Raw genomic sequence first — 109,815 nt, forward strand, 5'->3', positions numbered from 1 at the left:
CCGCGTGGACCAGTGGATGACGCTCAACGAGCCCTGGTGCAGCGCCTTCCTCGGCTACGCCTCCGGGGTGCACGCGCCGGGCCGCACCGACCACGCGGCCGCCCTGCGCGCGGCCCACCACCTCAATCTGGCGCACGGTCTGGCCACCAGCGCCCTGCGGTCGGTGATGCCGGCCCGCAACTCGGTCGCGCTGAGCCTGAACACCTCCGTCGTCCGGCCGCTCTCCCGGCGCCCGGAGGACCTGCTGGCGGCCCGCAGGATCGACGACCTGTCCGGCGGGATCTTCCACGGCCCGGTGCTGCACGGCGCCTACCCCGAGCACCTCTTCGAAGCGACGGCCCCGGTCACCGACTGGTCCTTCGTGCAGGACGGCGACCTCGCCGCGATCCACCAGCCGCTGGACGCGCTGGGCCTGAACTACTACACGCCGACCCTGGTGTCGGCCGCCGACGCGGACGCCCGCGGCCCGCGCTCCGACGGGCACGGGGAGAGCGACTTCTCGCCCTGGCCGGCCGCCGACGACGTGGCCTTCCACCAGTCGCCGGGCGAGCGCACCGAGATGGGCTGGACCGTCGACCCGACCGGCCTGTACGACCTGATCATGCGCTACTCCCGGGAGGCGCCCGGCCTCCAGCTGTTCATCACCGAGAACGGCGCCGCCTACGACGACAAGCCCGGCTCCGACGGCCAGGTGCACGACCCCGAGCGCGTCGCCTACCTGAACGGGCACCTGTCGGCGGTCCACCGGGCCATCGCCGACGGCGCGGACGTCCGCGGCTACTACCTGTGGTCCCTGCTGGACAACTTCGAGTGGGCGTACGGCTACGAGAAGCGGTTCGGCTCGGTCTACGTCGACTACGTGACCCTGGAGCGCACCCCGAAGTCCAGCGCCCGCTGGTACGGCCGGGCGGCCCGGACGGGCACGCTCCCGCCGGTCGAGACGGCCGAGTAGACCACCTGTCCGGGGAAGCGGGGAAGCGGGGCGCGGCATCCGACGGGGATGCCGCGCCCCACCCCTGCTACTGGTACCGCTGCTACTGGTACTGGGCGAACGCCTTGGCGAAGGCGCCGTCCGTCTGGTCGATGGAGCTGCACGTGGCGTCGGCCTGCTGCTTCGGGCCGCCGGGGCACGCCTTGTCCCGGGTGGCGGACCACATGGACAGGCCGCCGAGCCCCTTGCTCTCGGCGAACTCCACCAGCTGGCCGGCGTCGGCCACCGTGAACACCTCGGTGGTCACGTCGTTGACCCCGATCATCGGGGTGACCCCGACCGCCTTCCAGGCCGCGCTGTCGTCGAGCCCGAGAACGCCCTTGACCTGGGCCTGGGTGGCGGTGGCGGCCTGTTCGGCGTAGCCGCCCATGTCACCGCTGTAGGAGGCGCCGTAGTCCATCGCCATGATGTTGACGGTGTCCACGGAGACGCCGTTCTCCTTGGCGTTGGCCAGCAGGTCGACACCGGGCTGGGTCAGGCCCTCGGGCATCACCGGGAGGGTGAAGGAGACGTCCAGGTCGGGGTGGTCGGCCTGGAGCCGTGCGATCGCCTGCGCCCGGCGGGTGTTGGCGGCCGTGTCGGGCAGCGCGCCGCCCTCGACGTCGAAGTCCACCTTGGTCAGGTCGTAGGCGGCCACGACCTTCTCGTACGCCGCCGCCAGCGCGTCGGCCGAGCCGCAGGTGGTGGCCAGTTCGGCGCCGGACGCGCCGCCGAAGGAGACCCGGACGTCGCCGCCCGCCGCGCGCAGGTCGCCGATCTGCGCGGCCACGGCGTCGCTCGCCAGGTCGGTGACGCCGCCCCACTTGGGGGTGCAGCTCCCGCCGTCGGTGACGAACGCGAGGTTGTACTCCTTGACGCCGGTCGCCTCGGCGTTCGCCAGCAGGTCGTAGGCCGGGTAGAGCGAGGTGTCGACGTACGGCGCGAAGCCGGCGCCGGTGGTGGTGCCGCTGCCGGTGTCCTCGGTCGCGGTGGGGGCGGGGGTGGAAGTGGGGGACTGCGTGGGCGTCTGGGTGGGCGTCGGGGTGTCGGTGGGCCGGCCGCTGGGCTCGGGGGTGGCGCCCGCGTCCGTGGCGCAGGAGGCGCCGTCGACCAGACAGCCGTCCGGGTCGCCGGTGCCCTGGGCGACGAAGCCGATGGTGACCGACTCGCCGGCCGCGAGCCCGTCGGTGTCCCACTTCGGCGCGGTCACGGTGACGTGCTGCCCGCTGACGCTCGACTCGCCGTTCCACAGGGAACCGAGCTTCGTCCCCGCGGGCAGGTCGAACTCCAGCGTCCAGTCCGCCTTCCGCTCCGTACTGTCGTTGGTGACGACGTACTGGGCGGTGTACCCCGTCTCCCAGGTGCTGGTCTTCGTGTAGGCGGCGCCGACCGCCGCCGCCTGCGCCGAGCTGGTGAACAGCAGCGCGCCGCCGCCCGCGACGGCCGCTGCCACGACCGCGCCGATCGCCTTGTTCCTGCCGCTGATCCTGCGCCGGTGGGTACTCATCGCGTGCCTGCCTTCGGTTCTTGCCGGTTCTTGCCGGGGGTGGGGTGCGGCAGCACGCTAGCGATGCCGAAACGGGCAAAGAGCCTGATCCGGACGGTGGTTGGCGATCTTAGGGTGCGCTTAAGGAAGGGATCGGGAGCGATTAAAGGTACGGCCCGCGGCGCGCGGCCGGCGCCGCCGCACGGTCCCCCGGTGGCCGCGCCGCTCGGGTGCCGCCCGGCCGTCGAGCTGGAGCCAGATCCGCACCTCGGTCCCGCCGAGCACGGAGGCCCCGATCCGTACGTCGCCGCCGGTGGACTCGGCGAGCCGGCGCACGATGTCCAGCCCGAGCCCGGTCGACCCGTCGCTGCCCGATCCCCGGCCGCGCGCCATCGCCGCGTCCGGGTCGGGTATGCCGGGGCCCGCGTCGGAGACCAGCACGATCACCGCGTCCTCGGCGTTGTGCACGTCGACCGCGAACGGGGTGCCCTCCGGGGTGTGCCGGAAGACGTTGCCGAGCAGCGCGTCGAGGGCGGCGGCCAGGTCGGCGCGGGCCACGGGTATCCGCACCGGCCGGTCGGCGCCGGCCACCCGCCACTTGCGGCCCTCGTCCTCGGCCAGCGCCGACCAGAACCCCATCCGCTCGCGCACCACCTCGGCGGCGTCGCACCCGGCGCCGGGTCCGGCCGCCGCCGTCTGCGGCCGGGCGTCCCGGGCGGTCCGGATGATGGTGTCGACCTCGCGCTCCAACTGCTCGACGGCGGCCCGGGTCTGCTCGGCGGCCGGGCCCTCGCCCAGCGAGGCCGCGTTCAGCCGGAGCACGGTCAGCGGGGTGCGCAACCGGTGCGAGAGGTCGGCGGCCAGCTCCCGTTCGTTGGCGAGGAGCTGGACGACCTGGTCGGCCATGGAGTTGAACGCGACGGCGGCGGAGCGCAGTTCGGGCGGGCCCTCCTCCGGCACCCGGGCGCCGAGCCGGCCCTCCCCCAGCTCGTGCGCCCCCGCGGCCAGCCGCTCGGCGGGCTGCACCATGCGCACGCCGAGCCGGTCGGCGACCGCGACCGAGCCGACGATCAGCGCGGCGCCGACGGCGGCCAGCACCGCCCAGGCCGTGCCCACCCCGTTGCTGACCTCGGACTCGGGGACGTACACCTCGACGACGGCGATCGCGCCGGAGCCGATCGCGACCGGCTGGAGCAGCACGGAGCCGCCGGACACCTGGGTGGTGGAGGCGCGCCCCAGCCGGCGTACCGCCTCGATGTCCGCGGCGGCGGCCCGCTCCTGGCCGATGTCGACGCCCTGCCCGTCCTTGGCGTCGGCGGCCGGGGGGATGTGCACGGCCATCGCCGCGTCGTCGGAGCCGGCGGCGGCGACGACACGTTCCAGTTGCTCGCGGTCGGTGGTGATGGACAGCGCGGGGGCGACCGCCGCCGCCTCCCGTTCGGCGCCCGCGAACGCGCGGTCGCGGGCCATCTCCCGGATGACCAGGCCGAGCGGCACGGCGAAGGCGACCACGACCATCGCGGTCACCGCCAGCGACACCTTGACCAGCGCCCACCTCATCGCGCGGGCTCCGCTCCGGGCGGCTCCAGCTTCACGCCGACCCCGCGCAGGGTGTGCAGGTAGCGCGGCCGGGCGGCGGTCTCCCCCAGTTTCCGGCGCAGCCAGGACAGATGGACGTCGATGGTCTGGTCGTCGCCGTAGGACTGCTGCCAGACCTCGGCGAGGAGTTCCTTGCGGGGGACGACCACGCCGGGGCGGGCGGCGAGGAAGGCGAGCAGGTCGAACTCGCGCCGGGTCAGGTCGAGCCGGACGCCGTCCAGTTCGGCCTGGCGGCGCAGCGGGTCGACGGTGAGGCCGCCGACGCCGAGCACGGTGGACGGCGGGGCCTCGCCCGCGCCGGTGCGGGCCCGGCGCAGTACGGCGGCCATCCGGGCCGACAGGTGCTGCACGGAGAACGGCTTGGTGAGGTAGTCGTCCGCGCCGGCGTTGAGCAGCCGGACGATCTCCGTCTCGTCGTCCCGGGCGGTGGCGACGATCACCGGCACGTCGGTGATGCCGCGCAGCATCTTCAGGGCCTCGGACCCGTCGAGATCGGGCAGTCCGAGGTCCAGTATCACCACATCGAAACGGAGCTGGGCGACCTCGCGCAGCGCCTCCAGCGCGGTGCCGACGCTGCGCACCGTGTGGGCGGCGTCGGTGAGATGCCGGATCAGCGCCGAGCGGACGAACTGGTCGTCCTCGACCACGAGCACACTTGCCATGGGCGGCACCGTACGCCATCCGGGCGAGGCGGGTTCGGGCCTGTGGACAACTCCCCGTGCGCGACACCCGTGGTGCGGGTGGGGCAGTATGGCGGCGATGCGCAGAGGACTCGTACACGTACTGGCCTGGCTGCTCGCCACGGGCGCGGCGGTCACCCTGTCGTGGTGGGGCGTGCACACGGTCATGGCGGGCACGGCGTACGACCCGCCCCGGGCGCTGCCGATCACGGCGGTCGAGGAGTCGGCTCGGGCGTCGCCGGCGCTGGCGTCCTCCACCAGCCGGCCGCCCCCGTCGGACAGTGCGGCGCCGACGCCGTCGCCGACGCCCACCGCGACGACGCACGAGCCGAGCGCGACCCCGTCGTCCCCGAAGCCGTCGTCCTCCGCCACCGCCCCGTCCCCGTCGTCCACTTCGGCCGGGCAGGTCAAGGGGTACGACACCAAGGGCGGCCGGGCGGTGTTCGCCCTCGGGACGGACTCGGCGTCGCTGGTGTCGGCGACGCCGGGCGCGGGCTGGTCGATGCAGGTGTGGAAGACGGAGACGTGGATCCGGGTGGAGTTCACCTCGGGCGCGGACCGGGTGTCGGTGTTCTGCACCTGGCACGACGGGCCGCCGCGGGTGGAGGTCGGGACCTACTGAACCGTCATGGCCCGCACGGCCGTTACTGGAAGACCGCGGGCGGCGGGGCCGGCGAGGCCACCGCGGTGGCGTCCGTGACGGGGGTGGCGCCGCCGGTGAAGTCGGTGAGCGCCCTGCCGTGTTCGACCCGGGCGGGCTGCGGGTCGGACGCGGCGCGGCGGGTCAGCTCGGCGAGCGGCAGCGGCCGGTCGGAAGCGACGAGTACGGCGTTGCCGAAGCGTTTGCCGCGCAGTACCGCCGGGTCGGCGACCAGGGCGAGTTCGGCGAAGCGGGCGGCGGCGGTGGCGATCTGGCCGCGCAGATGGGCCAGCGGCGGGCCGTCGGCGAGGTTGGCGGTGTAGACGCCGCCGGGCGCGAGGGCGAGCCGGACCTCGTCGAGGAACTCGGCCGAGGTCAGGTGGGCGGGGGTGCGGGCGCCGCTGAAGACGTCGGCGACGATCAGGTCGGCCCGGCCGTGCGGCAGCTTGGCCAGCGCGGCGCGGGCGTCGGCGGACCGGACCCGGATGCGGGCGCCGGGGTCCAGCGGCAGTTCCCGGCGGACCAGCTGGACCAGGGCCGCGTCCCGCTCGACGACCTGCTGGGTGGAGCGGGGCCGGGTGGCGGCGACGTAACGGGCCAGGGTGAGCGCGCCGCCGCCGAGGTGCACGGCGTGCACGGGCCGGCCCGGCGGTGCGACGAGGTCGACGACGTGCCCGAAGCGGCGCTGGTACTCGAAGGAGAGGTGGGACGGGTCGTCCAGGTCGACGTGCGACTGCGGGGCGCCGTCGATCAGCAGCGTCCAGCCGCGCGGCCGGTCACGGTCGGGCAGCAGCTCGGCACGGCCGCCGTCGACGTCCGCCAGCACGGCTTCCGCGCCGGCCCGCCCGCGCCGGGGGCTTCTGGACTTTCCCATCGGGCCATTATCGCCGGGTGCGGGTGCGGTCGGTGCCGTACGGGTCCGGCGTCGCCGTCGGACAGCGGTGGACCGGCGTCCGCGCGCCGCGGCTCAGCGGCAGTTGTCGGCCGCCGCGATCAGCCGGGCCGCCTCGCCGAGCGCGGCGCGCAGGTCGGCCGGGTCGGTCGCGGGGTCCGTCTCCTCGGGCGGCAGCAGCCAGCCGGGGCCCGGCACCGGGAGCCGCGGGGCCGGCGCCGGGTCGCGCCGGTCCGTCTCCGTACAGGTGCTCCCGGGTACGTCCCAGGCCGCGGCGGTGCCCGGCGGCACCAGGAAGCCGAGGGTGCCGCGGCCGTCGTCGTGCAGGACCGGGCCCACCGCTTCGCCCGCTCCCCGTCTGAGGATGTCGACGGCCTCCAGTCCTTGCCGGGTCGGCACGATGACGACGTCGCAGGCGTCGCACGTGCCCCGGGCGTCGCTGATCCGGCTGGTCTCCATCCCCGCCTCCACCACCACGGAAACACTCCTTGGACGAACGGACCGGGAGTCGGTCTCCGGGCCCACAGGGTTCAACGCGCCAGGCCGTCAACGGCTACGGCGTGATTCCGCCGCAAAGAATGGCAGTTCATGGCGGATCGCGTAGGAGTTATCCGCTTTTGTGCTCAAACTCCGCGTGGCGGACCCGTCACAGGCGGTACGTTCGTGCTCGCCGGATTCGGTGCGACAAAGGGAATACTCCCCAATACTCCCGACAAGTCGCCCCGGGTGCGGCACGGTTCGACGGTTCGCACGAGAGGACCGGCCATGGCGTCGTCGACGGGGACCTCACCTCAGCCAGCACCCGAGCCCGACCGGCCCACGCGGCCGAACCTGGTCTTCCGCCAGTTGCGCGGCCGGCGCTCGCCGGCCGAGTTCGCGGCGGCGGTCCGGCGGGCCGCGCGGGAGATCGGCGAGCGGGTCAGCTGTGACGCGCGGTACGTCGGGCGGGTGGAGACGGGCGAGATCCGCTGCCCCAACTACGCCTACGAGCGGGTGTTCCTGCACATGTTTCCCGGCCGCAGCCTCACCGACCTGGGGTTCGCGCCGCGTTCGGCCGTCCGCGGCCGGCGGGCGCGCACCGAGCGGGCGGCGGGGACGGCGCGGGCGGCGGGGGCGGCCGGTGAGTCGCCGGCCCGTCCCGGACCGTACGACCGGGGGGACCCGTACACGCACGACGACCACGAGGAGAGCGACGTGCTGCGTCGCGCATTCATGAGGGGCGGCACCGCCACGGTGGCCACCGCCTCACTGGGCCCGCTGGGGCTCGCCCCGGCCGCCGCGGCGGCCGACCGCCCGGTGCGCCGCTGCGGGGCGAGCGACGCCGGCGCCCTGGAGGACGCCGTCCGCCGGATCCGGCTGCTCGACGACCGGCACGGCGCCGACGGACTCTACCGGCGCGCGGCGGCCCCGCTGCGCGCCGCGTACGCGCTGCTGGACGCCGGGGCGATGCGGCAGGCGACGGCGGACCGGCTCTTCGCGGGCGCCGGCGAACTGGCGCTCTCCGTGGGCTGGCTGGCCCATGACTCCGGGCGCTTCGACGACGCGCGCTCGCACTACGCGGAGGCGCTGGCGACCGCGCGGATGACCGGGGACGCCGCGCTGGAGGCGCACGCCTTCTGCAACACGGCGTTCCTCGCCCGGGACACCGGCCGGCCCCGGGAGGCGGTCCGGGCCGCGCAGGCCGCGCAGCGTGCCGCCCGGCCGCTGGGCTCCGCGCGGTTGCTGTCCCTGCTGGCGCTGCGGGAGGCGGGCGGCTGGGCGGGGCTGGCCGACCGGGTCGGCTGCGAACAGGCCCTGGCCCGGGCGCAGGCGTTCTTCGACCGGGGGCCGGGCGACGCCGACCCCGACTGGATGAGCTTCTACGGCGAGGCCGAGCTGGAAGGGCTGGAGGCGCAGTGCTGGTCCACGCTGGGCGACTGGCCGCGAGCCGCCCGGCACGCGCGCCGGGCGGTGCGGCTCCAGGACCCGCACTTCACCCGCAACACCGCCCTGTACGCGGCGGAACTCGCCGACGACCTGGCGCGCGGCGGCCGGCCCGACGCGGCGGCCGCGGCCGGGCTGCGGGTGCTGGACCTGCTCGGGGAGGTCCAGTCCACCCGGGTGCAGACGATGCTGGCGAGCACCGCGCGGGTGCTGCTGCCGCATCGCGGGGCGCGGGGGGTGTCGGCGTTCCTGGAGCGCCACCGGGCGCTGCCGCGCACCGCGTGAACAGACCCGGGCGGTGCGCCGCCCGCCCGCGGGACGGCCGGCCGCTCCGGGGCAGGACGCCTCCCCGTCCCCCGGGGCGGACGGTCCTGTCCGCCGGCAGCTGCCGCTGCCACCGTCGCTGCTGCTGCTCCGCTGCCCCGGCTGCTGATGCTGCTGCTGTCAGGTGACCGTCAAGCCGCTGCCAGGTGGCCGATGTCGTTCCAGTTCTCGATGGCGGGTTCGCCGTAGGCCCAGCCGAGGACCGACAGGGACGTCGGGTTGAGGCGTATGCGGGCCGCGAAGTCCAGGGGCAGGCCGAGCCAGCGGGCACCGATCGAGCGCAGGATGTGGCCGTGGGCGAAGACCAGGACGTCGCGGTCGGCCTGGCGGGCCCAGGCGACCACCTCGTCCGCCCGCGCGGTGAGCTCCGCCGTGCCCTCGCCCTCGGGGACGCCGTCCCGCCAGATCAGCCAGCCCGGCCGGACGGCCTGGATCTCGGCCGGCGTCATGCCCTCGTAGGCCCCGTAGTCCCACTCCAGGAGCGCGTCCCAGGGCTGGGCCCGGTCGCCGAACCCGGCCAGTTCGCACGTCTCCCGCGCGCGTACCAGCGGGCTGGTGCGCACCTCGGCGCCGGGCAGGCCGTCCAGCGGTGCCCGGTGCAGCCGCTCGCCGAGCAGCTTGGCGCCGCGCCGGCCCTCCTCCAGGAGCGGCACGTCGGTCCTGCCCGTGTGTCTGCCGGACAGCGACCACTGGGTCTGTCCGTGCCGGGCGAGCAGGATGCGCGGTGCCATGGGAAGAGGACCTTTCCGGGTGCGTGACGGGGAATGTGAGGTGCGGCTCTTCCATCATCGCGTACGCCCGGTACGGGCAACCCGCAGGGCGCCGACGGCGTCTGTCAGGGCCGGGGGCGCTCCACTGCGCGCAGTAGCCCACGCCGTAGAGTGACTCGCTCGGAACCGGCGGGTACCCGGGTCCGTACGCGAAGAAGAAGGGGAGGTCGATCGGATGCCGCGCGCCGACACACCAGGCACCGAGGCGGCCCCTGGGGGCCGTCTGCGCTGGTGGACGGAGCTGCCGCTGATCCTCCTCGTCTACGCCTGCTACTCGGCCGGCCGGCTGCTGGTGCGCGGCGACGTCGCCGACGCCGTCGACCACGGCCTGGCCATCCTGCGCGTCGAGAAGGCGCTGCACCTCAACGCCGAGCACCCGCTCAACCGGCTCTTCACCCACGAGCCGTGGCTCGGGGTGCCCGCCGACTTCTGGTACGCGTCCCTGCACTACCTGGTGACTCCGCTGGTGCTGGTGTGGCTGTTCCGCTCCCGCGCGGTGCGCTACCGGGCCGCCCGGACCTGGCTGATGACGTCCACGTTCATCGGCCTGATCGGCTTCACCCTGCTGCCGACCTGTCCGCCCCGGCTGCTCGACGCGGGCCACGGCTTCGTCGACACCATGGCCCACTACAGCTCGTGGGGCTGGTGGGGCGGTGAGGCCAGTGCGCCGCGCGGCCTCGGCGGGATGACCAACCAGTACGCCGCGATGCCGAGTCTGCACGTCGGCTGGGCGCTGTGGTGCGGGGTGATGCTGTGGCGGTTCGGCGGTACGCGCGCGACGCGGGTGGCCGGCGTGCTCTACCCGCTGGTGACCACGATCGTCGTGATGGGCACCGCCAACCACTACTTCCTCGACGCGGTCGCGGGCGCCGCCGCGATGGGCGCGGGGCTGCTGCTGACGCCGTACGTGCTGCGCTGCGCGCGGTGGGGGCGTACCCGGGCCGTGGCACGGTTCGGCCCGGCGGCCGGCGCGTTCACCCGGCGCTTGACCGGGCCGGGCTCCCCCGTCGCCGGTCCGGTCACCGGTCCCGTCGCGGGTCCGGTTGCCGGTCCGGTTGTCGGTCCTGTTGTCAGTGGGGGATGCGAGACTTCGGCGGGTGAGCGATTTCCACGCCAGCGCGACGAGCGGCCCCGGTCCGGAGCCGAGCCGGACGCCTCCCCCGCGGACACGGGAGACGGCGCTCCGGCACCGGCTCGCTGAGCTGCGCGGCCCCGACGTACCGCCCAAGACCCTGGACGCCCGCGCCCTGGCCGCCCTCGCGGCCAACCCGGGGTGCAGACGGCGCGCGATCCTGGACGGCGCCGGGGTGGACAAGACCGGCCTGGCGAGCGCGCTGGGCGCGCCGTCGGTCTTCGGCCAGTCCCAGTTCGCCTTCGTGCGGGGCAACGCGTTCGAGGCCCGGGTGAAGGCGGACGGCGGCGCGGAGCTGCTGCGGCTGGTGCGCGAGACGCTGGACCGGGGCGCCGAGCCGCCGGGCGAGGCCCGGGTGCCCGACCTGACCGCGCCCGGCCCGCAGGGGCGCGCGGCGCGCACCGAGCTGGCGCTGCGGGAGGCGACCGGGGCCGCCGGGTGGACCCTCCTCGACCATCCGATGCTCGCCCTGGACGTGGCCGGCTCCGCCGCCCATCTGGAGCCGGACGCGGTGGTGGTGCACCCGGACGGCAGCTGGACGGTGGTGGAGATCAAGTCGTTCCCGATGCTGGACGGCTCGGCCGACCCGGCGAAGGTCGGCGCCGCCGCCCGGCAGGCCGCGGTGTACGTGCTGGCCCTGGAGGAGGTCGCCGCCCGGCTGCGCCCCGCCCCGCGGGTGCGGCACCGGGTGCTGCTCGTCTGCCCCAAGGACTTCTCCAACCTGCCCACCGCCGCCGCGGTCGACGTCCGCAAGCAGCGCGCGGTGACCGCCCGCCAGCTGGCCCGGCTCACCCGGATCGAGGAGATCGCCGACGCGCTCCCCGCGGGCACCTGTTTCGCCCCCGGCCGGCCGGCCGAGGAGCTGACCGCGGCGGTGGAGTCGGTCCCGGCGGCGTACGCGCCCGAGTGCCTGTCCGCCTGCGAGCTGGCCTTCCACTGCCGGGCCCGGTCCCGGGCGGCCGGCGCGGTCAGCACGCTGGGCCGGCCGGCCCGCGCCGAGCTGGGCGGCCTCGCGACGGTCGACGAGGTACTGGCGGCGGCCGACGGCGCGGCCGGCGACCCGGCCGACCCGGCGGTGGCGGCGCTGCGCCGGGCGGCGGAGCTGCGGGCCGAGGCGCTGGCGGCGGCGGACCGGGCGCGGGCGCTGGAGGCGGCATGTCCCTGATCGGCACGCTGGCCCGCCTGGAGGCGGTGCGCACCGGCCGCGCGCAGCCCGCCGCGACGGTCCGGCACCGGCACCTGTCGGACTCGCCGCTGGTGCTGGTCCCGCTGGTCACGGCCGGTGAGGTGGGCGCCCCGCTCGGCGCCCTGGTCGGCACCGACCGGGACGCGCCGCGGCTGCTGGTCGTCCCGCAGCCGCGCGACCGCGACCTGCGGTTCGCGTTCCTGGCCGAGCTGGCCGACGCGGTGCTGCCGCACCTCGAGGCGCACGCCGCCGCGGTGGAGCCCGCCGAGCGCACCGAGACCGACCCGGAGACCGGCAAGCGGGTCAAGGTGGCGGCCGAGCTGTGCGCGGACGCCGCGCAGCTGATCGTGCCGAGCCGCGCGGGCGTCGACCTGGTCCGGCTGCTGGGCCGCTCGACGCGGTTCCGGCGGACGGCGGACCAGGACCCGCAGACGCCGCACCCGGCGCCGCCGCGGGTGCCGCTGCTCGGCCGCTGGCTCACCCACTACGGGGAGCGCGCCCGGGTGCCGGGTTCGTCCCTGCTGCTGGCCATGACCGAGCTGCTGGGCCGGCACTGGGCGACCGGGCAGTCCGCTCTGGAGGACCAGCACCTGGGCGCGCTGCTGGCCTGGATCGACCCGCCGGACGGCACCTCGGGCGCCGCGGCGGCGCTGCGGGCGGAGCTGGCCCGGGACCCGGACGGCCAGTTGCTGTGCCCGCCGGCCGGACCGGCCACCGACCCGGCGTTCGACAACCGGCTGCTGGCGCCCGCCATCGAGCGCTACGACCGGGCCCGCACCGCGCTCGCCGCCGCCGAGGACGGCCTGGCGGCCGACGAGCGGTACGGCGCGGTGCGCGCCGCCGAGCGGGACGTCCGCGACCTGGTGCTCAGCCGTACCCGGCCCGCCTGGGACGCGGTGTGGCACGGCCTGGACCTGCTGCGGCGGCTGCCCGCCGGGGCGCACGTCGCCGACCGGTGGACCCGGGACCGCTGGTCGTTCACCGGGCACCGCGACCGGGTCGTCGCCGGCGAGCCCCCGCAGCCGCGCCGCGACGACGCGGTGACGGCGGCCGGCAAGCTGGCCACCCGGGAGCGCGAGCAGGCCCGGCTGGACGCCCAGGAGGCGCTGGACGATCCGCTGGTGATGGCGGGGCGGCGGCTGGCCGGGGAGGCGTTCGCCGGGGAGGTCACGGACGTGGTGATGGCGTACAGCGAGGGCAAGCGGCCGAGCCCGCGCCCGCTGGTCACCGTGCGCACGGCGGACCGGCCGCAGCTCGCCGAGCGGATGAAGGTGTACCGGTCGCTGGCCGGCCGGCCGCAGGCGGCCGAGTTCGCCGAGCGGCCGGCGGAGGGCGTCCTGGTGCTGCGGATTCTCGACAAGATGGGCCGCGGCCGGGAGCCGGCGGCCGGGTCGGTGCCGGAGAAGGGCGATCTGGTCTGCTTCACCCTCTTCGAGCACGAGCAGCGCGGCGGGGCGAAGCTGCCCGACCCGGAACAGACCCCGTGGACGCACGGCGGGCCGCCCGGCGAGCGGTCCGCCCTGCCCGAGGCCGCCGATCCGCCGACCGAGGAGGACGTCCTGTGACCACCGAGACCCTGGTGGACGACGCGCCGGGCGCGGCGGCTGCCCGGGCCACCGCCGCGATCCTCGACGACACGCTGCACGGCACCGAGCGCGGGGTGGTCGTCGACTCCCCGCCGGGCGCCGGCAAGTCCACGCTGGTGGTGCGCGCGGCGCTGGAACTGGCGGCGGCGGGCCGCCCGCTGATGGTGGTGGCGCAGACCAACGCGCAGGTCGACGACCTGGTGCTGCGGCTGGCCGAGGAGAACCCCGAGCTGCCGGTGGGCCGGCTGCACAGCAGCGACGCCGACCCGTACGACAAGGCGCTGGACGCGCTGGACAGCGTACGGAAGTCGGCGAAGGCGGCGGATCTGGCCGGGCAGGCGGTCGTGGTGTCCACCGCCGCCAAGTGGGCGCACGTGACGGTGGACGAGCCGTGGCGGCACGCGATCGTCGACGAGGCGTACCAGATGCGGTCGGACGCGCTGCTGGCGGTGGCCGGGCTGTTCGAGCGGGCGCTGTTCGTGGGCGACCCGGGACAGCTCGACCCGTTCTCGATCGTGGGCGGCGAGCAGTGGGCGGGCCTGTCCTACGACCCGTCCGCCTCGGCCGTCGCCACGCTGCTCGCGCACAACCCCGGGCTGCCGCAGCACCGCCTGCCGGTCTCCTGGCGCCTGCCGGCCTCGGCGGCCCCCCTGGTCTCCGACGCGTTCTACCCTTTTACGCCGTTCCGCAGCGGCACCGGCCCCGGCGACCGCAGGCTCTCCTTCGCCGTCCCCTCCGACGGCTCGGGCCCGGACCGGGTGATCGACGAGGCCGCCGCCGCGGGCTGGGGCCTGCTGGAGCTGCCGCCGCGGCACACCCCGCGCACCGATCCGGAGGCGGTACGGGCGGTGGCGGCGGTGGTCCGCCGGTTCCTGGACCGGCGGGGCGCGGCGCTCTCCGAGCGCTCCTCCGCCGCCGTTCCGCTCACCGCCGGCCGGATCGCCGTCGGCACCGCGCACCGCGACCAGGCGGCGGCGGTGCGTGCCGCGCTGGCCGACCTCGGCGTCACCGGCGTCACGGTCGACACGGCCAACCGGCTCCAGGGCCGGGAGTACGACGTGACGGTCGTCCTGCATCCGCTGTCCGGCCGCCCCGACGCCACGGCGTTCCACCTGGAGACCGGCCGCCTGTGCGTGCTGGCCTCCCGGCACCGGCACGCCTGCGTGGTCGTCTGCCGCGCGGGCGTCGACGAACTCCTGGACGCGTATCCGTCCACGGAACCGGTCCAGCTGGGCACGGACGTGAAGTTCCCGGACGGCTGGGAGGCGATGATGTCCACATGGGATCACTGGTCCAAGCACCGGGTGGTCTGGCGCCCCTGATCACCCCCCTCGCCCCGCGGCCGAGGACCAGCCCAGTGCCGCCCGATCGCCGGACAGAGTCCGGCACGCCGCCGGAGGCGGCCAACGACTACAGCCCCGGACGGCTGGGAGGCGAACCACGCGGTACTCGCCCGCCTGGCCCGGCACCGGGTGGTCCGGCGGCCCTGAGACGGGCGAAACGGGTGTTTCGGCAAGCGCCGCCCGACCGGATGCGGAACGTGACTTACATCACACTATCGCGCTACTTCCCGCATGGTCATGCAATTTCACGTTCGCGCAAATTGTGGCGCTTATCTTCCCCTTTCGACAGAAGGGCAGTTGAGCCGGGGTGGCGGCCCCACTCTCGGGGGTGGCGCGGGGTGGTACTTACGGCTCGCAAAGAGGGCGCAATCACTAGGTAAGCGGAAGGTGACTTTCCGTCAGGAAGCAATGTTCGAAGGGTCGCACACTGCGGGGCGCGCGTCCGGTAATTGTTTCCCAGAGCAATCACGCTCAGCTGTGAGCCCGCGCCGAACGGGGACGGACGCGGCCCTGGCGCCAGGAAACACGAAGGAAAAACGGCCGCAGTGAACCTCGAACCAGTCAGCCCCGCACCTCCCCCGGCCCGCACGGAACAGGAACCGGCGGCCGAGCCGCCCGCGAAATCCGACCGCCACGTACGTCACGGCGTCCGGCGGCCGGCCGCGTGGTCCTGCAACGCGGTGGCCACCTGGGCCTGGGCCTGGGCGATGTACGCCTCGCTCGCCGCCCGGAAGTCGGCACTGGCGACCCGCTCCCGCACCCAGGCGTCCATCCCCTCCCTGATCACCGCGTTGGCCGTGGTGGACTGCACCGCCGCGATGGCCTGGATGCGGTCGAGCAACTGGCTGGGGAAGCGGACGGACACTACGACCTGCCGCTCTTTGTCCTCAGCGGCCCTGCGTTCACTCGGCACGTAAATTCCCTTCGTCGGGGCCCGGGTGGCGCCCCGTTCACGTCAGGGATCGGGGCACCGCTTGCCCGGTTCATCGGGGCGTGGGACAGCGGAGCGCCAGCGTCCTTGCTGGCTGAACTTCCCCAGCGTAGGGCACTACAGCACTACAGTGCGGGTCCGCATCCACAATCTTTGGCTTCTGCCCGCTTCTGACGCCCCGTGAGAGCCGTCGGCGCTGTGACTCACGCAACTATCACGCTTCGCGCATGTCGACTCGTAGACGTAGCCACTCATGCCAAGCTCCACGCACTACAACTCCTCAAGCACTACCGTGAACTACAGCACGACACGAACTCGTGCGCCCCGCGTACGCCAGGGCGTACGCACTTCATCCACCCGGAGGCGAACGTGAACCTTCCTTTTGACGGCGACGGACGCAAGGGCCCCCTCGGCGCGGACTACATAACGGGCCGCACCGCCGAAACCGCCCTGCGCCTGCTCGACACCCTCGGCCGCGAAGCCGGCCACGGCCTCGACATGACCGAACGGCTGCCGGCCGTCGTGGAACTCGACAAGGTCATCGCGCTGCGTCAGGAGTGGTCCGGGTCGCCGCGCCACCGGCCGCCCGCAGACGTGCCGCGCCCGGAACAGCACTGGCAGGCGTGGGCCGAGCAGGCCATGCGGCGCATCGTGCGGGCGGTCGAGGACGCCCTGCGGGAGGCCGGCGAGGCCGGTGGGCAGCCCATCGCCGTCCTGGGAGCCGACGGCGGCCTCGACGAACGCACCACCGCCTTCCGGGACCACGTCCACGCCCGCCGCCCGGTGGTGTCCGTCTCGGCCAGCGGTTCGATACGCCGCTGGCTGACCACCCGGGACCCCACCTCGGTCTCCCTGTCCGTGCTCACGTACATACCGGGCCGCCCCCTGTACGCCGCCGTCGTCACCCCCACGGCCGCGCTGCTGTCGGACTGCTCCGGCTCCTGGCACCTGACCCTCGGCACCGGCTGGCAGGCCATGACCGGCGAGCCGTCGTACCCCGACCCGGACCCGCAGTACATCGTCCTCCCGCGCACCCTGGAACACCTCTCCGCCCGGCTGCGCCGGTTCTACCGGGAACCCCTCTTCCCCTACGACACCAGTTCCGCCATCGCCCAGGCCGTGCTCAGCGGCGCCGTCCCCGTCGCCGTCCACTTCACCGGCCCGGTGCTGGACGCCGCCATCCTCCCCGTAGCCATCGGCTACGGCCTGATCGTCAGCCTGCCGGACAGCGGTGAACTGCTGGAGAAGCCGTGGGAGGCCAGCAAGCACCTGTACAAGGCGGTCACCGGGGAGATCTCCTTCGGCGCCGATCTCGTGATCGCCCGCGACCTCTGGGCCGCCCGCCGCATCAGCAGCGTCCTGCGCCGGGAGACCGCCCGGCTGGCGCAGGCCGACCCCATCGACCTCATCGCCACCGCCGAAACGGATCTCGACGCCACCCTCTTCGGCTTCTCGCCGGACCGGGACGACGAGGTCTGACCCCCGCGCCACCACATCCCCTTCGACCACCACCCGCCTAAGGACAGCGCAGTGAGCCAGAACGTCAGCCTTCTCCCGGAGACACAAGGCGGCGCGCCCCAGCCCGGCACCGCCGGATGGCGCTTCAGCGTGATCCCGCCCAAGGCGGTGCGGGCCCGCTGGTACCGCAGGGCCACCGGCCTCCGCCGCCCCGCGGGCACCCTCGCCCTCCCCGCGATCGCCACCACCGCCGCCCTGTACTTCACCCGTACCCTGCACGACAGCGACACCGCCATGGCTTTCGGCCTCACCACGCTCACCGTCGCCTACGACGCGGTGATCGCCCTGTGCCGCACCTGGCGGGAGACCGCACAGCACCGGCACCACCACACCGGTCCGAAACGGCGCGCCGCCTGACCCCGGCACCCGCGCAGCCGGGCCACCGCCCGGGCCCGAGGCCCCCTTGCGGCGGCGCGGGACAATGGACGGTGGCCCGGTGCACGAACGTGGACGGCCGGGTCATCGTGACGTACCAGGAGGAGAGACATGGCGGAGCCCACGCCGCGTCATCACGAACCGCGGCTACGCCCCGCGCCCCTGCTCTTCGAGCCCGCGGCGGCGGCCGCCGACCCGGAGCACTTCTTCGATCTGGAGTCGATCGACGATCCGCGGGCCCTGCTGGAGCGGGCCACGGAGCTGACGCACGCGTTCCGCGCGGCGGCGGACCGCGCGGTGGAGTTCCAGGCGATGGCGGCGGCGCAGCTCGCCGACCCGCGGCGGTTCGACCGGCTGACCACCGCGGACATCGCGGACCGGGCCGAGTGGACCGAGGACTATGCCAAGAAGATGGTGGAGTTCGGCCGGGAGCTGATGCGCCGGGAGGAGCCCGCCTGAGCGCGGCACCCGAGCGGACCGGCATATGCCACGGGGGTGGGCAAGATACCTTCCCGGCCCGGCGTCTGTCCCGGATTCCGGCAACTCAGCGAGACGGCCCGCTCACCGCCGGTAGACATGAATCCCATGAGCAGCACTCCGCACGCTTCCCGCGTCACCTCGGCCGGCGCCGCCTGGCTGGCCTCCGCCGGAACGTATCCGCGCAGCACGCTCGCCCTCTGGGAGCAGCGGCCCGACGCCCCGGTGGTCCTGCCGTGCGGCTCGGTGTTCGACGTCGTGAGCGCCCCGGCGATGTTCGGACGCCGGATGCTGGACCGGATGTGGGCCGAGGGCCCCGGCTCCGGACCGGTGGCGGAGTACCGCGGCCGGATACTGCTGTTCGCCGCGCCCGGCACGGCCCAGCGGCTGCCCTCACTGCTGGAGTGGGAGGAGTGGGGAACCCGCGGCCGGTCCGAGGGGGACGGCCGCACCGGCGCCGTGCCGCCGCTGCTCTGCCACGGCACCGGGGACGCGGTGACCGTGCCGGCCCCGGCCGGGCCCGACCGGGCGGCGGCCCGCTGGCTGGTCGCCCCGGACACCCGCCGGCCCTGGCTGCCCGGCCCGGAGATCCTGCTGTGGGCGGCGGTGCGGGCGGCCCGCGCGGCCGTGCGGATATCGATTTTTCCTCCCGCCGACCTGGATGCTAATGTCTACGACGTCAGCAGGCGCCGCTAGCTCAGTTGGTTAGAGCAGCTGACTCTTAATCAGCGGGTCCGGGGTTCGAGTCCCTGGCGGCGCACCGACAGTGAAGGCCCCTCGCGCGAGCGGGGGGCCTTTCGCGTGGCGCCGTCCGGCTCAGCCGGGCGTGATCTTCACCGTCCAGGCCCCCGACACCGTGCGCCCCTCCACCTCCACCCGGACGCCCTCCCCCGGCACCGTGAAGCTCTCGCCGAGCGCGACCGGCGCGTCCGCCAGCGGCGGGTAGACCGAATCCTCCCAGCACGCCTCGGTGCGCGGGTGCGCGTCGATCACCTCGACCGGCCCGCCGCCGGACTCCGTCCCGCCGCGCACCCGGTACACCAGCACCCCCGCCCGGCAGGCGGCGACGTCGTTGCCGACCGGTCCGCGCGCCTCGAAGGCGAGCACCTCGTCGGCGCCGGTGCGGACCACCGCCAGCTTGGTGCCCCGGCCCAGCCCGAAGGCCGGCGCCCCCGCCGCGCCGGTCACCGGCACCCCCGGCCCGGCGCCGAGCGGCTCCAGGGTCAGCCGGACCGGACCGACCCCCTGCACACAGGCCACCTGCCGGGGCTCCAGCCAGCCCAGCTTCCACTTGTGCCAGCCGAACAGGTCCGGTGCCAACGCGAACTGACTGCCCATCAGGTCCCAGTCGCCGACATGGGTGTCCCAGTCGCCCCGGCCGTCGACGGGCCGGTGATAGAGGTCGGGCAGGTCGAAGACATGACCGGTCTCGTGGGCCAGGACCAGACGGTCGGGCGGATGGTTCTCGAACACCGTGACGACCCGGTGGATGTCGGTGCCGTCGGCCCGCAGCGGGGTGTTCAGGTTGACGACCTTGGTGGCGTCGGAGTCCACGCCGGGCGCGTGCGGGTCGGCGACGAAGTAGACGACGTCGTAGCGGGAGAAGTCGACCTCGGTGTCGGCGGCGGCCAGCGCGTCGCGCAGATAGGCGGCGCGGTGCTCGGCGCTCCAGTCGCGCTGTATGGCGTACGCGGTCGACGGGCGCGGCATCCGGACCCAGTGCCGCAGCGGGTGCGGGCGCAGCGTGAACTTGCCGTAGGAGGCGCGCCGGAAGAAGCGGGTGGTGGCCGGGAAGTGGTCGGCGGCCAGTTCCCGGGGCGCGGCCAGGGGGCGGGAGTCGGGGAAGGACAGGAACACCATCACCGCGTCCAGCGCGCGCGCCGGGCGGGGGTAGGCGGCGTTCCAGGTATGCACGCCCTCGGAGTGGTGCGCCGCGGTGCGCCGCAGGGCGCACGGCTGGGGCGAGAAGGGTTCGGCGACCGAGGGAGCGCTGATCAGGGAGGTCGCGGCCAGTGCCGTCATGGTGGTGGCGACCGCCGCGGACTTGCGCAGTCCCGGCCGGGCTCCGCCGCCCGGCCGGCCGCCCGCGCCGAGGCCCTTGAGGGCCTCACGGGGAAGTCGCCTCAGGGGGAGCTGGCGCGGCACATGGACCTCCGGGTGCGGTTCGCGGAACACCGCACCCAGCTTGTGCATATTTGTCGTACTGCGCCCTGTTCGCCTGAGCCGGACGGGTGAGCCGGCCGCGGATTGCCGAAAGTGCCCCCTTCACCCCACTCACGCAACGTCACAACTGGTCGGGGGTGTTTAGAACCCGGCCAGGTACGAGCAGAAACGATCTGTCAGCAGGATCCACGGGAGCTGGTGACCGCTGTGCGGCTGGAAGGGCCGGGAGCCACCCTCTATGATCGGCACACTTTCCTGCGCGGACAGAGACACGGACAGAGATCGAGGCACTGCGGGAGCTAGCGGTGAGCGGAACGTCCGAAGGGCCGGCGCCCGCGGCAGACCTCGACAGGTCGGCCGTCACAGAGAGTGACACTGACATGGCGCCCAGTGCTGTACGTCCATGCCGTACGGAACCCCCGGCCTACCGCTCGGCGTTCACGGCGGCGCCGCTGGCGATGGCCGTCGTCGACGCCGAGGGGACGGTGGTCAGCGCCAACGACACCCTGGGCGCGCTGTTCGGCACCCCGCCCCAGGCGCTGACCGGGCGCGCGGCGGCGGAGCTGGTGGATCTGGCCGCCGACACCCGGGCCTGGCGGGCCTACCGCGAGGTGCTGTGCGGCAGCCGGGCCCGGCTGCGCTGCACCCGGCGGCTGAAGCGGCCGGACGGCGAGTTCCTGTGGGCGCAGGTCACGGTGGAGCCGCTGGCCGGGGCGGCGTCCGGGCTGCTGCTGTCGGTCGCCGACATCAGTGCCCGGCACGAACTCCAGGCCCGGCTGCGGCACTTGCAGATGCACGACCCGGTGACCCGGCTGCCCAACCGGGCGCTGTTCTTCGAGCGGCTGACCGCCGCCCTGGAGCCGGAGTCCTACGCGGGCGGCACCGGGCGGATCGGGCTGTGCTACCTCGACCTGGACGGTTTCAAGGCGGTCAACGACACCCTCGGCCACCGCGCCGGGGACCGGCTGCTGGCGGCCGTCGGCGAGCGGCTGACGCGCTGCGCCGAGGAGGTCGCGCCGCCGCGCGCCGGGGCGGGTACGCCGCTGGTGGCCCGGCTCGGCGGGGACGAGTTCGCGCTGCTGGTGGAGGGGTCGACCGGCACCGACCAGCTCGCCGACCTGGCCGAGTCGGCGCTGGCCGCGCTGCGCGAACCGGTCGATCTGGCCGGCCGTCATCTGTCGGTCACCGCGTCGGTCGGCGTCGTCGAGCGGCACGCCGCCGGCACCACTCCCACCGCCCTGATGCAGGCCGCCGACACCACGCTGTACTGGGCCAAGGCCGACGGCAAGGCCCGCTGGACGCTCTTCGACCCGGAGCGCAACGCGCACCGGATGACCCGGCAGGCGCTGGCCGCGACACTCCGTCCGGCGATCGAACGCGGCGAGTTCGCGCTCGAGTACCAGCCGCTGGTCGGCATGGAGGACGGGCGGCTGCGCGGCGTCGAGGCGCTCATCCGCTGGAAACATCCTCAGTTCGGCGTACTGGCGCCGAATCGGTTCATCGCACTGGCGGAGGAGGACGGCTCGATCGTTCCACTGGGCCGCTGGGTGCTGCGCACGGCGTGCGAGCAGGCGCGGCGCTGGCAGCTGGACCGTCCCGGCGAGCCGCCGATCTTCGTCAGTGTCAATGTCGCGGTGCGCCAGGTGTGGGACTCCGACCTGGTGGCGGACGTGGCGCGGACGCTGGCGGAGACCGGGCTGGCGCCGGAGCTGCTGCAACTGGAGCTGACCGAGTCCGCGGTGATGGGGTCGGCGGGGCGGCCGTTGCAGGCGCTGAAGGCGCTCAGCGACATGGGGGTGCACATCGCGATCGACGACTTCGGCACCGGCTATTCGAACCTGGCGTACCTGAGCCGGCTGCCGGTCTCCGTGCTGAAGCTGGACGGCTCCTTCGTCCGCGGCTTCCAGTACGACGCGCGCGGCGCCGAACGGGACGGGGAGACCGAACAGGACGGTACGAGTCCGGCGGACGAGGTCATCGTCGAGGCGATGGTGCAGCTCGCGCACCGGCTGGGGCTGACCGTCACGGCGGAGTGCGTGGAGACGTCGGACCAGGCCACCCGGCTGCGGCGGATCGGCTGCGACACGGGACAGGGCTGGCTGTACTCCCGTCCCGTGCCGCCGGACCGCATCTCCGAGCTGTTGGTTCAGCCGGTCGCGGGCAAGCCGTAGGCGTCGGCGATCAGTTCGTAGCTGCGCAGGCGTATGTCGCCGCCGTGTGCGTTGGCGGTGATCATCAGTTCGTCGGCGCCGGTGCGCTTCTGGAGGTCGTCGAGGCCGGCCCGGACGGCGTCCGGGGTGCCGTGGATGACGTTGCTGTTCCAGGACGCGACGAACTCCTGCTCCAGCGGGCTGAAGTCGTACGCCTCCGCCTCGGCCGGGGTGGGGACCAGGCCAGGGTTGCCGGTGCGCAGCCGCACCATGTTGAGGGCCGCGGCGAGCACCTGGCGGCGGGCCTCCCGCTCGTCGTCGGTGGCGAGGGCGGAGACGCCGATCAGGGCGTAGGGCTCGGCGAGGAGCTCGGACGGGCGGAAGTTCTCCCGGTACAGGTCCAGCGCGGGGATGGTGTTCTGCGCGGAGAAGTGGTGGGCGAAGGCGAACGGCAGGCCGAGGGTGGCGGCCAGCCGGGCGCTGAAGCCGGAGGAGCCGAGCAGCCAGACCGGGGGGCGGTGCGGGGACTGCACGCCGCCCGGGGAGGTCGCCTGGACCGGGCCGGGGACGGCGTGGATACGGCTGTAGGGGTGCCCGTCGGGGAAGTCGTCGTCGAGGAACCGGGTCAGCTCGATGAGCTGCTGGGGGAAGTCGTCGGCGCCCTCGTGCAGCCGGTCGCTGCGGCGCAGGGCGGCGGCGGTGGCGCCGTCGGTGCCGGGGGCCCGGCCGAGGCCGAGGTCGACCCGGTGCGGGGCCAGGGCTTCCAGGGTGCCGAACTGTTCGGCGATGACGAGCGGGGCGTGGTTGGGGAGCATGACGCCGCCGGAGCCGAGGCGGATGCGGTCGGTGTGGGCGGCGAGGTGGGCGAGGATCACGGCGGGCGAGGAGGAGGCCACGCCCGGCATGGAGTGGTGCTCGGCGACCCAGTAGCGGTGGTAGCCGCGGGTCTCCGCGAGGCGGGCGATGTCCACGCTGGTGCGCAGGGCGTCGGTGGCGGTACGGCCGGCGCCGACGGTGACCAGGTCCAGGACGGAGAGGGGGACGGGGGCGGTGCCGTGCGTGGTGCCCCGGATTTCCTCTGCGGCGTCTGCGGACTTGGACATGTGCGGCCTCCTGCGGTTCCGGGTTCCGTTCGCCCGGTTTCCAACGGGAGGGGCCGGCCGGCTATTCCCGGGGGCGAAAGGCCGCCAGGAAGGCGGCGAACACGGGTGCGCGGAAGGTGAGGGTGCCGTGGGCCGGCACCTTCGAGTCGCGGACGGCCACGTGCGGCGTGCGGTACGCCACTTCCACGCAGGCGTCGCCCTGCCCGCCACCGGAGAAGGACGACTTCTGCCAGACACCGGGGGTGATCATGCCCTCACAGCTCCTTCGCCAGCCCGTGGATGAAATCCACTCGCGGAACAGAAAGACATGCGCTGCATCACCGGCGATCACTTCAAGCGGTTCGCCCTGGCTCTCGGAACCGACCCCGCGCAGGTACTCGGCGTCGTCCGTGAGACGGTCACCGCGTTGCATGCGCATGGACCGGCTTCCTCTCCTGCGCGGATTCTGACGCCGCCGGAAAGCACCGGTACCGAGTGGTACCGGTGCTTTCCGCGTCAGCCCAGCTTGGCCGCCTGCGCCTCGATCACCGCCGTCGGCTGCTCGTAGGCGTCGCCCCGGCTGGCGGCCGCTATGTTGAAGGACGAGAAGCCCGCGAGGGTCGTGCCCTGGCGGAAGACGGTGACCTTGGTCTCGACCGGCTCGCCGTCCACCTTCTCCTTCACCGTCCAGGCGACCGCGTCCTCGCCGGCGCCGCTCTTCTCCACCGCGACCCCGGTCACCTGCGACGTGTCGCCGCCGTCCGTCAGGGCGAAGCCGCCCGCGCACTTCTCGCCGGCCGTGCGGATCGCGTCGAGGGCCCGCTCGGCGCCGTCCGCGTCGTAGGACCACAGGGAGGTCATCGTCTTGGTGATGTCGAGGGAGTCGATCGTCGCCTCCTCGGCCTCCTTCTCCGACATCTTCGCCAGCTCCTCCATCGACGGCATGCCCTTCTTGGCCGTCTCGGACTCCAGCACCACCAGCCGCTGGGTGCTCGCCGCGGGCTCGTTCACCGGCAGCGCCCGCAGCACCGCGGCGACGGGCTGGCACTGGGCGTCGCCGGCCTTGACCGTGCCCGGGTCGGCCACGTCGTCCTTGCCCGGCTTCTCCGCCGTCTCGCCCTTCAGGTCGGCGGCGGTGAGCGCGAGCTCGTCCAGCTCGGCGGCGGTCAGCGCCTTGGCGGCCGGCGACGCGGACGCGGACGCGGCGCTCTTCGCCTCGTCGTCCCCGTCCTCGCTCCCGCCTCCGCAGGCGGTGACGAGAAGGCCGAGGGCGACCGCGGACGCGGACAGGACGGAACGGCGGACGGCGGTGGCTCGCATGGTGCACTCCCTGATCAAACGCCCCGCGCACAGGTTCGGCACAGGGTTCACGCGAGCAAGACCGTCATGGACCGTTCAAGGTTGTACGGTCTCGCGGACCACTCACCGCGGTCGTGGCCGGTCCCGGTCCGGCAGTACCGTGGGAGGAGCTGTCCGGCCAGTGGCGGCCCGGGCCCCGAGCCGGGGGCACAACGGCGACGACGGACAGGCGGTGGGCCCTTGAGCGGGGAGCGCGAGCGGACGGAACCGGACGGCAGGCAGTGGCCGGCGCGGCTGCACGCACTGTGGCAGGCGTCCCAGCAGGTGGCCGACGTCACCGAGATGGCCCGGCACATCTACGCGCTGATGCTCACCGAACCCGGCGTCCTGGCCGTGACGGGGACGCGCTGGTGCGGCGACGAGCTGCGCTACCTGCGGCGGGCCACCGCCGAGGAGCCGCTCAGCACGAGCAGTGGACCGCTGCCGGGCAGGGGCGCCGTCCGCCTGCGGCCGGTACCGGACGCCGCCGCCCCTCCGGTCGTACGCCTGCACGATCTGTCGGCCGGTCCCGGCGTGCTGGTACCGGAGGAGAGCGTGCTCACGGCGGCGGGGGCGCGCTGGGCGCTGGAGGCCCGGTTCGGGTTCGGCGGGGACGACTGGGCGGCCATCTGCGTCGGCCTGCGGTCGCGGCCGGAGCTGGACGGCGACCTCGTGCCGCGGCTGGTCCAGCTGACCGAGGTCCTGATCGCCAGTCACCGCCGGATCATGGAGCAGCGCGAGCACGAGCGCCGGCAGACCGAGGACGCCCTGCTCGCCGAGGCCTCGCTCCAGATGGACTCCAGCCTGGACGTGCAGGAGACCCTCGGGCGGGTCGCCCGGCTGGCGGTGCCCGCGGTGGCCGAGGGGTGCGTGGTCCATCTGTTCCGCAGCAGCGGACGGCTGGCCCCGGTGGCGTCCGCGCACGTGGCCGCCACCGCGCAGCCCTGGCTGGACGGCCTGGCCCGGGACGACCGGTGGCTCGCGGCACTGCTGAGCCGCGCCGTCGACCGGGACGAGAACGTCCTGCTCAGCGGCGCCGGGCTGGACGGCGGGCCGTTCGGCCCCGACGCCCGGGGGCCCGGCTCGGCCGTCCGCGCGGTGACGGTGAACGCGCTGCGCGCCCGCGGCAAGGCGATCGGCACCCTCACCTTCACCTACCAGCGTGCCGTCGAGGACGTGGCCAGCCCCCGCCTGCTGCGCGACCTGGCGCTGCGCGCCGCCCTGGCCATCGACACCACGACCGCCTACGAGCAGCGCCGCCGCCACGTCGAACTGCTCCAGAACCAGCTGCTGCCGCGCGCGCTGCCGGCCTGGCCGGGCGTCGAACTGCACTCCGCCTACGCGGTCGCCGACGACTCCCTGGACGTCGGCGGCGACTTCTACGACGCGGTCGTCGACCGGGACGGACGGCTGGCCCTGGTCATCGGGGACGTGTGCGGTCGCGGCGCCGAGGCCGCGGCGATGACCGGACTGGCCCGGCACACCCTGCGCACCCTGCTGGAGGACGGCACCCCGCCGGCCAACGCCCTGGACCGGCTGAACGCGGCCCTGCTCGACCAGTCGGCGAACCGGTTCGTCACCGCGCTGGTCGCCCTGCTCACGCCCAGCGGCCGGCAGGAGTGCTCGGTGGAGGTCGTCACCGCCGGTCATCCCAGGCCGCTGGTCAGACGGGCCGGCGGGCGGGTGGAGGAGATACCGGGCACCGGCGTGTTCCTTGGGGTGGTGCCCGACATCGGGTCCGAACCCACGCGGCTGAAGATGTCGCCGGGGGACACCCTGGTGATGTTCACCGACGGTCTGACCGAAGCGCGCTCGGCGGAGGGCACCATGTTCGAGGAGTTGCTGCCGGCGGCGGTGGCGGAGTGCGCCGAGCGGCCCGACCCGGCGGGCGAGCTGATCGCCCGGGCGGCGAAGTTCCGGACCACCGGCAACGACGACACCGCCGTGCTCGTCGCGCGGCTGGAGGGACAGCCGTGACGGCGCCGGACGGCGCCGGACGGATCGACCCGGGCAGCGTCCTGGTCGTGGAGGACAGTCCCGAGGACACCGAGGCGATCGAGCGCGCCCTGCGGCAGACCCATCCCGACCTGCGTACCGAGTTCGTCGCCCGGGGTGCCGGGCTGGTGGAGTCGCTGCTGGCCCGGGACGCGCTGCCGGGGCTGATCCTGCTGGATCTGAACATGCCGGGCGTCAGCGGGCACGCCCTGCTGGCCGCGATCCGGGCCCGGCCGGAGCTGCGGGAGGTCACCGTGGTGGTGTTCACCTCCTCCACCTCGCCGCACGAGGTGGAGTCCTGCTACGCGGCCGGTGCCGACAGCTACATCTACAAGCCGGTCAACTTCCACCTGTTCCGTACGGTGCTCAAGGGCGCGGTCGACTACTGGCGGCAGTCCGGGCCGCGCGGCGCGGACGGCGCGGACCGGGGCCCGGTCACCTGACCGCGGGCGGGGCGCCCAGCGTGAAGAGGAACGCGGTGCCCACGCCCGGCTCGCTCTCCAGCCACATCCGGCCGCCGTGCCGCTCCACGATGCGCTTGACCACCGCGAGGCCGACGCCCGTGCCGCCGCCGCGCTCGGCCGCCGGGTGCAGCCGACGGAACAGTCCGAACACCTCGTCCTGCTGCTCGGCGGGGATGCCGATGCCGTTGTCCCGGACCACGACGACCAGCTCCCCCGCGGCGTCGCGCCGAGCCGACACCTCCACCCAGCGCTCGACCCCGTCCCGGGCGTACTTGGCCGCGTTGACCAGCAGGTTGACCAGCACCTCGTGCAGCCGGTCGGGGTCGGCCGGCACCCGGGGCAGCTCCCCGCGGCGCAGCGTGACCCGCTCTTCCGCCAGCCGCGGGCCGGCCACCTCCACGGCCGCGTCCAGCACCGCGCCCAGGTCGGTGTCCACCACCCGCAGCCCGGCCTGGCCGAGGCGGGAGTAGTGCAGCAGCGAGTTGAGCAGCGCGTCCATGTGGTCGGCGAGCCGCCGCATGGTGCGCAGCCGGCGCAGCGTCACCGGGTCCAGGCCGGTGGCGTCCTCCAGGGCGAAGGTGGCGGCGTTGGAGATGCCGCGCAGCGGTTCCTTGAGGTCGTGCGCGGCGGCGTGCGCGAACGAGGCCAGGTCCTGGTTGGTGGTGCGCAGCTCCTCGTTGAGGTGGGTGACGGCGTCGGCGTGCCGCAGCACCAGCTCGGTCAGCAGCCGCCACAGTTCCCGGGCGGCCGCCTGGTCCCGGGCCGTCCACGGCAGGCTGCGGCCGCGCATGGTGGCCCGGAACACCGCCGAGGAGCCGCGCGGGGTGAGCCGCTCGCCGCGCGGGCCGAGCCTTATCGGGGTGGCGGGGTCGGCCGCCCACTGCCGGGGGGCCGGGCGCTCCCGCCGGGACCAGGCCAGGAAGTCGCCGCTGCGGCTGAGCGGCACCAGCAGCACGCCCGCCGGGACCGGCTCCCGGTCCCGCTCCCCGTCCGCCGCCCAGGCCAGTTCGTCCGCCGGGACCTCGGCCAGCCGGTCGGTGGCCCACACCTCGCCTGGGGTGAGCGCGGCGGCCCGCCGGCCCAGCGCCCGGGCCAGGCCCGCGGGGAAGGGGTCGCCGCCGGCCGCCGGCCGGTCGTCGCGGCACAGCAGTACGCCGTCGGCCCGCAGCAGGTCGGCGACCGACCCGGCGTGTTCGGTGAAGCGGTCCTCCAGGCCGTGTTCCAGGAGCCGGGCCACCGAGGCCGCCCGGCGCCCGGACTCGGCCAGCGCGTCCGCCCGTTCCCGTTCCTCGAGCACGGCCAGGTGCAAGGAGAAGGCGGTGCCGAACATCTCGCAGGCCGAGCGGACCTCCGGGGACAGCCGCACCGGTCCGGCGCCGTGGCAGGCCACCAGTCCCCACAGCCGGTCCTCGCGCAGCACGGACACCGACATCGAGGAGCGCACCCCGATGTTGCGCAGGTACTCCAGGTGGAAGCCGGAGACGGTGCGCAGCGCAGCCTGCGACAGGTCCAGCGGCGCCCCGGTGGCCGGCCGCACGGCGGGCCACAGCCGGACGGTGACGTCGTCGACGTCGCTGATCACCCGGGTCCAGTTCTGCCGGTACAGCCGGCGGGCCTGCGGCGGGATGTCGGTGGCCGGGAACCACAGGCCCAGCCACGGTTCCCACACGTCGGCGACCTGCTCGGCGAGCACCTCGGCGAGCACCTCGCCGGGGCCGTCGTCGCCGTCGAAGCGGTAGACCACCACCCGGTCGAAGCCGGTCAGCGCGCGCACCTCGCGGGCGGCGATGCGGCAGCAGTCCTCGACGGTCGCGGCGGCCCGCAGCCGGGCCAGGGCCCGCCGGACGCCCTGGTAGAAGGTGGAGAAGGCGGGGGCGTCGGCGGCCCGGGGCTCGAACTCCAGGACCAGCAGGCCGTCGCGCCGGTGCGCCGAGACGTCGACCGGTCCGCCGGTCGGCCAGCCGTCGCCGGCGACGACGGGGAAGGCGACGGGCACCTCCTCGTCCCCGGCCGTGCCGGACAGCGCCTCCTGGTAGTAGTCGGTGGACAGGACGCGCGAGACCGGCTCGCCCACCAGTTCCTTCGCCGGTACGCCGAAGAACGCGCCGGTGTTCTCGGCGGCGACCTCCACCCGTGCGGTGGCCGGGTCGACCGCGAGCAGGCAGCCGTAGGACTGGACACCGCCCAGCAGGTGGATGGGTTCGCGTACACACTCCGAGAGGTCGAAGCCGTCCGAGACGGCGGCCTCCGCCGCCCAGGCCCGCTCCGACAGCCACCGGTCGTCCGTCATGCCACCGCCCTCGCCTGTGCCCGGGCCGACACCCGGGACCGTCAGGCGAACCTACCGGCCGGGGGGGCGCTCACCCCCGCGTCACGCGATGTGCGCGCCCCGCACATCTGCGGTATGATCATCATGCGCTGGTCGACGGGGCAACTCCTCCACACCGGCGATGCGTTGGTCGTCTAAGGAAAGACGCCCCGCTTCCTGCGGGGAAATGCAGGTGCAAGGCCTGCCCGGCGCTCCGGACGAAAGGCCCGGTCCCGCTTCGGCGGGGCCGGGCCTTTCGGTGTTCACGCGTTCACGCCTGAACCAGTGGCTCCCGCGTGAACAGCGCGCCCAGTTCCGGCGCGTTCACCCGGCGGTCCGCCAGCCGCAGGCCCTCCCAGACGGTGACCTGGTTGGCGGTGAGGACCGGCTTGCCCAGCTCCTGCTCCAGCGAGGGGATGTACGCGGCCGTGTGCAGGGCGGTGTCCGGGAGCAGGAGGACCTCCGCGTCCGGGTGGTCGGCCGCGCGGGCCAGCGACCGGACCTCCCGCTCGCCCCAGGTGCCGACCTCGGCCGCCGTGACGACGCCCGCGCCGCGCACGCCGAGGACCTCCAGGCCGGCCGCGCGCAGGAAGTCCGCGAAGAGGAGGGCCACGTCCTCGGGGTACGTCGCGCCGATCGCGACCCGGCGCGCGCCCAGCTCCCGTACCGCGTGCGCGAAGGCGAAGGACGTGGAGGAGGCCGGCAGGCCGGCCGTCGCCGCCAGGGCGCGGACCTGCTCGTGGGCGCCGTCCCAGCCGTGCACGAAACTGCCGCTGGTGCAGGCCCACACCACGGCGTCGGCGCCCGCGTGCCGCAGTTCCTCGACGCCCGCCGCGAGCCGCGCGGAGGAGCCCATCTCCAGCAGCGCGTCCACCCGGTGCGCGTCCTCGCCGATGTCGGTGTGCACCAGGTCCACCCGGATGTCGCTGCCCAGCAGCTGCTCGATGCGTGGGTAGTCGTCCTCGCCGGAGTGGCCCGGGTACAGGAATCCCAGTGCTGTCATGTCCACCCTTCCTGCTGCTGCTCTTCTTCCGGCACGCACCGCGCCGCCGGATCGGTCAGCGCCTGGTACGGCCCCACGGCACGGGTACCCAGTCGGCGCAGCGCCGCCCACATCGTCACTTGGTTGGCCGAGATCACCGGGAGCCGCAGCTCGGCCTCCAGTTGCGGGATGACGTCGTAGGTGGGCAGGTTGGTGCAGGAGATGAACAGCGCGTCCGCCGCGCCGGGGCGCGGGACGGCCTGCCGGGCCATGGCGGCGACCTCCCGGTAGGGGACCTTCCAGATGTGCCGGGTCAGGCCCATGAAGGCGCAGCCGGTGACCGTGACGCCGCCCTCGGCGACGTACTCCTCCAGAGAGCGGGTGACCGACACGGTGTACGGCGTCACCAGCGCCACCCGGCGGGCGCGCAGCTCGGCGAGGGCCTCCAGGAGCGCGCCGGAGGTGGTGACGGACGGGGTGGCGCCGGCCCGGGTCATCGCCGCGCACATCGCGCGCTCGCCGGGGACGCCGCCGACGAAGCTGCCGGAGGCGCAGGCGTACGCGACGACGTCGGGCGAGATGGCGTTCAGGGTCCGGGTGGCTTCCTGGAGGGTCTCGTGCTCGCTGACCAGGCGGGCCAGGTCGAGGCCGACCTCGACGGGGACGAACGGGGTCCGGGTCATGTGCAGGGAGACCTCGTCCGGGACCCAGCGCCACAGTTCGCGGTCGAGTGCGAAGTCGAAGGGAGCGACGACACCGATCCCGCGCTGCGGGGCCGGACCGCCGAGAAAGGAGATGTCCATGGGCACGCACCCACCTCACACCGAAGGAGCCTCACACTGAGCGAGGAGAGGACAACGCGCCGTACGCACGGCCGTGTTGACGAAGGTAGGTTCCGGTGCGAGCGTGGTCAATCCGCCCGCGTCACCGGCAGGTCAACAGCTGGTTAATCCATCGCTCAGGCCCATCGCTCAGGCCCTTTCCATGGAGAACATCCGTGTCCCCTTCCGGCCGTCCCCGCGTCCTCGTGCTCGATGCCGACCCCCGGCCCCGGCTCGGCCGGCTGACCGGGCGGGCCGTCGTCGAGTACGTGTCCCCCGCCGCGCTCGCCGGGCGGCTGCCGTCGGCCGACGTGCTGCTGGTGTGGGACTTCTGCTCGGACGCCGTGCGCCGGGCCTGGCCGGGCCCGGGGCCGCGGCCGCGCTGGGTGCACACGGCGAGCGCGGGCGTGGACCACCTGATGGGCCCGGAGCTGGCCGCCTGCGACACGGTGGTGACCAACGCGCGCGGCATCTTCGACGAGCCGATCGCGGAGTACGTCGCCGCGCTGGTGCTGGCGCTGGCCAAGGACCTGCCGCGGACGCTGGAGCTGCAACGGGAGCGGAGCTGGCGCCACCGGGAGTCGCAGCGGGTGGCGGGCGGCCGGGCGGTGGTCGTCGGCACCGGGCCGATCGGCCGGGCGGTCGGGCGCACTCTGGGGGCGCTCGGTATCAAGACGGCGCTGGTGGGGCGAGTCGCGCGCCCCGGCGTGCACGGTCCGGAGGATCTGGACCGGCTGCTCGCCCGCGCCGACTGGGTGATCGCGGCGGCGCCGCTGACCGAGCAGACCCGGGGGATGTTCGACGAGCGGCGGTTCGGGGTGATGCAGCCGTCCGCCCGGTTCGTCAACGTCGGGCGCGGGCCGCTGGTCGACGAGGAGGCGCTGGTCCGGGCGTTGCGCGAGCGCGGTGTCGCGGGGGCCGCGCTCGATGTGTTCGCGCACGAGCCGCTGCCCGCCGACAGCCCGCTGTGGGACGTTCCCGGGCTGATCGTCTCGCCGCACATGAGCGGCGACACGGTGGGCTGGCGGGACGAACTCGGCGCCCAGTTCGTGGAGTTGTTCGAGCTGTGGGCGGCGGGCCGGCCGCTGCCGAACGTGGTCGACAAGAAGCGCGGGTACGTACCCGGACACTGACGCCCCGGGAGGGTGCATGACCGACCATGACCTCAGCACACGGACCGCGGTCCAGCTCCTCGACGGCTACCGTACGGGCGCCTTCAGCCCCGTGGACGCGGCCCGCGCGGCGCTGGCACGGGCCGCGGAGATCCAGCCGGAGGTGAACGCGTTCGTGCGGATCACCGCCGAGGAGGCGCTCGCCCGGGCCCGGGAGTCGGAGCGGCGGTGGCGGCGCGGGGAGCCGCGCGGGCGGCTGGACGGGGTGCCGGTGACGGTCAAGGACATCCTGCTGATGCGCGGGCATCCGACGCTGAAGGGGTCCCGGGCCATCGCGGAACAGGGTGCCTGGGACGAGGACGCGCCGGCCGTGGCCCGGCTGCGCGAGCACGGCGCGGTGTTCCTCGGCAAGACCACGACACCCGAGTACGGCTGGAAGGCGGTGACCGACTCGCCGCTGTCCGGCGTGACCCGCAACCCCCGCGACCCGGCCCGGACCGCGGGCGGCTCCAGCGGGGGCGCGGCGGCGGCCGTGGCGCTCGGCGCGGGGCCGCTGGCGCTGGGCACGGACGGCGGCGGCAGTGTGCGCATTCCGGCGTCGTTCTGCGGGATCTTCGGGCTGAAGCCGACCTACGGGCGGGTGCCGCTGTACCCGGCGAGCGCCTTCGGGACGCTCGCCCACGTGGGTCCGATGACCCGGGACGCGGCGGACGCGGCGCTGCTGCTGGACGTGATCGGGGTGCCGGACGCCCGGGACTGGTCGGCGCTCGGGCCGCCGGCGGTGTCGTACAGCGAGGTGCTCGGCGACGGGGTGCGGGGGCTGCGGGTGGCGTACTCCCCCACCCTCGGCGGGCAGGTGGCGGTGCGGCCGGCGGTGACGGCGGCGGTGCGCCGGGCGGTGGAGCGGCTGGCGGAGCTGGGCGCGTACGTGACGGAGGCCGACCCGGACGTCACCGACCCGGTGGACGCCTTCCACACGCTGTGGTTCAGCGGCGCGGCGCGGGTCGTGCAGCACCTCGGGCCGCGCCGCCGGGAGGTGCTCGACCCGGGGCTGCGGGAGATCTGCGGGCAGGGCGCGCGATACTCGGCGCTGGAGTATCTCGCCGCGGTGGACGCCCGGATGGAGCTGGGCCGGCGGATGGGCCGCTTCCACGAGGTGTACGACCTGCTGATCACGCCGACGCTGCCGATCACGGCGTTCGAGGCGGGCGCGGAGGTGCCGAAGGGCTCGGGGCACCGGCGCTGGACGGGCTGGACGCCGTTCACCTACCCCTTCAACCTGACCCAGCAGCCGGCCGCCACGGTCCCGGTCGGGCACGACGCCGACGGCCTGCCCATCGGCCTCCAGCTGGTGGCCGCCCGGCACCGCGACGACCTGGTACTGCGGGCGGCGCACGCGTTGTACGAGGCGGGGGCCGCCGCGTGACCGTACGGAGAGCCGGGTGAGCGCGGAGACGGTCGTCGCGGTCGCCGCCACCGTCATCGCGCTCGGGTCGCTCTGGGTCAGCTGGGCGCAGACCAGGGCGACCCGGCTGCACAGCCGGCAGTCGGTCAGACCGCTGCTGCGAATTCGCCGGATACGGCAGGACGACCTGGTCGGGCTGAAGCTCGTCAACGCCGGGCTGGGGCCGGCCGTCGTGACGCGCAGCGTGGTGTTCCTGGACGGCGTGCCGGCCGGGGAGTGGAACCGGGAGGTCAAAGCGGTCCTGTTCACTCCCGACCGGTGGCCGAGGACGTACTCCCTGCGGGCGGGCTCGGTGGTGCTCGCCGGGCAGGAGGCCTTTCTGGTGCGGCTGGACGGGCCCGGTCCCGACCGGCTCCAGGAGTTCTGGAGCCTGCTCGACCAGCGGCTCGTCATCGAGGTCGAGTACGAGTCGCTGTACGGCGGTGAGGGCTTCTCCGTGACGTCCGCTAAGCCGCCCGCCGGAAGCTGAGGGTCTCGCCCTGCGCGCCGGTGCGCCACAGGTCGTTGCAGGCTGCGGCCATCTCGTCCAGGCCCTCGGTCACCTGGCCCCAGACGGTGCCGGGGATCCAGCCGACGTCGCCGTTGAGCAGCAGGTTGTTGCGTTCGTAGAAGAGGGCCAGGTCGACCAGGGTGGTGCCGGCGTCGACCCGGCGGTCGTAGCCGTATGCCTTGGTGCCCAACTCGGCGCCGGCGAAGGCGAAATAGCACAGGTCGCCCGGGATGGGGGTGACGGTCGGGTTCTCCAGGGGTGGTTCCTTTGCCGCGAAGGGAGGGAAGAGGGCGTAGATCTCGTTTCGGGCGTATTTGGCGTGGTAGACGTCGCCGGACAGCGGGAGTGCGTCCCAGACGGCCGCGCAGGTGAGCGGGGCGCGGTCGTCGAGCAGCCGTGCGGTGCACTGGATCCCGCGCTTGACCAGCGAGACCTCGAGGTAGCGATCGGTCATGCCGTCCATGGCAGTGCCCCCGGCCGCGCGGGTCAAGAGGGCCCGCCCGCGCGAAGGGGCCGGAAAAGACCGGCATAACTTCCCGGGAGTCGGGAAGGCGCGCGCCCATGGCTCCACCACACAGAACCCCGGCACGGGGACGATTCGACCGCATGCGCGGGATATCCGGGACCGCCGGGCCCAGTCGCCGAACGCTGCTCGCGGGGGTCGCGGCGCTCGGCGCGCTGGGCGCCGCCGGATGCTCGCGGGTGGCCACCGCCTCCGGCACCGAGGGCGGTGACCTCCTGGACCGGCTGCGGGCGCAGGGCGTGGCGCGGCTCGGTATCGCCGGTGAGATCCCGTTCGGGTACATCGACAAGAACGGGGAGCTGACCGGCGAGGCGCCGGAGTTGGCGAAGGTCATCTTCAAGCGGCTCGGCGTGGACCGGGTGCAGCCGGTGCCGACCGAGTTCGGCTCGCTCATCCCGGGGCTGGCGTCGCAGCAGTTCGACGTCGTCGCGGCCGGGATGTACATCAACCCCGAACGCTGCGAGCAGGTCATCTTCTCCGACCCCGACTACCAGATGCTCGACTCCTTCATCGTCCGCAAGGGCAATCCGCTGGGGATCGAGAACTACCAGGACGTCGTCGCGAAGAAGGCGAAGTTCGCCACCGGTACCGGCTACGCGGAGATCGCCTACGCGGTGGGGGCCGGTTACCAGGAGAGCGACATCCTGATCGTCCCCGACCAGGTGGCCGGTCTGAACGCCGTCGAGGCCGGACGGGTGGACGTGTTCGCGGGCACCGCGCTGACCACCCGCGAGGTGGTGAAGAAGTCCAGCAAGGCGGAGGTGACCGAGGCGTTCAAGCCGGTCGTCGACGGCGAACCGCACGTCGACGGCGGCGGGTTCGCCTTCCGGCCCACCGAGACCAGCCTCCGGGACGCCTTCAACGAGGAACTCCAGAAGCTGAAGGACAGCGGCGAACTGCTGCGCATCCTCAAGCCGTTCGGGTTCACCGAGGACGAGATGACGGATCTGACCGCGAAGGAGCTGTGCGGCGGATGACCTCGGGACTGTGGGAACTCGTACTCAAGGGCGTCTGGGTCACCATCCAGCTGCTCGTCTGCTCGGCGCTGCTGGCGACCGCCGTCGCCTTCGTGGCCGGCGTCGCGCGCACCCACCGGCTGTGGATCGTCCGCTTCCTGGCGGGCTTCTACACCGAGGTGTTCCGCGGGACTTCGGCCCTGGTGATGATCTTCTGGGTGTTCTTCGTGCTGCCCCCGGCGTTCGGCTGGCAGCTCGTCCCGCTGTGGGCGGGCACCCTGGCGCTCGGCCTGACCTACGGCGCGTACGGCGCGGAGATCGTGCGCGGCGGGCTGCTCGCCGTCGACCCGGCGCAGAAGGAGGGCGGCATCGCGCTCAGCTTCACGCCCTGGCAGCGGATGCGGCTGATCCTGCTGCCGCAGGCGGTGCCGGAGATGATCCCGCCGTTCTCCAACCTGCTGATCGAACTGCTCAAGGGCACCGCCCTGGTGTCGATCATGGGCATGGGCGACCTGGCGTTCAGCGGCAACCTGGTGCGGCTCGCGCTCCAGGAGAGCGCGGAGATCTACACGTACATCCTGCTCATCTACTTCGTGATCGCGTTCCTGCTCACCCGGGTGATGCGCGGGCTGGAGAAGAAGCTGAAGGCGGGGGTCGGCAAGGCGCCGGTCAGCAAGACGGTCATGCCCGAGCCGGTCGAGATCGAGGCGGGTGCGCGATGAACTGGGACTGGGACGCGGTGTCCGACTTCATGCCGCACTTCTGGGACGGTCTGCTGGTCACCCTGCAGATCCTGGTCATCGGCTCGGTGATCTCGTTCCTGCTGGGCCTGGTGTGGGCGCTGCTGATGCGGGTGCCGTCGCGCTGGGTGACCTGGCCGGTCGGGGTGGTCACGGAGTTCGTCCGCAACACCCCGCTGCTGGTGCAGCTGTTCTTCCTCTTCTACGTGCTGCCCGAGTGGGGGATCACCGCCTCCGCGATGACCACCGGTGTGATCGGCATCGGCCTGCACTACTCGACGTACACGATGCAGGTCTACCGGGCCGGCATCGAGGCGGTGCCGGTCGGCCAGTGGGAGGCCGCGACGGCGCTGAACCTGCCGCTGCGCCGCACCTGGACCGCGGTGATCCTGCCGCAGGCGGTGCGCCGGGTGGTGCCCGCGCTCGGCAACTACGTGATCTCCATGCTGAAGGACACGCCGATGCTGATGGCGATCACCGTGCTGGAGATGCTCGGTGAGGCCCGCCTGTTCTCCCAGGAGACCTTCCGGTTCACCGAACCCCTGACGGTGATCGGCCTCGCCTTCATCGTCATCTCCTATCTGGCCTCCCTTGCCCTGCGAGCCCTGGAGCGACGCCTTGCCCACTGACACCCTTCCCCAGCCCGAGAAGAGCCCCGAGAAGCCGGCCGGTGAGCTGATCCGCCTGGAGCAGGTCACCAAGCGGTTCGGCACCAACACCGTCCTCGACCACCTCGACTTCTCCGTCGACGCCGGCAAGCACGTCACGCTGATCGGCCCGTCCGGGTCGGGCAAGACGACGATCCTGCGGCTGCTGATGACGCTGCTCAAGCCCGACGAGGGCACCATCACGGTGGCCGGGCAGCAGCTCTTCCCGGCGCCCGACAAGCAGGTCCGCGAGGTCCGCAAGAAGATCGGGATGGTGTTCCAGCAGTTCAACCTGTTCCCGAACATGTCGGTGCTGCGCAACATCACCGAGGCGCCGGTCACCGTGCTCGGCATGTCCAAGGACGAGGCGGAGGTGCGGGCCCGGGAGCTCCTCGACCTGGTGGGGCTGGCCGACAAGTGCGACGCCCGGCCCACCCAGCTCTCCGGCGGCCAGCAGCAGCGCGTCGCGATCGCCCGCGCGCTGGCGATGCGGCCGCAGGTGCTGCTGCTCGACGAGGTGACCTCCGCGCTCGACCCGGAGCTGGTCGCCGGCGTGCTGGACGTGCTGCGGGACATCGCGCGCTCCACGGACATCACGATGCTCTGTGTGACCCACGAGATGAACTTCGCCCGGGACATCTCCGACCAGGTACTGATGTTCGACTCCGGCCATGTCATCGAGGCCGGCTCACCGGAGAAGATCTTCAACGAGCCGGAACACGACCGGACCCGGGAGTTCCTCAGCGCGGTGCTGTGACGCGACGGTGCCGGGCGGGCGGTGGATGTGGCCAACCACCGCCCGTTTCCGGCCGCCCGCCCCTATCGTGGAAGGAGCTTCGCCGGCGAGCGCAGGGGGAGACCACCGTGGCGCTGCAACCCGAGCCGACCGCGCCGCACCACCGCGTCCCGGACGCCCTGCGCGTACTGGAGACGGTGGCGCGGCGGACCACCGGCGTCACCGACACCGAGCTCGCCCGGCGCACCGGCCTCGGCCGGGAGCGACTGGCCCCGCTGCTGCGGATGCTGCGCCGCGAGGGATACGTCGAGCAGACCACCGACGGGACGTACCTGGCCGGGGCGGCCCTGGCCCGGCTGAGCTCGGCGCACGGCCGCGAGGCGGCGCTGCGCGAGAAACTCCAGCAGACCCTGGACCGGCTGCGCGACGCGGTCGGCGCGGCGGTCTATCTGAGCCGGTACGTCGACGGGGAGGTCAGCGTCACCCAGTACGCGGACGGCCCCGGCGCGCCCAAGGTCAACGAGTGGGTGGACTTCCGGCACTCGGCGCACGCCACGGCGATCGGCAAGAGCCTGCTGACCCAGCTGGACCACGCCGGCCGCCGTGACCATCTGGCCCGGCACCGGATGGCGCGGCTCACCTCGCGGACGATCACCAGTGACCGGGTGCTGCTGTCCCGGCTGGCGGCGCAGCCGGCGGCGGTGCCGGTGCTGGATCTCCAGGAGTACGCGGTGGGGACGGTGTGCGCGGCGGTGCCGATCACCGCGGGGTCGGCGGTGGGGTGCCTCGCGTTGTCGTTGCCGGTGGAGCGGGCGTACCGGCTGCGCCGGGCCGCGGAGGCGCTGAACCGGGGGGCGGCGCCGGTGCTGCTGTCCCTGGCCATCTAGGCAACCTGGCACTGGGCGCGAGCACCCCGCCGGACCAGGTACTATTTATCCGCACGCGCCGCTAGCTCAGTTGGTTAGAGCAGCTGACTCTTAATCAGCGGGTCCGGGGTTCGAGTCCCTGGCGGCGCACCGGACGGAAGGCCCCTCGCGAGAGCGAGGGGCCTTCCGCGTGCCCCGGACCGGACCGCTCAGAACGTGACGTCCGAGCACGCGTAGAACGCGTTGGCGGTGTCCGCGACCGTCCACACCGCGACGATCACATGGTGTCCGCTCAGCCCGGTCGGCAGCGCGCCGCTGTGCGAGAGCGTGGCCGGCGGCTGCTTGCCGCCGTAGGGGACCGTCAGGAACGGCGTGAGGTTGAGGTCGGACCGGGCCAGGTTGTGGTTCTGGTTCCAGCCCGCCTTGGTGATGTAGTAGGAGAAGTCGCTGGTGGAGTGCATCGCGGTGAACTGCCACCGGAAGGTGTAGTTCTGCCCGCCGGTGACCTTCGTGGTGGGCCAGGCGCCGCCGCCGGGCGTCTTCGGGGCGTCGAGCTGGGCGAACCGGGTGTTGTTCGCGGAACAGATCTGCCCGTCGGCCGCACCGGAGGACGGGAAGCCCTTGGGGCCCTCGACGCTCTGCGGCTCCCACTGGATCGAGCCGCAGTTGCTGACGGAGCCGTTCTGGCAGAGCTTCTGCCGGCTGACCGGCAGGTCGGTGTAGCCGTGGCCGCTGGCGGCGCCGCCGGAGGTGAGCACGAGGGCCCCGGTGGTCGCCAGGCCCACCAGCCCGGCACCGAGCTTGGTCTTCTTGCGCATGCTGCCGCTCCCTGGGGGACGTGGGGGAAGTTCAGTGAGCCGTGCAGGTCTAGACCAAGTCTCAGATTATTGCGGCTACTTGAACATGTCCATACCAATAGGGGAACCGGCTGCGGGAGCGGCGCAGAACGCCACCGTGAGGTCCTTCACCAGCGCCTTGCGCTCGTAGTCGTCGAGTTCGACCAGCCCCCGGGTGGTGAGCCGGGTCACCGTGTCCTCCACCGAGTCCACCACCGAGGTGAGCAGACTCGCCCGCTGCGCCGCGTCGAGCACGGCGATCCGGCGCCGGTGCATCGCGGCGGCCACCTCGGGCGCGTACTCCACCCGCACCGGCCGGACCGCGAACACCTCCAGGCCGATCGCCGCCGCGTCCGCCGCCACCAGCCGGGTCAGCGCCTCCCCCGCCGTGTCGGCCGAGGCCCGCGAGGTGCCCGGCGGCTCCACCGGCACCCGGGCCAGCGCCGCCTCCACGCACTCGCGCAGATACGTCTCGTGGTCCTCGACGCCGAGCACCGCCCGCGCGGTGTCCCGCACCCGCCACACCACCAGCGTCACCGCCCGCAGCGCCACCCCGTTGCCGTCGGCGGCCGGCATCGGCTCGCTGCGCCAGTGCCGCAGCCGGACATCGACCCGGCGGCGCAGCAGCAGCGGGTTGACCCACATCAGGCCGGTGCGCCGCACCGTCCCCCGGTAGCGGCCGAACAGGCCCAGCACCCAGGCCCGGCCGGTGCGGCCGCGGGCCAGCCCGCCGAAGCCGAACAGCCCGAGCGCCCCGGCGCCCGCGTACGCCGCCCACTGCCCGGGGCCGAGCCCCGCCCCGCCGCCCGCCGGCAGCCGCAGCGCGGTCAGGGCGAGCGGCGGCAGGACGCCCGCCCACCAGGAGGTGGCCGCGCAGCCGGCCGCGCCGCAGACGCCGGCCAGCACGCCCGCGGCGCCGGGCAGCACCCTGGCCGGGCGTTCGGTCAGCGCCGGGTCGACCTCGGGGACGGGACGCGGCTTGGACACCGGGCGCCGGATTCGGGGCTGCTCGCCGGTGCCGTGCCGGCGGCCGACGACCGCGGGGCGCAGCGGCACCGGCGCCGGTTCGGGATCGTCCCGGAAGAGCAGGTGGACCGGGATCTCGGTGGTGGCCTCGTTCTGGATGAGGCGCACCGGACGGGACAGCCCGTCCGGTGCGCCGCCCGGCTCGGGGGGTGGTGGGGTGGTGGTCGAGGTGGTACTCATGCGTGCTCCAGCCTCCGCGCCAGATGCGTCATGAACGTCGGGAAGGGATGTCAGGAGAAGAGCCGGCGCCAGGTCTCCGGGCCCGGGAAGCCGTCCGCCGCGCCGCCGCGCCAGCCCTGGGCTCGCTGGAACGCCTCGACGGCCCGGCGGTCCGCGACGCCCCAGCGCGGACCGGGACCGGCGGCGTAGAACCTGCCGTACCCCTTGGCCACCAGCTGTCTGCCCAGCCGGGTGACGTCGTCGCCGGACGCGCCCGGGCGGAACGCGGCCCGGCCCGGGTAGCCGGGCACGCCGGCCTGGACCGGCCCGGTGGCCGGGACGTCCTTGCCCGTGCCGGACACCAGCAGCCGCCAGGTGGCCGGGCCCGGCAGCCCGTCGGCGTCGGCGCCCCGCCAGCCCTGGGCCTGCTGGAACGCCCTGGTCGCCGCCCGGTCCGCCGCCGACCAGCGCGGCCCCGGGCCGGTGGCGTAGTAGCGGGCGGCGCCGCGCCGGGCCAGCAGGCGGCCGAGCCGGGTGACGGAGGCGTTGTGCGCGCCGGGGCCGAAGGCCGCCGTCCCCGGGTAGGCGGCCGGCTCGGCACCGGCGGCGGACGCCACCACGCCCTTGTAGCGGTAGGGCAGATAGCTGGCGGAGTTGTTCCAGTAGGCGTACGGCGTGGCCTTGCGGCGGGTGTGCGGGGGCGTCTGCTCGTAGGCGACGTACTCGGTGTGCGTCGAGTCCGTCCAGCCGCCGAAGATCACCACGTGGGAGCCCTTCTCGGGGTCGGCCGTGTTGTGGAACAGCAGGACGTCGCCGGGCTGGAGCTCGTCCTTGGTGACCCGGTCGGAGAACGTGCCGAGGCTGCCGGTCCACTCGTTGGCGGGCAGTCCCCAGGCCATCGAGACATAGCCCGAGCAGTCCTGCCGGTAGCCGTCGGACCAGTAGGCGCTCATGCTGTACGGCACCTTCGCGTCGACCCAGGTCTGGGCCCGCGCCATGATCTGTTCCCGGGTGGTCTCGGGCAGCGGGGCGCCGGCCGGCGGGACGGCGGGCGTCCCGCCGGGGCCGTGCAGCGGCGCCCGCTTGCCCTGGGGGGTGTCGGGGGTGTCAGGGGTGTCAGTGCGGTCGGGGGTGCTGGTGCCGTCGGGCGCCTCGGTGCGGTCGGCGGCGGGACCGCCGGGGTGCTGCGGGGCGTGGGCGGCGGCCGGGAGGGCGGTCGCCGCGCCGGTGGCGAGGGCGGCGGAGGCGGTGGCCGCCACGACCAGGGCCCGCCGGGCGGCCGGATGGGCGGGGGTGGCGGTGGCGTGCGGCAGCACCCGGCGCCAGTGCCGGCAGCCTGGGCAGTCGCAGTCGTTCGCCGGGTCGATCTCCTCGAATACCGGCGTCTCCATGCGATTCCCCTCACACTCCGGCCGAAAATGTCCGCTTCGGTACACGTGCGTCAGTTTCGCAACGGTCAGCGGGACGCGCATGTTGACGGTCCGAATGATGTAGGGGGCCGCCCGGGCGGGTGGCCGGTGGTCCGGAGCACCGCGCCGGGTCGGGTAAAGTTGTCGTCGTCAGCAGGCGCCGCTAGCTCAGTTGGTTAGAGCAGCTGACTCTTAATCAGCGGGTCCGGGGTTCGAGTCCCTGGCGGCGCACCGACAGCCGAAGGCCCCTCGCGAGAGCGAGGGGCCTTCGGCGTTTCCGACCTCTCCGCCCGATCTCCACAGACACCGCAATTCGCGCGTATGACCGGTAAACACCTCGTTTCCCGTCTTGCGATCATGCGGACGGGCGTAGAACCCTGGTGGGTCCAGGGGGGCACGGAACCGGTTGGCGGTACTGCGGGACGAGGGGCCGCAGGAGCCGGATGCCGAGGGGGCGTCGTGCAACCGGAAGGACGCCGTTCCATGTCTATAGGGTGTGGATGGTGTGGTGACGGCGATCCACCACTGTTACGCCTGCGACGGTCCAGGGGAACACCGGCAGCGGGCGCTGTACGCGACGAAACACGCGTGACCTGCGTGTGGGGGGATGACTCATGACGTCGACGCCGCCGGGCGCCGGGCCTGACTTCGACCCGTCCGAGACCACCCAGCTCAGAGTGGTCCCGCATCGGATGTCCACCACCGGCACGTTCCGCCGGATAAGGAGAACGCTGCCGCGCTACGACTACGAGCACTACAGCCGGCTGGCCGGTCCGCTCACCCAGCCCGAGGACCCGGACCAGCCGTACCGGGTGCGCTACCGCTCGCTGCTGTCGCAGGAGCCGCACCGTATACGGGTGGCGCTGATGCTGGCCGCGGCGCCGCTGCTGTCGGTGGTGCTGCTGGTCTGGCTGCTCCAGCCCGAGCACTGGACCGAGCGGGACTATCCGGCGTTCGACTGGCTGCCCGCGCTCGACGTGGTCATGCTCGTCTCCATCGGCCTGATCGAGCTGTTCCGGTGTGCGAACGTTTTGTCGAACGCGCATGCCACGCTCGTCGCCCGCGATCCGGTGCCGGTGGTACCCGAAAGCGGAACCCGGGTCGCCTTCCTCACCTCCTTCGTGCCCGGCAAGGAACCGCTGGAGATGGTGACCAGGACGCTGGAGGCGGCCGTCAAGATACGCCACCGGGGCGTCATGCACGTCTGGCTGCTCGACGAGGGCGACGACCCCGAGGTGAAGGCGGTCTGCGCGCGCCTGGGCGTGCACCACTTCTCCCGCAAGGGCGTCGCCAAGTGGAACCAGCCCAAGGGCCCGCACCGCGCCAAGACCAAGCACGGCAACTACAACGCCTGGCTGGAGGCGCACGGCGACGACTACGACTACTTCGCCTCCGTCGACACCGACCACGTCCCGCTGCCCAACTACCTGGAGCGGATGCTCGGTTACTTCCGCGACCCGAACGTCGGCTTCGTCATCGGCCCGCAGGTCTACGGCAACTACGACAACCCGGTCACCAAGGCCGCCGAGTCGCAGCAGTTCCTCTTCCACGCCCTGATCCAGCGGGCCGGCAACCGCTACGGCTCCCCCATGTTCGTGGGCACCTCCAACGCGGTGCGGATCAAGGCGCTCAAGCAGATCGGCGGCCTGTACGACTCGATCACCGAGGACATGGCCACCGGGTTCGAGATCCACCGGCACCGCAATCCCGCGACGGGCCGCAAGTGGCGCTCGGTCTACACCCCCGACGTACTCGCGGTCGGCGAGGGCCCGAACGCCTGGACGGACTTCTTCACCCAGCAGATGCGCTGGTCGCGCGGCACCTACGAGACGATCCTCAAGCAGTACTGGAAGGGCTGGTACTCGCTGCCGCCGAGCAAGCTCTTCAACTACACCATGATGATCATCTTCTATCCGATGTCGGCCATGAACTGGATACTGGCCGCGCTGAGCTGCGCCCTGTTCCTCGGCCTCGGCGCCTCCGGCGTCAACATCGACCCGGCGGTCTGGCTGATGCTCTACGGCAACGCCTCCGCGCTCCAGATCGGCCTGTACGTCTGGAACCGCCGGCACAACATCTCGCCGCACGAGCCCGAGGGCTCCGGCGGTGTCGCGGGCATGATCATGTCGGCCCTGTCGGCACCGCTGTACGCGAAGGCGCTGATCGACTCGGTACTGCGCCGCAAGAGCAGGTTCGTGGTGACCCCGAAGGGCGACTCGGCCAGCCCGGACACCTGGTTCGGCACCTTCCGGTACCACTGGTACTTCATCGTCATCTTCGGCGGTTCGATCACCGCCGGGTTCATGTACGGGCACTCGCACCCCGCGATGATCATCTGGGCCACGTTCGCGCTGCTGATCACCGCGTCGCCGATGTTCGCGTGGCGGCACCAGTTGCGGCAGCTGCGGAAGACGGCGGGTCCGGCCGTCGAGGAGACGCCGGTCGTCGCTCAGGCACCGGTGCCCGCCCAGTACCCGGGACCGCACGCGCCGCAGCAGCGCCCCACCTGGGCCGCGTCCGGCGGGGCGGCCGCCGACGCGGTGGCGGACGACCAGACCATGCAGATCGCCCTGGGCGGACTCGGACTTGGGGGACGTGAGGAATGAAGCACCAGGCCGGCCGCCGTCGGGCCCGTCGACTCGCGATAGGCACGGTGGTGGTACTCGCGCTGGCCGGGATGAACGGGCCGTGGCTGTACCGCTTCGGTACCGAGAAATACCACCAGTACAAGATCAACCAGCCGGAGTACAAGGCCGCGAACGGCCGCTGGGAGATCGTCGACTTCCCGGACGAGTACCAGCAGAACACCATTCACGCGGCGCTGCTGCGCACCGGCAAGGTGCTGCTGGTCGCCGGGTCGGGGAACAACCAGGACAACTTCGACGCGAAGAAGTTCGACACCCGGATCTGGGACCCGGTCAAGGGCACCGTGAAGAAGGTGCCGACGCCGACCGACCTGTTCTGCACCGGGCACACCCAGCTCGCAGGCGGCAATCTGCTGATCGCGGGCGGGACGAAACGGTACGAGAAACTGCAAGGGGATGTCACCAAGGCCGGCGGGCTGATGGTGGTGCACAACGAGAACCCGGACAAGCCGATCACGCTGCCCGCCGGGACGAAGTTCACCGGCAAGGAGAACGGCAAGACCTTCGTCTCCAAGGACCCGGTGCTGGTGCCGCGCGCCGAGAAGGTCTTCGACGAGACGACCGGCGAGTTCCTGCGCAACGACCCGGGGCTGGGCCGGATCTATGTCGAGGCGCAGAAGAGCGGCGCGAAGTACGAGACCGGCACCCAGGACAACTACCAGGTGCGGGGGCTGTCCGGGACCGACGCGAAGAACACGTACGGCATCGCGGAGAAACTCGCCCTCGACAAGAAGGACTTCCAGGGCATCCGGGACGCGTACGAGTTCGACCCGGTGGCCGAGAAGTACATCAAGGTCGACCCGATGCACGAGGCCCGCTGGTACCCGACGCTCACCACGCTCAGCGACGGCAGCATCCTCAGCGTCTCCGGCCTCGACGACATCGGGCAGCTGGTGCCGGGCAAGAACGAGGTGTTCGACCCCGAGACCAGGACCTGGAGCTACACCGACAAGACCCGGCAGTTCCCGACGTACCCGGCGCTGTTCCTGACGCAGAACGGGAAGATCTTCTACTCGGGTTCGAACGCGGGGTACGGGCCCGACGACGTCGGGCGGGAACCCGGCCTGTGGGATGTGGAGACCAACGAGTTCGACAGGATTCCCGGGCTGAGCGACGCCGACCGGATGGAGACGTCCGGGACGGTGCTGCTGCCGCCGGCGCAGGACGAGAAGTACATGGTGATCGGTGGCGGCGGGGTCGGTGAGTCCAAGCTGTCGAGCGCGAAGACCCGGATCGTGGATCTGAAGGCCGACAGTCCGGCGTTCGTGGACGGGCCCTCGCTGGAGAAGGGGACGCGGTATCCGCAGGCGTCCGTGCTGCCCGACGACAGTGTGCTGGTGTCCGGGGGGTCGCAGGACTACCGGGGGCGCGGCGACTCCAACATCTTGCAGGCGCGGCTGTACGACACGGCGACCAATTCCTTCGACCGGGTCGCCGATCCGCTGGTGGGGCGGAACTACCACTCCGGGTCGATTCTGCTGCCCGACGGGCGGGTGATGTTCTTCGGGTCGGACTCGCTGTACGGGGACAAGGCGAATACGAAGCCGGGGAAGTTCGAGCAGCGGATCGAGATCTACACGCCGCCCTATCTGTACGGCGGTGAGCGGCCCGATCTCGCGGGTGGGCCGGGGGCCATCTCCCGGGGGGAGTCGGGGACGTTCACGTCGAAGGCGGCGTCCTCCATCGCGAAGGTGCGGCTGATTCGGCCCAGTGCGGCCACGCATGTCACTGACGTGGATCAGCGGTCCATCGCCCTCGACTACAAGGTGGCCGGGGACAAGGTGACGGTTACCGTTCCGAAGAACAAGAACCTTGTGCAGTCGGGGTGGTACATGCTGTTCGTGACCGACCGGGACGGGGTGCCGAGCAAGGCGCAGTGGGTGGAGGTTCCTTAGCGGGCGGGGGCGATCGCTAGGCGCCTTGCGCCAGTTCCAAGGCGTAGTCCTGCCACCACTCGCCCGCCTTCGGGCCGCCCTTGCATTCGCCGTCCGATTCGCCGGGCCGCTTGATCCACAGGTAGGCGTCGACCAGCGGGTCGGCCGTGCGGGTGGTCGGGGTCTCGCCGAGGGCCCGGCCCGGCGGGTTGCACCAGCGTTCCGTTTCGTCGCCCTCGGTGTAGGGGCCGTTGCCGTTGCGGCTGGTGTCGATGACGAAGTGCTTGCCGCCGACCTTGGCGGAGAGCTGCTTGCCGTAGGCGATGGAGTCGTCGGTGGCGTAGAAGTTGGAGACGTTGACCGCGAAGCCGTCGGCGCGGTCGACGCCCGCGCGGGTGAGGGGCTCGTGGATCTGGTCCGGGTCGCCCCAGCCGGCGTTGCCCGCGTCCAGGTAGACCTTGGTGTTCTTCAGCGCCTTCAGGGTGTCGACGGCGCCGCCCAGCAGGTCGTAGCGCTCCTCGTGGAACTCCTCGGGGGTGCAGCCGTCCACCAGGTGCAGGACCGCGTCCGGTTCGAGTATCACCGTGGCCAAGCGGTCGCCGATGCCCTTGGCGACCGCGTCGACGAAGCTGCGGTAGGCGTCGCCGTCGGCGGCGCCGCCCTGGGAGTACTGGCCGCAGTCGCGGTGCGGGATGTTGTAGAGGACGAGCAGCGCGGTGCGGCCGGCCTCGTCGGCGGCCTCGGTGAAGCCGCGGGCCTGTTCCTCGGGGTTCTCCGGGCTGATCCACTCGCCGACCGGCTGCTCGGCGATCTTCCGGATCCGGGCGGCCTCGCTGTCCTGGCCGGCCTGCTCCAGCTCGGCGAGCTGCCGGGCCGCGGTGGAGTCCGGGTTGACCCAGAACGGGTCGGCCTCCTTGGGCTGCTGGGTGATGCCGGCGCCGGCGTCCTTGCCCTGACCGCCGTCGTCCCCGTCGTTCCCGTCGTCGCCCGACGAACATCCGGCGACCAGCAGCGCCGCCCCCAGCAGCACCGCGGACGCGCGCGTCACGGCGAAAGTCCCGGCCCCCCTGCTGCCGTACATCCAACCCCCCCTTGGGTGCACTGTTCCCGCTTCGTTCCAGGGGTCAATCCTGGCATACGGCCGCCGCCCGCCCACGAGATCTCCGGGAAGCCGTGAGCGCGAAGCGGCGGGGCCGCCCCCTAGGCCGGAACGCCCGTACGTCCTAAGGTGGTTCGGACGGCGCCGGCCCCCGGCTCGTCATCCACCAGACCTCCCGCGCGCCCGACGGGTTACTCCCGCAATCCGTCCGCGCGCGGTCGAGGACCGGCTCGGCCGGCGGCATCGGGGGAGTGGGCCGTCGGCCGGGCAGGGCCTGGGTCTCAGGTACCGGAGCGCGTGCCGGTGAGGTAGGCCGAGACGATCACATTGGCCGTGTAGGTGTTGCTGACCCGGTCGAAGGTGCCGCCGCAGGTGATCAGGCGGAGTTCGGCGCGTCCGGAGCGGTGCTGGCCGTATGCCTGGCGGGCGTCGAAGCGCTCGCGGGTGAGGACCTGGACGTCGTCCACGGTGAACTCGGCGACCTCGGCGACCTCCGTGGTGCCGCGCAGGACGCGGATCGTGTCGCCGGGCTCGATGGTGGAGAGCTGGTAGAAGACGGCCGGGCGGGTCGCGGTGTCGACGTGGCCGACCAGCAGGGCGGTGCCCGCGGCGCCGGGGGTGGCACCGGACGTCCACCAGCCGACCGTGCCGGGGCGGCTGAAGGGCGGCGGCTGAAGGGCGCCCTTGGTGTCGAGGCCGCGGCCGATCACCGGGGCGTGCACGCCGAGCCGGGGTATGTCCAGGCGCCGGGGCGGGGGGTCGCCGCCGAGCGGCTGGTGCGCGGGCGGGAGGGAGCGGTACGGGGGTCGGCCGGCCGCCGCCATGTCGCCGGTGGCCGGCCCGGATATGCCGTCGGTGGCCTCGCGGCCCCACAGCCACAGCCCGAGGAGCAGCACCGTCCAGGCGATGCCGGTCACCAGGCGGCCGGGGGCGGCGGGGCGCTCGCGGTCGCTCTCGGACATGGCCGGTCAGTCCGTTCCGCGGCCCCGGCGGGCGCTGCGCAGCGCGACGGCCACGGCGGCGACGCCGGCGAGGACCAGACCGATGACCGCGTGGGCGGTGCCGGGCCCGTCGGGGCGGGCCTCGCCCTGCGGGTCGTTGGCGGTGCCGGCGTCCGTGGCGGCCAGCCGGGCGGCGCCGCCGCCGCCCGCGTCGACGGGGGCGACCGGAGAGGCGTGGGCGGTGGCCGGGACGCGGCCCTCGGACCGGTCGCCGGGGTCGCCGACGGTGAGCCGGCCCTCGCGCTGCTGGGCGCCGCAGCGGACCTTGACGACGTAGGCGCCGGCGGTGACCGAGGTGCGGACCCGGCCGGCGCCGACGAGCGCGCCGTCGCTGCTGGCCAGGGAGAGCCGTACGTCGGACTCGAAGGCCGTCGAGACGGCCACCGCGCTCTTCTCGGCGCAGTCGGGCGCGCGGAGGGTGACGTCGGTGCCGGGGGCGGGGGCCGCCGGGGTGACCAGGACCCCGTCGGTGTCCGCCGCGTACGCCGTCGCCGGGGTGAGCGCCGCGAGCAGCGCGGTCCCGGCACAGAGAGTGGCTTTCAGTGAGCCCATCGTGTACCTCCAGTCACCTTGGAGACTCCCCCGCCGGCCGGGCCGCCGCATCCGGTGCGGGGGCCCGGCTGCTCCGAACGGGCGACGCGGGCCGCCGACGGGTTTGGTGCTTAGCATGGTCGTCCACAGGCCCATCCCCAGGTCGCCGCACGGCCGCCGCACGGCAGGAGTCCGCCCGCATGACAGAGCGCAAGCCCATCGAATCGTGGCTCACCGACATGGATGGGGTGCTGATGCATGAGGGCGTGCCGGTGCCCGGCGCCGATGCCTTCATCAAGAAGCTGAGGGACTCCGGGCGGCCGTTCCTGGTCCTCACCAACAACTCGATCTACACGGCCCGGGACCTGCACGCCCGGCTGAACCGGATCGGCCTGGAGGTGCCGGTCGAGAACATCTGGACCTCGGCGCTGGCCACGGCGAAGTTCCTGGACACCCAGCACCCCGGCGGCACCGCCTACGTCATCGGCGAGGCCGGGCTGACCACCGCGCTGCACGAGGCGGGGTACGTCATGACGGACACCGACCCCGACTTCGTGGTCCTCGGCGAGACCCGGACGTACTCCTTCGAGGCGCTGACCAAGGCGATCCGGCTGATCAACAACGGGGCCCGGTTCATCGCGACCAACCCCGACAACACCGGGCCGTCCCCGCAGGGCGCGCTGCCCGCGACGGGTTCGGTGGCCGCGCTGATCACCAAGGCGACCGGGAAGGACCCGTACTTCGTCGGCAAGCCGAACCCGCTGATGATGCGCACCGGGCTGAACGTGATCGGCGCGCACTCCGAGTCCAGCGCCATGATCGGGGACCGGATGGACACCGACGTACTGGCCGGTCTGGAGGCCGGGATGGAGACGTTCCTGGTGCTGACGGGGCTGACGACGACGGCCGACATCCACCAGTACCCGTACCGGCCGACGAAGGTCGTCGACTCGATCGCGGATCTGGTGGACCTGGTCTGAGCCTCCTGGCCGTCGCGGGGGCTCAGCTGCCCGGCGCCGACTTCCAAGTGCGGGAACATGGCGTACCTGGACCACCATGCCGATCCCCCAGCACCCTGACCTCGCCGGGCGCGACGGTGAGGTCGAGGGCGTCCAGGACCACGTTGCCGTCGTAGGCGACGGTCACGCCGTCGAAGCGGATGCCCATCAGCCGGCCCCCCGCAGCAGGGCGGGCAGTTCGGCCACCGAGTCGAGGACGTGGCCGGCGCCCGCCGCCCGGAACGCGTCGTCGCGGTGCGCGCCGGTGCGCACGCCGGCCACCAGGCCGGCCCCGGCGCGGACGCCGCTGAGCACGTCGTAGGAGGTGTCCCCGACGACGGCGACCTCGGCCATGGCGTCGGCGGCCCGCGTGCGCAGGAACGCCTCCAGGACCAGGTCGGGGTACGGCCGTCCGCGGCCGCCCGCGTCGGCCGGGCACAGGGTGAGCGGCACCAGGTCGCGCCAGCCGAGGGCGTCCAGGACGGCGTCCTGGGTGACGCGGGCGAAGCCGGTGGTCAGGACGGTGGTCCGGCCGTCGGCGGCGAGTTCCCCGATGGCCTCGCGGGCGCCGGGGACCGGTGCGATCAGCCCCTCGTCGACCAGGTCGCCGTACGCCTGCTCGAAGGCGGCGTTGGCGCGCTGGGCGCGCTCCTCGGTGTCGAACAGGTGCCGGAAGACGGAGATCTTGGACTCGCCCATGGTGGCGCGGACGTAGTCGAGTTTCGCGGCGTGGTCGGCGGTGCCGGGTTCGACGCCGAGGGCGCGGGCGGCGGTGTCGAAGGCGCGCTCGACCAGGCCGCCGTCGGCGACCGTGGTGCCGGCCATGTCGAGGACGACGAGACGGATGTTGTCGGAGGACACAGGTGTCACCAGCCCAGTTCGTTCGCGGTGGTCTCGGCTATCGCGGGCGAGCAGGTCATGCCGCGCCCGCCGGGCCCGGTGACCAGCCAGACGCCGTCGCGCACCCGCTGCCGGTGCACGACCCGGCGGGGGTCGACGCACTGCGCGTACACGCCGGCCCAGCGGCGCCGGATCGCCGGCAGCGGGCGGCCGAGGAGGGACTCGACGACGCCGGCGAGGTGCTCGTAGGGGTCTTCGAGGGTGTCGAAGGCGAAGGGGTGCTCGTACTCGTGGGTGTCGCCGATGGTCAGTCCGCCGTCGGCGCGCTGCACCATCAGCAGTTGCATCCGGTGCTCGGCGGCGGTGGCCGGCTGCGGCTGGGCGGCGTTCAGCTCGTCCAGGGCGGGCGAGGCGTACGCCGGGTAGTAGCGGAAGGAGTCGGCGTCGGCGACCGAGGTGGTGAGCGGTTCGCCGAGCGGCGCGGTCTGCATCATCTGGAGGCGGACCCGGCGCACCGGCAGGCCGGGACCGGCCAGTTCGCGGACGAGGCCGCCGAGCCAGGCGCCGGTGCACAGGACGACGGCGTCGCCGGTGTGGGTGTCGCCGTGGTCGTCGCGGACGGCGTTGTCGCCGACGACGTCGCGGACCTCGCGGCCGGGCAGGAAGGTGTAGCGGGGGGATGTGCGGAGTTCCGCGCGCAGGGCGAGCTGGGCGGTGCGGGGTTCGACGGCCGCGTCCCGCGCGCAGTGCAGGGCGGCGTCGAACGCGCCGCGCAGGGCCGGGTTGACCGCCCGCGCCTCGGCGGGGGTGAGCAGCCGGTAGCCGCGGGCGGCGGCGTCCGGGCGGGCCGCGGCGGCTTCGGCGACGGCGAGTTCGAGCGCGCCGCGGACCGGGGTCAGGGAGCCGTTGGCGCGGAAGCCCAGCGCCGGCACCCGGGCGCCGAGCTCCGCCCACAGCTCGCGGGCGCGCAGCGCGGTGGCCAGTTCCTCGCCGGCCGCCCGGCCGCTCGCCCAGATCTGGCCGAAGTTGCGCAACGAGGCGCCGCGAGCCTCCGCCTCGCGCTCGATCTGTACGACCTCATGGCCGCGGTTGACTGCGTGCCAGGCGTGCATGGTGCCCACCACGCCGGCTCCGACGACTATCACTCTCACGTCGGTCACGCTCCTCGCCATCGGGGAACCGGAGGAATCCGGCTGACAACGAGAGCGTGAACCGGCCATCACGTTTGGGCTAGACCCGTTATCTACTCGTTACCGATGTGAGTGGTGACCGAGGTGGGTGGTGAAGGAGAACCGGTCGCCCCGGTAGAGGGTCCGCACCCGCTCCAGCGGGCCGCCGTCGGTGTCGCGCGAGACGCGGTGGATGAGGAGCATCGGCAGCGCGGGCGGGGTGCCGATGAGCAGTGCCTCGCGCGGGGTGGCGAGCACCGTCTCGATCCGTTCGTCGGCGCTGCCGAAGCCGATGCCGTGCCGGTCGAGGTAGGCGTAGAAGGAGGAGTCGGGGTCGAAGTCGCGGTCCAGGTCGGGGACCCGGGCCAGCGCGACGTAGGTGCTCTCCAGGCCGACCCGCTCGTCGTCGGCGAGCAGCACCCGCTCCAGGTGCCAGACGGGTTCGCCGCGGGTCAGGCCGGTCTCGGCGGCCAGCGCCCCGGGGCAGGGGAAGCGGTCCAGGGTGACGAGGGAGCGGCCGGGGGTACGGCCCTGGCGGCGCACCCCCTCGGTGTAGCTGGCCAGCGACAGCGGCTGGGCCAGCTTGGGGCCGGCCACCACCGTGCCGCGGCCCTGCCGGCGCAGCTTGCCCTCCAGCAGCAGTTCGCGCAGGGCCTGCCGGACGGTCTCGCGGGCGACCTCGTAGCGCTCGGCGAGGTCGCGTTCGGTCGGGATCGGGGCGCCCTCCCCGAGGTCGTCCACCAGCCGGTCTATGCGGGCCTTGACGGCGTAGTACTTCGGTACGCGGCCGTGCTCCGGGATGCCGGAGCGGACGGGGGCGCCGGGGGCCTGGTCGTTCGGGTAGTCCACGCGGAGGATCGTCGCAGACCCGGGCGCGGGGCGGTGACCGGTCAGCGGTGCCGGCGGGCCAGCAGGACGGCGGCGGTGCCGGCGGCGACCAGCAGCGCGCCGAGCGCCAGCGCGGTCCAGGTCCGGGCCCGTCCGGTGCCGGCGAGTTCGTGGGCGGGCGGGGACGGGGCGGCGGAGCCGGCGGTGGCGGTGGCGGTGGCGGTGACCGACGGGACGTTGTCGGCCGTGACGCGGAACCGGTAGTCCTGCGACTGCCCGATCCACTCCCCGTCGCCGGCCCGGCGCTGGACGACGGCGGCGGCCGCGGTGACCTCGTCCGGCCCGGTGTCCGGGGTGAAGGCGAGCCGCAGTTCGACGCGCACCGTCCGCCCGGCCTCCACGGTGAACCCGGGGAAGCCATCGAGGACCGCGACCAGTTCGTCGGCGTCGGTCCGCTCGAAGCGGACCGGACGCGGCCGGCCGTCGCCGTCCCGGAACTCCAGGCGGGCCTGCGCGGGCCGCAGTGCGTGCCGTGCGTCGGTGAGGACGACGACGGGGTGGATGCCGGAGCAGCCGCGGTCGGTGGTGTTGGTGAGGTCCAGGTACCAGGTGCCGGGGCCGCCGCCGGCCGCGTAGGCGGCGGGGCCGCCGTGCACCCGGGTGGTCAGCGGGAAGGTGTGGTCGTCGGGGGCGGTGCAGGCGGGGAGCGGGGCGGGCGCCTGGGCCGAGGCGGCGGGCGCCGGTCCGGTGAGGAGGGCGGCCGCCGCCACCGGGCAGGCCATCACGGAAGCACACAGTCGCATGACCACATGAGCGGGCCGGGCACGCGCGGGCGGGCGGTGCCACTCCGGCGCTCCCTCCGGACGGACGTACCCCGCACCGCCGACCGGCGCAACCACCGGCTGTCAGACGTCCCCCCTGCCGAACAGCGGCACCAACCACCGGCCGTCAGACGTCCCCCCTACCGAACAGCGGCGCCAGGACGAGCTGCGCGGCGCCCTCCGCGATGGCGCGCGCCCCGCCGGGGGCCACCCGTACCGGTACGGCGCCCGCTCGTCCGCCCGCCCGCCGGGGGGGGGCACCCGTACCGGGGGGCACCCGTACCGGTACGGCGCGCCCGCCCCGCCGGACGCCACCGCGGACGGACGCACCCCCACACCGCCGCCCCCACACCACCGACCCCCACACCACCGACCCACGCAACCACCGGCCGTCACGCATCCCCCCTGCCGAACAGCGGCGCGAGAACGAGCTGCGCGGCGCCCTCCGCGATGGCGCGCGCCCCGCCGGGGGCCACCCGTACCGGTACGGCGCCCGCGCGTCCGCCCGCCCGCCGGGCCCGGGCGTCCAGTACGGCGCCGACCCCGCCGACGAACTCGTCCGGCGCGCCGGTGACGGTACGGCCGCCGAGCAGTACCAGGTCGATGTCGAGCAGCCCGGCCAGGTTGGCGGCGCCGGTGCCCAGTACCCGGGCCGCCTCGGCCAGGTCGCCGCGGGCCACGGCGGCCAGACAGAGCGCCTCCACGCAGCCGCGGGCGCCGCACGGGCAGGGCGGCCCGTCGAGCTGGATCACCTGGTGCCCGAACTCCCCCGCCCCGGTCCGCGCCCCCCGGTGCACGCTCCCGTCGAACACCAGCCCCGCGCCGAGCCCGGTGCCCAGATGCAGGTATGCGAAGGAGCCGGGCTCGCCGCCGACCGCGAGGCCGAGCGCCGCCGCGTTGGTGTCCTTGTCCACGACGACCGGCACGCCGAGCCGCCGGGCCAGCGCGTCGCGCAGCGGGAAGCCGTCCCAGGCGGGGAATCCGGTGACCCGGTGCAGCACGCCCCGGGTGTGGTCCAGGGGGCCGGGGAGGGCGACGCCGGCGCCGCGCAGGGTGGGCGGGGCCGGGGTCCGCAGCACGTCCGTGACCAGGTCCGTCACCGCGCGGGACACGTCCGTCAGCACCGCCGCGGCGCCCGCGCCCAGGTCGAGCGGGGCCCGCCGCTCCCCCGTCACGGTGCCGGCCAGGTCGACCAGGACGGCCCGCAGCTCGTCCCGGTCCAGGTGCACGCCGACCGCGTGGCCGGCCTCCGGCCGCAGCCTGAGCACCGTACGCGGCTTGCCGCCGGTGGACGCCCGCCGGCCGGCCTCGGCGGCCAGGCCGGCCGCCCGCAGCCGAGCGGTGATCTTACTGACCGCCTGCGGGGTGAGGCCGGTCCGCTCGGCCAGCTCCAGCCGGCTGATGCCCGCCGCCCCGGCCGCCCGCAGCCGGTCCAGGACCAGGGCGGTGCCGCCGCCGCGCGGGGCCCGCGGGCCGAGGTCGGGTCCGGGGCCGGGTCCGGGTCCGGTGTCGGGTCCGTTCGCGCTGTTCACGCCGCCATTCTCCCCCCTGCTTGCACTTTGGCAACACGGTTGCCAAAGTGGACGCATGACTGGTACTCCTCCCCTCCGCGTCGGCCTCGTCGGCTACGGCCTCGCGGGTTCCGTCTTCCACGCCCCGCTGATCGCCGCCACCGGGGGACTCGTCCTGGACACGGTGGCCACGTCCAGCCCGGAGCGGCAGCGGCAGGCCCGCGCCGAGTTCCCCGACGTGCGGATCGCCGGTTCCCCGGGCGAGCTGCTGGCCCGCGCCGCCGAACTGGACCTGGTCGTCCTCGCCTCCCCCAACAAGACGCACGTCCCGCTGGCGACCAAGGCGCTCCGGGCGGGGCTGCCGGTCGTGGTGGACAAGCCGCTGGCCGGTACGGCGGCCGAGGCGCGCGAGCTGGCCGCGCTGGCCGAGGAGCGCGGCCTGCTGCTCTCCGTCTTCCAGAACCGCCGCTGGGACAACGACTTCCTGACCCTTCGCAAGCTGCTCGCCGACGGCGCCCTGGGCGACGTATGGCGCTTCGAGTCCCGGTTCGAACGCTGGCGGCCGCAGCCCAAGGGCGGCTGGCGGGAGTCCGGCGACCCGGCAGAGATCGGAGGTCTGCTGTACGACCTCGGCAGCCACGTCGTCGACCAGGCGCTGGTCCTGTTCGGCCCGGTCACCCACGTCTACGCCGAGTCGCTGGTGCGGCGCGCGGGCGCGGCGGCCGACGACGACACGTTCCTGGCGCTCACCCACGCGAACGGGGTCCGCTCCCACCTGTACGTCTCCGCCACCGCCGCCCAGCTCGGCCCCCGCTTCCGGGTGCTCGGGTCGCAGGCCGGGTACGTCAAGTACGGCCTGGACCCGCAGGAGGCGGCGCTGCGCGAGGGCAAGCGGCCGGGCCGCGGCTGGGGCGAGGAGGACGAGTCGCTGTGGGGCCGGGTCGGGGCCGGGGAGTCCCCGCGGACCGGCGGCGGCCGCGTCGAGCCGACGCTGCCCGGCGACTATCCCGCCTACTACGCGGCGGTGGCCGAGGCCCTGCTGCGCGGCGGCCCGAACCCGGTGGCCGCCCGGGAGGCGGCGGAGGCCCTGGACGTACTGGAGGCGGCCCGCCGGTCGGCCCGCGACGGAGCGGTGGTGGCGCTGTGACAACGCCCGAACTGACCCCGTCAGTAGCTGAGTTGGAGGCGCAGGAGCGGCGGCTGGTCTTCCGTTCCTTCACCCATGAGGACGCGTGGGCGCTGGGTTCGCTGCTGGTGGAGCTGGCCCGCGAGCGGCAGGCCCCGGTCGCCGTCGACATCCACCGGTGCGGCCAGCAGCTCTTCCACGCGGCCCTGCCCGGCGCCACGCCCGACAACGACGCCTGGATCGCCCGCAAGCGCCGGGTGGTGGAGCGGTACGGCTCGGCCTCGTACCTGGTCGGCGCGCGGTTCCGGGCCAAGGGCACGACGTTCGAGGAGTCCTCCCGGCTGGACCCGGACCGCTACGCGGCGCACGGCGGTTCCTTCCCGGTCACGGTGGCGGGGGTCGGCGTGGTCGGCGCGGTGACCGTCTCCGGGCTGCCGCAGTTGGCGGACCACCGACTGGTGGTGGAGGCGCTGGAGCGGTTCCTCGGGGAATGATCCGGGGACCCGTCGGGTTGGTGATCACCACGCCCACCGGAGGGATCGGAGCCCCATGAACGACAGCACGGCAGCCCTGAAGCAGTCCGTCGGACGGTACGGCGTCTGGAGTCCGGCCCTGCGCGCCGAGGACCCCGCGGGGCGCGGCGCGCGGGCCGAGGCCGCCGCGGAGCTGGAGGAGCTGGGCTTCGGCGCCCTGTGGCTGGGCGGCAACAGCTTCGCCGACCACGCCGCCCCGCTGATCGAGGCGACCTCGCGGATCGTCGTCGGCACCAGCATCCAGAGCGTCTGGGAGCACGAGGCGGCCGCGGCCGCCGCCCGGTTCGCCGAGTTGGAGGTGGCCCACCCGGGCCGTTTCCTGCTCGGCCTGGGCGTCAGCCACGGCCCGATGGTGAAGGGGTATACGCGGCCGTACTCGGCGATGGTCGGCTACCTCGACGCGCTGGACCGGGCCGGGGCGCCGGCCCACCGCCGGGTGCTGGCGGCGCTCGGTCCGAAGATGCTGGAGCTGTCCCGGGACCGGGCGGCGGGCGCGATCCCGTACCTGGTCACCCCCGAGCACACCGCGCGGGCCCGGGAACTCCTCGGCGCCGGTCCGCTGCTGGCCCCGGAGTTCAAGGTGGTCCTGGACGCCGACCCGGCCCGGGCCCGCGCGACCGCCCGCGGCTACCTCGCCATGTATCTGCGGCTGCCCAACTACACCCAGAACTTCCTGCGGCTCGGCTTCACCGACGCCGATGTCGCGGACGGCGGCAGCGACAAGCTGATCGACGCGGTGTTCGCCTGGGGCGACGAGGACACGATCCGGCGCCGCGTCACGGAGTTCCACGCGGCGGGCGCCGACCATGTCGCCCTCCAGCTGGTGGAGGACGCCGGCCCGGACGCCCCGCTGCCCACTGCGGGCTGGCGCCGCCTGGCCGCCGTACTGGCGTAAGGAAGGCGCCCCGAAAGGGGCGCGGCGCTGTGACATGTGCGGCTCCGCCGCGGGGGCGCGACCAGCCACGACCGGGCCCGCAGCCGACAACGCACCGCAGTTCCCCTCCCGGCGGCAGCCCTACGCGTCCTTCAGCTGCTGCCGCTGCCGCCCCAGTCCGTCGATCTCCAGCTCGACCACGTCCCCGGCCCGCAGATACGGCTTGGGCTCGGGGCGCCCCATCGCCACCCCCGCCGGGGTGCCGGTGTTGATGATGTCACCGGGATACAGCGTCATGAAGTGGCTGAGGTACCGCACGACCTCCGCCACCGGGAAGATCTGCTCGGCGGTCGTCCCGTCCTGCTTCAGCTCCCCGTTGACCCACAGCCGCAGCCGCAGGTCCTGCGGGTCGGGCACCTCGTCCGTCGTCACCAGCCAGGGTCCCAGCGGGTTGAACGTCTCGCAGTTCTTGCCCTTGTCCCAGGTCCCGCCGCGCTCGATCTGGAACTCCCGCTCGGACACGTCGTGCGCGACCGCGTATCCCGCGACGCAGGCCAGCGCCTCCTGGCCGGACTCCAGGTAGCGGGCGGTGCGCCCGATCACCACCGCCAGCTCCACCTCCCAGTCGGTCTTGCCGGACCCGCGCGGCACGAGCACGGTGTCGTGCGGCCCGACCACCGTGTCCGCCGCCTTGAGGAAGACGACGGGTTCGGCGGGCGGCTCGGCCCCGGTCTCGCGGGCGTGGTCGTGGTAGTTGAGCCCGATGCACACGACCTTGCCGATCCGGCCCAGCGGCGGCCCGATACGCAGCCCCGTCCCGTCCAGTACCGGCAGTTCGCCGGTGTCGGCGGCGGCCCGTACCCGGGCCAGCGCCGCCGGGTCGGCGAGCAGCGTCCCGTCGACGTCCGGCACCACGCCCGACAGGTCGCGCAGGGTGCCGTCGGCGTCGAGCAGCGCGGGCCGCTCCGCCCCGGCCGTACCGACTCGCAGCAGCTTCATGTTCTCTCTCCCTCGGTCGCGGGCCGCCCGCCGATGAGCGGCCCGGGTGCGGCGGGCCTTGATCCATCGGAGGACTGGTCGATCCTCCAAGGTCAGCTCCGGCTCCGCAAGACCCCTCGACGGCTCAGCGGTACAGGACGGCGCGTTCGACGGCGCTCCAGGCGGTGCTGGTGGCGACGTAGAGCGCGGCGGCGAGCGGCACGACGGCCACCGTGATCAGGGTGCCGAAGGACATGAACGGCAGCACCTTGGTGAGCGCCGCCGGACCGGCCTGCAACTCGGGTGCCTGCTCGGCCGTCGCCCGCCTGCTCTGCCGGTAGCCGAACGCGGCCACGGCGGCGACGAGCGCGAACAGTCCGGCGTAGACCAGCCCGGCACCGCCGGCCGGTCCGCCGGCCGCGAGCGCGTCGCTCCAGTTCCCGCCGAGCGGGGCGGCGAACAGGTGGCGGCCGAGCAGGGTGTTGGGCTCGCCGCCGATGGAGGTGCTGGAGAAGAGGTGGTAGAGGAGAAAGAAGGCGGGCAGTTGGCAGAGGCTGGGCAGGCAGCCCGACAGCGGGGACACCTGCTGCTCGGCGTGCAGTTCGAGCACGGCCCGCTGGAGCCGCTCGGGGTCGCGGGCGTGCTCGCGGCGCAGTTCGGCGATCCTCGGCCGCAGCGCGGTGCGCGCCCGCCGGCCGCGGGCGGCGGCCCGGGACAGCGGATGGACCAGGAGCCGTACCAGCGCGGTGAACAGCACGACGGCGGCGGCCGCGGCACCGGCGCCGAACAGCGGCCGGAGCAGGTCGGCGAGGCCGTCGACCAAGGTGGCGAGGCCGTCGACCAGGGTGGCGAAAACGGACATGGCGGGGAGCCCTCCGGGGGTCTCGACGTACCGGGTGAACCGGGTGAACCGGGTGAGAGGAACGGCGGGACCGGCGGACCGGGCGGGGTCACGGGAAACGGTGAGCGGGCGCACGCCGGGTGCGCGTGGGCCCGGTGGGCGGAAGTACACCGGGTGAAGGAGAGGTGTGACCTACGCGGCGGTCGCCGGGAGGGCGCGGCCGGGTGCTCGGGGCCTGGGCCGCCCGGCGGCGTCGGGATCGCGTTGCGGCAGGAAGGCCGTCCGCCGGTCGCGGTCGCGGATGGCCGTACGGACCCGGGTGGGCGGCACGGCGGGCGCGCAGCGCGCGGCGACCAGGGCACAGACGGCGAGCGCGGACCCGGCCGCGGCGGTGGCGGCGAGCGCGACGGCGACGGAGAGACTCCCGGCGTCGACCACGGCGAACTGCAACAGCACCGCGACTACCAGCAGGACAACGGGCCGAAGACGGCCACCGGCACGTTCCACCGACGCCCACCTCCCCATGTCCGCTCCCCCGCACGGCTGTTCGCCGCGCTCCTCCGGTTATACCGCATCCGCCTCGACACGGCCGGGTCCGAAAGGCGTGGGCCAAATCGCGGGCGCCGCATAGCCTGTTCGCGCACGTGCGCGATGATCGGCGAAGTATGCGACGGAGGACTCGATGGGGACCGACGCCTCACTGCTGCGGCTGCGGCTGGCGGACCTGGCGGCGACCGGAGAGGGTGATCCGCGGTCGCTGGTCGGGGAGTTCCGGCGCAGCGAGGTGCTGGTGCCGGTGGCGGACGGCTCGGTGCTGGCGGCCGAGGCGGGCGGTGTCCGCTGGCTGTTCGCCTTCACCGACGCGGCGGCGTTGCGGCGGTTCGCCCGGGCGCGGGGTGCGACCGGGCTCGAGGAGGTGCCGGTGCACGGGGCGCGTCTGCTGGACCAGGTGGTCCCGGCGGTGGCCGAGGCGGGCGGCCCGGTGGGCATCGCCGTGGACGCGGGCAGTCCGGCGGGCATGGTGCTGCCGCCGGTCCGGGGCGTCGTTCCCGCCGCCGCGGCGCTGGACACGGACAGCCCGGCAGACACCGCACCGCCACCGCCCCGAGGCATCGTCGCCCCGCCCACCGCACCCCTGAACACGGACAACCCGGCACGCACCGCACCGCCACCGCCCCGAGGCATCGTCGCCCCGCCCACCGCACCCCTGAACACGGACAACCCGGCAGACACCGCACCGCCACCGCCCCGAGGCATCGTCGCCCCGCCCACCGCACCCCTGAACACAGACGGGCCGGACACGTGAGCGGCGGTGGTTACCAGGTCGATCCCGAGGCTCTGGAGCAGATCACCCGGGGGATCGAGGCGGCGCTGGCCGAGCTGAAGGAGCTGGGCTTCGACATCGAGGCGGGCCTGGGCCGCGGCTTCGACGACCTGGAGCTGACCGGCCTGGAGGTGGGAGACGCGGCGCTGCGCCAGGTGTTCGCCGACTTCTGCGAGCGGTGGGGCTGGGGCGTGCGCTCCCTGATCGGCGACGCCAACGGTTTCGCGGAACGGCTGCGGCTCAACGCGGGGCTCTACCACGAGCAGGAGCAGTACGTCTCGGACACCCTCAAGGGGGTGTGGACGGCCGCCGCGGGCAACCCGTACCTGACCGAGCAGCAGGTCGAGCAGCGTTCCTGGTCGGACACGCTGAAGGACAACTCCCTCGCACACGTCACGGACCCGGACTACAGCGCGGAGTCCGACCTGGCGGGGTACGAGGCGGCCCGGCAGGCGTGGGCGCAGGCCGGGCAGGACGTGGAGAGCTCCCCGGTGACCCTCGACGCGCCGTTCGACCCGCGTACGGACTGGCAGTGGGGCGGCGGCCCGTCCGGTGAAGGGGAGGCGACGCGCTGATGGGCGGCCTGGGCGACTTGGTCAACGGCGTGGGGGACGGTCTGGAGAGCGCCGTCGAGGGCGCGAAGGAGGGCGTCGGGGAGGCCGTCGGCTGGGGCGCGGACAAGGCGGCCGACGGTCTCGCCGCCGTCGGCGCGGACCGGCTCGCCGAAGGGGTGCGCGACTTCGGCGAGGGAGTGGACAACCGGCTCGGCGGCGACGTCGCCGAACGCGCGCTGGGCGAGAGCGAGGACCCGAAGGAACTGGTGCACGGCAGCGCGCCGGCGCTGGAGACGCGGGCCCGTCATCTGCGGGACTTCTGCCGGGCGTTCGAGACGGTCGGCCAGGGGATGCGCGCGCTGGACGGCGATGGCTGGCAGGGCGAGGCCGCGGACGCCTTCCGCCGGAAGTTCGACATGCACCCCAAGCAGTGGCTGACCGCCGCCGACGCCTGCGAGAGCGCGGCGGGCGCGCTGGAGGCGTACGCCGACACGGTCCGCTGGGCGCAGCAGCAGGCGCAGGCGGCGATCGACGCCTACCGCGCCGCCGAGGATGCCAGCCGGCGGGCGGTGGACGCGCACAACGCCCGGGTGTCGGTGTTCAACGCGGCCGCCGAACGCTACAACGCGGCCCTGGCGGCGGGCCGCGACCCGGGCGCGCGACCGGCCGAGCCGGGCACCTTCACCGACCCGGGAGCGGCGGGCCGGCGGGAGGCCGAGGAGATCCTCACCGAGGCCCGCCGCCAGCGCACCGACGCGGCCCACGACGCGCAGCGCCGGCTCGCGGCCGCCCTGGCGACGGCCCCGCCGAAACCGGAGTTCACCGACCGTCTGACCGCCGACGCCACCGACGCCTTCGTCGGCACTCAGCTGAACCAGGTCCACGTCGTCGGCGGTCTCCTCAAGGGCGGCGCGGACATGGCCAAACTCGCCCGCACCGTCAACCCGTTCGACTCCTACAACATCACCCACCCCGGCGACTGGCTGAAGAACTCCAGCATGCTGCTGGCCGGCCTGGTCGGCACCGCCGCCCACCCCGAACGCCTGCCCAAGTCCGTCCTCGGCAGCGGCTGGGGCAGCGATCCGGGCGAGGCGGCGGGCGTCCTCGCCTCGAACCTGATCGGCGGCAAGGGCGCGGGCGGCGTGGCCCGCGGGGCTGCCCGGGGTGCCGCGCGCGGCGCCGCCAAGGGCGCGGCGACCGGCGCGGCCCGCAGAAGCGTCGGCCAGGCGCTCAGGGATGTCGCCCGGGAGTACAAGTGCAAGTGGTTCGGCGACCCGGTCGACATGGCCACCGGCCGCATGGCACTGCCCCAGACCGACGCGACCCTCCCCGCCACCTTCCCCCTGGTCTTCTCCCGCCAGTTCGAGTCGTCCTACCGGGCGGGCCGCTGGTTCGGCCCGAGTTGGGCCTCCACCGCCGACCAGCGCCTGGAGATCGACGCCGAGGGCGTGATCCTGGTCCGCGACAACGGCGCGCTGCTCGCCTACCCCCACCCCTCCCCCGGCGTTCCCACCCTCCCGCTGGACGGCGCCCGTCACCCCCTCACCGTCGACGCCCACGGCGACTACACCGTCACCGACCCCGCGACCGGCCGCACCTGGTACTTCGCGTCCCCCGGCGGCGACGGCGACGGCATCGCCCTGCTGGAACAGATCACCGACCGTTCGGGCCAGTGGCTCGCCTTCGCCTACGACGCCGAGGGCGCCCCCACCGCGATCACCCACTCGTCCGGCTACCACCTGACCATCGACACCGCCGCCGACCGCGTCACCGCCCTGCGCCTGACCGACCCCACCGCACCGGGCGGCAGGGCCGAACTGGCCCGCTTCGGCTACGACGAGGCCGGCCACCTCGCGTCGGTGACGAACTCCTCCGGCCGCCCGACTCGTTTCACCAACGACGAGCAGGGCCGCATCACCGCCTGGACCGACACCAACGACTCCTCGTACCACTACGTCTACGACGACCGGGGCCGCTGCGTCTCCCAGTCGGGCGCCGCCGGCCACCTGCGCAACACCTTCACCTACGCCGACCCCGACCCGGCGACCGGCCTGAGCACGATCACCGCGACCGACTCCCTCGGCCACACCACCCACTACCACGTCAACAACGCCTTGCAGGTGGTCGCCGAGACCGCCCCCGACGGAGCGACGACCCACACCAGCTACGACCACGCCGACCGCCCGGTCACCGTCACCGACCCGCTGGGCCGCACCCGGAGCTACGCCTACGACGAGGCGGGCCGGATACTCATGGCCGTCCGCCCCGACGGCCGCTACACCAGCGTCGGCTACGACGACCAGGGCCTGCCGGTCGCCATATCCACCCCCGACGGCAACCACTTCACCCAGCGCTTCGACGAGTGGGGCAACCGCACCGCCCTGACGGACCACACCACCAGGACCACCACCCACTACGCCTACGATCCCCGCGGCAACCTGTCATCGATCACCGACCCGACCGGCGCCACGACCACCGTCCACTGCGACCCGGCGGGCCTCCCCCTGGAGATCGCCGACCCACTGGGCGCGGTCACTCGCTACGAACGCGACGCCTTCGGCCGCCCGACGACCATCACGGACCCCCTCGGCGCGGTCACCCGCCTGGAGTGGACCGTGGAGGGCCGCCTGTCCCGCCGTACCGCCGCGGACGGCAGCACGGAGTCCTGGACCTACGACGGCGAGGGCAACCGCACCAGCCACACCGACGCGCTGGGCGCCGTAACCCGCTACGAGTACACCCACTTCGACCTGCTCACCGCCCGCACCGGCCCGGACGGCGTCCGCCACGAGTTCGACCACGACACCGAACTGCGCCTGACAAAGGTCACCAACCCACAGGGCCTGACCTGGACCTACGCCTACGACCCGGCCGGCCGCCTGGTCACGGAAACGGACTTCGACAACCGCACACTCACCTACGGCCACGACCCGGCGGGCCAGCTCACCACCACGACCACGGCGAGCGGCCAGACCATCCGCTTCGAACGGGACGTACTGGGCCGGGTGACCACCAAGGACGCCGCCGGAACGATCACGACGTACGCGTACGACGAGACCGGCCACCTCACCCGGGCAGTGTGCCCCGACGCGGTGCTGACCCGGCAGCACGACGCGGCGGGCCGCCTGACCGCCGAAACGGTCAACGGCCGCACCCTCACCCACACCTACGACGCCCTGGGCCGCCGCATCACCCGCACCACCCCCACCGGCGCGACCAGCACCTGGACCTACGACGCGGCGGGCAACCGCACCACCCTGACCACCGGCGCCCACACTCTCGCCTTCACCCACGACGCCACCGGCCGCGAACTGACCCGCCACCTGGACGAGGCGCTGTCCCTCACCAACACCTTCGACCCCCTGGGTCGCCTCACGAACCAAACCCTCACGGGCCCGACCGGCACCCCCCTCCAGCACCGCGCCTACACCTACCGCGCCGACGGCAACCTGACCTCGATCGACGACCAGCTCTCCGGCACCCGCCACTTCGACCTGGACGCCACCGGCCGCGTCACCGCCGTCCACGCCGCGAACTGGTCCGAGTCCTACGCCTACGACCCGGCAGGCAACCAGACCCACGCCACCTGGCCGACCACCATGCCCGGCCAGGAAGCGACCGGCGACCGCACCTACACCGGCACCCGCATCACCCGCGCGGGCACCGTCCGCTACGAACACGACGCAGCCGGCCGCATCACCCTCCGCCAGAAAACCCGCCTGTCCCGCAAACCGGACACCTGGCACTACACCTGGGACACGGAAGACCGCCTCACCTCCGTCACCACCCCCGACGGCACGACCTGGCGCTACCGCTACGACCCCCTGGGCCGCCGCATCGCCAAACAACGCCTCGCCGCGGACGGCACAACGGTCACGGACCAAACGGACTTCACCTGGGACGGCACCACCCTCACCGAACAAACCACGTCCACCCCAGAATCGACCACCACCCTCACCTGGAACCACGACGGACTGCGCCCACTGACCCAGACGGAACACAGAACGCCGTCCAACACGTCCCAAGAGGAAATCGACCAACGCTTCTACGCCATCGTCACCGACCTGATCGGCACACCGACAGAACTGGTCGACGAGGCGGGCACGGTCGCCTGGCACTCCCACACAACCCTTTGGGGCACAACCACTTGGGCCCAGACGGCCACCGCGTACACACCGCTGCGCTTTCCGGGGCAGTACTTCGACCCGGAGACCGGGCTCAACTACAACTACTTCCGGCATTACGATCCCGAAACTGCCCGCTACGTAACTTCCGACCCCCTCGGCCTCGCGCCGGCGCCCAACCCCAACACCTACGTCCACAACCCCCACACCTGGACTGACGCACTCGGGCTTGCGCCGCAATGTCAGGAGGGGCAGATCCTGGGTGACACGTCCAGACTTAAGGGTTGGATCCCCACAACGGTGCCTGCGGAATCGAAGGCAGTGCTACAGGACCTTCGGCAATTCGGTGTCGAGGCGCAGGGCGCTGGACCACAGCTCATGGGGCCATCGATACCTCGTCCATTTGAGAACAACGGAAAGGGGGGCGGTTACAAGCTTCCCGAGTTTGACAGCACCGGAAATCCCGTTCGCTACACAGAATGGGGAACTGTACAGTCGACATTGAATCCAGAGCCTGGCGGAGAACGGATCATCACCGGATCCGATGGTTCTGCGTATTATACTCCCACTCACTATCAGACATATATCGTGATGGAGGTCGGGCGATGAGTAAAAACCCTTGGTGGGACCATGATCCGCCCTGGTTGCAAGTGGTCCCGGATGAGTCACTTATTCCGGCGCGGCAAGCCCTGCCACCGAGCGGATCCATCTACGCCGCCAGGATGCATGGCGGGGAGATGGGTGACGTCGACGGCGTTTTCTCCCAGTTCTACGAGACCTTCAAACTCCCGGACTATTTCGGCTGGAACTGGAATGCCCTGTACGATTGCCTGTCCGACCTGAACTGGATCAGCGCTACGCGCTATCTTCTGATTATAGAAGATTCGGAAAAGATCCTCTCCGGGTACCCCGAGGAACGCAGCGAATTCTTCCGAACCCTTCTCAGGTCGGCCGAAGACTGGGCGCGCAGGCCGAACTTTCCCGGACGTACGAGGAGCGCATTCCACGCGCTTTTTCTGTGCAGCTCAGAAGCGTGCGATGCGTTGAAGAGAGAGATTGGTCGAGCCCCAGGTTCAGAGTGACGTAGGCGAACCTCAACCATTCAGGGCGGTCTCCATCGCAAGGTTTCACTCACGGTAAGCCGCGAACTGGGTTTCCGACGGACGCCGCCTGCGCTGTAACTACAGAGAAATATGATTACTGGGTCGTGACTCACGATTTCACATCTCGCACCCGGAAGTGAAGCCCCTCCCACGCCCGCACAACCGCCAGTACCTCGACCGCCTCCTCACCCCATGTCACCGGACGGCAGTACGGTGTCCCCCATGCGCCCCGACACGCCTGCCGAGAACGTCGACCACACCGCCGAAGCGGCACGCCTGGAGCGGACCGCCGGCCTGTACCCCGAGGACGCCGAAGCCCTGCTGCTGCGGGCCGCAGCCCACCTGGAGCTGGCCGGCGAACGCCCCGCCGCGACCGCCTTCTACGACCGCCTGCTCGCCGCCCCCGGCCCCCTGGAGAACCCGTCCCTGGTCCGCGCCCTGAAGGCGTCCAACCTCTGGGAGTACGGCCACGAGGCCGAGGCCAGGGCCATCATCGAGGGCGTCCGCACGGCCGCCCCGCGCGACCCGGCCCCCTGGATCATCGTCGCGGAGTCCCTGGAGTCCCACGACGAGCTGGAAGCGGCCCACGAGACGTTCACCGAGGCCGCCCGTCTCCTCCTGACCGACGCCCCGGAACCTCCGCGCCCGACCCACCCCCTCCTCTTCGGCCGCCACCGCGTCCGCCGCATGCTGGGCCTGCCGCACGACGACTGGGACACCCTCGCCGACACCCTGCACTCCATGCCGGTCTCCCTGGACGAACTCCACGACCCCAAGCGCGTCTGGTCCCTCGGCTCCGACAACCCCGCCGAACTGGAGGCGGAGATCTCCCGCCTGCGCGCCGAACTCGGCGCCTTCCGCGAGGCCCTCTCCCGCCCCTTCCCGGTCGCCATGCTGCACTGGCCCGCCGAGGAACTGACCGAACTGCTCGCCGCCTATCCGTCCCTCTCCTCCGAGTACCCGACCTACGAACAGCACCTGTCCTCGATAGAGGAGGCGCTGCGGGAACTGGAGTCCTCGGGCACCCGGAACCTGGGCGTCGTGCGGGGCACGGTCCCGTCCTACGAGGCGTTCGCGGCCTCGGAGGGCGCCTCCCCGGGGGACGCGGCGCTGCTGCCGCAGTATGCGACGACTCTGGGGGCGCGGGGGCGGGCGGTGGCCTGGCCGCCGCAGCGGGCAGCTGACTGCTGGTGCGGATCGGGACGGACGTACGGGGAGTGTCACGCCACGGCAGAACGATGAGATCCGCACCCGCCCGACACCCAGCAGGCCGGCCGGTGCGGAACTCGTGGAGTTCCGCACCGGCCGGCCTGAGCCCCGCATAACCGCGCGATCGCGGATCAGCAGACGCTGACGGCCCTGTCGGCGAACCTCGCGAACGCCGCCCTGGTGCCGTCCCCGGCGATTCCGTCGATCTGGCCGGTGTATCCGTAGCTGGCCTTCAGCAGGCGCTGCAACGCCTTGATCGTGTTGGGCCCGGGGATCCCGTCGATCGCGTCGTTGTAGTCCCAGTGCTGCGCAAGGGCCCGCTGGAGCGCCTTCCAACTGTTGGTGCCGAGCAGCCCGTCGATCGCGCCGTTGTAGTCGTACTCCGCCGCCAGGCAGCGCTGGACCCCCTTGGCCTGGTTGGTGCTGAGGCCGAAGTTGTACGTCGCGAGCGTGCCGACCTCGCCGCTCACCACCGTCTGCTTGGCGGACGTGTCGGCGACGGCGGAACTGACGGTCGCCCCCGCGAGGCTCCCGGCGGCGATACCGGCCGCGGCGATGACGCTGACGGCCGTCCGCTTCAAGGTGTTCGGTCGCATGCTTCCCCCTGCTGTGTCACGGAGCGGCGGATGCTCTGGCTCTGCCGGTACCGCTCCCGAGGACCCGGCGGGATCACGGTGACACGGAGGCTTGGGTGGCGGCACCTGGGAAGTTATAGGGCGGTTCGCCCTATTCCAGGCTGAGCACCGGAAGCTGCTGCACGCCCACACCGCCTCACCTCTCGTGTAAGGCATCAGTGATCCCACAAAAGTGCGAGACTCTTGATGTCGAGAGGCTCGCACGTGATCATCGCCTCTCCCGGAACGACCACCTTCAGGAGACCGCCATGCCCCGCAGCGGCCAGACGCGACCGCAGTTCACCTCGCCACTGACCTCGATCGAGATCTGCGCGGGTGCTGGGGGGCAAGCCGTCGGACTGCACAACGCTGGCTTTGATCACCGCGCTCTGGTCGAGTGGGACCCGTACGCCGCCGCCACCTTGCGAGCCAACGTAAGCGACTGGCCCGGCTGGAATCGGCATAAAGCCGAAGAAATCCTCCCTATGGACGTCAAGGACTTCCTCGGCTCCCAGGTACGGAAAAATCTCGGCCTTGAGCCTGGAGAACTCGACTTGCTCGCTGGTGGAGTCCCATGCCCTCCGTTCTCCTTGGCTGGGCACCGACTCGGCCCGGACGACGAACGGGACCTTTTCCCGGCAGCACTTGAGATCATCGAAGCCCTCCGGCCCAAAGCAGTGATGATTGAGAATGTCAGAGGAATCCTTGAACCTCCGGAAGTCTTCATTGAGTATCGGAATTCGATTCTCAATACTTTGCGCGACCTTGGTTATCTAGTTCCGGATATTGATCCGGACCAGTCGCCTAGTGCGCAGGACGTGGCCATGCGGAAGGTCTGGCGTCGCATGGACGCGAAGAACTTCGGAGTTCCACAGCTCCGACCGCGCGCGATTCTGGTAGCTATTCACCGGAACGCAGTAAAGCCGGGACATCACGGGTTCCAGTGGCCGACAGGCATAAAGGGCAGCGACATTACCGTGTTTGAGAAGCTTGAGAAGAGCATGCTCGCACGCTGCAAACCTTTCTGGGACAAGAACGTGAATGGCGAACCTGCCCGACCTGGCGAGCGAACCGGGAAGACGGTCTTCGAGGACTGGAAGCGGCAGATCACCCGCGCCTCGGCGGCAGGCAGGACCGTTGCCCCAACTCTCGTAGGAGGCTCGCGGAAGCACGGCGGCGCCGACCTGGGCCCTACTCGCGCCAAGCGGGCATGGGCGGAACTCGGTGTCGACGGCATGGGCATCGCCAACGATCCGGAAAGCTGTGACCCGGAACGGGACTTGTTCCGTCCGGCCGGCCCCATGCTCACCGTCGCCCAGGCCGCGACTATCCAGGGTTTCCCTGAAGAGTGGAAATTCCAGGGCCGGAAGACAGCCCGCTACCGTCAGGTCGGAAATGCCTTTCCGCCGCCGGTGGCCGAGGCAGTGGGACGCTCTATCGCCGCTGTTCTTCTCCCTGAATACAGAGAAGTTCTTACCAGGGACTATGAGATGGAGACAGCGGGAGCAACTCTCGTTGAAGATGTTCCGCAGCAGCTGGAAATTTCAGTCTCCCCTCGCCGGACCGCTCTCACGCCGAGCCAAGACCGTCGCAGCGATTTTGTCGGCACAGGCGTCTGAGGGCTCGTGCTCCCAGAAGCGGAGCACGAGCCAGCCAGCCTCCCGCAGTTTTTCGTCGGTGTCCCGGTCTCTCGTGACATTGCGGACAACTTTTTCCGACCAGTAGCCGGAATTGGTCTTCGGGGAGACATAGTGCTCAGGACAGCCGTGCCAGTAGCAGCCGTCGATGAACACCGCGACCCTCGCCGAACGGAATACCATGTCCGCCGTCCGACGAAGATCGGGGAGGGGACGGGCAGCTACCCTGTACCGCAGCCCGGTGGCGTGAACGAGCCGCCGGATCGCGATTTCCGGCTTCGTGTCACGGCTGCGGATCGCCTGCATGTTGCGGCGGCGTGCTGCGGAGGAGGCCCAGGATCCCTCCGGGGCTTCCCAGTCGGCTTCGTGGGACACACCGCAGAGGGTAGTCCCGTCGGCCTCGCAGCACGCGGCCAGTGCTAGCGGCCTCCCATGTGACTCAGCAACGCCTCTATGTCACTCGGTGCGAGGCCGGCCGCCACCGCCGGCTCTTCCTCAAGATCGGCGAGCTGCTGCACAGTGGGGTCATCCAGGATGCGCCCCATGAACTCCAGCTTCCGCTCCAGGCTCGCGGCCACAACCTCATCGACGGAGTTCCTCACTGCCAGCACCGTCACCCGGGTCTCCGTGCCGGGAGCGAGCCCGAGACGGTGGATCCGGTCCAGGCTCTGGAGGAACCTCCCCGCCATAAAGTCACGGTCCACGTAAACCGCGTCGTGGCAGACGTGGTGCAGGCTGATTCCCTCACCCAGAGTGGCCGGGTTCGAGATGAGCACCATGCACGCCGGGTCTTCCCTGAACCGGCGAATCTGCTCCTCGCGGTCGGGCGTACCGCCGTAGACAACAGCCGGGCTGTACTTCTCCAGCATGCGCTCCAGCGTGGTGAGACTCCTGACGAACGTCGTCCAGACCAGCGTTTTCCGGCCCTGGGCGGCGTTCTCCGCGATGATCGCCACGGCTTCCTTGTACTTGGGGGAGAGCTCGTAGTCAGGAAGGTTCTGCATGAGCGAGTACAGCGAAGTCCCCTGGGGAATCTCCATCGGCGGCAGCTGATAGGCGAGTGGTTCGTAGCGGCTGCCCCCTTCCAGGAGCAGGGCGGGGCTGGTGGCAGCCATGAGGAGACGCAGGGCCGTCTTCCCGAGGGAACTCAGATCCTCGCGCGCGGCGCCTCGGCTTTCGCCGCCCACAATGGCCGTGTAGATCTCATCGTGCAGCGGTGGCATGTCGACGAAGCGCAGACCCAGCTGCACGGGCGGCAAGCCGAGTTCATGCTTCGTCGTGCGAGTGAACAACGGCCGGAGGACCGAGCTGGCGTGCGCGAGATCCCCTCCGGCAACCGCCTGGACCACCGTGCGCTGGCCGTGCCCTGGCCAGACGAAGCCCAGGAGGTTCTCCAGGTCCCGTGACCCGTTGGGGGCCGGCGTACCGGTCAGAATCAGCCGTCTCGCAGCAAGCGGTCCCAGCGCCATGCAGGCCGCTCCGTACGTACCGCGCGCACCCAGCTTCATCCGATGCGCCTCATCCAGGATGATCATGGACGGGCCCGACTTGAGCCAGCCGGCCAGCGTGGGCAGGGACCGGTCGAGACGCTCGTAGTTCACCACGAGCACTTCGGCCCACTGATCCAGCGACCCATCCAGCACGTTGATACGCAGCGGATGGGTCAGACACTCAGCGGTTTCGTAGCGCCAGGACTCGTAGGCCGACTTGGGGCACACGACCAGCAGCCGACGCACTCGGCCGGCCGCCTTCTGGGCCGCGTACACAGCGAGCGCTACCCGGGTCTTGCCGGCGCCGGGCACGCTGAAGTTGGCGCCGTGCTGAAGCGACAGGAGTTTCGCGATATCCCGGCGCTGGAATTCGCTGAGTTCGCCCTTCCAGGTGTCGCCGAGAAGCACGGGCACGTCATCGGGCGTGACCTCGCCGGCCGTCACCCGCCCGGTGAGCCGCTGCTGCACCGTGTGTGCGTCCTGGACTACCCCGGAGACCAGGTCCCGAAGGTCATCCGCCCACTCCACACCGGCGGGGTCGGACCAAGTACCGAGCAGACCGAGGTCCGCGAGCAGCTCGTCCAGGGAGACCGAGGCGCTCAGCGGGCCAAGCTGGCCGCCGGTACGAAACCGGGCGGCCAGCTGAACCAGTTCCTGCTGGAATGCTTCCGTAGTCCGCAGAACCACACGGGTGCGGGTCTCGTCGAACCCGAGACGGAGTGACTTCTCACTGGTGGTGCTGGTCACCGGGAGCCCTCCGCCGAGACCGCTTCCAGCAGCCAGGACACGCCGTCTCCGGGCTGCGGCAGCCCACGGCCGGCCTGCTGCGCGAGCTTCAGCAGGCTCCCCCGCAGCTTGATCACCGCGTCATCGAACGCCTCCTCGTCCAGGCTGCGGGAGGTGCGTGCCTGCACCAGGTCGCTCACGCACTGGTCGATGCTCGCGCAGGCCTCGGCCAGCCGGGCCGGGGCAAGCTGCTTGCGCTTGCGCAGCCTGGCACTGCGGCCCGCCGCCTCAATCGCCTCGTCGAACGCCTTCTTGGCGCTGTCCCAGTTGTCCTGCGCGGCAGCCTTGCGCTCATCACCGAGGTCCGAGGCTTCGTTCCTCACCACTGCGGCGGTGCGGAGGATCTCGTCGTTCATCGCCCGGGCCTCCGCGACGGCGGAGGAGGCTGCGGGCACCTCCAGGCCCAGACCGGGGATAGACACCGACTGCGGCTGTGCGGCCGTCGTGGCGCCCATCGGCAACTGCTGCTCCAGCCCCGCCTTCAGGAAGTCCTCGTTGATGTGACGGACGTCCGTCTTGGAGAAGTCGAGCAGGATCGCGGCCAGGCGCAGTTCCTTCAGGATCTCGGCCTGGTCACGGTCCACCGTTTCCAGCTTCACGTACAGCCGGTGGAGCTCCTTGAGCCGCTCCTGCGCGCCCTCCCAGTCCACCAGGCGCAGTCCGTTGCCGCCGCCGGTGCGGCTGCGCTCGTTCAGCTCGCGGATCGTGCTGAGGATCCACCGCTCCTGGTGGTAAGTGCGCACCTGGATCCGGAAGTCCTTGGCGATCTGCTCCGGCGTACGGCCCAGCGCCGCCTGCTCCTCCATGGCGATGAGGCGGTTGATGTAGGAGTAGTCACGCCGGTGGTCCTTGCGAAGCTGCAAGGACAGCTCCACGGCGTTGATTTCGGCCCAGGTGAACGATGCCGGCAACACGCCGACGCGCATCGACTGCGCGCCGAGTTCGCGAAGCGCGGCGGCCCGGGTATTGCCGTTGACCAGTACCCCGTGCCGCGTCACCAGCCCGGGGTCGTTCTGGCCGAACTGGTCAAGGCTGTCCTTCAGGACATCGAAGTCCTTGTCCCGCACATTCGTGTTCTCAGGGTCGGCCTTGAGCAGGAACCCGAGGTAGTCCTGGCTCTCCGCACTCCAGGGGTCCTTGTCCAACGCCGCGTCCCGCTCGGCGTCGTGGCTGCGCTGAGCCCGGATCCGGTGGGTGCTGGGGTTGTAGAAGAGGCTGCTGAGCGGCAGGTCGATCACTTCGACATGGGCCTGCTGCCCGTTCCAGTCAACGGTCACGGTCTCCCTGGTGCCGCCAGACGTCTTGACCTCCTCGACCTTCTTGCTGATCAGCTCGCTGAACTCGGCCGCCCGCGGCGGGGCCGGAAACTCGCGCATCATCGTCATCCCGTCCTGTCTCAGTCGTCCGTACCGTCAAGAGCGTCGGTCACAGCCTTACGGGAGTCCTCCGGCAGGGTGCGGTACATGCCCCACAGCACCTCCAGCGAGCTGTACGTGCGCTGGTCGTTCTTCACCCAGCCGCTCAGCACGCTCCGCTCAAGGGGCGCCAGCGACTCGATCCGGGAGAGCACCTCCGGCAGGTGCACCGCCCGGTCCACGGTCCCCCGCCCGCACCGCTGGCACTCGGTGACGAGCTGGTGGGTAACACTGCCGTCCGCCAGCGTCACCTGCCGCCGGGCGACGTTGAGCACCGCCTGGCTGACACCGTCCTCGTACGCCTCGCCGGCCGCGATGCCACACGTGCGGCACATGTACCCGTCTGCCTGCATCACCTTCGCCCGCTGGGCGTTGGTGATGCTGGCCTTGTGACTCGGCCCCTTCGCCTGGCCCGGCACCCACACGTCCTTGCCGCGCGTCACGAACCGGCGCTCCTGGGGAAGCAGCTCCGGGTCCTCTCGGGCCGTACTGATCTCCCAGCCGTAGTCGCGCAGACCGCGCATGCGCCGGTCGATCTGCGCGACGTCCGGGAACGCCTCGCGCAGCTTGGCCACGGTGAAGATCTCGCCCTCCCCGACGACCTGGATCAGCCAGAGAGCGGCACGCGCCATACTCCCCAGCTTGTGGTTTCCGGCACTGGTCTCCTGCCAAGACGGCTCGGCCATGATGGGTCCCCTCCCATGAAAAGCGGTACGAATTTCCAGGCGATCTGTCGCACAAAACACGAAATGGCATGTACACACCATCCGCAGAAGCGTGACTCTCGCCGCCCCCGCACCACTGGCGGCTGACTCTTAAATCGTGGCACATCGAAACCGCTTTGAACCCTCTCGATGCAACTTGCGCCTCAACTGGCAAGAGAAGAAGCAAAAACCGCCAGGCGGCAGCCCGTTGCCCTCCGGCACAATGGCGGACAGCGTCACCGACTCGCGGCCGAAAAGGCCGGTTATGTCGAATATGCGGAGGTTGTCACCTTGACTCAGCGCAGCAGCAGTCGCCCCCCGTTCGCGTGGGTTGAGAAGGACTTCGGCGAGGACGTCCTGCCGGGCAAGCGGCGGCTCGCAGCAGCACTGCAAGGGATCTGCCGCCATCTCGTGGTGACGACTCCAGAAGGAGTGACGCCAGCCCGTCCGACACAGGCCCAGGCCGCCAAGTACTTGCACGTCAGCGAAACCACGCTGTTGCGGTACCTCAAGGGTGAGCGGGTCCCGCCAGAGAAGGGAGCCGCGCGCATCTACGACACCGCCTGCCGGGACGCGGGAGGAGGCCAGAAGCTTGGTATCACCAGGGAGAAGCTTCTGGAACTACGCGAGAGAGCCGAGCAGGAACGATGCGCCAACTGCTCGCGGAGCAGAGACGCGGTACATGCCGCTGGCCAGAAACTCCGGGCTCTGCGGAAGACCCACGAAGAGCTGAAGGAAACCCATGAAGAGCTCGAACGGTCGGCAGCAGAACAGGAACGAGAGCTCAGGGAACTCCGCCAGCACGCCATCGCGCTGAAACAGGAGGTGCGGCGGCTGAAGGCGGCCCAGCCGACACCGGCGCGTGAAGCCGGCCCGCAAAAGTTTCGAGTGGCGGAGCACCCCGCAACTCTGTTGCCGGTCCCCCGCCGACAAGGGGACCGGCAACAGAGCAAAAACGAAGCCTTGGCGGCACGCGATGTCGGCCGCCGGGCTGAAGAGCTGCTCCACAGCGGCCGGCCGGACAGCACCCTCGCGCTGCTGCGGCATACGGCAGAGGCGTGCGCTCCTCTAGAAATGGCGCTGCTGGTACGGCTGTTGCGGACCCGAGAGCAGGCCGAGCTGGCTGACAACCTCGTGCATATCTACGCACGCGACCGCACTGACCAAGACGTGGTGCGAGCGGCGCTACTGCTGCATGAGCACCAGGCCACCGCGGACGCGGAGGCGCTTCTGCGGACCGCGGCCGCTCACCCGGGGTCAGCGCTCTCCCGCGGAGATGGGTCCGGGTCTACTAGGTAACTGCGGTCGGGTCGGCGAACGTGCGGTATTGACCTTTCAGGGCGGGCACGGCCACCGCAGCGCCATGCCGTCTCACCGGGAGCACCGGGCCCAGCGGCCATCATCAGGCGGCAACGCCCGCCTCCGCCTCGTAGTGCATCTGCGCCCGGTCCAGCACATCGTCCGGATCAAGACCGCACGCGGCCGTCCAGTGCAGCAAGTCGGCGATCAACTGCACCGCGGACTCCTTGAGGGCGGCATCCCGCAGCCGGCCCTCCTGAGTCACGTCGCCCCCAGGGCCGTAGCTCTGCAGAGCCGCAGCCGCCCGTTCCATCCGTCGGCATACCTGCTCAGGCCCGAGCGCGATCTCGCACCACACCGACTTTCCGGCCGCCGTCAGCACCGTGCCCCAGTCCGCCGTCACGGCGGCGAGCAGGTGCAGACCGCGCCCGCATTCGTCGTCGCAGCCGGCCGCTGACAGGGACGGCACAGCATGGCTCTTGTCGTGGACTTCTACGCGCAGCCGCTCACCGCCCCACTCCAGGACCAGCGTGGCGGAAGTGCCCTCTCCCACGTGCTTGATGACGTTGGTGACCAGTTCCGTGACCACCAGCTCGGCTTCGTCTGCGGCTTGGGGCACGCCCCACCGGACCAATTGGCCCGCGGTGACGTGTCTCAGCAGCCGCACCTCGGCCGGCACTGCCGTAAAGGGCAGAACAGACCGGTGCCGGTGATCCCTGACCTTGTCGCCAAGCATGCGAACTCCTCCCTCCCGGGCCACGCGCATGCTGCGCCCGCCGTGTCCGTCCGGCTGCATTGCGTAGCGGTTCGTAAGGGAGAATGGCACAGAGAAGTCTCGCTATGTAACTTCTCACGAGAATCCATCGAGTGAATCTGATGGTGGGCGGCCCCCTGGCTGCCTAGCCTGATCAGGCCCGGAGCGACCGCCCGGCGCACACGCAGAAGGAAGTCCGTATGACCGTGAGGGCCACCACTCGTCGTCGCCAACTGGGCGCGATGCTGAGGAAACTGCGTGCCAGCAAGGGGCTGACCCTGGAGGAGGCCGGTCGGCTTGTCGGGGTCTCCAAGGCCACGGTGAGCCGTTACGAGACGCAGTCAGGGCCGGCGAAGTGGATCGTGGTCGATGCCCTGTGCCGGGAGTACGGAGCTACCGACGCCGAGCGCGAGGCCGTCGTACGGCTGGCCAAGGACGCCAAGCAGCAGGGCTGGTGGAGTTCGTTCGCCGACTCCATTCCAGAGAGCATGAACCTGCTGCTCACCCTTGAGAATGAGGCTGTACGCGAGAACCACTTCTCCTGCGTCTACGTTCCCGGCCTCCTTCAGACGCGCGCCTACAACACCGCCCTCCAGAAGGCCAACGAGGTACCTCTGTCTCCTGAAGAGATCGAACGACTCGTGGACATTCGCATGAAGCGGCAAGAGATCCTTGCCCGCCCGGAGCCGCTGCGCCTGTGGGCGATCATCGACGAGTCCGTCATCCGCCGTGTCGTCGGGTCACCGCAGACGATGAAGGAGCAGTTGGACCGGCTGCTCGCGGCGAACGAATCGCCTCACACCACACTCCAGGTGCTCCCCTTCACCAAGGGCGCTCACACTGCTGCTCTGGGAAGCTTCGTCATGATCGGCGGGGCCGAACCCGCTCTCGACGTCGTCTACGTCGACTTCCACGCCGGGTCGCTCTTCTTGGAGAAGGACGAGGAGTTGGAGCGTTACAGACTTGCGTTCGAGTACCTGCGCGCACAAGCGTTGGACTTGGAGGCTTCCTCCGACCTTATCCACCGTGTACGCAAGGAGCTGTAGATGCCTGCTGAGACCCCGCATCATCCTGAGCCTGACTGGTTCAAGTCGTCCTACAGTGGCGGCAACGCCACCGAATGCCTTGAGGCTGCCTTTGTCTCACCCGAAGTGCTCATACGGGACTCCAAGCAGCGGGACGGTGCTCGGGTCAGGGTGTCGGCCTCGGCCTGGGGCTACTTCGTGACCGCTCGCGCAGCCGCTGATCTCTGACGGAAAGTCCCCTGGTGAGGGCCCCGGCTCCCTGCGAGAGTGGGGTGACGCCAGCGGGAGGTGAGTGGTGAACGGGGCGGCGGCGGGACTGCGGTGGAGACAAGTCGCGCTTATCGGGTGCCTGTTGGCACTCGGCCTTCTGGCGGTCATCTCCCCTCGCGACCACGACGACGTCGTGGACGCCACACAGTTCAGCATCGCCTTCTTCGCCACCCTGCTGACCGGCGAGGCGGTCATCTTCGCGCTGACCTTCTCAGCGGCCAGCTCCTGGCCCTCACTGCGGGCGATAGACAGCCACATCGCGTTCCGGGAATGGGTGCTCGTCGGGTGGCTGGCCGCTCTGTTCACCGCTTGCGGGCTGCTCGGCGACAACGCCGTCAGCGCCACTTACGGGGCCTTGCTGTTCCTGCTGGCGAACGTCTTCGGGATCTTCTCGTTCGTCCGGCTCTTCGGCCTGGCCAGCGTCGGAGGGCGTAACCGGCTGCTCCGCCGCACCCTTGCCGGAGCCCTGGCCCGGCAGGGCGCGGAGGCCGCCCGTTCGCCCGGCGAGCAGGACAACGACGCCGTCATCAACTCGTACATCGGGACCGTGAGCCAGGCTGTCACCAGCAACGACCCCACCGCCATACGGCATCTCGCCAACCAGCTGGCCGGGGCCGAGGTGCCGGGCGCGTACGCGGAGCAGGCCGTCTCACTGCATCTGGAGGTACTGCACCGTCTCGCGCGGGCGACGCTGGTCAGCGGGGCGGATCCGACACAGGTGGTGTCCTGCTCCCGGGTACTGATCGACTCATCCATCGCACACATCCGCCGGCTGACGGACCCGGCTCCGGCCCTCGGGGCGCTCAGCCGCTACCTGGCCTGGCTCGCCAGCACCGCGCACCTGATGTCCGTACGCGGAGTGGCCTCCAACCGGGCGGCCCGGGAGCTGGTCGCCCTGAGCACGGACGCGCGTCTGAAGATCTTGCGCTGTGTGGATCCCGATCCGAAGTCCGCGGCCTCACGCGACGAACTCGGCACCCTTCTCACCACGCCCGGCCAAGCACTGCTGTGGTACGCGGACTTCACCGAGTTCCACGGTGCCCACCAGGCGAGTGCCCTGTACGGCGTGCACGAGATACTCGCCGGCACCAAGTTCATGGGCAACTACTGGGACGGCGCGTCCATCCTCACCGAGACGCGGGCCTGCCTGTACGGTGCCGCCGCCCCCGCCACGCCCGCGGCCAGGGACGCGCTCGCGGTCCTCGGCTCCGCGGAGGACTTCGACCACTTCTGGGCGCTGGTCTCGGTGAACGCGTTCGCCACACTGCGCGACGCGCGCCTGCCTCACCCACCGGAACTCATCCGCCCCGAGTTCACCCCAGACGCCCAGTTGCTGGGGGCCTATCTGCGTACGTTCGCGACCCACCGGTACTTCGCCACCGCCGGCCAAGCCCAAACTGCGCTGCTGTCCCTCGTGAGCCGTGCCGACACCCCTGGCTCAGCCGCCGCGACGATCCGTTCGGCGCGGCATGCTCATCACTACCGGCTGCCGGTCCCCGTCATCGAGCCGCACCACCGGCCGTCCGCGATGGTCCTCGCGATCGCCTGCCGGCTTGCCCCGCTCGCTCCGGGCGGCACGGATGCCGAGCTGCGCAGGTTCTTGAACGGTCTGCCGCTGCCCGCACGCAGGACGGCCGCGCGGCTCGCCACCCGGGTCCTGCCGGGCGCAGCCGGGCAGTCCGATCCGGTGGACGCCATCGCGGCCGGGCTCCAGGTCCTCCAGTTGATCGGCGTGCACACCCGGGAGGGAGCATGAGTGATTCCGGCGGCATAGACACAGCCGAGTGGCGTGAGCGCCTGGCGGTACTGGATGCCCAGAACGTTTCCGCGGTCGTAGTGGTCCAGTGCGGTCAGGTCTGGCTCCAGCCGGAGTACACGGCCTTCCGCAACGAGGTCGACCGCGTCCTGATGTCTGCGCACCTTCGCAGACGCGAGGACCTCTCGATTACCCGGGTCGTGCTGCACAACCTGCCCAACGCATCTGAGGCTCCCGCCCGGGCAACCGCTGTCGACCGGGCCTTCGAGGAGTGGCAGCACCGGCTGTCCGCCACGATCGTTCTGCTCTCCTCCGGCCTTGCCACGTACCGGATCCACCGCCTGATACTGCGAGGGGATGAGGTGGCCGCCTCCGTCCCGGATATGGTCGAGACACGCATAGACGGTGATTGGACCAACGCCCACCGAGCCCAGGCAGCGCTTCACATGGCCGGATCCACAGGTGCCACCACTCCCCTCACGGGGTACGACGTGAACTTCGACGGCCCCTTCGGCGACGCCGATCCCTCGGTCTACATGTGAGGGCGTGGGCGGGCTCAATCGGATACTTGGAGGCAAGGTGCCCTACGCCCCGGCGAGTGCTCAGGACCGCGCGTTTCTCGCCCAAGCCATCGAACTGTCCCAGCGGGCCCTGGAGGATGAGGGCAAGACCCCCTTCGGGGCGCTCGTCATCATCGGCGACGAGATCGTGGGCAGGGGCACTAGCTCGGTCGTCGAGCGGCAAGACCCCACCGCGCACGCTGAAGTCATGGCCCTGCGCGCGGCCGGCGCCCAGCTCGGACGCCATCTCATGGAAGACGCCGTCATGTACTCCAGCAGCGAGCCGTGCCCCATGTGCCTGACCGCCTGCTACTGGGCTCGCATTCCGCGCCTCGTATACGCCGCCACCAGTCACGATGTCGCGGTGAACGGCTTCGAGGACTTGCAGTATTACCGCCAACTCGCCTTGCCGAACGCCGAGCGAAGCCTGATCACGGAGACTGCCGTCGGCGGCGAGACTCAGGAAGCCGCGGCGAAGACACTGGCGAGCTGGGCGGACAAGCTGCCGTTTCCGGTGGAACCCAAGCTCTGAGCAGCGACCAGCGGCGCTCGATCGGCGCACGGGTGCGGCGCGCCGACCGAGGCGGTCTTGGTCCTACCTTGGAACGGGCCGGTAGACAGCCCGATGAACGTCGGTCTTGACGATGAGTCCAGCAGCACACAAGTCGCGCAGGATCGCCTGAGCGACAATCTGCCGCTGGGTGGCGGGCATGATCAGCTCTCTCCACCGTGCTGATGGTCCTTCTTGTAATGCTTGCCAATGCTGGCGGGGGCACCGCTGTACGTGCAGTCGGGGCACCTCACCCACGAACAGTCCGGGTCATTGACAGCCGCGTCGCGGACTGAGTGGTGTGAGCCGTAGCCGTGAGCGTGGAGCAACTGGGCCACAGAGCCGTCGTACTTGAGCGCCATGAGCGCAGCCTCGGCGATCTTGTCGTGGCCAGCGGCGAAGAATTTGCCGAGACCGACATCCTTTCCGCAGCCGCACCAGCACTTGCCGGTTGGGATGAGACGGGGCCTTTCGATTTCTGTCATACGACCAAGGTGGCAATCCTTGGATTTATGTCAAGAGTTACATCCAAGGATTACAGGCAAGGCTTACATGCAAGAACGCGGGCATCAGGTCACGACATGGACCGCAACGCCGGATGCTGTGTCGTGATGCCCGGCGGCTGGAGGAGGGGCGGTGGTTCGGGGCCGGGGTCCGTGGTGTGGACCACGCCCGCGGCGGCCGGGGCGAAGTCGGGGGGCCAGCGGGTGTGGTCGCTGGCCAGGGCGCCGGTCAGGCGGGCGCCGCGCAGGTCGGCGGTGGTCAGGTCGGCGCCGCGCAGGTCGGCCAGGCGCAGGTCGGCGTCGTGGAAGACGGCGCCGCTCGCGTCGGTCTTGCGCAGGTTCGCCTCGCGCAGGTCGGCCTCGGTGAAGTCGCTGTCGCGCAGGTCCGCCTCGACCAGCTTGGCGCCCCGCAGGTCGGTCAGGGCGCAGCGGGTGCGGCGCAGGATCGCCGTGGTGAGGTCGGCGTGGCGCAGGTTGGCGGAGACGAGGGACGCCTGCGTCAGTTTGGCGTGGTAGAGGCCCGCGGCCTCCATGCAGGACCGGTCGAGGTTGACGTCGTTCAGCCAGAGTCCGTCGCAGTCGGCGCGGCGCAGGTCGGTGACGCTGAGGTTGAGCCAGGTCTGTTCCCGGGGGTGCAGGAGCAGTACCCCGAGGCCGGTCAGGGCCACCTGGGCGTCGGGGGCGCGGACCTCCAGGGGTGCGATGTCGTTGATGGGCACGTCCGCCGCCGGTGCGGGTCCTTGCGTGGGCGGCCAGGGCAGGTGCGTACGGAGGTAGGCGGCCTGGATGGACAGGACGGCGTCGCGGTCGCGGGCGGAGTGTTCCGCTATGCGCCACAGCGCGTGCAGTCCGCCGATCCGCGTCTCCAGTTTGTCGCTGCCGAGCTGGTCGACGGCGGTGCTGAAGCGGTCGGTGACATGGCCCTCCTGGTTGACCCGCAGGCCCTCCTGGCTGACCCGGACCTGTCGCCAGGTGGCGTACGCGCCGAACAGCACGACCATGCCGCCGACGGCCTGGAGGAGGGTGGTGCGGACGTCGTTCACCGCGGTCAGCCGGTCCTGCGCGGCGACGCTCGCCCCGGCGAGGTCGTGGTCGACCACCAGACCCGGTACGACGACCAGCAACGCGCCCACCGCGGCCAGTACCGCGGTTGCGGCCAGCAGGCCCGCGATCACCCGGCGTCGGCTGACCGGCCGGCCGCGTCCCGGTCCCCCCATGTCCATGGGCAGGGAGCGTAGGCGCCGCGGTCGAGGCGATCAAGAAGGCTCAGTGTTCGGGGTGCGGCTTCCAGTCCTCGGCGAGCAGGCCGAGGACCACCTCGTCCAGGAACTCGCCCATCACCCAGGCCGAGGAGCGCAGTACGCCCTCGCGGACGAAGCCGTTGCGTTCGGCGGCGCGCAGCATCGGGGTGTTGTCGGACAGGGTCTCGATCTGCAGCCGGTGCAGGCCGCGGACGGTGAAGCCGTAGTGGCAGAGCACGGCGACCACGTCGGTGCCGTAGCCCTTGCCGCGGCAGGACGGCAGCAGGCCGAGGCCGAGGTGCGCGGTGCGGTTGTGGGTGTCGACGCCCCACAGGTTGGCGCTGCCGAGGAGCGTGCCGCCGTCCAGTTCCACCACGGAGAACGGGACGTGCCCTTCGTCCACCCGGTCGTCGTCGACCGCGAACTGTCCGTGTCTGGACGTGGCCGTGACCGGGCGCCACGGCTTTCCCGAGGCCCGGGCCTGGTTGGTCACGTCGTCGTGGAGTTCGGCATGCAGGATGGGTACGTCGTCCTCGTGCCGGGCCCTGAGTCCGATCCTGTTCCCCGTCAACATGCGTGATTCCTATCCGACCGGCTGGTGCGGCGGCAAGCGGAATTCGTCTTGTGGATCAGGCCGGCGTACGGCAATCGGCAATGGCGCGGGAGGTGCTGGTCGCGGGTGTTGGCGTGGTCAGCCGGTCGGCTCCCGGCGGGCCACGGTGGCCAGTTGGTCGAAGGTGCGGTGCAGGACCGACCGGCGTTCCTCCTTGTGGGCCGGGGAGGGTTCCAGGCCGTCGATGGTGGTTTCCCAGACGGTCATGAAGGTGTGTTTCCAGTTCTCGATCGTCTCGGGGTCGGGCAGGCCGGTGGTGTGGCCGGCGCGGGCCAGGGTGTGGAGCAGTTCCAGGTCGCAGGGGACGGCGACGCCCCAGTACTCGTCGGGTTCGAGAGCCACGGGGTCGCCGGTCATGGCGTCGGCCACCTCGGTGACGAGTCGGCCGACGACCGTCGACAGGTGGTCCAGTGCGGTGTCGCTCTCGAAGTTGCCGCTGCCCCAGGTGCCCATGGGTTCTCCCACGCGTGGTGTCGGTGTCGGTGTTGGTGTCGGTGTTGTCTTTGGTCCGTTCGGTTGGATTGAACCAGAGGGCTCTGACAGTGCTGTTGGGGCGGCGCGAGGGGTGAGTGCGGGGCCGGGACCGCTGGGTGGGGTCAGGGGTCCCGGGCCGGTGGTCGTGCGGGGCGGGTGGGGGCGCGCGGGGGCGGGTGGGTCAGCCGAACATGCCCGGCTCGTAGCCGCCCGCCGGCTGGCGGACGATCACATTGACGCGGTTGTACGCGTTGATGACCGCGATCAGGGAGACCAGGGCGGCCAGTTGATCGTCGTCGTAGTGCTTGGCGGCGGCGGCCCATGCCTCGTCGGTCACGCCGGGGGACGCGTCGGCGAGGCGGGTGCCCTGTTCGGTGAGTTCCAGGGCGGCGCGTTCGGCGTCGGTGAAGACGGTGGCCTCGCGCCAGGTGGCGACCAGGTTGAGGCGGGTCGGGGTCTCGCCGGCCGCCGTGGCCTCCTTGGTGTGCATGTCGAGGCAGAAGCCGCAGCCGTTGAGCTGGCTGGCGCGGATCTTCACCAGTTCCTGGGTGGCGGGCGGGAGGGGTGAGTCCGTGACAACCTTGCCCGCCGCGTTGAGGTGGCCGAAGAGCTTGCGCGAGACCGGGTTGGCGAACAGGTCGAGTCGGGCGGCGTTCATGAAGGGCTCCTCCGCGAGTGCGCTGAATCGGTACGCCCGTATGACGGAGGGGGCGCGGGGAGTGTGACAGGCCGGGGGCGTGGATGTGCCACGGGTTTCATGGGCTGCATGGGCTGCATGGGCTGCATGGGCTGCATGGGCTGCATGGGCTGCATGGGCCGCATGGGTTTCTTGGATTTCACGGGTTTCATGGCTGTCGGGCCAGGAGGTGGGCCAGGGCCTCTGTCGTCTCCTCGGGGCGTTCCTCCATGAGCCAGTGGCCGGTGTCGTCCAGCATCGTGAGGTCGGCGCCGGGGACGCCGGCGGCCAGTTCGGTGGCGATGGCGGGGCCGAGGTAGGGGTCCTCGCGGCCCCAGACGACCGCCGTCGGACAGGTGATCTCGCTCAGCCGGCGGCGCAGTTCGGGGCGGGGGGCCGTGCGGTAGTCCGAGAAGAAGTGCAGCAGGCTGCGGCGGCCCTGGTGGGTGTCCATCCAGTCGACGTAGGTGCGCAGGGTGGCGGGGTCGAGGTGGCCGGAGCGCAGGAGGGGGGTGAAGGCGCGGCGGTGCAGTGCCGTGAAGGGCAGCCGGCGGGCCACGGCGCGCAGGACCGGGATCCGGCCGAGGACCGTGAGCAGGGTGAAGACCGTGTACCAGGGGCGGGTGAAGGAGGACTGGGCGCGGCTGTTGAGGATCGCGAGGCGGCGTACCCGGGTGGGGTGTGCCTGGGTGAAGCCGAGGGCGAGGAAACCGCCGTAGTCGTGGCCGAAGAGGTTGGCCGAGTCGATGTCGAGGGCGTCCAGGAAGCGGCCCACCCGGGCCACCTCCGTGTCGTAGTCGAAGGGCAGGTGGAGGGGGTGGTCGGAGTCGCCCCAGCCGAGGAGGTCGGGGGCGATGACGCGGTGGGTGCGGGCAAGGGGCGGGATCTGGTGCCGCCAGCAGCGGTGGTTGGCCGGGTAGCCGTGCAGCAGGAGGATCGGTTCGCCTTCGGGCGGGCCCGCCTCCCAGTAGGCCACGCTGGCACCGTCCACCAGCGCGGTGCGGGGGACGCGGTCCGCGGTCCCGTACCCGCTGCCCCCGCTGCCCCCGCTGCCCCCAGTGTTCCCGGTGTTCCCGGTGTTGCCGCTGTGTCCGTTGCCCCCGTTGTCCCCGCTGTCCCGGCTCTTTTCCTGCGCGGTCATCCCGTCGTCTCCTCATCGTCGTCGTGCTCCGGCGGGGCGCGGGCTCGTCGGGCTCGCGGCCTCGCCGGTGGTGCAACGATCAAGTGCCTCGCGGTGCACGGGGTCAGGTACCCGTTCGAGTGATGCGACGCGCTATGGGCAGCGCGCGGGCCCGGACCGGGGGCGGGACCCGGCGCTGCCCCGTGCGGGCGGTGCGGTGTTCGGTGGGGCGCCCGGCGGGTGACCGTCCGGGGCCGGGTCAGGCGGCCGGGGTGAGGTCCGCGCGGCCGAACAGGAGGGCGTAGCCGGGCGGGAGGCGGTCGAGGATACGGGTGATCAGGTCGTCGCCGACCAGCGGCGGCAGGACGCTGAGCACGGAGCTGACGTCCCAGCGGGCGGTCGCCGGGGTCGCGCCCTCGACGCGGGCGGCGACCGAGTCGACGAACTCGGCGGCGGTCAGCGGGCGGGGGGCCGGGATCTGCGCGGCGACCACCCGGGCGGCCGTCTCGGGCAGGGCCCGGGCCAGGTCGACCCGTTCGTCGCCGACGACGTGGCCGCCGAGGGCGGAGAGGACGACGCGGATGACGCGCTCCGCCTGCGGGCGGGTGGGGTAGCGGCCGGCCTCGCGGACCTGTTCCACCAGGTGGGGCCAGCTGGGGCGGGTCGCTGCGGGCGCGGCGGCCGGGGGTGGCGTCGGGGTCGGCATCGTCGGCACCGTGACGGTCATGTGGGGGCTTCTCCTCCGTTTCGGACGGGGTGGGGTGGGGTGGGGTGGGGTGCGGGAGTGCCCGGGTGGGGCGGGCGGGGTCCGCGGGCCGCCTGAGCGGGACCCGCGGAACCTCGCGACGAGCGGTCAACGGCCTGACTACGGCAGTCAACGGCTCGGCTACGGCGGCCAGCGGCTCGGCTACGGCGGGTCAGCCGCTGATCTGCCTGCGGTCGCCGCCGCCGCCGATCTGGATGCGGCGCGGCTTGGCCTGCTCGGCGACCGGGATGCGCAGGGTGAGGACGCCGGCGTCGTACGAGGCGTCGACGCGGTCCGTGTCGAGCGTCTCGCCGAGGAAGAGCTGGCGGGTGAACGTGCCGGTGGGCCGCTCGGCGACGACGGTCTCGGCGCCCTCGGGGGCCGGGGACCGGCGCTCGGCGCGGACGCTCAGGACGTTGCGTTCGACGTCCAGCTCGATCGACTCGGGGTCGATGCCGGGGAGGTCGAAGTGGACGACGAAGTCGTCGCCGGACCGGTAGGCGTCCATCGGCATCGCCGCGGGGCGGGCCGTACTGGTGCCGAGGACCTGCTGGGCGAGCCGGTCGAACTCACGGAAGGGGTCGGTGCGCATGAGCATCACAGTTCTCTCCTCTCCACAGGGTGTGTGCGATGCCCCTCGGATATGTCTTCTTATATAGCTCGCGGGAGGAAAGTTGACAAGCCCAGGCTCAGGTAGGGGCGGTGTCGCAGGTGAGAGTTAGCCTCGGGCCATGACGAAGATTCCCAGTTCTCTGGTGGCCGCCGGCGGGCTCGTCGGCGGGTACGGCGTCGCGCGCTGGACGAAGAAGCGGCAGCTCGGCGGTGCCGTACTGGCCGTCGCCGGGACGGTCGCGGCGACCCAGTGGCAGCGGCGGGCGGGCGGCAGGGCGGCGGGTGCGCTGGGCGCCGCGTACGTCGCGGCGTTCGCCGGGTCGCACCCGCTGGCCAAGAAGGTCGGCGCCTGGCCGGCCGTGTTCGGCGTCTCGGGCGCGGTCGCGCTGGCGTCCTGGGCGGTCGCCGACCGGCGGGGCTGACACCGGTCGCCGGCCGGCAGGGCTGACACCCGAGCTCATCGCTCCCCTAGGCCCTCACCACTCCCCTACGCCGCACCACTCCTCCACGCCCCACCACTCCCCTACGCCCTCGCCTCCGCCGCCGACAGCGGCTCCGCGATGTCCTCCAGGGACCGCCGCTCCGCCTTCACCGCGAGGAACGCGGCCACGATGCCCGCCGCGCACATCAGCCCGGCGCCGATCCGGAACGCGAGCACCGTGTCGCCGACCACGCCGGACTCGGTGAGGTCGGCGAAGAGCAGCGGGCCGCTGATGCCGCCGGCCGCGGTGCCGAGGGCGTAGAAGAAGGCGATGGCCATCGCCCGGGTCTCCATCGGGAAGACCTCGGAGACGGTCAGGTAGGCGCTGGACGCGCCGGCCGAGGCGAAGAACAGCACCACGCACCAGCACGCCGTCATCGTCGTCGCCGTCAGCGAACCCCGGTCGAACAGCCAGGCGGTGCCGAACAGCAGGATGCCCGACAGCAGGTACGTCGACGAGATCATGATCCGCCGGCCGACCGTGTCGAAGAGCTTGCCGAGCAGCAGCGGGCCGAGGAAGTTGCCCGCGGCGATGACGGCGAAGTAGTAGCCGGTGCGGCCGGTCGGCACGTCGAAGAAGGTGATCAGGATGGTGCCGAAGCCGAAGGTGATGGCGTTGTAGAGGAACGCCTGGCCGATGAAGAGGGACAGGCCGAGCACCGCGCGGCGCGGGTACTTGCCGAAGACGGTCTTGGCGATCAGGCCGAAGCCGATGCTCTTGCGCTGGTGGATGGTGATCTCGCCGGCCGGGGGCGGCAGCTTCGCGCCCTTCTCCTGCTCGATCTCCCGCTCCACCGAGGAGACCAGGCCGTCGGCCTCGTCGCCGTACCCGTGGATGAACTGCCAGCGCGGGCTCTCCGGGACGTGGCGGCGGACCAGCAGGATCACCAGGCCGAGGACGACACCGAGGGCGAAGCTGAGCCGCCAGCCCCACTCCATCGGGAAGATGTCGGTGTTCAGCATGACGATGGACAGCAGCGAGCCGCCGATCGCGCCGAGCCAGTAGCTGCCGTTGATGATCAGGTCGACCCGGCCGCGGTACTTCGACGGGATCAGCTCGTCGATCGCGGAGTTGATGGCCGCGTACTCGCCGCCGATGCCGAACCCGGTGAGGAACCGGAAGAGGAAGAACCACCAGGACTGGAAGGACAGCGCCGTCATCGCGGTCGCCGCCAGGTAGACCACCAGGGTCACCATGAAGAGTTTCCGGCGGCCGTAACGGTCGGTGAGCCAGCCGAAGAACAGGGCGCCGCAGCAGGCCCCCGCCACGTACAGCGCGGCGGCCAGGCCGGTGATCTGCGCGGCGCTGATGTCCAGGCCGCTGCCGTCCTCGGCGATCCGGCCGGCCACGTTGCCGACGATCGTGACCTCCAGGCCGTCCAGGATCCAGACGGTGCCGAGGCCGATCACGATCATCCAGTGCCAGCGGGACCAGGGCAGCCGGTCCAGGCGGGCCGGGACGGCGGTGGTGACGGTTCCGGTGGAGGCGGGCACCGGGCCGGGCGACGACTGTGCTGTCATGGGCTCCCTCTCCGTCGAGCTCTCCGTCGAGCGACGTCCCCCGTCTGCCCGGCACCGGAGGGAACACGCCCGCCGCGGCGAGGGCGCTGAGGGACGCTACGCCCCCAGCATGCGCGAGACCGTGTAGATCAGCAGCCCGGCGAGCGAGCCGACCACCGTGCCGTTGATGCGGATGAACTGGAGGTCGCGGCCGATGTTGGCCTCGATCTTCTTGGTGGTGTGCTCGGCGTCCCAGCCCGCGACCGTGTCGGTGATCAGCGAGGTGATCTCCCGCCGGTAGGTGGTCACCACGTAGACCGCGGCGCCCTCGACCCATGTGTCGACCTTGCTCTGCACCTTGCCGTCGGCGGCCATCCGGGCGCCCAGCGACAGCAGCGAGGCACGCACCCGCAGCCGCAGTTCGCTGCGCTCGTCCTCGGCCGCCGAGACGATCATGGATCGTACGGCCGTCCAGGCGGACGCGATCAGGTCCTGCACCTCGCCGCGGCCCAGGACGTCGGTCTTCAGCCGCTCCACCCGGGCCCGGGTCTCGGTGTCGGACTGGAGGTCGGCGGCGAAGTCGGACAGGAAGCGGTCCAGGGCGCCGCGCGCCGGGTGGGCGGGCATGTCGCGCATCTCGGTGACGAAGCGCAGCAGCTCCTTGTAGACGCGCTCGCCGACCCGCTTGTCGACGAACCGGGGCGTCCAGCCGGGCGCGCCGCCCTGCACCGCGTCCATCACGTTGTCGCCGTGCAGCACCAGCCAGTCGTGGGCGCGGGTGACCACCAGGTCGACGGCCCGGCGGTGGCCGCCGTCGGCGACGACCCGCTCCAGCATCTTGCCGACGCCGGGGGCGATCTCCTGGGCGTCGGCGCGGCGGGTGATGGCCTCGCCGACCACCGCCTGCACGTCGGAGTCGCGCAGCACGGTCAGGGCGCCGCGCAGCGCGGCGGACAGTTCGGCGGTGACCCGGTCGGCGTGTTCGGGGACGGCGAGCCAGGCGCCGAGCCGGGAGCCGATGCCGACGGCGCGCAGCCGCTGCCGTACCACGTCCTCGGAGAGGAAGTTCTCCCCGACGAACTCGCCCAGCGAGACGCCGAGCTGGTCCTTCTTCTTGGGGATGATCGCGGTGTGCGGGATGGGCAGGCCGAGCGGGTGCCGGAAGAGGGCGGTGACCGCGAACCAGTCGGCCAGCGCGCCGACCATGCCGGCCTCGGCGGCGGCTGAGACGTAGCCCGCCCAGGCGCCGGCGCCGTGGTGGGCGGCCAGTTCGGCCAGTACGTAGACCAGGGCGACGAAGAGCAGCAGGCCGGTGGCGGTGAGCTTCATCCGGCGCACGCCGCGCCGCTTCTCCTCGTCGGCCGGGCTGAACGTGTTCATCGCGCGGTTCACGGCGGCGCCGGGACGGGCGGCCCGCCGCGCGGCGCCCCCGGCGACCCCAGCGCCCCCGCCGGCCCCAGCGCCCCCGGCGGTCCCGGCGCCCTCGGCGTCGCCGGTGCCCGCCGCGCCCTCGGCCCGCTTGCCGCTGGTCTGTTTCATCCGCTCCATCCGTTCCATCGCTCCACCCGCTCGCCACCCGTCGTCGCGGCTCGTCGCCCGTCGTCGCCGCTCGTCACCCGTGCCCCGTCCGTTCCTCGCCCGTTCCTCGTCCGTTGTCGCCCGTTCGTCGCCCGTCCGGTGATCCCGCACACATTGTCCCTTCCTGACCGACTCCCGGAACGGAACACAAGTTCCCGGCGTCTGTCCGAAGGGGTACCGCGGCGGAGTCCCGTCCGCGCCCCCGCCCCCATGACGCATCATGGGATCGTCAGATCGGAGCCCCGGGTCTCCCTCTCCGGAACCTCGAGCTCCCATCTCCAGAGCATCTCCCGAGGAGAACGGCACGACATGACCCACGGTCATGACGGGGGCCCGGGGGCGCCCCCGGTATCCCCCGCTCCCCCGGCCCGGCAACACGCCCTGCTCGCCGCCGTCATCGCGGCCATAGTGGCCCTGTCGGTCGCCATATACGTCGGCGTGGCGGCCGACGACGGCACCCGCGGCCGTACCGCGCGCGCCGCCGGCCACGCCCCGCCGGGCGCCGCCGCGCCCGCCTCCACCGGCCGCTGGGTCGGCGCCTGGTCCGCCTCCCCGTCCGGCGCCGAACCGGGCACCCGGGCCCGGGGCCTGGCCGGCCGCTCGGTACGCAACGTCGTGCACGCGGGCATCGGCGGTACGAGTGCCCGCGTCACGCTGTCCAACCTCTACGGCACCACCCCGCTGACCGTCAGCCACGCCTCCCTCGCGCTGGCCGACGGCACCGGCACCGCCGCCGCGGCCCCCGGCACGATGCGGCGGCTGACCTTCGGCGGTGCCACCCGGGTGGTCGTCCCGGCCGGCCGGCAGGTGCTGAGCGACCCCGTCCGGCTCACCGTCCCCCACAGTGCCGACGTCCTGGTCAGCACCTACTCCCCCACCCCGTCCGGCCCGGTCACCTACCACTCCCAGGCCCGGCAGACCAGCTACCTGGCCACCGGCGACCGCACCGAGGACAGCACCGGCGGCGGCTACACCCCGACGCCGTACTGGCGCTACCTCAGCGCCCTCGACCTGCTCAGCAACGAGGCCGAGGGCACCGTCGTGGCGCTCGGCGACTCCATCACCGACGGCGCCACCTCCACCGCCGACGCGAACCGGCGCTGGACCGACGTGCTGGCCGCGCGGCTGCGCACGGCGGCCGAGGAGGGGCGGGACGTGCCGCGCTACAGCGTCGTCAACCAGGGGATCAGCGGCAACCGGGTGCTGACCGGCGGCGTGGGCGACCCGCCCGACAACCCCAGCGCCCTCGACCGCTTCGACCGGGACGTGCTCGGCCGCACCGGCGTCCGGGCCGTGGTGATCGACCTCGGCGTCAACGACATCCTGCGCTTCCCCGCCCTGGCCGACCCCGACGCCATCCTCGACGGCCTGCGCGCCCTGGTCCAACGGGCGCACGCGCGCGGCCTGAAGGTGATCGGCGCGACCCTGATGCCGTTCGGCGGCCACCGCGGCTACAGCGACGCCCGCGAGGCGGTCCGGCAGGAGATCAACGCCGCGATCCGGGGCGGCACGGTGTTCGACGCGGTCGCCGACTTCGACAAGGCGCTGCGCGACCCGTACGACCCGCGCCGGCTGCGCTCCGACTACGACTGCGGCGACCACCTGCACCCCAGTGACAAGGGGTACGCGCGAATGGCCGGCGCCGTCGACCTGGACGATCTGGCGGGGGCGGCACCGGCCCAGCTGTGACCCCGCCCCGGGGGGCGACACGGCCGTCCTGGGCCACGGTCGGGACGGGCTCAGTCCTCCCCGGACTCCCGGTCCCGGTGACGGTCCGAACGGTGATCCCGGTGACGGTCCGAACGGTGATCCCGGTGGCGATCCGGGTGGCGGTCCAGGTGACGGTCCAAGTGGCGGTCCAGTTGGCGTTCCACCATCTCGCGGTGCCCCTCCAGCATCTGCTGGTGGCCGTCCCGTATCCCGTCCCGCAGGGAGGCGCGCAGTTCCCGCCTGGCCTCCTTGCGCTCCAGCCGCTCCTGGCGCCGCTCCTCCTTGAGCCGCAGCCGCTCGGCCCGGGGCAGCTTGCGCTCCACGCCGACCCCGCCCCAGAAGGCGAAGCCGGTCACGATCACCCGCGGGGCGCCCGGATCGCCGGGCACCCCCTCCTCGCTGTGGTCGAAGCCGCCCATCACACCGATCCCGCGGACCACGACCTCGACACCGGGCGGCACCACCACGTTCATCCCGCCCATCACCGCCACGCAGTTGATGACGACCTCGCGGTCCGCGAAGTCCGCCTCGCGCAGGTCGATCTCCCCGCCGCCCCAGAACGCGAAGCAGTTGAACCGCTTCGGCACCCGCCAGCGCCCCTTGCGCTGGAAACCGGACATCACGGCGACCGCCCAGGTCGACGAACCCTCACCGCCGGTGACCCGCGCCGCCCAGCTCCCCGGCTCGGCCGGCTCCTTGGTCATCGACACCTTCGGCGCCGGCGCCGCCGCCCCGACCGGCAGGTCCTTGGTGATCGGCGCGAGATCGCCGTAGGTGCGCGCGGCGTACGTGGCGTCCAGCCGCTCCTCGAACTCCGCCATGTCCAGCCGCCCCTCCGCGAGGGCGTCCCGCAGGACTTCGGCGACTCGCTCACGGTCGGCGTCGGAGGCCCGGAGGTCCGGGTCGTCGTCGGTCATGCACAGCAGCCTACGAGTTCGGCGGCGCGGGCACTATGCCTGGACTGCCCCGCCTGCCCCCGCCCGCGCGGCCCTACCGGTCCGCCCGCTCCGCGTACATCCGGGCGATCACCGTCTCGATGTCCGGCTCCCGGACCGACAGGTCGACCAGCGGGTACGCGGCGGCGATCCGCGCCACCAGGTCGGCCGCTGAGGCCGCGGCCGGGAAGGACAGCCACTGGCGGGGCCCCTCCACCCGGACCACCCGGGCGGGCGCGGGCGCCTCGATCGGCGGGAGTTCCTGGTCCAGGTCGACCACCAGGGTCCGTTCGGACTCCCCCACCTCGTGCAGACCGGCCGGCGGACCGTCGTACATCAGCCGCCCGTGGTCGATCACCATCACCCGGGAGCAGAGCTGCTCGATGTCGGTCAGGTCGTGCGTGGTCAGCAGGACCGTGGTGCCGCGCTCGGTGTTCAGCTCGCGCAGGAAGCCGCGCACCCTGGCCTTGGAGACGACGTCCAGGCCGATGGTCGGCTCGTCGAGGTAGAGGACCTCCGGGTCGTGCAGCAGCGCCGCCGCGATGTCGCCGCGCATCCGCTGGCCCAGCGACAACTGGCGCACGGGCACGTCCAGCAGGGCGCCCAGTTCGAGGAGCTCCACGCAGCGGTCCAGGTTCTCCCGGTAACGGGCGTCCGGGATGCGGTACATGCGGTGCGCCAGCCGGTAGGAGTCGATCAGCGGCAGGTCCCACCACAGCGTCGTGCGCTGCCCGAAGACGACACCGATCCGGCGGGCCAGCCGGGTGCGCTCCCGGGCCGGATCGATGCCCGCCACCCGCAGCCGGCCGCCGCTGGGCGTGAGGATGCCGGTGAGCATCTTGATGGTGGTCGACTTGCCGGCGCCGTTCGGCCCGATGTAGCCGACCATCTCGCCGCGCGCCACGGTGAACGACAGCCCGTCCACCGCCCGCACCTCCCGCCGCTCCCGGCGCAGGAACCCGGTCCTCTTCCGCACGTCGAACACCTTCTCGACGCCGTCCAGCCGAATGAAGTCGGCACCGTCCATCCCGCTCAGCTCCCTGTACTCCGATAAGAGCGCAGCCCCGCCCGCCACGCCAGGCCCGCCAGCGCGCAGCACCCGGCCGCCACCAGCGGCGACGCGAACGCCGTCCAGCCCGGCAGCCCCAGCGGGTAGGGCCGGTCCAGCACGTACGACGCGGGGACCCAGTTGACGAAGGCCAGCGGCAGCACGAACGTCACCCCGCGCACCAGCTCCGGCCCGAACAGCGACGGCGGGTACTGCAACAGCGTCGTCCCCCCGTAGGTGAACGCGTTCTGCACCTCCGACGCGTCCTGCGCCAGGAACTGGAACGCCGCCCCCGCCACGAACACCGCGCAGAAGATCGCCCCGCCGCCCGCCAGCATCACCGGCACCAGCACCACCTTGGCCGGCGTCCAGTCGACGTCCAGCGCGGACAGCGCGAAGCCCAGCACCAGCGCGCCCTGGAGCACCCGGCCCACCCGGCGCGGCGCGAACCGGTCGGCCGCGAGCTGCGCCAGCACCGGCGCCGGACGCACCAGAAGCAGGTCCAGAGTGCCGTCCCGGACCCGCCGGCCCAGCCGCTCCATCGACCCGATCGCCAGGTCCGCCAGCCCGAACGCGATCCCGGACAGGCCGTACAGGAACGCGACCTCGGGCAGCGACCAGCCGCCCAGCGCGTCCACCTGGGAGAACATCAGCAGCACCGCGACGAAGTCCAGGCCGGTCGTCACGAAACTCGCGCAGGTGGCGATCACGAACGACGTCCGGTACGCCATCGTCGACCTGATCCACATCGCGGCGACCATCCCGTAGGCCCGCAGCCCGCCGACACCCCGGCCGTCGTCCAGCAGCCGCCCCCCGCCGACGCCCCGGCCGTCGTCCAGCAGCCGTCCCCCGCCACCGCCCGGCCCGTCGTCGCCCGGCCGCCCCCCACCGGCGCCCCGCCCGTCGTCCAGCAGCCGCTCCCCGCCACCGCTCCCGTCAGCCACCCTGGACCACCACCCGTCGCGTCGCCGCCGACCACACCAGCCGCCCGGCGGCCAGCAGCACCACCGCCCACCCGGCCTGGAACCCGAACGTCGCCCACGGCTCGGCCTCCCCCAGCAGCACGTCGGCCGGCGCCTGGAGCAGCGCCGACCACGGCAGCAGCCGCACCACGTCACCGAGCGCCCCCGGGAACACGTTCAGCGGCAGCAGCATCCCCGAGCAGAAGAACGCCACGATCCACGCCAGCTGCTGCACCCCCGTACCGTCCAGCAGCCAGAACGCCGCCAGCGCCACCAGGAACCGGATGCCGTAACTCACCAGCGCCGCCAGCACCACCGCCACCAGGAACGCCGCCCAGGTCCCCGCGTCGGAGGGCACGTACGCCGGGAAGAACAACGCGCCGAACGCGAACGGCAGCACCCCGCGCCCCAGCAACTGGAACAGGCACCGGCCCACGTCCGCCGCCAGCCACCACAGCTGGAAGTCGGCCGGCCGGTACAGGTCGATGGCGATGTCACCCGTACGGATGCGCTCCGCCAGCTCGGTCTCGACCCCGCCGCCGCCGATCGCCAGCGCCGCGAGCAGCGCCTGCCCGATCCACACATAGGAGACGGCCTGCCCCTGGTCGTAACCGCCCAGCGACGGCCGCTCGTCCCACAGCGCCAGATACGTGTAGACCAGGATCAGCCCGAACACCGTGTTGGTGAACACCCCGGCCACCGTGGCCACCCGGTACGTGGCGTACCGCCGGAACCCGCCCGCGGCAACGGCGACGTACAACCGGCCCGAGCCCACACCCACCCCTCCTCCCGCCGCCGGACACCGAAGCGCAGGAGCCTAGTACCGGCCGAAGGAGGCATGCCACGGGTTTTCCGGGGGCCGCTGCGGTGGGAACCGATCTCCGGATGGGACAGTCTTCTTCCCAGGAGCACCACCCACAGGAGTCGCACGCACACCATGAGCGAAGAGCCGCAGCCGAACCAGCCGGCCGCCCCGGGCTGGGCCCGCCGACCCGAACCCGAGGGCGGCCGGCCCAGGCGCACCGGCCGGCGCCGCCTGATCCCCACCTGGCGCACGACGCTCGGCACCGTACTGGTCGTCGCCGTCCTGCTGGTCGGCGGCTTCTTCCTCGGCTACTCCCTGGTCAAGATCCCCTCCGCCAACGCCCTGGCGCTCAAGCAGAGCAACGTCTACCTGTACGCCGACGGCACCGTGCTGGCCCGCGACGGCAAGGTCAACCGGGAGAACGTCGGCCTCTCCGGCATCTCCGAGGACGCCCAGCACGCCGTCCTCGCCGCCGAGGACCGCGACTTCTACACCGAGTCCGCGATCGACCCGCAGGCCATGATCCGGGCCGGCTGGAACACCGCCACCGGCAAGGGCAAGCAGTCCGGCTCCACCATCACCCAGCAGTACGTCAAGAACTACTACCTGGCCCAGGAGCAGACCCTCACCCGCAAGGCCAAGGAGTTCTTCATCTCGATCAAGCTCGACCGGGAGAAGAGCAAGAGCGAGATCCTCGAGGGCTACCTCAACACCAGCTTCTTCGGCCGCGGCGCCTACGGCATCCAGGCCGCCGCCCAGGCGTACTACGGCATCGACGCCACCGACCTCACCGCCGCCCAGGGCGCCTACCTCGCCTCACTGCTCAACGCCCCCAGCGAGTACGACGTCGTCGCCCACCCCGAGAACAAGGGCGCCGCGACCGCCCGCTGGAACTACGTCCTGGACGGCATGGCCGACCAGGGCTGGCTGACCGCCGCCGAGCGGGCGAAGGCCACCTTCCCGATGCCGAAGGAGACCACCACCTCCACCGGCATGTCCGGCCAGCGCGGCTATGTCGTCAACATCGTCAAGGACTACCTCATCCAGCACGACGTCGTCGCCGAGGAGGACCTCGACCGGGGCGGCTACCGCATCACCACCACCCTGGAAAAGGACAAGCAGGACGCCTTCGTCGAAGCCGTCGACGACAAACTGATGTCCCAGCTGGACAAGAAGAACCGCAAGGTCGACACCTACGTCCGGGCCGGCGGCGCCTCCGTCGACCCGCGGACCGGCAAGGTCGTCGCGATGTACAACGGCATCGACTACGTCAAGCAGTACACCCCCAGCGCCACCCGCCGCGACTTCCAGGTCGGCTCCACCTTCAAGCCGTTCGTCCTCGCCGCCGCCGTCGAGAACGGCTCCCTCACCCAGGAGGGCCGCCGCATCACCCCCAACACCACCTACGACGGCACCAACAAGCGCCCCGTCCAGGGCTGGTCCGGCGGCCACTACGCCCCCGAGAACGAGGACCAGACCGACTACGGCGACATCACCGTCCGCGAGGCCACCGACAAGTCCGTCAACGCGGTGTACGCGCAGATGGCCGTCGACGTCGGCGCCGACAAGGTCAAGGAGACCGCCGTCGACCTCGGCCTGCCGGCCGACACCCCCGACCTGGTGGAGAGCCCCTCCATCGCGCTCGGCGTCGCCCAGGCCAGCGTCCTGGACATGGCCGAGGCGTACGCCACCCTCGCCAACCACGGCGAGCACGGCACGTACACCCTGGTCGACAAGGTCGTGAAGGACGGCGACCAGCGGGTGGAACTGCCCGAACGCGAAGAACACCAGGCCATCAGCCGGCAGGCCGCCGACACCACCACCGCCGTGCTGCGCGGTGTGGTCCAGAAAGGCACCGCCACCGCCGCGCAGACCGCCGGCCGCCCCGCCGCCGGCAAGACCGGCACCGCTGAGGAGGACACCGCCGCCTGGTTCGCCGGCTACACCCCCGAACTGGCCACCGTGGTCGCCGTCATGGGCCAGGACCCGCAGACCGCCGCCCACATGCCGCTCTACGGCGCCACCGGCCTGGCCCGCATCAACGGCGGCGGGGCGCCCGCGGAGATCTGGGGCCAGTACACCCGCCAGGCGCTGAACGGCGAACCGGTCGGCAGCTTCGACCTGCGCCTCCAGCGCGGCGCCTCCGAGACCGAGGCCCCGTCCTCCACCGACCCCTCGGCCAGCTCCACCGGCACCGGCTCCCCCAGCGCCGACGACAGCGAGACCCCGGACACCCCCGCCACCCCCGGCAGCACCGGCGGCGTCACCCCGCCCGGCACCGGCGACACCGGCACCCCCGGCGACGACGCGACCGGCGGCGACGAGCAGACCGGCCCCGGCGGCGACAGCGGCACCGGGGACGGCGGCGACACCGGGACCGGCGGGGACGACGCGCCGCCCGGCGACGACGGACCGGGCGACGACGCGAGCGGCGGGATCGGCGGCGACAACCCGTCCTGGCCGTTCCCCGACCCCACCGGCAGCGAGTGACTCAGTGCCCGGAGGTCGCCTTCAGCCCGACCACGGCCACCAGCAGCAGACAGACGAAGAAGATCCGGGCGGCGGTCACCGGCTCCCCCAGCACCACCATGCCGAGCACCGCCGCACCGGCGGCCCCGATCCCGACCCACACCCCGTAGGCGGTACCGATCGGCAACGACCGCGCCGCGTACGACAGCAGCAGCATGCTGGCGACGATCCCGGCGCCGGTGAACAGGGACGGCACCAGCCGGGTGAACCCCTCGCTGTACTTCATCCCGATCGACCAGCCGACCTCCAGCAGACCGGCGACGATCAGCAGAACCCAGGCCATGACGGCACCTCCGTGAAGCGAACTGAACGGTGGTGCGTCGTCTTTGCGTGACCCGGTACGGCGCGTCTCGTCGGGGTCCTTCCACGCTAGCAAAGGGCAACGCGAAGGGGCCGGTGACAACGGTCACCAGCCCCTTGGCCCTTACCGGCAGATCCTCAGAGATACAGACCGGTGGAGTCCTCCGACCCCTCGAACCGGTCCGCCGCCACGGCGTGCAGATCGCGCTCGCGCATCAGCACGTACCCCACACCCCGCACCTCGACCTCGGCCCGGTCCTCCGGGTCGAACAGGACCCGGTCCCCCGGCTCCACCGTCCGCACGTTCTGCCCGACGGCGACCACCTCGGCCCAGGCCAGCCGCTTGCCCACGGCCGCCGTGGCGGGGATCAGGATGCCGCCCCCGGAACGCCGCTCGCCCTCGCCGACGTCCTGCCGCACGAGTACGCGGTCGTGCAGCATGCGGATGGGCAGCTTGTCGTCCTGGGTGCTGTGGTCGTTTCTCTTGGCGCTCACGGCCCCGAACCTACCTGCTCCGGCTCAGCGCCGACGCCGCCGGGTACCGAAGGCGAGCAGCCCCACCACCCCGACGACCACCAGCGCGACCGGCACGACCCGCTCCAGCCTGGGCGCGCCCTGTTCGTCGACGAACTGCCCCCTGACCTCACTCACAGCCCGGTTGACCTGGACGTACGCCCGCCCGAGCGTGCGATCGACCTCCGCCGCGGCCTTGGCCTTCGCATCACCCATGATCGTTTTCGGATGCACCCGCACCCCGATCTCGTCGAGCGTCTCGGCCAGCACCTCGCGGCGGCGCTTGATGTCCGCCTCGATCTGCGCCGGGGTTCTCGTGTCCGACGTGTCCGCCACCGTACGGCCTCCGATGTGAAGCGATCCTGTGCTGTGCTCTGCTGTTCCTGTTCCGGACAGTCTGTCAGCTCTGCGCCGCGCCGCACGGTCAGGACCCCCGGTTACTCTTGCCCGATGAGCGAGCGACTGCAGCCCGGGGACGTGGCCCCCGCCTTCACCCTCCCGGACGCCGACGGCAACGAGGTGTCCCTGGCCGACCACAGGGGCCGCAAGGTCATCGTCTACTTCTACCCCGCGGCTCTTACCCCCGGCTGCACCAAGCAGGCGTGCGACTTCACCGACAACCTCGACCTGCTGGCCGGCGCCGGCTACGACGTGCTCGGCATCTCCCCCGACCAGCCCGCGAAGCTGGCCAAGTTCCGCGACACGGAGTCCCTGAAGGTCACCCTCCTCGCCGACCCCGACAAGTCGGTCCTGGACGCGTACGGCGCGTTCGGCGAGAAGAAGAACTACGGCAAGACCTATATGGGCGTCATCCGCTCCACGATCGTGGTGGACGAGGACGGCAAGGTGGAGAAGGCCCTCTACAACGTCCGCGCGACGGGCCACGTAGCCAAGATCATCAAGGACCTGGGCATCTGAGACACCACCGCGCGGGGCTCTGCCGGGACGACCGGTGGAGCCCCTTCCGCTTATCGCGCGTGACTGTCCGATAACCGGTCCGTTACTCCGTACGAGGCTGCGAACGGGCGGCCGGGGAGCGGAGGGGACGGTTTGATGGGGAGCAGCGCGTATACGCGGGAGCGGCTTACGGAGGCCGTCGCGGAAGCACGCAACTGGACGGACCTGATGCGGCGGCTGGGACTCCGGGTCAGCGGAGGTCAACGCCGGGTGCTGCAGGAGAAGGTCGCTGTTTACGGACTGAGCACCAGCCACTTCGTCAAGCGCAGCCCGTGGCGCAAGTATCCGGACGCCGCCATTGCGGAAGCTGCTGTCACCTCGTCCTCGCTGCGCGAAGTGGCGTTGAAGCTGGGAGCCACTCCGGCCACCGGAACGCTTTCCCACATTCGCCGCCGGATCAGCGCGGCAGGAATCGACGTGAGCCACTTCCCGGGGCTGAAGCAGCCCGAACCGGACCTGCCTTTCACGCCGGAGGAACTGAGCACCGCCGCAGCGACCGCGACGAGCATCCGTGGTATGGCCCGTTCCCTGGGCGTACCGGACGACAGTCGCTCCCGGACGACTCTGCGGCGCATGTTGCGCGACCACGGCATCGACACAGGGCACTTCTCCCACCGGCGCGTCACTGTTCCCGAGGGTGCGTTGCGGGACGCCGTGGAACACTCGTCGAGTTATGCAGATGTCATGCGCCGGCTCGGTCTGGACGTCAACGCCACCAACCACCGGCGCGTCCGACGAGCAGCCGCCCGGCTCGGTCTTGATACGAGCCACTTCAGACGGAGGTCGTGGGCACAGCCGGAACGCGCCGCACCCGATCCTGTCGCCCACCGCGTGCTCGTCGTTCTGCCGCGCAGCGCCGGACGGACAAACAGAACACAGCTTCACCGGGCGCTGACCGAAATCGGTGTGCCGTACGCATGCCAGACCTGCGGCAGCACCGGCGAGTGGCAGGGACGGCACATCACCTTGCAGATCGACCACGTCAACGGCGACTGGCGCGACAATCGCCGCGAGAACCTGCGTTATCTCTGCCCCAACTGTCATGCCTTGACGGAGACCTGGTGTCGGCAGAAGAAAAGCGCCCTCGCCGGGGCGCCGTACTGCCCGTAGACTGAACGCCGCCGGTTGAGTGTGACGATCGTTGCGAGCGGCCGTGTCGTAACTGGCAGCCGAGTTGCGTTTAGATCGCAATGGGCGAAAGCCCGTGTGGGTTCGAGTCCCACCGGCCGCACTTATGGAGGGGCCGTCCGTAGGGCGGCCCCTCCGGCATACGTCAGCCCAACAACTCCCGCACCACCGGCACCAACCCCCGGAACGCCTTGCCCCGGTGGCTGATGGCGTTTTTCTCGGTGGCGGTCAGCTCCGCGCAGGTGCGCCTCTCGCCCTCCGGCTGGAGGATCGGGTCGTAGCCGAAGCCGCCGAGGCCGGCGGGGGTGTGGCGGAGGGTGCCCATCAGCTTGCCCTCGACCACCCGTTCCGTGCCGTCGGGAAGAGCGAGTGCCGCCGCGCAGGCGAAGTACGCGCCGCGGTGTTCGTCCGCGATGTCGGAGAGCTGGGCGAGGAGCAGGTCCAGGTTGGCCTTGTCGTCGCCGTGCCGGCCGGCCCAGCGGGCCGAGAAGATGCCGGGTGAGCCGTTCATGACGTCGACGCACAGGCCGGAGTCGTCGGCGACGGCGGGCAGGCCGGTGGCCTGGGCGAGGGCGTGCGCCTTGAGGAGGGCGTTCTCCGCGAAGGTGACGCCGGTTTCCTTGACGTCGGGGATCTCGGGGTACGCGTCGGTGCCGACCAGTTCGTGGGGCAGGCCGGCGTCCGACAGGATCGCGCGGAGTTCGGTGATCTTTCCGGCATTGCGGGTGGCGAGGATCAGGCGGGTCATGCGGACCAGTATTCCGGTGCCCCGCCCTCGTCCCCACCCGGGTTACGGCGTGCAGACCTTCGTCAGTTCGCCGGCCGCGTCGGTGACCGGGCTGATGTCGGGCGTCGCGTCGCCGTTCTCCACCGAGGTGCGGACGTTCTCGACAGCCGTGCCGAGGTCGTCGACCGCCTTGTTGACGTCGGCGTTGTCGGTCTTGTCGCCGATCTTGTCGAGGTTCTTGTCGATGGTGGTCAGCGACTCCTCCAGTTGCGTCGGGTCGTTCGACGCGGCCTCGACGGCCTGCTGGAGCGCGGTGACGCTGTCGGCGATGGCGTCGGCGGTCTGGACGCAGTCCAGTGCCTTGTCGACGGCGTCGCAGCCGGTGGTCAGGCCACCGGTCAGCGCGACGGCGGCCACGGCGGCTGCGGCGAGGGCGGTGCGACGACTTCGGCGTCGGCGGGTCGTGGCCATGCGTACGGTCCTTCCCTACGGACAGGGCCGTCCGGCCCCCCTGTGCGGTGCTGCTGCGCCGGGCGTACGGCGGCGAGGCCGTACGCCCGTACCTCTAGTGACGCGGGGGCGGGCGGTCCAGTTGCGTGCCCAGGCCGCTGTTCTTTCCCCGGGCTTTACCTTTCCAGGGTGGCTTCGAGGGCCTTGCGCTGGAGGCCGGTCAGCTCGGCGCAGCCGGCGGTGCCGAGGTCGAGGAGGGTGTTGAGCTCGTCGCGGGCGAACGGCTCGGCCTCGGCGGTGCCCTGGACCTCGACGAAGCGGCCGTCGCCGGTGCAGACGACGTTCATGTCGGTGTCGGCGCGGACGTCTTCCTCGTAGCGCAGGTCGAGCATGGGGGTGCCGGCGACGATGCCGACGGAGACGGCGGAGACGGTGCCGGTGAGCGGCTTGCGGCTGGGGCGGATCAGCTTGTTGGCCTGGCCCCAGGTGATGGCGTCGGCGAGCGCGACGTAGGCGCCGGTGATGGCGGCGGTGCGGGTGCCGCCGTCGGCCTGGAGGACGTCGCAGTCCAGGACGATGGTGGTCTCGCCGAGGGCCTTGAAGTCGATGACGGCGCGCAGCGAGCGGCCGATGAGGCGGCTGATCTCGTGGGTGCGGCCGCCGATGCGGCCCTTGACGGACTCGCGGTCGCCGCGGGTGTTGGTGGCGCGGGGCAGCATGGCGTACTCGGCGGTGACCCACCCCTCGCCGCTGCCCTTGCGCCAGCGCGGGACGCCTTCGGTGACGGAGGCGGTGCAGAGGACTCTGGTGTCGCCGAAGGAGACGAGGACGGAGCCCTCGGCGTGCTTGCTCCAGCCGCGTTCGATGGTGACCGGGCGGAGCTGATCGGGCGTGCGGCCGTCGATGCGTGACATGCGGACGAGCCTAGTGCCACGGGAAGGGGGTCCCTCCCGGGGCGGGAAGGGACCCCCTGCGTGAGTGCTGCGGTGGTTACATCATGTCTTCGATGTCGGCCGCGATCGGGTCCGCGTCGGTGCCGATGACGACCTGGATGGCGCTGCCCATCTTGACGACGCCGTGGGCGCCGGCGGCCTTGAGGGCGGCTTCGTCGACGAGGGAGGGGTCGTGGACCTCGGTGCGCAGGCGGGTGATGCAGCCTTCGATCTCGTCGATGTTGTCGATGCCGCCGAGCCCGGCGACGATCTTCTCAGCCTTGGTGGCCATGTTCCTTCTCCCTGATCCGAACCGCTTTTTCGCAGTAACCCACAGTCGGCCCATCTTCGCGAGCGTTCACGCGGTGCGTACCGAATGATGGCGTCACGACAGCGGAAGCGAACCGTTCGCCGACTGGTCTACACCACCGTACAGCCAAGGAGGGCGGGGCCGGATGAGTGCCGACGCCGCGGTCAGTCCCGTACGCGACCGCTGGAACTCGCTGTTCCAAGGCTTGCAGAAGATGGGGCGCAGTCTTCAGTTGCCGATCGCGGTGCTGCCGGCGGCGGGCATTCTCAACCGGCTGGGGCAGCCGGATGTGTTCGGGGACGAGGGGCTGGGGTGGACGAACGTCTCCAAGGTGATGGTGGGGGCGGGGGGTGCGCTGCTGGACGGTTCGCTGGGGCTGCCGCTGCTGTTCTGTGTGGGTGTGGCCATCGGGATGGCGCGGAAGGCGGACGGGTCGACGGCGCTGGCGGCGGTGGCGGGGTTTCTCGTCTACTTCAATGTGCTGCGGCAGTTTCCGCAGGACTGTCCGGAGGGGTCGGAGGCGGTCGCGCAGGTGGGGTGCCGGCTGACGGACGGGTCGGGGACCGTCACGGCGTTCACGTACCAGAATCCGGGGGTGTTCGGCGGGATCGTGGTGGGGCTGCTGGCGGCGTATTTCTGGCAGCGGTTCCACCGGACGCGGCTGGTGGACTGGCTGGGGTTCTTCAACGGGCGGCGGCTGGTGCCGATCATCATGGCGTTCGTGTCGATCGTGTTCGCGGCGCTGTGTCTGTGGGTGTGGCCGCCGATCGGGGGCGCGCTGGAGAGTTTCAGTGACTGGCTGACCAGTATCGGGGCGTGGGGCGCGGGGGTGTTCGGGCTGGCGAACCGGGCGTTGCTGGTGATCGGGCTGCATCAGTTCCTGAACGTGCCGATGTGGTTCCAGTTCGGGACGTACACGAAGCCGGACGGGACGGTGGTGCACGGGGACATCAACATGTTCCTGGCCGGTGATCCGGACGCGGGGCAGTTCACGACCGGGTTCTTCCCGATCATGATGTTCGCGCTGCCGGCCGCCGCGCTCGCCATCGCGCACTGCGCGAAGCCGCACCGGCGCAAGGAGGTGGGCGGGCTGATGCTGTCGGTGGGGCTGACGTCGTTCGTGACCGGGATCACCGAGCCGCTGGAGTACTCGTTCCTGTTCATCGCGCCGGTGCTGTACGCGGTGCACGCGGTGCTGACGGGGGTGTCGATGGCGGTGACGTGGGCGCTGGGGGTGAAGGACGGGTTCAGTTTCTCGGCGGGTCTGATCGACTACGTCATCAACTGGAACCTGGCGACCAGGCCGTGGCTGATCATTCCGATCGGGCTGGGTTTCGCCGTCGTGTACTACGTGGTGTTCCGGTTCGCGATCACGAAGTTCGACCTGAAGACGCCGGGCCGGGAGCCGGCGGAGGAGGTGGAGGACGTCACGAAGGGGTAGGCGGGGCGGCGGGCGTCACGAAGCGGAATCGTGGGTTCCTTACGCTGCCTTCATCGTGCTACAACAGGTCTACACCACTGAGTGGTGTAGACCACCCCCTCATGGAGGAACGTAGCATGAGCACCGCCACCGCTTCGGCGGCCCCCGCGAAGAAGCGGGGATCGGGCCTGTTCCAGGGCCTGCAGAAGGTCGGCCGCAGCCTTCAGCTTCCGATCGCCGTACTGCCGGCGGCGGGCATCATGGTCCGGCTCGGACAGAACGACATCTTCGGCAAGGACGGTCTGGGCTGGGACAAGGTCGCCGCCGTCTTCAACAACGCGGGTGGTGCGTTGACCGGCTCGCTGCCGCTGCTGTTCTGCATAGCGTGGCGATCGGTTTCGCAAAGAAGTCGGACGGCTCGACCGCGCTGGCCGCGGTGGTCGGCTTCCTCGTCTACAGCAAGGTGCTCCAGGCGTTCCCGGTCACCGAGGCGGTGGTCAAGAAGGGCGCGGACACCGCCGCGACATACAACGACCCCGGTGTCCTCGGCGGCATCATCATGGGTCTGCTCGCCGCCGTGCTGTGGCAGCGCTATCACCGCAAGAAGCTGGTGGACTGGCTCGGCTTCTTCAACGGCCGCCGCCTGGTGCCGATCATCATGGCGTTCGTCGGCATCGTGATGGGTGTGTTCTTCGGCCTGGTCTGGGAGCCGATCGGCGACGCGATATCCAGCTTCGGTGAGTGGATGACGGGTCTGGGCGCGGGCGGCGCGGCGCTGTTCGGCGCGGTCAACCGCGGGCTGATCCCGATCGGCATGCACCAGTTCGTGAACACGGTGGCCTGGTTCCAGCTCGGTGACTTCAAGGACGCCTCGGGCGAGATCGTGCACGGCGACATCACCCGCTTCCTGGCCGGTGACCCGTCCGCCGGCATCTTCCAGTCGGGCTTCTTCCCGATCATGATGTTCGGTCTGCCGGCCGCCGCCATCGCCATGGCGCACTGTGCCCGCCCGGAGCGCCGCAAGGCCGTGATGGGCATGATGATCTCGCTCGCGGCGACCTCGTTCGTGACCGGCGTGACCGAGCCGATCGAGTTCTCGTTCATGTTCATCGCTCCGGTCCTCTACGTGCTGCACGCGGTGCTCACCGCCGTGTCGATGGCGGTGACGTGGGGCCTTGGGGTGCACACCGGCTTCAACTTCTCGGCCGGTGCCATCGACTACGCGCTCAACTGGCATCTGGCGACCAAACCGTGGCTGATCATCCCGATCGGTCTGGTCTTCGCGGCGATCTACTACGTGACGTTCCGCTTCGCCATCATCAAGTTCGACCTGAAGACCCCGGGCCGCGAGCCCGAGGAAGAGGTCGAGGACCTCACCAAGGCGTAGGCGGCACTTCGGGGGGGCGTACGGCGTCGGCTTTCAGGGCCCGGTCGGGTCTTGGAAGCCGACGCCGTCGTGCGGGGCGGGTGCGCGCACGCCGTTTTTCCGGACGGGTCAGCCGCGCCGCGCCCTGACGGCTCCCGTGTATGTCTCTCGTGTCAGGTCGTCAGGACCGATCCCGAGGTCGGCGAAGACCGCGCGGACATCGTCCAGGGCGGCGGCCACATCATCCTCGTCGACGATGGTCTCGATCTCCAGGAACGTTCCGTCGAGCTCCGGAACCCGGACCAGAGTGGCGAGCATCCGACGGCCGTGCGCCTCGAAGTCGTAGTTCCGGCACCGCTTCTCGAACGCGATGACGGGCACGTGGCCGAGCCCTCGCAGGATCGCGTGCACGGCTTCCGCGTCGGCAACGCGCGTCTCGCACTCCGGCTTGGATCCGGATGCCTCATCGACCGCCGCGCCCTTGTACGTCAGCAGCGTGCGGGTGCTGTCCGCGCCGTGCACCGTGCGGATGCGCAGTTCCTGGTCCGCCTTGTCGAGCGAGCGGTCCGGCCGGTCGTAGTACGTGTCCTGATACACCTCGACCCGCGCGGTCGCCCTTTCTTCGAGCCGTCGCAGCACCGCTTCCGGCGTGTGCACCCGCGCCTTCAACTCCGCCTCGATCACGCTGCTCCCTTCCCTTTCAGACCGTGCGCTCGGCCCCGGCGACAACTGCTTCGAACATGCGCCTGAAACGGAGGAAGGCCACATCGGGACCCTCATTGTCCGCGCCCACCCCTGAGGCCCGTCCTGCGGGGGCCGGGCCTTCGCGCGTCGGACGGCGTCAGATCTCGTACGTCGCCCCCGGTACCGCCACCTCCGACGGGCCGCCGTAGACGGCGCGGGCGTCGGCCAGGTTGAGGCGGGGGTCGGTCCACGGCGGGATGTGGGTGAGGACCAGGCGGCGGGCGCCGGCGTGGGCGGCGCTCTCGCCGGCCTGGCGGCCGTTGAGGTGGAGGTCGGGGATGTTTTCCTTGCCGTGTGTGAAGGCGGCTTCGCAGAGGAACAGGTCGGTGTCCCGGGCGAGTTCGTCGAGGACCGGGGTGACGCCCGTGTCGCCGGAGTACGTGAGCGACCGGCCGGCGTGTTCGACGCGGATGGCGTACGCCTCCACGGGGTGGGCGACGCGGTCGGTGTGCACGGTGAAGGGGCCGATGTCGAAGCTGCCCGGCTTGACCGTGTGGAAGTCGAAGACCTCGCTCATCGAGGAGGCGGAGGGGGTGTCGGCGTAGGCGGTGGTGAGCCGGTGCTCGGTGCCCTCGGGTCCGTAGACGGGCAGCGGGGCGCAGCGGCCGCCGTCGAACCGGTAGTAGCGGGCCACGAAGTAGGCGCACATGTCGATGCAGTGGTCGGCGTGCAGGTGGCTGAGGAAGATCGCGTCGAGGTCGTAGAGACCGCAGTGGCGCTGCAGCTCGCCGAGGGCGCCGTTGCCCATGTCGAGGAGCAGCCGGAAGCCGTCGGCCTCGACGAGGTAGCTCGAGCAGGCCGATTCCGCGGACGGGAACGACCCCGAGCAGCCGACGACGGTGAGCTTCATGGAGCAGAAACCTCCGCTGGCGGGTGTGGAGAGACGGGGGTCGTGCGGTTCACCGAGCGTAAGGCGCGAAACCGGCGGTCGCTCCTCCGCCAGGGGGCGTTGTGGGCGAACTCACCTGTGGTGTCACCGGTTCGGCTGGAAGCGGGGCGGATAGGGCCGACCAGGGGGCGTGCATATGCCGTGTGCGCCGGTAACGTCGGCCGGTATGAATGCGTCCTGGTGGCTGGCGATCGCGGCGTTGGCCGTGCTCGGGTTCGTGGCGGCGCTCGTCGACGGGTGGGGGCGGGGGCGCCGGCCGGACCGAGCGGGGGCCCGGCCGCGGCCGGCGGAGATCTGGTGGGCGAACGTGCCGTTCGAGGAGCGCCGGGGCGGGAAGGACCGGCCGTGTCTGGTGCTGAAGGTGCGCGGGCGGCGCGCGGTGGTCGCGAAGATCACGACGCGGCGGCGGGAGGGGCACGGCGGGGTGATCGCGCTGCCGCCGGGGGCGGTGGGGGACGCGCGGGGGCGGGCGAGTTTCCTGGAGACGGACGAGTTGCGGAAGGTGCGGGTGGGGGACTTCCGGCGGCGGGTGGGGGTGGTGGACCCGGTCCTGTGGGACCAGGTCCGTCACCTGACGCGGTAGGGCTACGCCCAGAGCTGGCCGTGCAGGGTTTCGATGGCCGCCTCGGTGGTGGACGCGGTGTAGACGCCGGTGGAGAGGTACTTCCAGCCGCCGTCGGCGACGACGAAGGCGACGTCCGCGCTCTGGCCGGCCTTGTGCGCCTTGGTGGCGACGCCGATCGCGGCGTGCAGGGCGGCGCCGGTGGAGACGCCCGCGAAGATGCCCTCCTGGGCGAGGAGTTCGCGGGTGCGGGTGACGGCGTCGGCGGAGCCGACCGAGAAGCGGGTGGTGAGGACCGAGGCGTCGTACAGCTCGGGGACGAAGCCCTCGTCGAGGTTGCGCAGGCCGTAGACCAGGTCGTCGTAGCGCGGTTCGGCGGCGACGATCTTGACGTCGGGCTTGTGCTCGCGCAGGTAGCGGCCGACGCCCATCAGGGTGCCGGTGGTGCCGAGGCCGGCCACGAAGTGGGTGATGGTGGGGAGGTCGGCGAGGATCTCCGGGCCGGTGGTGGCGTAGTGGGCGCCGGCGTTGTCGGGGTTGCCGTACTGGTAGAGCATGACCCAGTCGGGGTGCTCGGCGGCCTGTTCCTTGGCGACCCGGACGGCGGTGTTGGAGCCGCCCGCGGCCGGCGAGGAGATGATCTCGGCGCCCCACATGGCGAGCAGGTCGCGGCGTTCCTGCGAGGTGTTCTCGGGCATCACGCAGACCATCCGGTAGCCCTTGAGCTTGGCCGCCATGGCGAGCGAGATGCCGGTGTTGCCGCTGGTCGGCTCCAGGATGGTGCAGCCGGGGGTGAGCCGGCCGGCCTTCTCGGCCTGCTCGATCATGTGCAGGGCGGGGCGGTCCTTGACCGAGCCGGTGGGGTTGCGGTCCTCCAGCTTGGCCCAGATCGAGACGTCGGCGGAGGGCGACAGCCGCGGCAGGCGCACCAGGGGGGTGTTGCCCACCGCGGCCAGCGGGGAGTCGTAGCGCATGGGTATCAGGCCATACCGCCGGCGACGGCCGGCAGGATCGTGACGTTGTCGCCGTCGGTGAGCTTGGT

General features: G+C 72.0%; 108 protein-coding genes, 4 tRNA genes, 1 pseudogene and 1 riboswitch (2 of these 114 only partly in view). Of the genes and pseudogenes, 52 read left to right on the forward strand and 61 right to left on the reverse strand.

The features are described 5' to 3' along the window. A protein-coding gene (locus AB0G32_RS07205; RefSeq protein WP_361159380.1) for a GH1 family beta-glucosidase crosses the window boundary here: on the forward strand, nt 1–952 show its 3' portion. It extends 476 nt beyond the left edge of the window; only the last 952 of its 1,428 coding nucleotides appear in the window; the start codon falls outside the window, past its left edge; its stop codon occupies nt 950–952. Nucleotides 953–1,034: 82 nt separating this feature from the next. Here AB0G32_RS07205 and AB0G32_RS07210 read toward each other — a convergent pair whose 3' ends face one another. The 3 genes from AB0G32_RS07210 to AB0G32_RS07220 all read right to left on the reverse strand — a co-directional run bounded on the left by AB0G32_RS07210 (nt 1,035) and on the right by AB0G32_RS07220 (nt 4,717). Continuing rightward, nucleotides 1,035–2,477: a cellulose binding domain-containing protein gene (locus AB0G32_RS07210; RefSeq protein ID WP_361159383.1), complete on the reverse strand. Its 1,443-nt coding sequence runs from the start codon at nt 2,475–2,477 to the stop codon at nt 1,035–1,037. A 120-nt stretch (nt 2,478–2,597) separates the two neighbouring features. Then, the gene (locus AB0G32_RS07215) at nt 2,598–4,016 is read right to left on the reverse strand and encodes a HAMP domain-containing sensor histidine kinase (RefSeq protein WP_361159385.1); all 1,419 of its coding nucleotides are present in this window, start codon (nt 4,014–4,016) and stop codon (nt 2,598–2,600) included. After that, nucleotides 4,013–4,717 (reverse strand): response regulator transcription factor, encoded by a 705-nt coding sequence (locus AB0G32_RS07220; protein WP_361159388.1) that lies wholly within the window; start codon nt 4,715–4,717, stop codon nt 4,013–4,015. Before AB0G32_RS07220 ends, AB0G32_RS07215 begins: the two co-directional genes overlap by 4 nt. 97 nt (nt 4,718–4,814) lie before the next feature. Between AB0G32_RS07220 and AB0G32_RS07225 the strand changes: the two genes are divergently transcribed. After that, entirely contained in the window at nt 4,815–5,357 is a 543-nt protein-coding gene (locus tag AB0G32_RS07225) for a hypothetical protein (protein WP_361159390.1), read from the forward strand. Between the two features lie 22 nt (nt 5,358–5,379). Here the strand turns inward: AB0G32_RS07225 and AB0G32_RS07230 are convergent, their stop codons facing one another. Both AB0G32_RS07230 and AB0G32_RS07235 read right to left on the reverse strand, forming a co-directional pair. Continuing rightward, nucleotides 5,380–6,249: a fused MFS/spermidine synthase gene (locus AB0G32_RS07230; RefSeq protein ID WP_361159393.1), complete on the reverse strand. Its 870-nt coding sequence runs from the start codon at nt 6,247–6,249 to the stop codon at nt 5,380–5,382. Nucleotides 6,250–6,342: 93 nt separating this feature from the next. After that, nucleotides 6,343–6,726: a hypothetical protein gene (locus AB0G32_RS07235; protein ID WP_361159958.1), complete on the reverse strand. Its 384-nt coding sequence runs from the start codon at nt 6,724–6,726 to the stop codon at nt 6,343–6,345. Between the two features lie 306 nt (nt 6,727–7,032). Here AB0G32_RS07235 and AB0G32_RS07240 point away from each other — a divergent pair, with 306 nt between their 5' ends. Next, nucleotides 7,033–8,475, forward strand: coding sequence for a hypothetical protein (locus tag AB0G32_RS07240; RefSeq protein ID WP_361159396.1), 1,443 nt, complete (start codon nt 7,033–7,035; stop codon nt 8,473–8,475). Nucleotides 8,476–8,645: 170 nt separating this feature from the next. Here the strand turns inward: AB0G32_RS07240 and AB0G32_RS07245 are convergent, their stop codons facing one another. Further along, nucleotides 8,646–9,245, reverse strand: coding sequence for a histidine phosphatase family protein (locus AB0G32_RS07245; RefSeq protein WP_361159398.1), 600 nt, complete (start codon nt 9,243–9,245; stop codon nt 8,646–8,648). Between the two features lie 214 nt (nt 9,246–9,459). Here AB0G32_RS07245 and AB0G32_RS07250 point away from each other — a divergent pair, with 214 nt between their 5' ends. Genes AB0G32_RS07250 through AB0G32_RS07265 form a run of 4 tightly spaced genes read left to right on the forward strand, consistent with a single transcriptional unit; the run spans nt 9,460 to nt 14,510 of the window. Next, complete coding sequence (locus tag AB0G32_RS07250; protein ID WP_361159401.1) at nt 9,460–10,485, forward strand: phosphatase PAP2 family protein; 1,026 nt, start codon at nt 9,460–9,462, stop codon at nt 10,483–10,485. Then, on the forward strand, nt 10,382–11,581 hold the full coding sequence (locus AB0G32_RS07255; RefSeq protein WP_361159404.1) for a hypothetical protein: 1,200 nt from the start codon (nt 10,382–10,384) through the stop codon (nt 11,579–11,581). The genes AB0G32_RS07250 and AB0G32_RS07255 overlap by 104 nt, the downstream gene beginning before the upstream one ends. Continuing rightward, entirely contained in the window at nt 11,572–13,167 is a 1,596-nt protein-coding gene (locus AB0G32_RS07260; RefSeq protein WP_361159406.1) for a hypothetical protein, read from the forward strand. Before AB0G32_RS07255 ends, AB0G32_RS07260 begins: the two co-directional genes overlap by 10 nt. Further along, nucleotides 13,164–14,510 (forward strand): AAA domain-containing protein, encoded by a 1,347-nt coding sequence (locus tag AB0G32_RS07265; protein WP_361159409.1) that lies wholly within the window; start codon nt 13,164–13,166, stop codon nt 14,508–14,510. The genes AB0G32_RS07260 and AB0G32_RS07265 overlap by 4 nt, the downstream gene beginning before the upstream one ends. Nucleotides 14,511–15,171: 661 nt before the next feature. Here the strand turns inward: AB0G32_RS07265 and AB0G32_RS07270 are convergent. Beyond that, complete coding sequence (locus AB0G32_RS07270; RefSeq protein WP_361159410.1) at nt 15,172–15,444, reverse strand: hypothetical protein; 273 nt, start codon at nt 15,442–15,444, stop codon at nt 15,172–15,174. Between the two features lie 387 nt (nt 15,445–15,831). Here AB0G32_RS07270 and AB0G32_RS07275 point away from each other — a divergent pair, with 387 nt between their 5' ends. The 5 genes from AB0G32_RS07275 (at nt 15,832) to AB0G32_RS07295 (ending at nt 18,592) form a co-directional block, all read left to right on the forward strand. Further along, complete coding sequence (locus AB0G32_RS07275) at nt 15,832–16,941, forward strand: hypothetical protein (RefSeq protein WP_361159412.1); 1,110 nt, start codon at nt 15,832–15,834, stop codon at nt 16,939–16,941. A gap of 51 nt (nt 16,942–16,992) precedes the next feature. Further along, nucleotides 16,993–17,337 carry a hypothetical protein gene (locus tag AB0G32_RS07280; protein WP_361159413.1) on the forward strand — a complete coding sequence of 115 codons (345 nt, stop codon included), beginning with the start codon at nt 16,993–16,995 and terminating at the stop codon, nt 17,335–17,337. A gap of 129 nt (nt 17,338–17,466) precedes the next feature. After that, a complete protein-coding gene (locus AB0G32_RS07285; RefSeq protein ID WP_361159416.1) occupies nt 17,467–17,814 on the forward strand; it encodes a hypothetical protein in 348 nt (115 codons plus the stop codon). Nucleotides 17,815–17,940: 126 nt separating this feature from the next. After that, nucleotides 17,941–18,528: a bifunctional DNA primase/polymerase gene (locus AB0G32_RS07290; protein ID WP_361159418.1), complete on the forward strand. Its 588-nt coding sequence runs from the start codon at nt 17,941–17,943 to the stop codon at nt 18,526–18,528. Next, nucleotides 18,519–18,592 (forward strand) — tRNA-Lys (locus AB0G32_RS07295). Before AB0G32_RS07290 ends, AB0G32_RS07295 begins: the two co-directional genes overlap by 10 nt. 56 nt (nt 18,593–18,648) lie before the next feature. Here the strand turns inward: AB0G32_RS07295 and AB0G32_RS07300 are convergent. Next, nucleotides 18,649–20,025: a M6 family metalloprotease domain-containing protein gene (locus AB0G32_RS07300; protein WP_361159419.1), complete on the reverse strand. Its 1,377-nt coding sequence runs from the start codon at nt 20,023–20,025 to the stop codon at nt 18,649–18,651. Nucleotides 20,026–20,300: 275 nt separating this feature from the next. Here AB0G32_RS07300 and AB0G32_RS07305 point away from each other — a divergent pair, with 275 nt between their 5' ends. After that, a complete protein-coding gene (locus AB0G32_RS07305; protein ID WP_361159422.1) occupies nt 20,301–22,166 on the forward strand; it encodes a bifunctional diguanylate cyclase/phosphodiesterase in 1,866 nt (621 codons plus the stop codon). On the opposite strand, the gene AB0G32_RS07310 is transcribed toward AB0G32_RS07305, so the two are convergent. The 3 genes from AB0G32_RS07310 to AB0G32_RS07320 form a co-directional block, all read right to left on the reverse strand. Further along, the gene (locus AB0G32_RS07310) at nt 22,142–23,248 is read right to left on the reverse strand and encodes an LLM class flavin-dependent oxidoreductase (protein ID WP_361159424.1); all 1,107 of its coding nucleotides are present in this window, start codon (nt 23,246–23,248) and stop codon (nt 22,142–22,144) included. The two genes, AB0G32_RS07305 and AB0G32_RS07310, sit on opposite strands and share 25 nt — an antisense overlap. A 61-nt stretch (nt 23,249–23,309) precedes the next feature. Further along, nucleotides 23,310–23,666, reverse strand: coding sequence for a DUF397 domain-containing protein (locus tag AB0G32_RS07315; protein WP_361159427.1), 357 nt, complete (start codon nt 23,664–23,666; stop codon nt 23,310–23,312). Between the two features lie 77 nt (nt 23,667–23,743). After that, on the reverse strand, nt 23,744–24,547 hold the full coding sequence (locus AB0G32_RS07320; protein ID WP_361159430.1) for a hypothetical protein: 804 nt from the start codon (nt 24,545–24,547) through the stop codon (nt 23,744–23,746). Nucleotides 24,548–24,766: 219 nt separating this feature from the next. Between AB0G32_RS07320 and AB0G32_RS07325 the strand changes: the two genes are divergently transcribed. Together AB0G32_RS07325 and AB0G32_RS07330 are read left to right on the forward strand one after the other, a co-directional pair. Further along, nucleotides 24,767–26,542 (forward strand): PP2C family protein-serine/threonine phosphatase, encoded by a 1,776-nt coding sequence (locus tag AB0G32_RS07325; protein ID WP_361159431.1) that lies wholly within the window; start codon nt 24,767–24,769, stop codon nt 26,540–26,542. Then, nucleotides 26,539–27,003 carry a response regulator gene (locus AB0G32_RS07330; protein ID WP_361159434.1) on the forward strand — a complete coding sequence of 155 codons (465 nt, stop codon included), beginning with the start codon at nt 26,539–26,541 and terminating at the stop codon, nt 27,001–27,003. The genes AB0G32_RS07325 and AB0G32_RS07330 overlap by 4 nt, the downstream gene beginning before the upstream one ends. On the opposite strand, the gene AB0G32_RS07335 is transcribed toward AB0G32_RS07330, so the two are convergent. The 3 genes from AB0G32_RS07335 to AB0G32_RS07345 form a co-directional block, all read right to left on the reverse strand. Beyond that, a complete protein-coding gene (locus AB0G32_RS07335; RefSeq protein ID WP_361159436.1) occupies nt 26,996–29,314 on the reverse strand; it encodes an ATP-binding protein in 2,319 nt (772 codons plus the stop codon). The two genes, AB0G32_RS07330 and AB0G32_RS07335, sit on opposite strands and share 8 nt — an antisense overlap. Nucleotides 29,315–29,603: 289 nt before the next feature. Beyond that, on the reverse strand, nt 29,604–30,335 hold the full coding sequence (locus AB0G32_RS07340; protein ID WP_361159439.1) for an aspartate/glutamate racemase family protein: 732 nt from the start codon (nt 30,333–30,335) through the stop codon (nt 29,604–29,606). After that, nucleotides 30,332–31,117: a decarboxylase gene (locus tag AB0G32_RS07345; RefSeq protein WP_361159442.1), complete on the reverse strand. Its 786-nt coding sequence runs from the start codon at nt 31,115–31,117 to the stop codon at nt 30,332–30,334. Before AB0G32_RS07345 ends, AB0G32_RS07340 begins: the two co-directional genes overlap by 4 nt. Before the next feature lie 194 nt (nt 31,118–31,311). Here AB0G32_RS07345 and AB0G32_RS07350 point away from each other — a divergent pair, with 194 nt between their 5' ends. The 3 genes from AB0G32_RS07350 to AB0G32_RS07360 are packed head-to-tail and all read left to right on the forward strand — an operon-like array spanning nt 31,312 to nt 34,181. Next, the gene (locus AB0G32_RS07350) at nt 31,312–32,268 is read left to right on the forward strand and encodes a D-2-hydroxyacid dehydrogenase (RefSeq protein WP_361159445.1); all 957 of its coding nucleotides are present in this window, start codon (nt 31,312–31,314) and stop codon (nt 32,266–32,268) included. Nucleotides 32,269–32,284: 16 nt separating this feature from the next. Continuing rightward, nucleotides 32,285–33,673 (forward strand): amidase, encoded by a 1,389-nt coding sequence (locus AB0G32_RS07355; RefSeq protein WP_361159447.1) that lies wholly within the window; start codon nt 32,285–32,287, stop codon nt 33,671–33,673. A 16-nt stretch (nt 33,674–33,689) separates the two neighbouring features. Further along, on the forward strand, nt 33,690–34,181 hold the full coding sequence (locus AB0G32_RS07360; RefSeq protein WP_361159450.1) for a hypothetical protein: 492 nt from the start codon (nt 33,690–33,692) through the stop codon (nt 34,179–34,181). On the opposite strand, the gene AB0G32_RS07365 is transcribed toward AB0G32_RS07360, so the two are convergent. Further along, a complete protein-coding gene (locus AB0G32_RS07365) occupies nt 34,159–34,656 on the reverse strand; it encodes a DUF3830 family protein (RefSeq protein ID WP_361159452.1) in 498 nt (165 codons plus the stop codon). The two genes, AB0G32_RS07360 and AB0G32_RS07365, sit on opposite strands and share 23 nt — an antisense overlap. Nucleotides 34,657–34,808: 152 nt before the next feature. Between AB0G32_RS07365 and ehuB the strand changes: the two genes are divergently transcribed. From ehuB to AB0G32_RS07395, 6 genes are all read left to right on the forward strand, one after another. Then, nucleotides 34,809–35,702, forward strand: a complete 894-nt coding sequence (gene ehuB, locus AB0G32_RS07370; RefSeq protein ID WP_361159455.1) for an ectoine/hydroxyectoine ABC transporter substrate-binding protein EhuB — start codon at nt 34,809–34,811, stop codon at nt 35,700–35,702. Further along, nucleotides 35,699–36,403, forward strand: a complete 705-nt coding sequence (gene ehuC / locus AB0G32_RS07375) for an ectoine/hydroxyectoine ABC transporter permease subunit EhuC (protein ID WP_361159457.1) — start codon at nt 35,699–35,701, stop codon at nt 36,401–36,403. Before ehuB ends, ehuC begins: the two co-directional genes overlap by 4 nt. Beyond that, a complete protein-coding gene (gene ehuD, locus AB0G32_RS07380; RefSeq protein WP_361159460.1) occupies nt 36,400–37,050 on the forward strand; it encodes an ectoine/hydroxyectoine ABC transporter permease subunit EhuD in 651 nt (216 codons plus the stop codon). The genes ehuC and ehuD overlap by 4 nt, the downstream gene beginning before the upstream one ends. Beyond that, nucleotides 37,040–37,825, forward strand: a complete 786-nt coding sequence (gene ehuA / locus AB0G32_RS07385) for an ectoine/hydroxyectoine ABC transporter ATP-binding protein EhuA (RefSeq protein WP_361159463.1) — start codon at nt 37,040–37,042, stop codon at nt 37,823–37,825. The genes ehuD and ehuA overlap by 11 nt, the downstream gene beginning before the upstream one ends. Before the next feature lie 107 nt (nt 37,826–37,932). Continuing rightward, nucleotides 37,933–38,691, forward strand: coding sequence for an IclR family transcriptional regulator C-terminal domain-containing protein (locus AB0G32_RS07390; RefSeq protein ID WP_361159466.1), 759 nt, complete (start codon nt 37,933–37,935; stop codon nt 38,689–38,691). 55 nt (nt 38,692–38,746) lie between these two features. Further along, a tRNA-Lys gene (locus AB0G32_RS07395) sits at nt 38,747–38,820 on the forward strand. Between the two features lie 59 nt (nt 38,821–38,879). Here the strand turns inward: AB0G32_RS07395 and AB0G32_RS07400 are convergent. The 3 genes from AB0G32_RS07400 to AB0G32_RS07410 form a co-directional block, all read right to left on the reverse strand. Further along, nucleotides 38,880–39,488 carry a lytic polysaccharide monooxygenase auxiliary activity family 9 protein gene (locus AB0G32_RS07400; protein WP_361159469.1) on the reverse strand — a complete coding sequence of 203 codons (609 nt, stop codon included), beginning with the start codon at nt 39,486–39,488 and terminating at the stop codon, nt 38,880–38,882. A gap of 75 nt (nt 39,489–39,563) precedes the next feature. Further along, the gene (locus tag AB0G32_RS07405) at nt 39,564–40,712 is read right to left on the reverse strand and encodes an SPFH domain-containing protein (RefSeq protein WP_361159472.1); all 1,149 of its coding nucleotides are present in this window, start codon (nt 40,710–40,712) and stop codon (nt 39,564–39,566) included. 50 nt (nt 40,713–40,762) lie between these two features. Continuing rightward, entirely contained in the window at nt 40,763–42,082 is a 1,320-nt protein-coding gene (locus tag AB0G32_RS07410; RefSeq protein WP_361159474.1) for a peptidoglycan-binding protein, read from the reverse strand. A 175-nt stretch (nt 42,083–42,257) separates the two neighbouring features. Here AB0G32_RS07410 and AB0G32_RS07415 point away from each other — a divergent pair. The 3 genes from AB0G32_RS07415 to AB0G32_RS07425 all read left to right on the forward strand — a co-directional run bounded on the left by AB0G32_RS07415 (nt 42,258) and on the right by AB0G32_RS07425 (nt 46,640). Continuing rightward, nucleotides 42,258–42,331 (forward strand) — tRNA-Lys (locus AB0G32_RS07415). A gap of 383 nt (nt 42,332–42,714) precedes the next feature. Continuing rightward, a complete protein-coding gene (locus AB0G32_RS07420; RefSeq protein ID WP_361159477.1) occupies nt 42,715–44,706 on the forward strand; it encodes a cellulose synthase catalytic subunit in 1,992 nt (663 codons plus the stop codon). Next, a complete protein-coding gene (locus tag AB0G32_RS07425) occupies nt 44,703–46,640 on the forward strand; it encodes a kelch motif-containing protein (RefSeq protein ID WP_361159480.1) in 1,938 nt (645 codons plus the stop codon). Before AB0G32_RS07420 ends, AB0G32_RS07425 begins: the two co-directional genes overlap by 4 nt. A gap of 16 nt (nt 46,641–46,656) precedes the next feature. On the opposite strand, the gene AB0G32_RS07430 is transcribed toward AB0G32_RS07425, so the two are convergent. The 3 genes from AB0G32_RS07430 to AB0G32_RS07440 form a co-directional block, all read right to left on the reverse strand. After that, nucleotides 46,657–47,700, reverse strand: a complete 1,044-nt coding sequence (locus AB0G32_RS07430; protein WP_361159482.1) for a glycoside hydrolase family 6 protein — start codon at nt 47,698–47,700, stop codon at nt 46,657–46,659. 299 nt (nt 47,701–47,999) lie between these two features. After that, nucleotides 48,000–48,680, reverse strand: coding sequence for a class F sortase (locus AB0G32_RS07435; RefSeq protein WP_361159484.1), 681 nt, complete (start codon nt 48,678–48,680; stop codon nt 48,000–48,002). A 6-nt stretch (nt 48,681–48,686) separates the two neighbouring features. After that, nucleotides 48,687–49,271: a hypothetical protein gene (locus AB0G32_RS07440; RefSeq protein WP_361159486.1), complete on the reverse strand. Its 585-nt coding sequence runs from the start codon at nt 49,269–49,271 to the stop codon at nt 48,687–48,689. 179 nt (nt 49,272–49,450) lie between these two features. On the opposite strand from AB0G32_RS07440, the gene AB0G32_RS07445 reads away from it, so the two are divergent. Further along, complete coding sequence (locus AB0G32_RS07445) at nt 49,451–50,230, forward strand: HAD-IIA family hydrolase (protein WP_361159488.1); 780 nt, start codon at nt 49,451–49,453, stop codon at nt 50,228–50,230. Nucleotides 50,231–50,252: 22 nt separating this feature from the next. Here AB0G32_RS07445 and AB0G32_RS07450 read toward each other — a convergent pair whose 3' ends face one another. The 6 genes from AB0G32_RS07450 to AB0G32_RS07475 all read right to left on the reverse strand — a co-directional run bounded on the left by AB0G32_RS07450 (nt 50,253) and on the right by AB0G32_RS07475 (nt 55,438). Continuing rightward, nucleotides 50,253–50,417, reverse strand: a complete 165-nt coding sequence (locus tag AB0G32_RS07450; RefSeq protein ID WP_361159983.1) for a hypothetical protein — start codon at nt 50,415–50,417, stop codon at nt 50,253–50,255. Next, on the reverse strand, nt 50,417–51,118 hold the full coding sequence (locus AB0G32_RS07455) for an HAD family hydrolase (RefSeq protein ID WP_361159490.1): 702 nt from the start codon (nt 51,116–51,118) through the stop codon (nt 50,417–50,419). The genes AB0G32_RS07450 and AB0G32_RS07455 overlap by 1 nt, the downstream gene beginning before the upstream one ends. Then, nucleotides 51,115–52,239 carry a TIGR03364 family FAD-dependent oxidoreductase gene (locus tag AB0G32_RS07460; RefSeq protein WP_361159492.1) on the reverse strand — a complete coding sequence of 375 codons (1,125 nt, stop codon included), beginning with the start codon at nt 52,237–52,239 and terminating at the stop codon, nt 51,115–51,117. The genes AB0G32_RS07455 and AB0G32_RS07460 overlap by 4 nt, the downstream gene beginning before the upstream one ends. Before the next feature lie 99 nt (nt 52,240–52,338). Continuing rightward, on the reverse strand, nt 52,339–53,106 hold the full coding sequence (locus AB0G32_RS07465; RefSeq protein ID WP_361159495.1) for a GntR family transcriptional regulator: 768 nt from the start codon (nt 53,104–53,106) through the stop codon (nt 52,339–52,341). Between the two features lie 41 nt (nt 53,107–53,147). Next, nucleotides 53,148–53,888, reverse strand: coding sequence for a hypothetical protein (locus AB0G32_RS07470; RefSeq protein ID WP_361159497.1), 741 nt, complete (start codon nt 53,886–53,888; stop codon nt 53,148–53,150). 410 nt (nt 53,889–54,298) lie between these two features. Then, nucleotides 54,299–55,438 carry an ROK family protein gene (locus AB0G32_RS07475; protein WP_361159500.1) on the reverse strand — a complete coding sequence of 380 codons (1,140 nt, stop codon included), beginning with the start codon at nt 55,436–55,438 and terminating at the stop codon, nt 54,299–54,301. Nucleotides 55,439–55,493: 55 nt separating this feature from the next. Between AB0G32_RS07475 and AB0G32_RS07480 the strand changes: the two genes are divergently transcribed. From AB0G32_RS07480 to AB0G32_RS07490, 3 genes are read left to right on the forward strand one after another with little or no spacing between them, the layout of a single operon-like run. Beyond that, nucleotides 55,494–56,564 carry a Gfo/Idh/MocA family oxidoreductase gene (locus tag AB0G32_RS07480; protein ID WP_361159503.1) on the forward strand — a complete coding sequence of 357 codons (1,071 nt, stop codon included), beginning with the start codon at nt 55,494–55,496 and terminating at the stop codon, nt 56,562–56,564. Next, a complete protein-coding gene (locus tag AB0G32_RS07485; protein WP_361159506.1) occupies nt 56,561–57,037 on the forward strand; it encodes a heme-degrading domain-containing protein in 477 nt (158 codons plus the stop codon). The genes AB0G32_RS07480 and AB0G32_RS07485 overlap by 4 nt, the downstream gene beginning before the upstream one ends. A gap of 55 nt (nt 57,038–57,092) precedes the next feature. Continuing rightward, nucleotides 57,093–57,971 carry an LLM class F420-dependent oxidoreductase gene (locus tag AB0G32_RS07490; protein ID WP_361159508.1) on the forward strand — a complete coding sequence of 293 codons (879 nt, stop codon included), beginning with the start codon at nt 57,093–57,095 and terminating at the stop codon, nt 57,969–57,971. A 120-nt stretch (nt 57,972–58,091) separates the two neighbouring features. Here AB0G32_RS07490 and AB0G32_RS07495 read toward each other — a convergent pair whose 3' ends face one another. The 3 genes from AB0G32_RS07495 to AB0G32_RS07505 form a co-directional block, all read right to left on the reverse strand. Next, nucleotides 58,092–58,949, reverse strand: a complete 858-nt coding sequence (locus AB0G32_RS07495; RefSeq protein WP_361159510.1) for a fumarylacetoacetate hydrolase family protein — start codon at nt 58,947–58,949, stop codon at nt 58,092–58,094. 124 nt (nt 58,950–59,073) lie between these two features. Continuing rightward, nucleotides 59,074–59,790: a membrane protein insertase YidC gene (yidC, locus tag AB0G32_RS07500; protein ID WP_361159513.1), complete on the reverse strand. Its 717-nt coding sequence runs from the start codon at nt 59,788–59,790 to the stop codon at nt 59,074–59,076. Nucleotides 59,791–59,961: 171 nt separating this feature from the next. Then, a complete protein-coding gene (locus AB0G32_RS07505; RefSeq protein ID WP_361159516.1) occupies nt 59,962–60,276 on the reverse strand; it encodes a DUF6412 domain-containing protein in 315 nt (104 codons plus the stop codon). A 175-nt stretch (nt 60,277–60,451) separates the two neighbouring features. Between AB0G32_RS07505 and AB0G32_RS07510 the strand changes: the two genes are divergently transcribed. From AB0G32_RS07510 to AB0G32_RS07530, 5 genes are all read left to right on the forward strand, one after another. After that, the gene (locus AB0G32_RS07510) at nt 60,452–61,075 is read left to right on the forward strand and encodes an SseB family protein (RefSeq protein ID WP_361159518.1); all 624 of its coding nucleotides are present in this window, start codon (nt 60,452–60,454) and stop codon (nt 61,073–61,075) included. Next, on the forward strand, nt 61,072–61,668 hold the full coding sequence (locus AB0G32_RS07515) for a hypothetical protein (RefSeq protein WP_361159521.1): 597 nt from the start codon (nt 61,072–61,074) through the stop codon (nt 61,666–61,668). Before AB0G32_RS07510 ends, AB0G32_RS07515 begins: the two co-directional genes overlap by 4 nt. After that, nucleotides 61,668–66,380: a putative T7SS-secreted protein gene (locus AB0G32_RS07520; protein ID WP_361159524.1), complete on the forward strand. Its 4,713-nt coding sequence runs from the start codon at nt 61,668–61,670 to the stop codon at nt 66,378–66,380. Before AB0G32_RS07515 ends, AB0G32_RS07520 begins: the two co-directional genes overlap by 1 nt. Next, the gene (locus AB0G32_RS07525; protein ID WP_361159527.1) at nt 66,377–66,853 is read left to right on the forward strand and encodes a barstar family protein; all 477 of its coding nucleotides are present in this window, start codon (nt 66,377–66,379) and stop codon (nt 66,851–66,853) included. Before AB0G32_RS07520 ends, AB0G32_RS07525 begins: the two co-directional genes overlap by 4 nt. 243 nt (nt 66,854–67,096) lie before the next feature. Continuing rightward, nucleotides 67,097–68,116: an SEC-C metal-binding domain-containing protein gene (locus AB0G32_RS07530; RefSeq protein ID WP_361159530.1), complete on the forward strand. Its 1,020-nt coding sequence runs from the start codon at nt 67,097–67,099 to the stop codon at nt 68,114–68,116. Nucleotides 68,117–68,214: 98 nt separating this feature from the next. Here the strand turns inward: AB0G32_RS07530 and AB0G32_RS07535 are convergent, their stop codons facing one another. Beyond that, the gene (locus tag AB0G32_RS07535) at nt 68,215–68,679 is read right to left on the reverse strand and encodes a peptidoglycan-binding domain-containing protein (RefSeq protein ID WP_361159532.1); all 465 of its coding nucleotides are present in this window, start codon (nt 68,677–68,679) and stop codon (nt 68,215–68,217) included. A 287-nt stretch (nt 68,680–68,966) separates the two neighbouring features. Here AB0G32_RS07535 and dcm point away from each other — a divergent pair, with 287 nt between their 5' ends. Continuing rightward, a complete protein-coding gene (gene dcm, locus AB0G32_RS07540) occupies nt 68,967–70,316 on the forward strand; it encodes a DNA (cytosine-5-)-methyltransferase (protein WP_361159535.1) in 1,350 nt (449 codons plus the stop codon). Here dcm and AB0G32_RS07545 read toward each other — a convergent pair. The 4 genes from AB0G32_RS07545 to AB0G32_RS07560 are packed head-to-tail and all read right to left on the reverse strand — an operon-like array spanning nt 70,242 to nt 74,711. Beyond that, nucleotides 70,242–70,709, reverse strand: a complete 468-nt coding sequence (locus tag AB0G32_RS07545) for a very short patch repair endonuclease (protein WP_361159538.1) — start codon at nt 70,707–70,709, stop codon at nt 70,242–70,244. The genes dcm and AB0G32_RS07545 overlap by 75 nt on opposite strands. A gap of 44 nt (nt 70,710–70,753) precedes the next feature. Continuing rightward, nucleotides 70,754–72,571 (reverse strand): DEAD/DEAH box helicase, encoded by a 1,818-nt coding sequence (locus AB0G32_RS07550; RefSeq protein ID WP_361159541.1) that lies wholly within the window; start codon nt 72,569–72,571, stop codon nt 70,754–70,756. Further along, nucleotides 72,568–73,995, reverse strand: a complete 1,428-nt coding sequence (locus AB0G32_RS07555; protein WP_361159544.1) for a hypothetical protein — start codon at nt 73,993–73,995, stop codon at nt 72,568–72,570. The genes AB0G32_RS07550 and AB0G32_RS07555 overlap by 4 nt, the downstream gene beginning before the upstream one ends. 11 nt (nt 73,996–74,006) lie before the next feature. Then, entirely contained in the window at nt 74,007–74,711 is a 705-nt protein-coding gene (locus AB0G32_RS07560; protein WP_361159547.1) for a hypothetical protein, read from the reverse strand. A gap of 309 nt (nt 74,712–75,020) precedes the next feature. Between AB0G32_RS07560 and AB0G32_RS07565 the strand changes: the two genes are divergently transcribed. Continuing rightward, nucleotides 75,021–76,028: a hypothetical protein gene (locus tag AB0G32_RS07565; RefSeq protein WP_361159550.1), complete on the forward strand. Its 1,008-nt coding sequence runs from the start codon at nt 75,021–75,023 to the stop codon at nt 76,026–76,028. 103 nt (nt 76,029–76,131) lie between these two features. On the opposite strand, the gene AB0G32_RS07570 is transcribed toward AB0G32_RS07565, so the two are convergent. Next, on the reverse strand, nt 76,132–76,764 hold the full coding sequence (locus AB0G32_RS07570; protein WP_361159553.1) for an ATP-binding protein: 633 nt from the start codon (nt 76,762–76,764) through the stop codon (nt 76,132–76,134). A 218-nt stretch (nt 76,765–76,982) separates the two neighbouring features. Between AB0G32_RS07570 and AB0G32_RS07575 the strand changes: the two genes are divergently transcribed. The 5 genes from AB0G32_RS07575 to AB0G32_RS07595 all read left to right on the forward strand — a co-directional run bounded on the left by AB0G32_RS07575 (nt 76,983) and on the right by AB0G32_RS07595 (nt 80,925). Then, complete coding sequence (locus AB0G32_RS07575; RefSeq protein WP_361159555.1) at nt 76,983–77,828, forward strand: helix-turn-helix transcriptional regulator; 846 nt, start codon at nt 76,983–76,985, stop codon at nt 77,826–77,828. Beyond that, complete coding sequence (locus tag AB0G32_RS07580) at nt 77,829–78,035, forward strand: DUF397 domain-containing protein (protein WP_361159558.1); 207 nt, start codon at nt 77,829–77,831, stop codon at nt 78,033–78,035. Nucleotides 78,036–78,159: 124 nt separating this feature from the next. Then, entirely contained in the window at nt 78,160–79,833 is a 1,674-nt protein-coding gene (locus AB0G32_RS07585; RefSeq protein ID WP_361159561.1) for a hypothetical protein, read from the forward strand. Further along, a complete protein-coding gene (locus tag AB0G32_RS07590; RefSeq protein ID WP_361159563.1) occupies nt 79,830–80,375 on the forward strand; it encodes a hypothetical protein in 546 nt (181 codons plus the stop codon). Before AB0G32_RS07585 ends, AB0G32_RS07590 begins: the two co-directional genes overlap by 4 nt. A 37-nt stretch (nt 80,376–80,412) precedes the next feature. After that, complete coding sequence (locus AB0G32_RS07595; RefSeq protein WP_361159566.1) at nt 80,413–80,925, forward strand: nucleoside deaminase; 513 nt, start codon at nt 80,413–80,415, stop codon at nt 80,923–80,925. A 182-nt stretch (nt 80,926–81,107) separates the two neighbouring features. Here the strand turns inward: AB0G32_RS07595 and AB0G32_RS07600 are convergent, their stop codons facing one another. The 8 genes from AB0G32_RS07600 to AB0G32_RS07635 all read right to left on the reverse strand — a co-directional run bounded on the left by AB0G32_RS07600 (nt 81,108) and on the right by AB0G32_RS07635 (nt 86,913). Beyond that, nucleotides 81,108–81,428 carry a hypothetical protein gene (locus AB0G32_RS07600; protein ID WP_361159568.1) on the reverse strand — a complete coding sequence of 107 codons (321 nt, stop codon included), beginning with the start codon at nt 81,426–81,428 and terminating at the stop codon, nt 81,108–81,110. 89 nt (nt 81,429–81,517) lie between these two features. Next, nucleotides 81,518–82,669, reverse strand: a complete 1,152-nt coding sequence (locus tag AB0G32_RS07605; RefSeq protein ID WP_361159571.1) for a pentapeptide repeat-containing protein — start codon at nt 82,667–82,669, stop codon at nt 81,518–81,520. A gap of 43 nt (nt 82,670–82,712) precedes the next feature. Next, nucleotides 82,713–83,261 (reverse strand): GNAT family protein, encoded by a 549-nt coding sequence (locus AB0G32_RS07610; RefSeq protein WP_361159574.1) that lies wholly within the window; start codon nt 83,259–83,261, stop codon nt 82,713–82,715. Nucleotides 83,262–83,378: 117 nt separating this feature from the next. Then, complete coding sequence (locus AB0G32_RS07615) at nt 83,379–83,753, reverse strand: DUF4259 domain-containing protein (protein WP_361159577.1); 375 nt, start codon at nt 83,751–83,753, stop codon at nt 83,379–83,381. Nucleotides 83,754–83,955: 202 nt separating this feature from the next. Continuing rightward, complete coding sequence (locus tag AB0G32_RS07620) at nt 83,956–84,432, reverse strand: carboxymuconolactone decarboxylase family protein (RefSeq protein ID WP_361159580.1); 477 nt, start codon at nt 84,430–84,432, stop codon at nt 83,956–83,958. 187 nt (nt 84,433–84,619) lie between these two features. Continuing rightward, nucleotides 84,620–85,591: an alpha/beta fold hydrolase gene (locus AB0G32_RS07625; protein WP_361159582.1), complete on the reverse strand. Its 972-nt coding sequence runs from the start codon at nt 85,589–85,591 to the stop codon at nt 84,620–84,622. A 238-nt stretch (nt 85,592–85,829) separates the two neighbouring features. Next, nucleotides 85,830–86,297, reverse strand: coding sequence for a DUF2267 domain-containing protein (locus AB0G32_RS07630; RefSeq protein WP_361159585.1), 468 nt, complete (start codon nt 86,295–86,297; stop codon nt 85,830–85,832). A 190-nt stretch (nt 86,298–86,487) separates the two neighbouring features. Then, nucleotides 86,488–86,913 (reverse strand): Hsp20/alpha crystallin family protein, encoded by a 426-nt coding sequence (locus tag AB0G32_RS07635; RefSeq protein WP_361159588.1) that lies wholly within the window; start codon nt 86,911–86,913, stop codon nt 86,488–86,490. Nucleotides 86,914–87,046: 133 nt separating this feature from the next. Between AB0G32_RS07635 and AB0G32_RS07640 the strand changes: the two genes are divergently transcribed. Beyond that, the gene (locus tag AB0G32_RS07640) at nt 87,047–87,349 is read left to right on the forward strand and encodes a hypothetical protein (RefSeq protein WP_361159590.1); all 303 of its coding nucleotides are present in this window, start codon (nt 87,047–87,049) and stop codon (nt 87,347–87,349) included. A gap of 101 nt (nt 87,350–87,450) precedes the next feature. Here the strand turns inward: AB0G32_RS07640 and AB0G32_RS07645 are convergent, their stop codons facing one another. Both AB0G32_RS07645 and AB0G32_RS07650 read right to left on the reverse strand, forming a co-directional pair. Beyond that, a complete protein-coding gene (locus AB0G32_RS07645) occupies nt 87,451–88,929 on the reverse strand; it encodes an MFS transporter (protein ID WP_361159593.1) in 1,479 nt (492 codons plus the stop codon). A gap of 96 nt (nt 88,930–89,025) precedes the next feature. After that, the gene (locus AB0G32_RS07650) at nt 89,026–90,447 is read right to left on the reverse strand and encodes a DUF445 domain-containing protein (protein ID WP_361159595.1); all 1,422 of its coding nucleotides are present in this window, start codon (nt 90,445–90,447) and stop codon (nt 89,026–89,028) included. A 348-nt stretch (nt 90,448–90,795) separates the two neighbouring features. On the opposite strand from AB0G32_RS07650, the gene AB0G32_RS07655 reads away from it, so the two are divergent. Continuing rightward, nucleotides 90,796–92,175 (forward strand): SGNH/GDSL hydrolase family protein, encoded by a 1,380-nt coding sequence (locus AB0G32_RS07655; RefSeq protein ID WP_361159598.1) that lies wholly within the window; start codon nt 90,796–90,798, stop codon nt 92,173–92,175. Between the two features lie 50 nt (nt 92,176–92,225). On the opposite strand, the gene AB0G32_RS07660 is transcribed toward AB0G32_RS07655, so the two are convergent. The 4 genes from AB0G32_RS07660 to AB0G32_RS07675 form a co-directional block, all read right to left on the reverse strand. Beyond that, nucleotides 92,226–93,113 carry a DUF1707 domain-containing protein gene (locus tag AB0G32_RS07660; RefSeq protein WP_361159600.1) on the reverse strand — a complete coding sequence of 296 codons (888 nt, stop codon included), beginning with the start codon at nt 93,111–93,113 and terminating at the stop codon, nt 92,226–92,228. A 73-nt stretch (nt 93,114–93,186) separates the two neighbouring features. After that, nucleotides 93,187–94,158, reverse strand: a complete 972-nt coding sequence (locus tag AB0G32_RS07665) for an ATP-binding cassette domain-containing protein (protein WP_361159603.1) — start codon at nt 94,156–94,158, stop codon at nt 93,187–93,189. Nucleotides 94,159–94,163: 5 nt separating this feature from the next. After that, nucleotides 94,164–94,940, reverse strand: a complete 777-nt coding sequence (locus AB0G32_RS07670) for an ABC transporter permease (RefSeq protein WP_361159961.1) — start codon at nt 94,938–94,940, stop codon at nt 94,164–94,166. A gap of 175 nt (nt 94,941–95,115) precedes the next feature. Beyond that, on the reverse strand, nt 95,116–95,922 hold the full coding sequence (locus AB0G32_RS07675; RefSeq protein ID WP_361159606.1) for an ABC-2 family transporter protein: 807 nt from the start codon (nt 95,920–95,922) through the stop codon (nt 95,116–95,118). A 156-nt stretch (nt 95,923–96,078) separates the two neighbouring features. Between AB0G32_RS07675 and AB0G32_RS07680 the strand changes: the two genes are divergently transcribed. After that, on the forward strand, nt 96,079–98,436 hold the full coding sequence (locus AB0G32_RS07680) for a transglycosylase domain-containing protein (RefSeq protein WP_361159609.1): 2,358 nt from the start codon (nt 96,079–96,081) through the stop codon (nt 98,434–98,436). Nucleotide 98,437: 1 nt separating this feature from the next. Here the strand turns inward: AB0G32_RS07680 and AB0G32_RS07685 are convergent, their stop codons facing one another. The 3 genes from AB0G32_RS07685 to AB0G32_RS07695 form a co-directional block, all read right to left on the reverse strand. Further along, nucleotides 98,438–98,758 (reverse strand): SMR family transporter, encoded by a 321-nt coding sequence (locus AB0G32_RS07685; protein ID WP_320782228.1) that lies wholly within the window; start codon nt 98,756–98,758, stop codon nt 98,438–98,440. A gap of 31 nt (nt 98,759–98,789) precedes the next feature. Further along, a riboswitch (guanidine-III (ykkC-III) riboswitch) is annotated at nt 98,790–98,859 on the reverse strand. A 54-nt stretch (nt 98,860–98,913) separates the two neighbouring features. Further along, a complete protein-coding gene (locus AB0G32_RS07690) occupies nt 98,914–99,270 on the reverse strand; it encodes a co-chaperone GroES (protein WP_361159613.1) in 357 nt (118 codons plus the stop codon). Between the two features lie 24 nt (nt 99,271–99,294). Next, nucleotides 99,295–99,624, reverse strand: a complete 330-nt coding sequence (locus AB0G32_RS07695; protein WP_361159615.1) for a DUF3618 domain-containing protein — start codon at nt 99,622–99,624, stop codon at nt 99,295–99,297. A 114-nt stretch (nt 99,625–99,738) separates the two neighbouring features. Here AB0G32_RS07695 and bcp point away from each other — a divergent pair, with 114 nt between their 5' ends. From bcp to AB0G32_RS07710, 3 genes are all read left to right on the forward strand, one after another. Next, nucleotides 99,739–100,206 (forward strand): thioredoxin-dependent thiol peroxidase, encoded by a 468-nt coding sequence (gene bcp / locus AB0G32_RS07700; protein ID WP_361159617.1) that lies wholly within the window; start codon nt 99,739–99,741, stop codon nt 100,204–100,206. A 249-nt stretch (nt 100,207–100,455) separates the two neighbouring features. Then, on the forward strand, nt 100,456–101,355 hold the full coding sequence (locus tag AB0G32_RS07705) for an HNH endonuclease (RefSeq protein ID WP_361159619.1): 900 nt from the start codon (nt 100,456–100,458) through the stop codon (nt 101,353–101,355). 37 nt (nt 101,356–101,392) lie between these two features. Then, nucleotides 101,393–101,476 (forward strand) — tRNA-Leu (locus tag AB0G32_RS07710). A 42-nt stretch (nt 101,477–101,518) separates the two neighbouring features. Here AB0G32_RS07710 and rdgB read toward each other — a convergent pair. The 4 genes from rdgB to AB0G32_RS07730 form a co-directional block, all read right to left on the reverse strand. Then, nucleotides 101,519–102,121 (reverse strand): RdgB/HAM1 family non-canonical purine NTP pyrophosphatase, encoded by a 603-nt coding sequence (rdgB, locus tag AB0G32_RS07715; RefSeq protein ID WP_361159622.1) that lies wholly within the window; start codon nt 102,119–102,121, stop codon nt 101,519–101,521. Nucleotides 102,122–102,163: 42 nt separating this feature from the next. Next, a complete protein-coding gene (locus tag AB0G32_RS07720) occupies nt 102,164–102,571 on the reverse strand; it encodes a hypothetical protein (protein ID WP_361159625.1) in 408 nt (135 codons plus the stop codon). A gap of 155 nt (nt 102,572–102,726) precedes the next feature. After that, on the reverse strand, nt 102,727–103,464 hold the full coding sequence (gene rph, locus AB0G32_RS07725) for a ribonuclease PH (RefSeq protein ID WP_361159628.1): 738 nt from the start codon (nt 103,462–103,464) through the stop codon (nt 102,727–102,729). A gap of 76 nt (nt 103,465–103,540) precedes the next feature. Further along, the gene (locus tag AB0G32_RS07730) at nt 103,541–103,774 is read right to left on the reverse strand and encodes a PTS glucose/sucrose transporter subunit IIB (RefSeq protein ID WP_215166487.1); all 234 of its coding nucleotides are present in this window, start codon (nt 103,772–103,774) and stop codon (nt 103,541–103,543) included. 163 nt (nt 103,775–103,937) lie between these two features. Here AB0G32_RS07730 and AB0G32_RS07735 point away from each other — a divergent pair, with 163 nt between their 5' ends. Both AB0G32_RS07735 and AB0G32_RS07740 read left to right on the forward strand, forming a co-directional pair. Next, the gene (locus AB0G32_RS07735) at nt 103,938–105,233 is read left to right on the forward strand and encodes a PTS transporter subunit EIIC (RefSeq protein WP_361159631.1); all 1,296 of its coding nucleotides are present in this window, start codon (nt 103,938–103,940) and stop codon (nt 105,231–105,233) included. A gap of 116 nt (nt 105,234–105,349) precedes the next feature. Further along, nucleotides 105,350–106,599, forward strand: a pseudogene (locus tag AB0G32_RS07740) (PTS transporter subunit EIIC). 108 nt (nt 106,600–106,707) lie between these two features. Here the strand turns inward: AB0G32_RS07740 and cyaB are convergent. Both cyaB and AB0G32_RS07750 read right to left on the reverse strand, forming a co-directional pair. Next, nucleotides 106,708–107,262 carry a class IV adenylate cyclase gene (gene cyaB, locus AB0G32_RS07745; protein ID WP_361159963.1) on the reverse strand — a complete coding sequence of 185 codons (555 nt, stop codon included), beginning with the start codon at nt 107,260–107,262 and terminating at the stop codon, nt 106,708–106,710. A 157-nt stretch (nt 107,263–107,419) separates the two neighbouring features. Further along, a complete protein-coding gene (locus tag AB0G32_RS07750; RefSeq protein WP_361159633.1) occupies nt 107,420–108,172 on the reverse strand; it encodes an MBL fold metallo-hydrolase in 753 nt (250 codons plus the stop codon). A gap of 205 nt (nt 108,173–108,377) precedes the next feature. Here AB0G32_RS07750 and AB0G32_RS07755 point away from each other — a divergent pair, with 205 nt between their 5' ends. Further along, entirely contained in the window at nt 108,378–108,794 is a 417-nt protein-coding gene (locus AB0G32_RS07755) for a type II toxin-antitoxin system PemK/MazF family toxin (RefSeq protein ID WP_361159635.1), read from the forward strand. 2 nt (nt 108,795–108,796) lie between these two features. On the opposite strand, the gene AB0G32_RS07760 is transcribed toward AB0G32_RS07755, so the two are convergent. Next, a complete protein-coding gene (locus tag AB0G32_RS07760) occupies nt 108,797–109,747 on the reverse strand; it encodes a cysteine synthase (RefSeq protein WP_361159638.1) in 951 nt (316 codons plus the stop codon). 5 nt (nt 109,748–109,752) lie between these two features. Beyond that, on the reverse strand, nt 109,753–109,815 hold the end of the coding sequence (locus AB0G32_RS07765) for a MoaD/ThiS family protein (RefSeq protein WP_361159641.1). 216 nt of this gene lie beyond the right edge of the window; 63 of the gene's 279 nt are visible here — the last part of the coding sequence; its start codon lies off the right edge, out of view — the gene reads right to left on this strand; the stop codon is at nt 109,753–109,755.

Source organism: Streptomyces sp. NPDC023723 (assembly GCF_040639815.1).
In the GTDB taxonomy this organism is placed as follows: Bacteria; Actinomycetota; Actinomycetes; order Streptomycetales; family Streptomycetaceae; genus Streptomyces.

Bases quoted from the DNA above. Each gene is read 5' to 3' on its own strand.
- AB0G32_RS07210 (WP_361159383.1), bottom strand. From the start codon at position 2,477: ATGAGTACCCACCGGCGCAGGATCAGCGGCAGGAACAAGGCGATCGGC.
- AB0G32_RS07215 (WP_361159385.1), bottom strand. From the start codon at position 4,016: ATGAGGTGGGCGCTGGTCAAGGTGTCGCTGGCGGTGACCGCGATGGTC.
- AB0G32_RS07220 (WP_361159388.1), bottom strand. From the start codon at position 4,717: ATGGCAAGTGTGCTCGTGGTCGAGGACGACCAGTTCGTCCGCTCGGCG.
- AB0G32_RS07225 (WP_361159390.1), top strand. From the start codon at position 4,815: ATGCGCAGAGGACTCGTACACGTACTGGCCTGGCTGCTCGCCACGGGC.
- AB0G32_RS07230 (WP_361159393.1), bottom strand. From the start codon at position 6,249: ATGGGAAAGTCCAGAAGCCCCCGGCGCGGGCGGGCCGGCGCGGAAGCC.
- AB0G32_RS07235 (WP_361159958.1), bottom strand. From the start codon at position 6,726: ATGGAGACCAGCCGGATCAGCGACGCCCGGGGCACGTGCGACGCCTGC.
- AB0G32_RS07240 (WP_361159396.1), top strand. From the start codon at position 7,033: ATGGCGTCGTCGACGGGGACCTCACCTCAGCCAGCACCCGAGCCCGAC.
- AB0G32_RS07245 (WP_361159398.1), bottom strand. From the start codon at position 9,245: ATGGCACCGCGCATCCTGCTCGCCCGGCACGGACAGACCCAGTGGTCG.
- AB0G32_RS07250 (WP_361159401.1), top strand. From the start codon at position 9,460: ATGCCGCGCGCCGACACACCAGGCACCGAGGCGGCCCCTGGGGGCCGT.
- AB0G32_RS07260 (WP_361159406.1), top strand. From the start codon at position 11,572: ATGTCCCTGATCGGCACGCTGGCCCGCCTGGAGGCGGTGCGCACCGGC.
- AB0G32_RS07285 (WP_361159416.1), top strand. From the start codon at position 17,467: ATGGCGGAGCCCACGCCGCGTCATCACGAACCGCGGCTACGCCCCGCG.
- AB0G32_RS07290 (WP_361159418.1), top strand. From the start codon at position 17,941: ATGAGCAGCACTCCGCACGCTTCCCGCGTCACCTCGGCCGGCGCCGCC.
- AB0G32_RS07300 (WP_361159419.1), bottom strand. From the start codon at position 20,025: ATGCACAAGCTGGGTGCGGTGTTCCGCGAACCGCACCCGGAGGTCCAT.
- AB0G32_RS07310 (WP_361159424.1), bottom strand. From the start codon at position 23,248: ATGTCCAAGTCCGCAGACGCCGCAGAGGAAATCCGGGGCACCACGCAC.
- AB0G32_RS07315 (WP_361159427.1), bottom strand. From the start codon at position 23,666: ATGCGCATGCAACGCGGTGACCGTCTCACGGACGACGCCGAGTACCTG.
- AB0G32_RS07320 (WP_361159430.1), bottom strand. From the start codon at position 24,547: ATGCGAGCCACCGCCGTCCGCCGTTCCGTCCTGTCCGCGTCCGCGGTC.
- AB0G32_RS07335 (WP_361159436.1), bottom strand. From the start codon at position 29,314: ATGACGGACGACCGGTGGCTGTCGGAGCGGGCCTGGGCGGCGGAGGCC.
- AB0G32_RS07340 (WP_361159439.1), bottom strand. From the start codon at position 30,335: ATGACAGCACTGGGATTCCTGTACCCGGGCCACTCCGGCGAGGACGAC.
- AB0G32_RS07345 (WP_361159442.1), bottom strand. From the start codon at position 31,117: ATGGACATCTCCTTTCTCGGCGGTCCGGCCCCGCAGCGCGGGATCGGT.
- AB0G32_RS07355 (WP_361159447.1), top strand. From the start codon at position 32,285: ATGACCGACCATGACCTCAGCACACGGACCGCGGTCCAGCTCCTCGAC.
- AB0G32_RS07365 (WP_361159452.1), bottom strand. From the start codon at position 34,656: ATGACCGATCGCTACCTCGAGGTCTCGCTGGTCAAGCGCGGGATCCAG.
- ehuB (WP_361159455.1), top strand. From the start codon at position 34,809: ATGCGCGGGATATCCGGGACCGCCGGGCCCAGTCGCCGAACGCTGCTC.
- ehuC (WP_361159457.1), top strand. From the start codon at position 35,699: ATGACCTCGGGACTGTGGGAACTCGTACTCAAGGGCGTCTGGGTCACC.
- ehuD (WP_361159460.1), top strand. From the start codon at position 36,400: ATGAACTGGGACTGGGACGCGGTGTCCGACTTCATGCCGCACTTCTGG.
- AB0G32_RS07400 (WP_361159469.1), bottom strand. From the start codon at position 39,488: ATGCGCAAGAAGACCAAGCTCGGTGCCGGGCTGGTGGGCCTGGCGACC.
- AB0G32_RS07405 (WP_361159472.1), bottom strand. From the start codon at position 40,712: ATGAGTACCACCTCGACCACCACCCCACCACCCCCCGAGCCGGGCGGC.
- AB0G32_RS07410 (WP_361159474.1), bottom strand. From the start codon at position 42,082: ATGGAGACGCCGGTATTCGAGGAGATCGACCCGGCGAACGACTGCGAC.
- AB0G32_RS07420 (WP_361159477.1), top strand. From the start codon at position 42,715: ATGACGTCGACGCCGCCGGGCGCCGGGCCTGACTTCGACCCGTCCGAG.
- AB0G32_RS07425 (WP_361159480.1), top strand. From the start codon at position 44,703: ATGAAGCACCAGGCCGGCCGCCGTCGGGCCCGTCGACTCGCGATAGGC.
- AB0G32_RS07430 (WP_361159482.1), bottom strand. From the start codon at position 47,700: ATGTACGGCAGCAGGGGGGCCGGGACTTTCGCCGTGACGCGCGCGTCC.
- AB0G32_RS07435 (WP_361159484.1), bottom strand. From the start codon at position 48,680: ATGTCCGAGAGCGACCGCGAGCGCCCCGCCGCCCCCGGCCGCCTGGTG.
- AB0G32_RS07440 (WP_361159486.1), bottom strand. From the start codon at position 49,271: ATGGGCTCACTGAAAGCCACTCTCTGTGCCGGGACCGCGCTGCTCGCG.
- AB0G32_RS07445 (WP_361159488.1), top strand. From the start codon at position 49,451: ATGACAGAGCGCAAGCCCATCGAATCGTGGCTCACCGACATGGATGGG.
- AB0G32_RS07450 (WP_361159983.1), bottom strand. From the start codon at position 50,417: ATGGGCATCCGCTTCGACGGCGTGACCGTCGCCTACGACGGCAACGTG.
- AB0G32_RS07470 (WP_361159497.1), bottom strand. From the start codon at position 53,888: ATGCGACTGTGTGCTTCCGTGATGGCCTGCCCGGTGGCGGCGGCCGCC.
- AB0G32_RS07480 (WP_361159503.1), top strand. From the start codon at position 55,494: ATGACTGGTACTCCTCCCCTCCGCGTCGGCCTCGTCGGCTACGGCCTC.
- AB0G32_RS07490 (WP_361159508.1), top strand. From the start codon at position 57,093: ATGAACGACAGCACGGCAGCCCTGAAGCAGTCCGTCGGACGGTACGGC.
- AB0G32_RS07495 (WP_361159510.1), bottom strand. From the start codon at position 58,949: ATGAAGCTGCTGCGAGTCGGTACGGCCGGGGCGGAGCGGCCCGCGCTG.
- yidC (WP_361159513.1), bottom strand. From the start codon at position 59,790: ATGTCCGTTTTCGCCACCCTGGTCGACGGCCTCGCCACCTTGGTCGAC.
- AB0G32_RS07510 (WP_361159518.1), top strand. From the start codon at position 60,452: ATGGGGACCGACGCCTCACTGCTGCGGCTGCGGCTGGCGGACCTGGCG.
- AB0G32_RS07520 (WP_361159524.1), top strand. From the start codon at position 61,668: ATGGGCGGCCTGGGCGACTTGGTCAACGGCGTGGGGGACGGTCTGGAG.
- AB0G32_RS07525 (WP_361159527.1), top strand. From the start codon at position 66,377: ATGAGTAAAAACCCTTGGTGGGACCATGATCCGCCCTGGTTGCAAGTG.
- AB0G32_RS07530 (WP_361159530.1), top strand. From the start codon at position 67,097: ATGCGCCCCGACACGCCTGCCGAGAACGTCGACCACACCGCCGAAGCG.
- AB0G32_RS07535 (WP_361159532.1), bottom strand. From the start codon at position 68,679: ATGCGACCGAACACCTTGAAGCGGACGGCCGTCAGCGTCATCGCCGCG.
- dcm (WP_361159535.1), top strand. From the start codon at position 68,967: ATGCCCCGCAGCGGCCAGACGCGACCGCAGTTCACCTCGCCACTGACC.
- AB0G32_RS07555 (WP_361159544.1), bottom strand. From the start codon at position 73,995: ATGACGATGATGCGCGAGTTTCCGGCCCCGCCGCGGGCGGCCGAGTTC.
- AB0G32_RS07560 (WP_361159547.1), bottom strand. From the start codon at position 74,711: ATGGCCGAGCCGTCTTGGCAGGAGACCAGTGCCGGAAACCACAAGCTG.
- AB0G32_RS07570 (WP_361159553.1), bottom strand. From the start codon at position 76,764: ATGCTTGGCGACAAGGTCAGGGATCACCGGCACCGGTCTGTTCTGCCC.
- AB0G32_RS07575 (WP_361159555.1), top strand. From the start codon at position 76,983: ATGACCGTGAGGGCCACCACTCGTCGTCGCCAACTGGGCGCGATGCTG.
- AB0G32_RS07580 (WP_361159558.1), top strand. From the start codon at position 77,829: ATGCCTGCTGAGACCCCGCATCATCCTGAGCCTGACTGGTTCAAGTCG.
- AB0G32_RS07590 (WP_361159563.1), top strand. From the start codon at position 79,830: ATGAGTGATTCCGGCGGCATAGACACAGCCGAGTGGCGTGAGCGCCTG.
- AB0G32_RS07600 (WP_361159568.1), bottom strand. From the start codon at position 81,428: ATGACAGAAATCGAAAGGCCCCGTCTCATCCCAACCGGCAAGTGCTGG.
- AB0G32_RS07605 (WP_361159571.1), bottom strand. From the start codon at position 82,669: ATGGACATGGGGGGACCGGGACGCGGCCGGCCGGTCAGCCGACGCCGG.
- AB0G32_RS07610 (WP_361159574.1), bottom strand. From the start codon at position 83,261: ATGTTGACGGGGAACAGGATCGGACTCAGGGCCCGGCACGAGGACGAC.
- AB0G32_RS07615 (WP_361159577.1), bottom strand. From the start codon at position 83,753: ATGGGCACCTGGGGCAGCGGCAACTTCGAGAGCGACACCGCACTGGAC.
- AB0G32_RS07620 (WP_361159580.1), bottom strand. From the start codon at position 84,432: ATGAACGCCGCCCGACTCGACCTGTTCGCCAACCCGGTCTCGCGCAAG.
- AB0G32_RS07625 (WP_361159582.1), bottom strand. From the start codon at position 85,591: ATGACCGCGCAGGAAAAGAGCCGGGACAGCGGGGACAACGGGGGCAAC.
- AB0G32_RS07630 (WP_361159585.1), bottom strand. From the start codon at position 86,297: ATGACCGTCACGGTGCCGACGATGCCGACCCCGACGCCACCCCCGGCC.
- AB0G32_RS07635 (WP_361159588.1), bottom strand. From the start codon at position 86,913: ATGCTCATGCGCACCGACCCCTTCCGTGAGTTCGACCGGCTCGCCCAG.
- AB0G32_RS07640 (WP_361159590.1), top strand. From the start codon at position 87,047: ATGACGAAGATTCCCAGTTCTCTGGTGGCCGCCGGCGGGCTCGTCGGC.
- AB0G32_RS07645 (WP_361159593.1), bottom strand. From the start codon at position 88,929: ATGACAGCACAGTCGTCGCCCGGCCCGGTGCCCGCCTCCACCGGAACC.
- AB0G32_RS07650 (WP_361159595.1), bottom strand. From the start codon at position 90,447: ATGAAACAGACCAGCGGCAAGCGGGCCGAGGGCGCGGCGGGCACCGGC.
- AB0G32_RS07655 (WP_361159598.1), top strand. From the start codon at position 90,796: ATGACCCACGGTCATGACGGGGGCCCGGGGGCGCCCCCGGTATCCCCC.
- AB0G32_RS07660 (WP_361159600.1), bottom strand. From the start codon at position 93,113: ATGACCGACGACGACCCGGACCTCCGGGCCTCCGACGCCGACCGTGAG.
- AB0G32_RS07665 (WP_361159603.1), bottom strand. From the start codon at position 94,158: ATGGACGGTGCCGACTTCATTCGGCTGGACGGCGTCGAGAAGGTGTTC.
- AB0G32_RS07670 (WP_361159961.1), bottom strand. From the start codon at position 94,940: ATGGTCGCCGCGATGTGGATCAGGTCGACGATGGCGTACCGGACGTCG.
- AB0G32_RS07680 (WP_361159609.1), top strand. From the start codon at position 96,079: ATGAGCGAAGAGCCGCAGCCGAACCAGCCGGCCGCCCCGGGCTGGGCC.
- AB0G32_RS07685 (WP_320782228.1), bottom strand. From the start codon at position 98,758: ATGGCCTGGGTTCTGCTGATCGTCGCCGGTCTGCTGGAGGTCGGCTGG.
- bcp (WP_361159617.1), top strand. From the start codon at position 99,739: ATGAGCGAGCGACTGCAGCCCGGGGACGTGGCCCCCGCCTTCACCCTC.
- rdgB (WP_361159622.1), bottom strand. From the start codon at position 102,121: ATGACCCGCCTGATCCTCGCCACCCGCAATGCCGGAAAGATCACCGAA.
- AB0G32_RS07720 (WP_361159625.1), bottom strand. From the start codon at position 102,571: ATGGCCACGACCCGCCGACGCCGAAGTCGTCGCACCGCCCTCGCCGCA.
- rph (WP_361159628.1), bottom strand. From the start codon at position 103,464: ATGTCACGCATCGACGGCCGCACGCCCGATCAGCTCCGCCCGGTCACC.
- AB0G32_RS07730 (WP_215166487.1), bottom strand. From the start codon at position 103,774: ATGGCCACCAAGGCTGAGAAGATCGTCGCCGGGCTCGGCGGCATCGAC.
- AB0G32_RS07735 (WP_361159631.1), top strand. From the start codon at position 103,938: ATGAGTGCCGACGCCGCGGTCAGTCCCGTACGCGACCGCTGGAACTCG.
- AB0G32_RS07750 (WP_361159633.1), bottom strand. From the start codon at position 108,172: ATGAAGCTCACCGTCGTCGGCTGCTCGGGGTCGTTCCCGTCCGCGGAA.
- AB0G32_RS07755 (WP_361159635.1), top strand. From the start codon at position 108,378: ATGAATGCGTCCTGGTGGCTGGCGATCGCGGCGTTGGCCGTGCTCGGG.
- AB0G32_RS07760 (WP_361159638.1), bottom strand. From the start codon at position 109,747: ATGCGCTACGACTCCCCGCTGGCCGCGGTGGGCAACACCCCCCTGGTG.